The sequence below is a fragment of the Saccharothrix sp. NRRL B-16348 genome, from assembly GCF_001280085.1.
In the GTDB taxonomy this organism is placed as follows: domain Bacteria; phylum Actinomycetota; class Actinomycetes; order Mycobacteriales; family Pseudonocardiaceae; genus Actinosynnema.
Map to the genome: position 1 here is coordinate 1 of NZ_LGED01000248.1, position 81,026 is coordinate 81,026.

Below are 81,026 nucleotides of genomic sequence, written 5' to 3' on the forward strand. Positions count from 1 at the left end.
CCCAGGCGGGGTTGTGCCTGGACGTCAACCAGGCCGCCACCGCCAACGGCTCCACCCTCATCCTCTGGACCTGCAACGGCCAGAACAACCAGAAGTGGAGCCGCGTCTGACGGTGGCCCGAGCGGCGAGCCCGCCCTCCGGCGCTGCCGCGTCACGCCACCCGCAGGCGCTGCTCCAGGACCCGGTCCCCTCGCGGTCGGCCCCGTGAGCGGGCCGGGTCCACCCCCTCGTGCCGATCGGCCCGACGTCCACCCGCGATCCAGGGAAGGAGCACCGTGCGCACCGCCCGCTACCCCGTGATCGGCGGATCCCACCCCGACCCGAGCGTGTGCCGAGTCGGCGAGGACTACTACCTCGTGTGCTCCAGCTTCGAGTACTTCCCCGGCGTGCCGATCTTCCACAGCCGCGACCTGGTGCACTGGCGGCAGGTCGGCAACGTCCTCAAGCGGCCGGAGCAGCTGCGGCTGCCCGCCGACACGCCCGCGTCGCGCGGGATCCACCAGCCCACCATCCGCTACCACGGCGGGCGGTTCTGGGTGACCGCGACGGACGTGTCGGCGGGCGCCACGTTCGTCGTCACGACGGACCGCCTCGCCGGGCGGTGGTCGGACCCGGTGTGGATCGACCTCCCCGGTGTCGTCCCGGACCTGGCCTGGGACAAGAAGGGCAACTGCTGGTGCGCCACGACCGACGGCCGCACGGCCCGCATCGACCCCTACCGGGGGACCGTGCTGGAAGGTCCGTGGCAGGCGTGGAGCGGCGACGGCAGCCCGTACCCGAAGGCGCCGCACCTGTACCACGTCGGCGACTGGTGGTACCTGCTGTTCGAGTGCGGCCAGTCGCTGGCGGTCGCCCGCGCGCGCACGCCACGCGGGCCGTTCGAACCCGCGCCGGACACCCTCGTGGACACCGCCGGGCCGACCAGGGGCAGCGGTCGCGCGGACCTCGTCACGACACCGGACGGCGCCTGGTGGCTGGTGCGGCCCGGGACCCGCGACCACCCGTCGGGCTTCCACGTGCTGGGGCAGGAGGTGTTCCTGACGCCGGTGCGCTGGCAGCACGAGTGGCCGGTCGTGGTCGGGGTGGCCGAGACCGCGCCGACGCCGGGTGACTCGCCCGCCTCGCCGACGCAGCCCGCGCGCGACGACTTCGACGAGTTCGTGCTGGCGCCGTCCTGGATCTCCCCGCGCGGGCTGCCGGACGGGTCGTGGTCGTTGACCGAACGCCCCGGCTGGCTGACGCTGCACGCGACCGGCGACACCCTCGACCGCCCCGGCTGCACGTTCGTCGGCAGCAGGCTGCGGCACCTCGACTCGCGGGTGTCGGTCCGGCTGGACCCCGGCACGGCCCGGGCGGGGCTGAGCATCCGGCGCGACGAGGCGCACCGCTACGACTTCGAGGTGGTGCCCGGCCGGGTGGACGTGATCGCGCGGATCGGGCCGGTGCGCCAGGTCGTGGCCAGCCGCACCAGACCTCCCGGGCCGATCACGCTCACCGTCGTCACCCGCACGACCGACCTGGTGCCGCCGTCGTTCGTGCGGCCGACCGACGAACCCGCGGGCGTCGAGCCCTCCGGGCCGGACACGATCGCCTTCCACGTCGACGCCGACCCGGGCCCCTTGGCGGAGTTGGACGGCCGCTACCTGTCGCCCGAAGTCAGCACCGGCCTCGCCGGGCGGGTCGTCGGCATGTACGTCACGCGCGGCGTCGCGGCGTTCGACTGGTTCGACTACCGCGGCTTCGGCTGACCCCGCCCACGGCGGGCAGGGCGGACCGCGGTGCCGGTCACTACCCGTTGTGCGCGCTAACAAAACCACCCAAAAGTAATCATAAGGTTGGTTCAGCTGGGTGAATTTCGCGGCGAAATTCTCCGAAACCGCACTTGACAGCGTTGTCCAACCGTGGCGCGAAAGGTTTTCGTGACGGAGCGCAGCTAAAGTTAGCGCTAACATTTTTAGCATTCCCGCAATTGACGGCACTGCTTCGCGTGGTTACATTCGACCCGAAGTGAAACCTTCTCCGCGGGGTATCCAGCCCGCTGCTCCTGTCGTCGACGACCGGTTCGCGACCTGCCCGGCGCGACGGTAGTCGCCGTACCGGAGACCGCAACGGTGGACGAGCAGTCGGGCAACCCCACGACTGGGAGCGCTCCCGGAAAAGCTTCACCCCCACTCACACCACAGCACCGACGCTGCGAGGACCTGAATGAGTGCAACGAAACTGGCACGCGGCGGCGCCGCTGCCGCGGCCCTGACCCTGTGCGCGGGGTTGTTGACGCTGGCGAGCACCTCGGCCAGCGCCGCCCCCGGATGTTCGGTCGACTACCGGGTCAACCAGTGGGACACCGGCTTCACGGCCAACGTCACGGTCAAGAACCTCGGTGACCCGATCACGGGCGGGTGGACCCTGGAATGGGACTTCCCGGGCAACCAGAAGATCACCAACGGCTGGAGCGCGACCTACGCCCAGTCCGGTCAGCACGTGAGCGCGAAGAGCCCCGACTGGGCGTCGTCGCTGCCCACGGGCAGCAGCTCGACCATCGGCTTCAACGCCTCGTACTCGGGCTCCAACGTCCTGCCGACGTCGTTCAAGCTCAACGGCACCACGTGCGGCGACCCGATCACCACCTCGACGTCCACGTCGACCTCCACCTCGACGTCGACCACCACGTCGACGACCACCACGACCACCACGACGACCACGACGACCACGACCACGCCGGGCAACCCCGGTGAGCACGTGGCCAACCCGTACGTGGGCGCCAAGGGCTACCTGAACCCGGACTACGTCGCGAACGTGAACAACCTCGCCGACGCGACCGGCGGCGCCCTGGGCACGTCCATGCGCAAGGTCGCCGAGAACTCCACCGCCGTGTGGATGGACCGCATCGGCGCCATCACCGCCGGGCGCGGCTTGAGGGGCCACCTCGACGAGGCGCTGCGGCAGTCCGCAGGCGGCACGCCCGTGGTGATCCAGGTCGTCATCTACGACCTGCCCAACCGCGACTGCGCGGCGCTGGCGTCCAACGGCGAGCTGAAGGTCGGCGAGAACGGTCTGGCCCGGTACAAGGCCGAGTACATCGACCCCATCGCCGCGATCATGGCCGACCCGAAGTACCGCGACCTGCGGATCGTCGGGATCATCGAGCCCGACTCGCTGCCGAACCTGGTGACGAACCTGAGCACGGCCAAGTGCGCCGAGGCCAACTCCAGCGGCGCCTACGTCCAGGGCATCCAGTACGCCCTGAGCAAGCTCGGCGCGATCTCGAACGTCTACAACTACGTGGACATCGGGCACTCGGGGTGGCTGGGCTGGGACTCGAACATGGGCCCCTCGGTGACGTTGATCGCCAACACCATCAAGGGCGCCGCCAAGGGCGTCAACAGCGTTGACGGCTTCGTGTCCAACATGGCCAACACCTCGCCGACCGAGGAGCCCTACCTGCCCGACTCGGGTCTGAACGTCGGCAGCCAGCAGCTGCGGTCCGCGACGTTCTACCAGTGGAACCCGTACTTCGACGAGGCCGACTTCGGCACGGAGATGCGGAACCGCTTCATCGCGGCCGGCTTCCCCAGCGGCATCGGCATGCTGATCGACACCTCCCGCAACGGTTGGGGCGGCCCGAACCGGCCCAGCGGCGCGAGCGGCTCGACGGTGGACGCGTACGTGAACTCCGGCCGCATCGACCGCAAGCTCCACCGCGGCAACTGGTGCAACCAGGCCGGCGCGGGCATCGGCGCACGGCCCACGGCGGCGCCGCGTGCGGGCTTCGACGCCTACGTGTGGATCAAGCCTCCGGGTGAGTCCGACGGCATCGCGACCAAGACCGACGGCCCGAACGAAGAGGGCAAGCAGCACGACCCGATGTGCGACCCGGCCTTCCGCGGCGGCGAGCAGGCCAACGGCGGCAACCTGACCGGCGCCATGCCGGGCGCCCCGCACGCGGGCTCGTGGTTCCCGGCGGGGTTCACCTCGCTGGTCCAAAACGCGTACCCCGCACTCTGAGCAGGCGCACCATGATGCGGAGGAATCGGACCGCGGGCGCGTGCCTCCTCTCGAGCGCACTGGTGGCCGGCGCGGTGGCCCTGGCGGTGGGCGGCGGTGCGACCGCGCAAGCGGCCGACTCGGCGTTCTACGTCGACCCGTCGAGCTCCAGCGCGAAGTGGGTCGCCGCCAACCCCGGCGACTCCCGGGCCGCGGTGATCCGCGACCGGATCGCCTCGGTGCCGCAGGCGCGGTGGTACACCACCACCAACACGTCGACGGTGCGTTCGGAGATCAGCTCGTTCGTCGGGGCGGCCGCCTCGGCCGGGAAGATCCCGATCCTGGTGGTCTACAACATCCCCAACCGCGACTGCGGTGGGGCCAGCGGTGGCGGCGCGCCCTCGCACCAGGCCTACCGGGCTTGGGTGGACGAGGTCGCGGCGGGACTGGCCGGTCGGCCGGCGTCGATCGTGCTCGAACCCGACGTGCTGCCGATCATGAGCAACTGCCAGAACGCCGACCAGCAGGCGCAGACCAGGGCGTCCATGGCGTACGCGGGCAAGAAGCTCAAGTCTGGCTCCGGGCAGGCCAAGGTGTACTACGACATCGGCAACTCGGCGTGGCTGAGCCCGGCGGAGGCGGCCAACAGGCTGCGTGCCGCCGACATCTCCAACAGCGCCGACGGCATCGCGTCGAACGTGTCGAACTACCGCAGCACGTCCGACGAGGTGGCCTACACGAAGAACATCCTCAACGCCCTCGGTGACGGCAGGCTCACGGCCGTGATCGACACGAGCCGCAACGGCAACGGACCGTTGGGCACGGAGTGGTGCGACCCGGCCGGGCGTGCGATCGGCACGCCCAGCACGACGAACACGGGCGATTCCAGGATCGCCGCGTTCCTCTGGGTCAAGCTGCCGGGCGAGGCGGACGGCTGCATCGCGCCGGCCGGTCAGTTCGTGCCGCAGCGCGCGTACGACCTGGCGATCGCGGCGAGCCCGACGTCGACGACCACAACAACCACAACCACAACCACAACCACCACGACAACAACCACGACGGGCAACAACCCCGGCGGCGGCTGCACGGTGACCCACCGCGTGGTCAGCCAGTGGACGGGCGGCTACACCGGCGAGATCGTGATCGGGAACCGGGGCCAGCTGGTCAACGGCTGGACCCTGACGTTCTCGGCGCCCGGTGTGTCCGTCACGCACGGCTGGAACGGGACGTGGACCGACACGGGCGATGTGGTCCGGGTCTCCAACGCGTCCTGGAACGGGTCGCTCCCGACCGGTGGAACGACGACCATCGGTTACAACGCGAGCTACAACGGAACGACACCGCCGTTCGGTTCACCCGCCCTGAACGGCACCGCTTGTTCCTGACACCGTAACCAGCCCTGAAGCGGTTCCCCGTCCCCATCGCCTCCGCGGGACGGGGAACCGCTGTGCGCACGGCCGTTTCAGGCCTTGCGCCGTCCCAGCGCGGCGCCGGACATGGCGAGCACGGAGAGCAGCACGAGTGCCCCGGCCGAGCCGAGCACCGTCCAGGGCGCCAGTTCCAGGTACGGCTGGTTCTCCGCCAGGAGCCTGCCCCACTCCGGTGTGGGCGGTTGCTCGCCCAGGCCGAGGAAACCGAGCGAGGCCAGCACGAGGACCGCGGTGGGCAGGCGCAGGAGCGCGTTGCGCAGCACCGCGGGCAGCACGGCCGGCAGCAGGTGGCGGCGCAGCAGGTGCGTCGGGCCGGCGCCGCACGAGATCGACGCCAGGACGTGGCCGCTCGCCCGTTCCTGCTCGGACAACGCCGCGGTCTGCGCGGCGTAGGGGGTCCAGCCGACCAGGCACACCGCGGCCGCCGCGCCCCACACCGACGGTCCGGCCACCGCGGTGGTCAGGAGTCCGACCAGGACGGCGGGCAGCGTCGACATCACTTCGGTGAGGCCGGCCGCCACCCGTCCCGCCAGGCCGAGCAGCAGCCCGGCGACCACGCTGACCGCCGTCACCGCGAGCGCCAGGCTCGCGGTCCGCAGCGCGCCGTGCCCCAGCCGGGCCAGCAGGTCGCGGCCGAGCGCGTCCGTGCCCAGCGGGTGCGCGGCCGAGGGCGGCAGCAGGCGGGCCGCCGTGTCGACGTGCAGCGGATCGCGCAGCGACCCCGCGACGACGAGCGCGAGCAGGGTGAGCGCGCAGAGCCCCGCCACCCAGCGGGTGGACCGCGGTGGCCGGACGGCCGATCGCCGCGGTGCGGCCAGTCCGCCGTCGCGCAGGGCGGGGCCGAGCAGGGCGTGGCGCAGGGCTTGGACGAGCAGGCCGGCGGCGACGCCGAGCAGGGCCAGCGCCAAGGTCGCCGTCTGCAACGGCGGGAGGTCCTGGGCGATGGCGGCGTCCAGGGCGAGTCGGCCGAGCCCCGGGATGTTGAAGACCTTCTCCACCGCGACCGCGCCGCCGACGAGGGCGACGACGGTCGGCAGGAATTGGGGCAGGACCCCGGCGACCGTGCCGCGCAACGCCCGCAGCGCGATGCGGCCGGGACGGAAACCGCAGGCGTGCCAGGTCCGCACCCACGGCTCGGTGAAGGCGGCGGGCAGGGACTGGTCGACCAGCCCGCCGATCATCGCCCCGGACGGCACGCCGAGGGCGAGCGCGGGCAGCACCATCGACGCCGGTCCCGCCCAGCCGCTGGACGGGAACCAGCCCAGCCACACCCCGAACACGGTGGCGAGCAGCGCGGCGAGCAGGAACTTGGGCAGCGCGGCGAGGAAGGCGGCGCCCGTGCCCGGTCGCCCCGGCGGCGGCTCCTGCCGTGACCCGAGGCGCAGGGTGCGCGCGCTGACCAGCGCGGCCACCACGAGCGTGACCACGAGCGCGCCGAGCATCAGCGTGGTCGAGACCGCGAAGGCGCTCGCCACCTGCGGCAGGACCGGTTCACCCGACACCCAGGAAGTGCCCGCGTCGCCGCGCGGCAGCCCGCCGAGCCAGCGCGCGAGATGCGTGAACGGTCCCTCGTCCAGCCCCAGCTGCTCCCGCACCGCGGCCAGCTGCGCGGGGGTGGGGTCCTGGTCGGCGGAACGGGCCCGCAGGACCGTCAGCGCGGGGTCCGTCCCGGACAACCAGGGCAGCAGCGTGACGGCCGTCAGCAGGGTGGTCCCGGCGACGACGCGGCCCGCGCCCGCCGCCCACCGGTGCGGACGGGCCGCGGCGCCGGCGGACTTGGTGCTGGTCATCCGCCGCTACCTCAGGCGGGTGTCGAGGTCGATCAGCGAGCGCTCGCGGGGATCGAGGCGCACGCCTTCGACGTTCGTGCCGATGCCCTGCACGACCTTCTCGTGGACCAGCGGCACCACGGCGTCGGTGCGCAGGACCGCCGCTTCGGCGAGCATGATCTTCTGCTGCCTCCGCGTCGGGTCGTCCTCCGCCGCGGCGGACGCGATGGCCTGGTCGATCGAGGAGTCCTTGACCCGGGCGATGTTGTAGACGCCGTTGCCGGCGAAGTCGCTCGCGAGGTACGCCACCGCGTCGCCGGTGTCGAGGAGCGTCACCCGGGAGAAGACCAGCGCGTCATAGCTGCCGGCGAGCAGGTCGGCCTCCATCTGCGTGTACTCGCGCACGTCCTGCCGGACCGCGAACCCGGCCTCCTCCAACTGCTGCTGCACGACGGTCGCGATCTCGGGCAGCTCGGCGCGGTTGGTGTAGGTGGCCAGGCGCAGCGGCGTGCCGCCGGTCTTCGACCTGACCTGGTCGGCGGTCGCGGCCGTCGCGCGGCCGGTCACCTCGACCCGCTTGTCGGCCGCCCACGGCACGGCGGGCCCGAACAGGCCGCGCGCGGCGTCGGCGTACCCGCCGAAGACCGAGTCGACCAGCGCGGAGCCGTCCACGGCCGCGCGGGCCGCCGCGCGCAGCGACTCGTCGGCGAAGACACCGCCCGCGGTGTTGAGGACCAGGCTGTCGGTCCGCACGGAGGGCACTTCGTGCGGGGTGCCGGCGTCCAGCAGCTTCGCCTGGGAGGTGGGGATCCACTCGGCGACGTCGACCTCGCCCGCGCGCAGGCCGTTGGCGCGGGCGGTGCCGTCGGCGATCCAGGTCACGTCGATCCCGGGCGCCTTGGCCTTGCCTCCCCAGTAGTCGTCGAAGCGGTCCAAAGTGGCCTTGGTCTTCCCGGTGAGCCCGGTGATCCGGAAGGCGCCGGTGCCCGCGCCGACGGGGCTGACGGAGCCGTCCGGCGCGTAGGCCTTCGCGGCGAGGATGCCCAGCGCGGGGCTGGCGAGCCGGAGCGGGAGCACCGGGTCGGCGGTCTTCGTGCCGATCGTGACGGTGTCGGCGTCCTCGGCCCGCGCGGTCAGCGTCACGTCGCTGAGCACGCGGGGCTTGGCCTTCGCGGCGCCGGCGTGGTCGAGCGCGTTGACGACGGCCTCGGCGGTGACCTCGGTGCCGTCGTGGAACTTGGCCTGGCGTAGCTCGAACACCCAGGTCGTGGTGTCCTTCCGGGTCCAGGACTTCGCCAGCGCGGGCGCGGCGGCGCCGTCCGCGCCCAGCGCCGTGAGTCCTTCCGCGACGGAGAGCTTGCTCAGCACGGTCGCGTCGTTGCTGTAGGGGGACAGCGCCTGCGCGGGCGGCACCGCGAGGGCGACCCGCACCCGGCCGGTCGACCCGCCTTGCTCGTTCGGATCCCCCGAGCCCGACACGAAACAGCCTGCCAGCAAAGGGATGAGGGCAAGCGCGGCGGCGAAGCCGAACGGGGTTGAGCGCATGGTGAGTCCTGTCGTGCGGAGCGGTGGGTACGTCCTGACTCACCGGACGGCGGTGAGGGCCACGACACCGTATAAGGCAAGGCTTACCAAGCTCGGCAAGGGGTGATTGAAATCTCAACGATCAACCGGACCTTTGATGGAAACGATTGTCATGAGCTACGGTCCGGTCGTCCGCTCCTCGACGACCCCGGGACAGGCTCTGATGCATCACCGCACGCCCTTCGCCGCCGCCGGCCTCATGGCGGTCTCCGTTCTCCTCACCGGGTGCTTCGCGACCGGGGCGACCGGCACCGACGACCCGTCCGGGGAAGGCCGGATCAAGGTGGCGATGATGCTGCCGCCGCGCTCGGCGTTGTCGCCGTTCAGCGACGACGCCTTCAAGCTGTCCCGCTGGTCGACGGCCGAGACGCTGGTGAACCTGGACGAGAAGGGCGACGCGCGGCCCGCGCTGGCCACCCGGTGGACCCGCACGTCCGACACGACGTGGGAGTTCGTCGTCCGGCAGGGCGTGACGTTCCACGACGGCACCACGCTCACCGCGACCGTGGCCGCGAACACGCTGACCCGCGCGATGAAGGCCTCACCCAAGCCGCGCATCCTCGACGGCGTCCGCCTGGAGGTCCGGGCCGAGGCGGACAAGGTCGTGCTCACCACCGACGTGCCGGATCCGCTGGTGCCGCAACGGCTCTCCTCGCCGCAGCTGTCCGTGCTGGCCGAGAGCGCGTACGCGCCGGACGGCAAGGTGAACCCGGTCGGCGCGGGCAGCGGCCCGTTCAAGCTGGTGCACCTCAACGGCACGACGGGCGCCACGCTCGACCGCTTCGACGGGTACTGGGGCGACAAGGCGAAGGCCGCGGGCATCGACGTCTCGTTCGTGCCGGACGGCGCCGCGCGCGCCGCCGCGATCCGCGGCGGTGAGGCCCACGTCGTGGAAGCCGTCCCGGTGTCGCAGGCCGCGCTGCTCGACCAGCAGACCGTCACCGAGGTGCCCATGCCGCGCACCAACACCCTCTACCTCAACACCAAGACCGGGCCGTTCGCCGATCCCGCCCTGCGTGCCGCGGTTCGTGAGGCGATCGACGCCGAGGCGATCGTGAAGGGCGTCTACGAGGGACGTGCCGACGTGGCGGAGGGACTGCTCGGTCCCGCGCTGCCGTGGGCGGCCGAAGGCCGGAAAGCCTTGGGGGAGCGGACGAAGGCCGCGGACCCGAAGAGCACGACGATCACCCTGGCGACGTTCACCGACCGGGCCGAGCTGCCCGAGGTCGCGTCGGTGCTCCAGCAGCAGTTGCAGGACAAGGGGTTCACGGTGAACCAGGTCGTCCGCGAGTACGCGCACATCGAACAGGACATGCTGGCCGGCAAGTTCGACGCGTTCATCCTGTCCCGGGCGACGGTGCTGGACTCCGGCGATCCGGTCGCCTACCTGCGGTCCGACTTCGCCTGCGACGGGTCGTTCAACATCGCGAAGCTGTGCGACCCGGCGGTGGACGCGGCCGTGGTGAAGGCGGCCGGTGTGGAGGCCGGTGACCAGCGCCGTGCCGCGATCCTCGAGGCCGAGGCGGCGGTGCTGCGGACCGACGCGGCGATCCCGATGCTGCACGAACGCGTCATCCAAGGCGACGCGACGTCGCTGGTCGACTCCGCCAAGGACCCGCGCGAGCGGCTCCTGATCACCGCGACCACCCGGCTGAGGTGAGCGGCGTGTCGGCGCGCGGACGCGTCGGCGCGGTCCTGTCCCGCGTCGGCGCGCTCGCGGTGATCGTCGCGGTCGTCGGCTCGCTGCCGTGGCTGTCCGGGCGCGACGCGGCGCTGTCCGTGCTGAGGGCCCGGTCCGCCGAGCAGGAGCCGACGCCCGAGGCGTTGGCGTCCGTGCGCCGGGAGTTGGGCCTGGACGCGGGCCCGGCGGGGCTGTTCGGCGACTGGCTGGGCGGGGTGCTGCGCGGTGACCTCGGGCGGTCCTGGGTCAGCGGCGCCGACGTGCTGCCGTCGGTGCTGACCGGGCTGGGCGTCTCGTTGACCCTGATGGGCGCGGCGCTGGTCGTCGCCCTGCTGGTGGCCGGCGCGCTGTGCGCGCGGACGGTCGTGCGCGGGGCGCGGGGCACGCTGCGAGGTGGTCCGGGCGGGGGTGTCGCCGCGGCGCTGGCGGCGTTGCCGGAGTTCCTGCTCGCCACCGTCCTGCTGATCGTCGTGTCGGTGTGGCTGGGCTGGCTCCCGCCCTACGGCTGGCACGGTCCGCGGCACCTGGTGCTGCCCGCGCTCGCGTTGGGCGTCCCGGCGGGCGCGGTGCTGGGGCGCCTGGTCGACGACGCGCTGCCCGCCGCGTTGCGGGAGCGCTGGGTCGGGCTGTGGCGGTCGTCGGGGTGCGCGCCGCGCGTCATCGCGTCGGCGGCGCTGCGCCGCGTCCTGCCTCCCCTGCTGCCGCAGATCGGTCTCGTCGCCGTCGGCCTGACCGGTGGCGCGGTCGCCGTCGAGACCGTGTTCGCGGTGCCCGGCATCGGCCGGGCCGCGCTGGGCGCCGCGGAGTCCCAGGACTTGCCGGTGTTGCAGGCCTCCGTGCTCGCACTGGTGTTCCTGGGCGTGGTGTCGGGACTGCCGGCGGCGGTGGCCCGGCGCCGGCTGCTCGGACCCGGGTTGCGCGACGCGGCGCTGTCGCTGCCCGCGCCGGTCGCCGTGACGACGGGCCGCGCGGGGCGGGTGGTGCCGCTCGTGTGCGCGGTCGTGCCGGCCGTGGTCATCTGCTGGGGGCTGCTGTTGGAGCCGCTCCGGCTGGACGTGGCCTCCCGCCTCGCGGGCCCGTCGTGGGCGCACCCGCTGGGCGCCGACTCGCTCGGCCGGGACGTCCTCGCCAGGGTCGGCCACGGCGCGGGCGCGACGCTCGGGGTGGCGGCGGTCGTGTGCCTGTGCTCCTACGTGCTCGCGATGGTGCTGGGCTTCCTGCCCGGCCTGGCGGCGGGCGTGGCGGAGACGGCCAACGCCGTGCCACCGGTGATCGCGGGCATCCTGGTCGCCGCCGTGCTCGGCCCCGGAACCGTCGGCGCGTCGATCGCGGTCGCGCTCGTGTCCTGGCCGCCGCTGGCGGCCCACGCGGCGGCCCTGGTCCAGGAAACCCGCGCCGCCGCCTACGTGACGGCGTTGCGCGCCATCGGGTCGCCGCCGTCGTGGATCCTGCTGCGCCACGTGCTGCCTGCGGTGGCCGGCCCGGTCGCCCGCCACGCCGTCCTGCGCCTGCCCGGCATCGCGCTCGCCCTGGCGTCCCTGGGCTTCCTCGGGCTCGGCGCGCAGCCACCCGCGCCCGAGTGGGGCCTGATGCTGGCCGAGTCGTTGCCCTACGTCGAGCGCGCTCCGTTGGCGGCGCTCGCACCGGCGGCGATGCTCCTGATGCTCGCCGCGCTCGCGGTCTCGTTGTCCACGCTGAGCGGTTGGGGCGGAACGGGTTCCGGGCTGTTCGGCGCGCTTCGCCGCCGGAGGCCGATCGTCGAAGGAGTCGGCGCGTGATGAGCGGTCGAGCACTGTTGGAGGTCGAGGGCCTGCGGATCACTGCCACCCGGCCGCACGAGGTCGACCTGGTGCGCGACCTGTCCTTCGCCGTCGCGGCGGGCGAGATGCTCGCCGTGGTGGGTGAGTCCGGCGCCGGGAAGTCCGTCACCGCGCGGGCCGTGCTCGGGTTGCTGCCCGCCGGGCTGCGCGTGTCCGGCCACGTCCGGTTCGACGGCCGGGAACTGGTCGGCGGCACGGGCGCGGCGCACCGGGCGTTGTGGGGGCGCCGGATGGCTTTCGTGCCGCAGGACGCGCTGTCCGTGCTCAGCCCGGTGCACACCGTCGGGGACCAGCTCGCCCTCGCCGTCCGGTCCGTGCGCGGGGTGGGGCGCAAGGCGGCGCTGGAGCAGGCCGTCGCCGCGCTCGACCGCGTCGGCATCCCGGACGCCGCCCGCCGTGCCCGCGCCTACCCGCACGAGTTCTCCGGCGGCATGCGCCAGCGCGCGGTGATCGCCATGGCGACGGTCAACGACCCGGACCTGGTGGTGGCCGACGAGCCGACCACCGCGCTGGACCCGACCGTGCAGGCCCGGATCCTGGACATGCTGGCCGCGTTCCGCGAGCAGGCCGGGATGGCCGTCGTCCTGGTCACGCACGACCTCGCGGTAGCCGCGGCGCACGCCGACCGGGTGCTGGTGATGTACGCGGGCAGGCACGTGGAGTCCGGTCCGGTCCACCGGGTCCTGCGCGCGCCGCGCGCCCCCTACACGGCCGGCTTGATCGCGTCGTTGCCCGCGCGGCACGCGGTGAGCAGGTACCTGCCCGCGATGTCCGGAGCGCCCGCGACGGCCGGCGCCCTGCCGCCCGGCTGCGCGTTCGCCCCGCGTTGCCCAGCGGCGACGGACTCCTGCACGCGGCACGAGCCCGAGCCCGTCGAGTGGCATGACGGGCACTGGGCGTCCTGCCACCGGATCGCCGAGCTGCCGCGGCGCACCGCCGACCTGTTCGAGAGGACCGGGACATGACCGCGCCGCTGCTCGAAGTCCGCGATCTCGTCGTCCGCTACCCGGCCAGGGCCCGCCGGACGCCGCCCGTCCTGGCGGTGGACCGGATCTCCTTCACCGTGGCCGCGGGGGAGACGGTCGCCCTGGTCGGCGAGTCCGGCTCCGGCAAGTCCAGCACCGCCGCCGCCGTGCTCATGCTCCGCAAGCCCGAAGGCGGGTCCGTCCGCTTCGACGGCCGCGAGCTGACCACTGTGGACGAACGCGGGCTCCGCGCGCTCCGGCGCGGCGTCCAGCCGGTGTTCCAGGACCCGCACGGCTCGCTCAGCCCGCGCAAGGCGGTGTTCGACGCGGTCGCCGAGCCGCTGCGCGTCCAAGGCCGCTGGGACCCGACGACCGGTCCCGCGCGGGTGGCCGAGCTGCTCGACCTCGTGCGCCTCGACCGGTCCGTCGCCCGGAGGCTGCCGCACGAGCTGTCCGGCGGGCAGTGCCAACGGGTCGGCATCGCGCGTGCGCTGGCGAGCGAGCCGAAGCTGCTGGTGCTCGACGAACCGGTGTCCGCTCTCGACCCGTCCGTGCGCGCCGGCGTGATCAACCTGTTCACCGAGCTGCAGGACGAGCTGGGCCTGGCCCAGCTGTTCATCTGCCACGACCTCGCGCTGGTCCGGCACGTCGCGCACCGGGTGGCGGTCCTGCACCGCGGCCGCGTCGTCGAGTCGGGCCCCGCCCGCCAGGTGTGCGACGCGCCGACCCACGACCACACGCGCGAGCTGCTGTCCTCGGTGCCGGCTTTCGACCACCTGACCGAACGGTGACCCGCGCTCGACCCGCACCGGGCGTAGGAGAGGTGCGCGACGTTCGCTTGCCCCGGCGGGTCGGCGTTTGGCAGCATCACGGCCGCCGTGCTGGGCGTCGGCATTGCTTCGTCGCGTAGGAGGTGCGGTGCCGAAACGGTGGTTGGTGGCCTCGGTGGTGGCCGTGTTGTTGGCCGCCGCAGGTGTGGTCGTGGTCGTGCTCCAGGACCGGGGTGTCGCAGGCGTCGCCGTCGCCGGGGTGGACGGTCCGCCCGCCGTCGGCGCGTCCTCGACCGCGCCGAACGAGCCGGTGACCACGTCGCCGAGTGAGGCGATCGGCGAGGCCGACACCTCACCGTCGCCCTCGGTGGCGGCCACGACAACGGCGCCCGCCGCCGGTGGCGCGCCGCTGGCCGGGAGGATCAAGCCGGGGGTCGCGAACCCGGGCGTGGCGACGTTCTACGACTCAGACGGCGGCGGCGCGTGCCTGTACGACCCCGGCCCCGACCCGTTGACCGCCGCGATGAACTGGGCCGACTACGAGGACTCCAAGGCCTGCGGCGCCTACGTCCTGGTGCGGGCGTCCAACGGCGCGAGCCTGACCGTGCGGATCACCAACCTGTGCCCGCAGCCGTGCCGGGTCGGGCAGCTGGACCTGAGCGCGGAGGCGTTCGCCCGGCTGGCCGCGCCCAACCTGGGCGAGATCCCCATCACGTGGACGCTGGTGAGCCCGGAGCTGTCGAAGCGGATCTCCCTCCGCTACAAGACCGGGTCGAGCCCGCACTGGTGCGGCATCCAGGCCATCGACCACCGGAACCCGGTGGCGCGGCTGGAGGTCCAGGCCGGCGGCCAGTGGAAGCAGTTGGCGCGCACCGACTACAACTACTTCCTCGCCGAGAACGGCGCGGGGTGCGGCGGGGCGGTCGCGATCACCGACATCTACGGCGAGCGCCTGGTCGTGGACCCGTTGCCGATCAAGCCCGACGTCGTCCAGGCCACCGGCCTGCAGTTCGCCGCGCGCTGACCCGGACCGCCCCGCGCCGCGGGGATCACTCCAGCTTCTCGAAGAAGAACTCGTGCTTGAGGAACGAGGTGTCGTACTCGTGCCCGGGGTAGGGCGGGATGAGCTGGGACGCCTGGAAGAGCCGCCAGCCGTCGCGCAGGGCGTCGACCCCGGTCTCGTACGGCGGGTGGTCGCCGTCCCCCGTGGTGGGCTTGGTGCGGCCGGTGCCGTCGTAGGACGCCCAGCCGACGACCCGGTCGTCCAAGGCCGACGAGGACAGGTACAGCACCAGCACTTGCTGCTTCACGCGGTCCTCCCGGGACGGTTGTGCACCCTGGTCGCCCAGTGCTCGATGTCGAACGTGTCGTCGCCGGTCAGGGTCCGCCACAGCGCGATCCGGTTGTAGACCTCCAGCCGCCCGGTCGCGTACTCGTACCAGGGGAAGGTGGTCGACAGCTCGGCCGTCACGGCGGGGTCGCCCAGGTCGGCGGTGTCCCAGAGCCGGACCTGGGGCGCGGTCGGGTTGAACCGGATCTTGAACATGTACCGGCGCCGCGCGGAGTCGTTGCGCCTGCCGCCGTGCCAGATGCCGTGGTGCAGCAGCAGCACCGTGCCCGCCGGGCAGGTCAGCCGGACCTGCCCGCGCAGGTTCTGGTAGCGGCCGGTGTCGGACTCGTTGGTCAGGCGCAGGTGGCTGCCCGGCACCAGGAGCGTGCCGCCCATGTCCGCGGTGACCTCGTGCGGGTAGTACATGAGCTGGACGTCGAACGCGTCGCGCCGGGTGTCGATGATCGCGTCGCCGTGCAGGGGCTGGGCGCTGCCCTCGTTCGGCTCGCGCACGTGCACGGCGAGGTGGTCCACGGTGGGGTCGGGGCCGACCAGGCTGCGCAACGCCCCGGCCACGGCGGGCAGGTCGACGAGCCGGCGGGCGAACGAGCCCTCCGGGAACGCCACGTCCAGCGGTATGCCGTAGGGCACGCCCGGGATGCCGCGCTCCATGGCCTCCATCGCCACGGTGTTGAGGTCGTCCGGCACGACCGCGTCGAGGCGGAGGAACCCCTGTGCCGCGAAGCGCGCCATCAGCACCGAGGACAGCAGGTGTCTGGTGGTTTCCATGCATCAGACAGTAGGTCCGCGACGTTGACGTGTAATGGGTCATGTTCACCATTAGTGGTAAATTTTCACCATGGAGCACGTGACGGTCCGGCTGGACGAGCCGCCGGTCGTGGCCAACCTGGGCGTGGCCGTGCACGGCGTGGCGAGCCGTCGCGACGAGTTCCTGCTGCCCGAGCTGTGGCAGCTGCACCTGTACGGCTACACCGCCGAGCTGACCGTCGACGGCACGACGCACCCGATCCGGCCGGGGCACGTGAGCCTGGTACCGCCGGGGGCGCGGGTGTCGTACCGCTACCGGGGCCGGTCCGAGCACTTCTACGCGCACCTGCGCCTGCCCGGGCAGGGCGCGGCGCTGACGGTGCCGGTCATGCAGCACGCGGGCGTGGACACACCGCTGCTCACCGGTCTGCTGCGGCACGCCGTCGCGGTGGCGCCGACGGCGCCGGCCATGGCGGCGGCGGAGGTCTGGACCGTGCTGTGGCGGGTGGCCGACCTGGCGGCGTCCGGCAAGCCGCACGGCGCGGTGGCCGCGGCGGTGTCGCACGTCGAGGCGAACCTGGCGGGACCGCTCACCGTGCCGGACGTCGCCGCCGCGGCCGGGGTGTCGCACAACCACCTGACCAGGCTGTTCCACGCCGAGACGGGGCACACGGTGGTGGCCTACATCCGACGGCGCCGGTTGGAGCGGGCCCGGCACCTCCTGCGCGAGTCGACGTTGCCGATCCCGGCGGTCGCGGCGGCGGTGGGGTTCGACGACCTCCAGGCGTTCAACAAGGCGTGCCGCCGTGAGCTCGGCGCCTCGCCGCGTGCCGTGCGCGCCGGAGCGGCGGGGCACGGCACGCGCGCGTCGGTCACCGAGCGGTGAGCCCGGCCGTCACCCCGCGGCGACGATCCGCCACTCCTGGTTGGCGCCACCGTTGGCGGGCCACTGGACGACACGGGCGCCGTCGGCCGTCGAACCGCCCTCCACGTCCACGCACAGGCCGGTGCGCACGTTGACGACGCGGTGGTGGCCGTTGCCCGCGTCGACGAGCCGCCACCACTGGTTGTCGCTGCTCGTGTCCTGCCACTGGTCGAGCTGGACGCCCTGACCCGACCCGCCCGGGCTGGTGAGCAGGCGCCCGCTGTGCCGGGCCACGAGCCGGAACGAGCCGGCGGCGTTCGGGGCGAACTGCCACTGCTGGTTGAGGCTGCCGGACGAGGTCCACTGGATGATCTTGGCGCCGTCGGCGGTGCTCGCGCCGTTGACGTCCAGTGCCTTGCCGCTGACCCGGTTGACCAGCCGGCACCAGCCGGTGGGCAGCGACGCGGCAGGCAGGGACACGGTGACGTCCGTGCGCCGCCCGGCGGCCAGCGTGACCTTCCGGGCGTGGCCGCCCAGGGGCGACGGGGCCACGGTCGCCGAGGTGGTCAGCGCCGCCATCCCCGGCCGGCTGATCAGCGTCACGTCCTGGTCGACGGCCGAGGTGATCGACAACGTGGCCGTGCGGGAGGCTAGGTCCCAGCTGAACGTGTGGACGTGGATCCGGCCGCGCGCCCGCACGCCGGTGATCGTGCCCTTGGCCAGTTGCGCGGGCAGCGCCGGGAGGATCTCCAGCACCCCCGGCCGTGAGTAGACCAGCGCTTCGGCCAGCACGCCGGGGATCGCGTTGGCGGCGTCGGCGTTGTAGATGTCCAGGTCGGGGTTGTGCGAGGTCATCAGCGACTGGAAGACCATGTTGTTGCCGATGATCTTGCGCAGGTTGTCGTAGACCTTGCCGCCGTCCTTCAGCCGTGCGCCCGCCAGCGCGCGGTGCAGGCTGCCGTGCGCGGAGATGTTCTGGTCGCCGCGCAGTTCCAGCGCGCGCAGCGCCGGGCGGACGAGCGCGGGCTTCTCCTCGGGGTTGATCTCGTGCAGCGGCCAGGCGCCGTAGAGGTGGTGGACGTGCCGGTGGTCGTACCGGTCGGTCAGGCTCGGCCAGGACCACTCGGCGAGCGCGTTGTCGCCGTTGATCCGGTACTCGGGGAGCTTGGCCAGCAGCGCGGTCCAGCGGGCGACGCCCTGGCCGGCGCCCTGCTCGACACCGAGGGTGTTGGCCGCGGAGATCGCCGCCTGGAGGGCGTGCCTGCCCGCCATGACGTCGCCGGTCGCGTTGATCGAAAGGAGGACGCCGGTGTTGCCGGGGCTGTTCTCCATCGAGAACGACGGCACGAACACGACCTTGCCGTTCGAGTCCGTCCGGGTCAGGAAGTCCTCGTAGAACAGCGCCAGCTCCATCAGCGCGGGTGCGAGCTTGTCCCGCAGGAACGCGTGGTCGCCGGTGACCTCGTAGTACTCGATCAACGGGTAGAGCAGCCAGTCCGCGCCGCCGGTCCACGTCTGGCCGGGGAACCCCGGGTCGAAGTGCAGCATGTGGCCGTACTCGCCGTCGGTGCGGGACGGCGCGAGGAAACCGCGGACCCCGTAGAGGTTGCGCGCGTTGGTGCGCCAGTGGCCCAGCTGGCCCAGGACGAGGTTGAAGTACCCCTGCATGGCCTCGGTCGTGTCGAGGATGTTGCCGCCGGCGACCTGGAGGTTGACGTTGGCGTCGGTGGTGAAGTCGTCGGCCCACGCGCCCGACCACGTGCCGGTCCAGATGCCGGTCAGCCGCGGCGGCAGGATGCCGCTGGAGCTGATGAACAAGTACCGGCCCGAGTCGTAGAGGCGTTCCAGCAGGGCGAGGTCGATGACGTTCCGGTCGGCGTTCTGGCGGGCGATCAGCTCCCTGGTGGACAGCCGCCGGTCGGCCGCCGACACGTTCAGGTCCAGGCGCGACCGGTCGTACAGCTCGGTGTGGACGGCGGCGTGCCGGGAGCGCAGCGCGGCGTAGTCGGCGCCGAGCGCCGCCAGTTGGGCGTGCAACGGCCGGGAGTCCCACGCGGTCGGCGACTCGTACCGGTCCAGCCTGGTGAGCAGCAGCAGTCGGGTCGCCCCGGCCACGACGACGGTCGACCCGTTCGCGCTGACCGTGCCGCCGGTCGCGACCACCCGCGTGACGCCCTCGTACCCGAAGGCCCCCTGGCCCGCCGGGTACGTGCCGCGCAGGTTCAGGTAGCCCGAGCCGCCGCTGACCGTGGCCAGGGTGGTGTAGCCCAGGCCGGCGGGCAGCCCGTCCAACGCGGTGTGGACGCCGAGCGTGGCGTCCACGGTCCGGCCGGTCGCCGGCAGCAGCTCATGGACGATCACCCGGTCCGGCCGGGAGACGAACGCGCGACGCGTCCAGGCGCCGTAGGTGTCGGTCCAGGTGGAGGTGACCTCGCCGGTGCGGAAGTCGGTGATGCGGGCGTAGTCGTCGACCGTGGTCATGCCGGGGGTGGAGATCCGCAGCTCGTAGGCCGGGTGGTAGGTCTGCGTCCACCGCAGCGACCACCCGGCCGCGAAGTCCCGGTTCGCCCCGGCGTAGTCGCCGGCGAGGGCCTTGTCCCGCGCCGCCGCCAGCCGTCCGGCGGTCACCGGCGGGGTGAGGGAGCGGGTGCCGTTCGGCAGCACCAGCCGGTGGTAGTTGAAGATCACCTTCTCCAGCGCGGGCGCGCCGTGCAGCAGCGCGCCGTACTCGCCGTTCCCGGTGAGGAAGCCGTGGGTCCAGGACGTCGCGTGACCGGTGTCGTAGATGCCGCGCTCGGGCAGGGTGACCTGCGGGGGCACGGCGGCCTTGGCCTGGCCGCCGGGGAGCATGGCGGCTCCCGTCGTCAACGCGGTGAGGGCGAGGAAGCGCCGTCGGTCCACTGGGACGTCCATCACGCAAACTCCTTCGTCCGGTGAGGGGAAGTGGCCGCTACTCCGGTGTCGGCGTGATGACCGCGCTGTGACGACCGGCGGGTGACATGGGATGAATTTATAGGTTGCCGCCCGGCGCCTGTCCATACCGTGCGGCCGAATGGCCCTACAAGTCCCGCTGTTCAGCCTTTTCCCGGTCACCGATCACGAAGTCTTCGGCCAGCGCCATCCGAAGTGATGGGATGTCTTGGCCCGGCGGCGCTCCCCGCCGTGGTTCACCCGATGGCCTCCAGGCGGGTCATGTCCTCGTCGGTCAGCCGCAACCCGGCCGCCGCCACGTTCTCCCGCAGGTGCGCCGGATCGCCGGTGCCGGGGATGGCGAGGACGTTCGGCGCCTTGTGCAGGGTCCAGGCCAGGCGGACCTGGGCGGCGGTGGCGCCGTGGGCCTTCGCGACCTCGGCGACCACGTCCTCGCCGGTCCGGTCGGCCGGCCCGAACGGCGACGCGCCGGGGATCGCGCCGCCGATGGCGAAGAACGGGACGAACGCCACGCCGTGCTTCGCGCACAGCTCGATGAGCGCGTCGTCCTCGCGGCGCGTGACGAGCCCGTACTGGTTCTGGACGCACACCACGGGCGCGATCGCCAGGGCCTCCTCCAGGTGCTCGACGCCCACGTTCGAGATGCCGAGGTGCCGGATGAACCCTTCCCGTTGGAGTTCGGCCAGCGCCTCGAACCGCTCCTTCAGGGAGCCTTCGCCCCGGTCGAGCCCGCTGCCGATGCGGAGGTTCACGACGTCGAGGTGGTCGAGGCCGAGCTGGCGGATGTTCTCCTCGACCTGGCCGCGGAGTTCCTTCTCGTCGTCCGCGTGGACCCAGTCGCCGGACGGGTCGCGGCCGGGGCCGACCTTGGTCGTGATGACCAGGTCGTCCGGGTACGGCGCGAGGGCGGTGTTGATCAGCTCGTTGGCGGAGCGCAGCGCCGAGAAGTAGAAGGCCGCGGTGTCGATGTGGTTGACCCCCAGTTCGACCGCCGTCCGCAGGACCTCGACGGCACGCCCGCGGTCGCTGGGGCCGCCGTCGGCGTTGTTCAGCAGCCGCATGGCACCGAAGCCGAGGCGGTTGACCGTCCGGTCGCCCAGTTCCCAGGTGCCGGCGGCGTTCGCGTTGATCGTTGTGCTCATGGCTCCAGCTTGGGTTCCTCGCGTGCCCGCCGCCGGGAATGGCAACTTGTTGCCGATGCCGGCGGCGGAGTCGCGTCCTGGGAGACTGGTGGCATGAGCGTCGATCACGTGACCGTGCTCCGCGGCGAGGAGGAGCTCTTCGGCCGGACGGCCCACCTGTTCGCGACGGCGAGCGAGATCACGTGCGCCGCGCGCGACCTGAACACGTGGGCGGCGACGCACCGGCACCCCCGTGACGCCCGGCAGGTGTCGACGCCGAGGCTGCGCAAGCTGTTCCGGCCCGGGGTGCTGCTGAACCCGTCGACGGCGCAGCACGTGCGGTGGGTCTCGGCGCAGGGCGCGGCCGTGCGGATCACCCCGGACGACATCAACGAGACGATCATCATCGACCGCCGCTTCGCGATCCTGGCGGGTGACCTGGTGGACGGCCGCCGCGACTACGGCGTGGTGACGGAGCCGACCGTGGTGCAGAACGTGGCGTCGCTGTTCGACGCCGCCTGGCGCTCGGCGACCGACCTGGCGGTGTACGACGCCCAGCACGCGGAGCTGCGCGCGCTCGCGCCGCGGGTGCTGGAGCTGCTGGCGTCGGGCTGCAAGGACGAGACGGCGGCCCGCACGCTCGGCCTGGGCGTGCGGACCTACCGACGCCGGGTGGCGGAGCTGATGACCGCCCTGGGCGCCGAATCCCGCTTCCAGGCCGGGGCGAGAGCCCGCGACCTGGGCCTGATCTGACCCGGTGCGCGCCGAGCACCTCGTTCGCGCGGCCTGATCCTGTGCCGGCCGGACCCGCCGTTCGGCCGGGTCCGGTGGCGTGGTGGCACTCGTCGAGGCTGCCGCCGCGGGCAGGCGACCCGCGCTGGTCCGGCGGTCGTCACCGATTCGAGTGCTACTTCTTGTAGTCAATTTATTACGTCGAGTAGCGTTTCTGGCGCGCAAGCGCCGTGGTCCTTCCACGAGAAGACGTCGTGCTCGGCCTGTTCGAACTCGTCGGTCCCCACCTGCCGGCTCCGCCCCCCGAGGGCGACGAGCCGACCACAGGGACCCCGGACCACCCGGCCCGGACAGCGAAGACGACACCGAAGACGACACCGAAGGCGACAACACGATGACGACAACGCAGCCCACCGCGGCGAGCCCCGCACCGAAGTCCTCCCCGGGGGTCTTCCCGATCGAGGAGACCTTCCGGGTCACCGATGCCAAGAGCCTCCAACACGACTGGACGCTGCACGGCGACGCCACCCTGACCGGCGACCACGGCCTGCAGCTGACACCGAACGCGAACTACAAGGCGGGAACGGCGTTGCTCAACACGCCGTTCCCGTCCCATTCCGGCGTCTCCATCGAGTTCGACTACTACGCCGCCGGCGGCAACGCCGACGGCTTCGCCGTCTACCTCATCGACGGCGCCCACGACACCGGCGTCGGCGGTCGCGGCGCGGCCCTGGGCTACTCCTTCGTCACCGACGGCTCCAAGATCGTCGCCGAGGGCGTGACCAAGGGGTACCTCGGCGTCGGCTTCGACGCCTGGGGCAACTTCTCCACCGCGCTGGCCGGACCCACCACCGGCGGCAAGACCCGGCAGCCGAACAAGGTCGCGCTGCGCGGATCCGGGGACAAGCGCGCCGGCTTCCAGTACGTCGTGGGCGTCGACGCACCCGGCGGCCTGAAGGCGACCTGGGACGACCAGGCGCACGTGCAGGTCGTCATCGTCAACGCCGTGGTCACCGTGCACCTGACCCGCGGCGGCCGGACCACCACCGTGCTCGACGGCGTCGACCTGAAACTCGCCCAGGGGCAGGACGCCATGCCCGGGACGTTCAAGCTCGGCCTGTCCGCCAGCACCGGGGCCGAGACCATGTTGCAGCGCCTGCGCAACCTGGTCATCGCGCTGCCCGCCGAGATGCCGCTGCAGGTGGAGGGCCCTGACGAGGCGCCCGCGGGCAGCGAGATCACCTACACGGTCACCGTGCGCAACGACGGCCCCAACGACGTGCCCGGCGCCGAGATCACCGGCGCCCTCGTACCCGGGCTGTCCAACGTCACCGTCGCCGTCACCGGCACGGACGGCGGGGCGCAGGCGGGCGACGGGAACGCCCACGGGGAGAACTTCACCCAGCGGCTGGACCTGCCGGTCGGCGGCAGCGCCACGATCACCGTCACCGGCACCACCGAGCGCGACGCCACCGGTCAGGTCACCTGCACCGCGACCATCGGCTCGCACGAGCACCGCAACACCGCCAAGGACAGGACCGACTCGCACACCACCCGACTGACCGCCCACATCCCGTTGGACAACCTGAAGGTGTGCCAGCAGGGCGCGGTGTCGGTCAAGCCGGGCGAGCAGGGGCACATCGCCATCAGCGTGGCCAACCCCGACAACAACGCCATCGACCTGGCCGCCGCCGAGCTGGTGTTCGACGCGCCCACCGGCTTCGAGTGGACCGGCACGATCACCTTCACCTACTACAACGCCAACGGGCAGACCGTGGGCACCGGGGACACTTCGCTGGACCCCACCCTGGAGAACGACGACAAGCGGCTGCGGCTGACCGGGCTCCAGGACCTCAGGTCCGCGGAGGGCTACGTGCTCGCCTACGCCCTCGGGATCAAGGCGAGGCCCGAAGCCGCACCCGGCCGCCGCACCGACGGCAAGGCCGTGGTGGCCGACTCCGCACCGCTGCGCCTGACCGCCACCGTGCAGGGCGCCGACGAGGCGCAGTCGTTCACCAACGGGGACCGCAAGCTGCCGGTGCTCCAGCCCGCGATGCTGGAGACCAAGCAGGGCGAGAGCGGCTTCATGGCAGTCACCGTCGGCTTCGAGCAGGACGGGCAGCAGGACCTGAGCACCCTCGACCAGCAGTTCCGCACGCCCACCGGGTTCAAGTGGAACGGGTACATCTCCTACTCCTACTACAGCGGCGGCAAGCAGAGCCAAGGCAGCCAGGGCGACATCAAGCACCGGATCACCGACGGCGGCAAGACCCTGGCGATCACCGGGATGCCCAAGCTCATGGCGTCCAAGGGTCTTTACCTGACCTACGTCCTCGGACTCACCGCCGACGCCGACGCCGACGTGGGCCGCCACGACGACGGCGAGGCCAGGATCGGCGACGCCGGCCCGCTCAAGCTGCACGCCACCGTCTTCGCCAAGGACGAACCCGCCAAGTGCAACAGGTAGTCGGCGCGACGCCGCCCGGGCAGGCCCTGCGACCACGGGTCTGCCCGGCTGCTGACGTGCGCTAAGCGGTGGGCCTTCGGCTCAGTACGGGTTACCGGGCACGTTGAGGCGTGCCTGGTAGAGGCCGAACCCGCCGGAGACACCGGAGGTGATGTACAGCGTCTGCCCGTCCGGTCCGCCGAACGCCACGTTGGTGCTGTTGCGGCCGGCCGAGATGGTGCCGAGCCACGCGCCCGACGGGGAGAAGACGTGGACGAGTCCTTCGTTGAACGAGGCCCAGTACAGGTTCCCCGCGCAGTCGATGGTCCCGCCGTCGGGCGTCCGGATGCTCGCGAACGTCGTGCGGTTGCCCGTGCTGCCGTCCGGGAAGACGGTGTACTTCACGATCGCGTTGCTGCCGGTCGCACCCACGTAGAGGGTGGTGCCGTCGGGTGACAGGACGATGCCGTTGGGCTGCGCCAGCGTGTTGTCGACGAGGCTGACCACGCCGTCGCGGACGCGGAAGACGCCGGTTCGGCCGCCTTGCTCGTCGGCGCGGTTGCCGCGCTGGTAGTTCGGGTCGGTGAAGTAGGTGGTGCCGTCCGAGCGGGTGGTCAGGTCGTTGGGGGAGTTGAACGCGCGGCCGAGGTAGTTCGGCGCGACGGTGGTGCGGCTGCGGTCGGTCAGGCTGTAGGACGAGAGCGTGCGGTTGTCGTGCGTGGCGGCGAGCAACCGCGAGCCGTCGGACGTGATCGCGAGGCCGTTGCTGCCGGAGTCGGCGATGAACGTCTCGAAGGTGGACGGTGGCGTGAACCGCAGCACCGACGACGGTTGCACGCCCTGCGGACCGGTGGGGTTCTGCATGTTCGACAGCAGCAAGGTGCCCGTCCGCTGGTCCCACGTCGGACCTTCGAGGAAGTTGAACCCTCCCCGGATGAGCTGGGACGTCACCTGCGGGGTCGGCAGCGGTGGGCCGTACGTCGCTCCCGGTGTGCACGGTGATGCCATTGCGGCGTCGGCGAAAGCACCGGGCGCCGAAGGTGCCACGGCGCCCGCGATGGCGATCGCCACCGCCGTGAGCGTCCGCGTGCGACGGTGGCGCGGTGTCCTGCGGTGAGTCATGGAGACTCCTTTTCGTGAGCGGGGAAGCCGTGCCGCCGGGGTCGGGACGATCGCCCCGACCCCGGCGGCCGGTTCACCGTCCGAGTTGGACTTTGAGGATGCTTTCGTTGCTGTTGTTGACGATGCTGTCCTTGTCGCCACGCGTGCTGGTGGTCAGCCACAGGCCGCCGTCGGCCGACGGCTCCACCGTGCGCAGGCGCCCGTACGTGCCGGTGAGGTACTGCTGGACGTTGGTCAGGCTGTCACCGGAGATCTCGGCCCGGTACAGCCGAGCCCCGCGCAGGCAGGCGATGTAGAGGGCGTCGCCGACCACCGCGATGCCGCTGCACGAGGCCTCGGCGACGGGGTAGGTGCGCTTGGGCGCGACGAAGCCGGGTTCGGCGCAGCTGCCGGTCGTGCCCTCGCAGCTGGGCCAGCCGTAGTTGCCGCCGCGCACGATCAGGTTCGTCTCGTCCATGACGGAGTTGCCGAACTCCTGCTCCCACAGCCGGCCCTGGGAGTCGAAGGCCAGGCCCTGCGGGTTGCGGTGGCCGTAGCTCCAGACCGGACTGCCGAACGGGTTGTCCGTCGGGACGGTGCCGTCGCGGTTGATGCGCAGCACCTTGCCGGCGAGGTTCTCCCGGTCCTGGGCCCAGGCGCTGTTCTGGCCGTCGCCGGTGGCGATGTAGAGCTTGCCGTCCGGACCGAACCGCAGTCGGCCGCCGTTGTGGTACTTGTTGCGCGGGATGCCGGTGAGCAGCACCTGAGGGCTGCCGGTGAGCGCGCCGCCGGTGTAGCGGATGCGCACCACGCGGTTGTCGGTCGTGGTGGTGTGCATGACGTACAACCACGGGTCGGCGGTGAAGTCCGTGGCCACGGCGATGCCGAGGACCCCGCCCTCGCCGTCGGTCCCCGCCGCGTCCGGCACGCGCCCGACGACGGTCTTCGCGCCGGTCGCGGGGTCGAGGCGGACGATCTCGAAGGCGTCGCGGCGGCCGAAGAGCACCTGCCCGTCGGGCAGCGTCGTCAGGCCCCAGGGCAGGTCCGTCTCGGTGGTGACCTTGGTGACCGAGCACAGCGCCGTGGCGCACGAACTGCCCGTGGTGACCGCGACCGCCGTGCTGGGTGCCGAGCGGTTGGCCTGCGCGTCGCGCGCCCGCACCTGGTACTGGTAGCGGGTTTCGAGGGCCAGGCCGCTGTCGGTGAACGAGGTCGTGGCCGCGCCGCTGGTCGAGCCGACCACGGCGCCGTCGCGCAGGACCTCGTAGCCGGTGACGCCGACGTTGTCGGTGGCCGGCGACCAGCGCACCGTGACCGTGTTGCCCGACGCGGTCGCCGTCACGTCGGTGGGGGTGGTGGGCGCCTCGGTGTCGGCCTGGCACTGCGGCACCGTGATGGTGACCGTGGAGCTGGCCTGGGAGACGTTGCCCGCGGCGTCGCGGGCGTTGACGTACAGGCCCCAGGTGGCGCCCGGCGCGACGGTCAGGTTCGCCGACAGCGCCGTGCCCGGCACCGAGGTCATGAGCTGCCCGTCGTGGTAGATGTCGTAGAACGCCACCGCGACGTCGTCCGTGGACGCCGACCACGAGAACGTCACCCCGGTGCACGTGAGGTTCGAGGTGCGCGGGTTGGCCGGCACCGTCGGTGGCGTGGTGTCCGTGGTGAGCCTGAGCAGCTGCCACTGCTGGTGGGTGCCGCCCCGGTCGGTCAGCTGCCCGACCCGGGCGCCGTCCGCGGTGGAGGAGTCCAGCACGCTCACGGCCTTGGTGCTGGCCCGGTTGAGCAGGCGCACGTAGCCGCCCGCGGAGTCGGCCAGCCGGAACTGCTGGCCGGTGCGATCGGTGTCGGTGCTCTGCACGAGCCCGGCGCGGTCGGCGGTGGACAGGAAGGTCAGGACTTTGTTGCTGTGCTTCGACTTGACGCGGTAGTAGCCGCCGCCGGAGTCGACGAACTGCCACTGCTGCCAGGCGCCGTTGTCGCGGGTGCGCTGGGAGATCCGGGCGCCGTCGGCGGTGGAGTGCCCGTACACCTCCAGCGCCTTGCCGCTGTTGCGGTTGACCAGCACGTACGACGCGGTGGTGTCCACCGTGGCGGCCGAGGCGACGGGCACCGGCAGCACCACACCGAGCACCGACAGCGCCACCACCCACACCGCTCTACGGCGCGAGCGGGGGACCGCACCCTGCCTGGTCGCAAGGGAATCTCGCATGGTGTTCCTCTCACGGAATGCAAGGCGAATCGCCTTGTTATCGCTAACAAGCTTGAGGCGGAACAATGCTGCGTCGATGGCGGTCGACCTGCACCGAAGTGGTCGGGCGGGGAGTTCCTAAATGCGCCGATCGGCGGTCGCGGAGGAGACCGAGCCGGGTCTGCGGTGGGACGCGAGCGACCTGGAAGTCTTGTGCACACGTAGAGCCATGCTTCGCCTCCTTGCGAGCAGGGTGCGTGGTGGCTGTCGCCAGGTGCCGGGCCAGCGCTATTGGGAGCGCTCCCAAAAGCACCGTAGCGCAACGCGTTTGCCGCCGACAAGACCATCGGCACGCGTACTCCACGGTAGTTAGCGCTAACAGCGGTCCGCTTTCTGATTGGGCTGCCGCGCGGCAGCCCAATCGAGACGTCAGCCGCTCAGGAAGTCGACCACGGCCGCCCGGAAATCGGGGCTGCCGACCGCGGTGCCGTGGTCGCCCGCCACCACGCGGAGCCGGGCGCCGGTGATGGCCTCGGCGAGGACGTGGGGGCGTTGGGCGAGCGGGTCGTCGTCGCCGGCGATCACCAGCGTCCGGGCGGTGATGGCGGCGAGGTCGACGCCGTCCTGGTGCGCGGCGCGGGCCTGCGCGGCCAGGGAGGGCAGGTCGGCGCCCACCACCTCGGCGGACGCGCGCAGGCCGGCGACCGCGGGCGGCAGGGCGCCCGGGTCGTCGGCGAGGAGCGCTTCGGCCAGGACGTCGTTGGGCAGCACGCGCGTGTCGACGCCACCCACCTCGACCACCCCCGCGCCGACCCCGCCGACGACCAGGTTCCGCACGCCGGGCTCCTCGACCGCCGTGAGCAGGGCGATGACGGCGCCCATCGAGTACCCGACGAGGTCGACGGCGGGGACGTCGAGCGCGGCGATGACCGCCCGCAGGTCGCGGGCCATGCGCGGCTCGCCGTAGCGCGCGGGGTCGGGCGACTTCCCGGACCGGCCGTGACCGCGTGCGTCGACGCCGACGACGCTGCGCCCCGTCGCGGTGAGCGCCGCCACCGTGCCGTGAACGGCCCACTCGACCATGGTGTCGGCCGTGAAACCGTGCTGCAGCACCACCGGGACGGGGTGCGGGTCGACGCCGGCGTCCGGTCCCCAGCAGTGGTAGGCGATCTCGGCGCCGTCGTCGACCACGAGAGCGGAGGTCCGCGGCGTACCGGCGGTGGTGGAGTCGACCATGAGCTGCCTCCGCGGGAAGTCCTCGGCGTGGTGAGCGGACGGGTCCGGTGGCGTCGAACGATACGTCGCCTACGCGCTCACGATCGTTCGTCCCCGATGAAGTCGCCGCGGTAGTCCGCGGCCCACTGCGCGTAGGTCCGCCCCGGCCGACCGGTGATCTTCTCGATGGTGTCGGTGACCGGCGCCGGGCGGTCGAGGTGGCGTGCCCAGTCGTCGAGCAGGACGTCCGCCGGCGCGTGCGGGCCCATCGCCTGCCGGGCCTCCTCCACCGACAGCTCCTCGTACCGCAGCGGTCGCCCGAGCGCTTCACCCAGCAGCGCGACCTGCTCCGCGTGGGTGAGGGACTGCGGCCCGGTGACGGGGTAGGTCCGGCCGGCGTGCGCGTCGTCGGTGAGCGCCTCGACCGCGATGGCCGCGAAGTCGGCCGGGTGGATCGGCGCGCCGGCGGCCCGCGCGTGCGGTCCCCGGACCACGTCACCGGCCTTCACCTGCCCCGGCACGTCGAACGCCCACTGGAGGGCGTTGGCCGCGGACAGCTCCAGGCGCAGGATCGTCCACTCCAGCCCGGAGTCGCGGAGCTGCTGCTCGATGTCGTGGTGGAAGGCGGCGACGGCGTGGGGCTGCTCGGCCGCGGTGTCGTCCACCGAGCCCGAGGACTGGAAGACGACGCGCCGCACACCGGCCTCCCGGGCGGCGGCCAGGAACGCCGGCGCGAACCCCGGCACGACGGCCAGCAGGAACACCGCGGACACCCCGCGCAGCGCGGTCGCCAGGGTCTCGGGGTCGGCCAGGTCGCCGGCGACGATGTCGGTGCCTGCCGGGAGGCCGGTGTTCTCCGGGTCGCGGGTCAGTGCCCGCACCGGGCGGCCGGCGGCGGTCAGCTGCGTGACGATCTCGCGGCCGACGGGGGCGGTGGCGGCGGTGACCAGGATCATGGTGGTTCTCCTCGGGTGCGAAACGGACTGCTGGGTTCTGTCTTGGACCGGTCGGGCTGGGACCGGTCGGGGTGGGACGCCGGGCGCGACGGCTGTCGCCTGGACGCGTCGCGCCCGGCGTCGACTCGTGGTCGGTCAGAGGGTGGAGAGGTCGATCGCGTCGGCCATCGCCCGCAACCCGGCGTCGTTCGGGTGCAGCCTGTCGCCGGCGTCGAACTCCGCGCGGAGGGCGGCCGGGTCGGCCGGGTCGGCCAGCACCGCGTCGAAGTCGACCACCGCGTCGTACTCGCCGCTGGTGCGGATCCAGTGGTTGACCTCGCCGCGGACCTGTTCGCCGCGCGGGCTGTCCAGCATCGAGCCCTTCATCGGCGTGACGGTGCCGCCGATGATCCGGATGCCGCGGTCGTGGGCCGCGCGGATCAGCTTCCGGTGCGCGTCGATCAACCGGGCGCCGGTGACCTCGGGGTTGAAGCCGATGTCGTTGAGCGCCTGGGTCACGATGACGCTGCGCACACCCGGCTGGTCGAGGACGTCGCGGTGGAACCGGGCGAGCGCGCTGTCACCGCAGCAGTCGGAGTCGCCGAGCACCTGGTTGCCCGCGATCCCCGCGTTGAGCACGGCCAGCGGCCTGCGGGACGCGACCAGCCGTTCGGCCAGCTGGTCGGGGTAGCGGTGGTCGGCGTCCTTCGTGGCGCTGACGCCGTCGGTGATCGAGTCGCCGAACGCGACCACCGCGGAGCGGACCGGGCCGGCCGCGACGTCCACGCCGGACAGGTAGTACCAGGAGTGGCTCTCGGCGGTGAACGCCCCGCCGTCGGCGTCGAACCGGTGGTCGCCCTTCGTGCGGTACGTCGTCGCCGTCGCCGCCTCGTGGAAGGTGGCCGGTCCGGTGGGCGCGGCGAAGTACAGCGTGACGGTCAACCGGTCCAGCGCGGACGTGGGCAGCAGCGTGGCGTCGCTGACCGCGTCCGCCCCGGCCGGGATCACCGTGGACTGCGAGCGGTCGAACCGCAGCGGACGGGCGGTGTGCGGCCGGATCGACGCGCCGTCACCCGCCTTGGCGACGGTCGCGCCCGCCAGGCGCAGCGGCGACGTTCCGTAGCGGTTCGACAACCGGATGCGCAGCTGCGTGCCGCCGCCGCTGATCCGCACGACCTGGCGGACCGACTCGCCGGCGAACCCGTCGAGCGACCAGTTGTCGCCCTGCCAGGTCGCGCCCATCGGGCGCTGCACCGAGGTGGTCCAGGCGCCGGTCCACCGGTGGCCGGTGTGGGCGGGCGCCGCGGAGGTGGCTGGTGCGATCAGGGCGCCGACGACGCCGGTGGCTGCGAGGAGGAGGCTCAAACCCTTGGTTCCCATGCCGACAAATCTCGTCCGCGCACCCCCTCGGTCACATCGGGAGAACTGTCCTCATCGGCCGGTCCGACTCTTTACGACCCCGCCTCCGACTCTTTACGCCGGCGCCGGTGATGGCACCATGGCGTCAGTGAACGTGCGTGGAGTCAGTCCGGTCCTCGTCGGTCGCGAGGCCGAGCTGGCCGCGTTGGCCGAGGTCTACGAGGTGGCCGTCGCCGAGGGTGCGGCCGTCGCCGTCGTGGAGGGCGAGGCGGGCATCGGCAAGTCCCGGCTCGTCGGCGAGTTCACCGCCCGGCTCGGCACGGCCGCCCGGAACGTGCGCGGCGAGTGCCTGGAGCTGGGCGCGGACAGCCTGCCGTTCGCGCCGTTCACCGCGGTCGTGCGACGCCTGCGCCGCGAACTCGGCGGCGACCTGATCCGGGACCTGCTGCCCGCGGGCGGGCTGAGCCTCGCCCGGTGGCTGCCCGAACTCGGCGCGCCCGCGGTCGACCAGGACCCGTTCCAGGGCCGGTCGCGGCTGTTCGACGAGGTGCTGACGCTGCTGGAGGGCGCCGCGGCGCGGCAGCCGCTGGTCGTCGTGCTGGAAGACCTGCACTGGGCGGATCCGGGCAGCCGCGACCTGCTGGCCTACCTCGTGCGCAACGTGGAGCAGCCCGGGCTGCTGCTGGTGGGCACCTACCGGTCGAGCGACGTCGGCGAGGCACACCCCCTGCGCCCGCTGGTGGTCGACATCGCCCGTCGACCCAGGGGCCTCCAGTTCGAGCTGACCCCGCTGGACCGGGCGCAGGTCGGCGCGCAGCTCGCCGCGCTGCTCGGCCACGAGCCCGACGACGCGCTCGTGACCCGCGTGCACGAGCGCGGCGACGGTAACCCGCTGTTCGTCGAGGCACTGGCCGCCGACCCGGCGAACGCCACCCCGGCCCGGCTGCGCGACCTGCTCGCCGCGGCGACCGCGCGGCTGCCGGAGACCGGGCGGACCGTGCTGCGCGCGGCGGCGGTCGTGGGCCACGAAGTCCGGCACGAACTGCTCGCGCCGGTCTGCGGGCTGCCGGACGAGGAGCTGGAACCGGCGCTGCGCGAGCTGGTCGACCGGCGGCTGCTGGTCGTCCACGAGGACGGGTACGCCTTCCGGCACGGGCTGCTCCGCGACGTGGTGCTCGGCGGCCTGCTGCCCGGCGAGCGGCGCAGGCTGCACGCCCGCTGCGCCGAGGCGATCGTCGGCGACCCGGCGCTGGTCCCGGAAGGGCGGGCCGCCACCGAGCTGGCGGCGCACTGGAACGCCGCCGGCGACCACGCGCGGACCCTGGACGCGTCCTGGCGCGCCGCGGCGGACGCGTGCCGCGCCTACGCCTACGAACAGCAGCTCCGGCTGCTCGACCGGGTGCTCGACCGCTGGGACGCCGTTCCCGAGCCCGCCGCCCGGCTGGGTGTGCGCCGCGCCGTCGTGCTGCACCACGCCGCCGGCGCCTGCGTCCACACCGGCGACTTCGAGCGGGGCATCACCCTCGCGACCAGGGCGTTGGACGAGCTCGATCCCGCGACCGACCCGGAGTGGTCCGCCCGAGTGCTGGCCACCCGCGGTCTGCTGAACCGCCGTGCCGGCCGCGACGGTGACGCCGACCTCCGTGCCGCCTTGGGCGTCATGCCGGCCGACGCGCCGCCCGAGCTGCGTGGTCAGGCGCTCGCCATGCTCGCGGTCACGGTCGGACGGCACGACCCCGACCAGGGCGAACGGTACGCGGAGGAGGCGCTGGGACTCGGCCGCGAGCACGGGCTGCCCGTCGTCCACGCCACCGCGCTGATCGCGTCCGCGAGAATCGCGGCGCCGGCCGGTGACCGGGAGCGGGCGCTCGCCCTCTTCCGGGAGGCCGCCACCATCGCGGAGGCCGCCTCCGACCACTACGACGCGCTCACCGCCCTGCTCGGCCAGGCGTACCTCCTCATGGGCGCCGGCGACTACGACTCGGCCGCCGTCGTCGCGGCGCAGGCACGTGCGACGGCCCACCGCGTGGGACAGGCCCGGTCGCGCGGCGCGGACCTCGCCGGCGTCCTCGCCAGGGCGCTCTGGTTCGTCGGCCGGTGGGCGGAGGCGCGCGTGGTCGTCGAGGACGCGCTGGCCGACGATCCCCCGGCCATGACGACCGCCGTGCTGATGACCCTGCTGGGCGAGATCCTCCTGGCCCAGGGCGAGGTGGACGCGGCGGCGGACGTCGCGGCGAGGTCCGCCGCCGACCCGACCGGGCGGGGGATGCCGGTGTTCGTCGCCGCGTTCCGGTGCCGGCTCGCCGTCGCCCGGCGCGACCTCGACGCGGCCGACCGGCTCCTCGCCGACGCCTTGGCCGACCCCGGTCTGCTCGGCCCGTTCGGCGACCCGTGGACGCTCCTGCGCGCGGGCGCCGGCGTGCGGCGCGCCCTGCTCGACGCCGCGGGCCGTGACGAGTCGCGGCGGGAGCTGGTCGAGCGGCGCACGGGACAGCTGCGGGACGTGGCGGCGCAGGTGGCCGCCGACGACCCGGTGGGCGCCGCGCACCGGGCCTCGTTCGACGCCGAGATCGCGGAGGGCGACCCGCGGCTGTGGGCCGCCGCGGTGGCGGCGTGGCGCGGGCGGTCCCAGCCCTACGAGCTGGCCCAGGCGTTGTTCGGCGCGGCCGAGTCCGCGTTGTCGACGGGCGACCGCACCGCCGCGGAGGCGTCCGTGCGGGAGGCCGCGGCGCTCGCCGACGACCTCGGCGCCGGCCACCTCCGCCACGAGATCGACCTGCTCGCCGCCCGCGGCCGGATCGACCTGACCCCCGAGCCACCGCCACCGCCGTCCGCGGCGCCCTTCGACCTGACCGCCCGCGAACTCGACGTGCTGCGGCTGCTGGCCGACGGGCTGACCAACAGCCAGATCGCCACCACGCTCTTCATCTCCGCCAGCACGGCGGGTGTCCACGTCTCCCGGATCCTGACGAAGCTGGGCGCCGGCCGCCGCACGGAAGCCGCCGCCATCGCCCACCGAGCGGGCCTGTTCCGCCACGACCAGGCCGACGGCGCCGACCGGAACCCGACCGCCCGCGCGTGACGGGAACCGTTCGGCAGCGGCCCGCTCAGGTCAGGCCTGTTCGGGGTCGGGCTGTTCGCGCGGCGCGAGCATGGTGGCGGCTCCGATGTGGTTGAGGCAGAACTCCACGGAGTGGGCCATCAGCCACCCGGTCTGCGCGTCGCGGAAGATCCGCTGGATCGGCGAGGTGGCGACGAACCCGGACCCGCCGCCGACCTGGAGGCACAGTTGCGCGATGTCGCGGGCGACGCGGTTGGCCGTGGGCTTCGCGCGCATCGCGGAGAGCAGGAAGTGGGGTGAGTCCCGGTCGGCGAGCCAGGCGCTGTTGTGGGCGACCAGCGCGGCGGCTTCGAGCTGGAGCACGGCGTCGGCGACGTCGAACTGGAGGTGCTGCTCGGCCGCCAGGGGTTGGCCGGTGGAGGGCAGGGTTCGGCTGCGCGCGTACCGGATGAGCGTGTCCAGCGCGGTGTCGGCGATGCCGAGCGAGAGCCAGGCCAGGCCCGCGGCGATGTGGTTGGGCTTGGGCAGCGGGGACGGCGGGCAGCGCCGGTCGGAGCGCAGCACGGTGCCGTTGAGCCCGACCAGGTGGCTGCGGGTGGCGCGCAGTCCCAGGGTGTCCTGCGGTTCGAACGTCACGGTGTGGTCGGGTTCGAGCCCGAACAGGGTGGGTTGGCCGTCCACGAGGGCGTTGACGAGGAAGTGGTCCGCGATCTCGCAGCCGGACACGAACCGCTTCGCGCCGGTGAGCCGGTACCCGCCGTCGACGGGTTCGGCGACCTGTTGGGGCGACAGGAACTGGTTCCCGCCCGACGGTTCGGACAGGGCGTTGGCGAAGCGGCGGCCCGCGATGAGCTCGTCGGCGTAGTACCGGGCCAGGTCGGGCGTGGAGTGGCGCACCAGGCCCTCGGCGGCGCCGATGTGCATGAGCCACAGGCAGGCGGTGGACGGGTCCGCGGCGCTGAGGACCCGCAGGACCACGCCGACGGTGCGGTAGCTCAGCGACTGCCCGCCCCACTCGCGCGGCAGGGTGGCCTGGTCGAGACCGCCGGCGTGCAGCGCCCGCAGGTTCGCGACCGGCAGTTGCGCGGTCCGGTCGAACTCGTCGGTGGTGGCGGCGAAACCGGTGGCCAGTTCGGTGGCGACCCGGACCCACGACTGCTCGTCCGGGGGTGGGCCGAGTGGGTGGTCGTCGGGCATCGGCATGGTCATGGGTCCTCCCGCGTGGTCTCGCACCTCGTCGGCCACTGTGCGCGACGACCGCGCGGTGATCAAGGGACCGTGCGGCGGTCAGCCGATGATCAAGGTGGACGGGCCGGTGATCAGCTCCACGCCGGTGCTGCCGAGGCACTGCAGCGGGTCGAGCGTGACCTGCGCGCCGGGAGAGGCGATGGGACTGCCCGCGAACTTGCCGGCTTCGACGGTGCCGATGACGACGACGATCGCCTCGCCGCCGGGTTGCACGATGACGGCGAGGGTGTAGGCGACCCTGCTCCACTCGCCCGTGTTCCACGTGATGACCTCCGTGGTGCTCCCGTCGGAAGTCAGGCACCCCAACGTCCCGGACCCGGTGACGACCGAGGTCCCCGACGTGATGGCGGGGTCGGTGGAGACGCAGCTGTAGGCGCCGCTGCCGGAGATGGCGACGTGCCGCGGCAGCAGCCGCAGACCGGGGTCGAAGCGCACGGTGTTGGTCCCGACGCAGGTCGTCAGCGCTTCGACCGCCGGGCCCGGTTCCGCCCGGGAACCGGGTGCCGCGATCACCGAGAGCAGTGCGACGAGCAGCGTCGTGATCAGTGTCCGGCCTGTGGACATCGTCTTCCCTCCGAAGGGTCTGGCGTGGCGGTCGACGGTGGTCCGTCGTGCCGTTCCGGTTCGGTGACGGCGAGCTGTTCGATCTGGTCGAGCAGGGTGTCGAGGTCTTGCCCGGTGGTGCGGGGGTTGATGGTGCAGGCGCGGAAGCAGGGTCGGCCGGCGACCCGGGTGGGCAGCAGCAGGGACCCGGGGGTCAGGTCGAGGAGCCGGTCGCTGATCCGCTGGTGAGCCCGCGCGTCGTGCCCGGCGGCGCGGTGGGTGAAGCACACCACGGCCAGGCGAGGGCCGGTGAGCAGCTCGAAGCCCGGCCGCCCGCGCACCTCGGCGGCCAAGTGGGAGGCGAGGGCGAGACCCCGGTCGACGGCGTCGCGCACCGCGTCCAGGCCGTGCACCTTGATCGTGAACCACAACCTGAACGCCCGGAAGGGCCGGGTGTACTCGATGCCGCTGGTGCCCAGGTCCCGGGACTGCCCCGGGTCGTGCATCGCCGTGAGGTAGTCGGAGCCCAGGTGGAAGGTTCCCGCCAGGGCGCCGGGTTCGCGCAGCAGCAGGCAACCCAGCCCGAACGGCTGGAACAGCCACTTGTGCGGGTCGACGGTGATCGAGTCCGCTTCGGACAGTCCGTCGAGCCGCGGGCTTCCCCGTGTTCCCAAGGCCGCGGCGGCGCCGAACGCGCCGTCGACGTGGAACCAGAGCCCTTCGTCCCGGCACACACGGGACAGCTCGGCCAACGGGTCGACGGTGCCGGTGTTGGTGGTGCCCGCGGTGGCGATCACCATCAGCGGTCGACGTCCGGCGGCGCGGTCGGCGGTCACGGCGGCGCGCACGGCGTCGGGCACGAGGCGGTCGTCGTCGCAGGGCAGCACCCTGATCTGGTCGGGGGCGAAACCCAGCACGCGCAAGGCGCGGCCGACGCTGGGATGGGCCTGGTCGCCGTGGTAGACGATCGGGACGCGGTCGTGCGGTGGCGGGCCGAGCCGGTCGCGGGCCACCGCGATGGCGGTCAGGTTCGCGACGGAGCCGCCCGAGGTGAACACGCCACCGCTGCCCGCGGGCATCCCCAACGCCGCGGCCAGCCACCCGGCGGTGACCAGCTCGACCTGGGACGGGCCCGCGGCCAGCGACCAGTTGACCGTGGTGAGGTTCAGCCCGGTCGCCAACGCGTCGGCGAGGGCGGCCACCGGGTCCGCCGGACCGGGCACGCCGGCGAAGCTGCGCGGGTGGTCGGCCTTGAGCAGGTGGGGCAGGATCCCGCCGGTGACCTGGGACAGCACCGCGTCGGCGGGTGTGGGGTCGCGCGGCGCCGGTTCGTCGAGCCACGCCAGGTCTGCCGGCCGGGCCCGGCGGCCGGGTGACGCGGTGGTCAGCCCGAGGTGGTGGTCCACGACCAGGTCGGCCACCGCGTGGGCGAGCCGGCGCAGTTCACCGGCGTCGTGCCGGCCGATCACCGGTCACGTCCCGGGGACGGTTGCGCGAGGGGTCGCGGGTGTTGTGCGGTGGGACGCAGCACATCGAGCCACGCCCGCGCGTCGGCGGTGAGCCGTGGCGGGTGTTCGAGGGTGGCCACGCGGCGCCCGAACTGCACGAGCACCGCCTCGTCACCCGGTTCGACCACGTCCCCTTCGCCGGCGTGGGCCCACACCAGCGCCTCGTCGGGGCCCAACCGCGACAACGCGCGGTCCGCCACGCGGCGGACGACTCCCGGGGCGACCATCCGGTAGCACCCGGTTTCCGGCAATCGTGGGGCCAGGCCGGTGTCGCTGAAGTGCGCCACGAACTGGCTGAACGGGGGAGAGGACGGATCGCGGTCGCCGGCGGCGAGCACGGGCGTGAGCGGGGTGAGGTTGGCCAGGACGTGCGTGCCCAGCAACGGCAGCAACCCCCGCTCGACCTCGACCGCGTGCACCAGCGACACGACGGTCTGGAACCGGGGGTTGATCTCGATGACCCACACGCGACCGTCCCGGTCGAGCACCGCGTCGATGCCGAACACACCCAGGAACCCGCGTGCGCGCAGCCGTTCACCCACCGCGTGGCACGCCGCCCGTGCTCGCGACAGCACCTCCGCCGGCACGTCGGCGTCGCCGAGCAGCTGGTTGCCGCAGTGCGCGCCCCAGCCGACCCCGAGCTCGGCGATCCCGACCAACTGCTGCGAGACCCCCGACACCACCGTCACGTCACGACCGACGCACCCGGACACCGTGATCGGCAAGCCCGGCACGTGACGTGAGACCTTCAGCGGCTCGCCCGACCAGTCGGCCAACGCCTCGACCAACTCCCCGTCCGAGCACACCAACCGGGTGCCGCGGCCGATGAGGTTGTTGGCGGGCCGTTGCAGGACCACGGGACCGTCGCGCAGCCACCCCGACACCTCGTCGGGAACAGCCGTCGCACCGGCCTGGAGCACCACCGACGCCGGAGCGCGCACCCCTGCCGCGCGGAAGATCGCCACCGCGTTGATCTTGTCCGCGGCCCACTCGGCCACCGACCGGGCCGGCGCGAGCAACCGCGCGTCAGGGTCGTCCTCCCACGGACGTCCCGCACCGTCGTGCTCGGGTGCGAACGTTACCGACACCCACCGCCCCACCCCACGACCACCGCCACCACGCCGCCGCGGCCGGTACGTCAACCCCGGCACCACCGATCCACACGCCGCACTGATGAACGCCGACCTGTCGTACCACCAAATCCCCTCAACCACCGCCCCCACCGCCACCGCGCCCGGCCCCACCGCCACGCCGTGCGGCAGCACCCGGCCGGCACCGTCCACTCGTCGGTGTCCATCCATCCGGGCAACGTAATTCTCACCTGCCCCAACGTCCGGCCAATCACCGCAACGCCACTGCGGTTCATCCTTCCAGGTCACTGTCGATCGATTCGGTAACACAACGACGCGACGAGATGAACCGAAGCGGCTGGGGCCTGTGGTTCAAGGGATAGCCCTCGATCGCAACTCTGCAGGCTGGTGCGTGATCATTCTGGCGTTCAGAGGCAGATCACGTTCTCGTGGCATGCGGCCCCTCGGTCGGGATCACCGCCTGAGCCTCCCGCGTCGCAAGCGGCGGGCGACCCGTTTGTCAACATGCGTGACAAACGGGTCGAGGTGGGTTACGGTCCGTCTGGGAGCGCTCCCAGTCACCTCTCTGGTCGTACGTCGGATCGGTCTGGGCGGCATACCTGGGAGCGCTCCCAGAAGATGGCGGGTTGCTCGCAAGGAGGCGATGCATGAGTCTGCGCACGTTCGTACGTTCCCGGAAACTGACCGGGGCATTGGCGGTGACCTCGGTGGCGGCCGGTGGCGGCCCTGTCCGTGGCCGGGGTGGTGGCTTCGACCGCCACCGCCAATGCTGCCGCCGGTTGTCGGGTGGCGTACCAGATCTCGAATCAGTGGCAAGGCGGATTCGGCGCCAACGTCACGGTCACCAACCTCGGTGACGCCATCTCCGGTGGTTGGACGCTGGAGTGGGACTTCGCCGCCGGCCAGACGGTCCAGCAGGGGTGGAACGGGACGTTCTCCCAGTCCGGGACGCGCGTGACTGTCCACAACCCCTCCTGGAGCGCGAACCTGGGCACCGGCGCTTCGGTGTCGCCCGGGTTCAACGGCTCGTGGAACGGGACGAACCCGGTGCCCACGCAGTTCAAGCTGAACGGCACGGTGTGCACGGGGACGGTCGACACCACGACCACCACCACGACGACCACGACCGACACCAACCCGGGTGGCCCGAAGGCCGACAACCCGTACGTCGGCGCCGGCGTGTACGTGAACCCGCAGTGGTCGCGTCAGGCCGCAGCGGAGCCGGGTGGCTCGCGGATCGCGAACCAGCCGACCGGCGTGTGGATGGACCGGATCAGCGCCATCACCGGCAACGGTTCGCCGACCACCGGTTCCATGGGGCTGGTCGATCACCTCAACGAGGCCGAGAAGCAGCGCGCGGCCCGTGCGGACGGCCAGTTGGTGTTCCAGTTCGTCGTCTACAACCTGCCCGGCCGCGACTGCGCCGCGCTGGCCTGTCGCTACAAGACCGAGTACGTCGACAAGATCGCCGAGATCGTGGCCCGGCCGGAGTACTCGAAGCTGCGCATCGTCTCGGTCATCGAGATCGACTCCCTGCCGAACCTGGTCACCAACGTCTCGCCGCGTCCCACCGCGACGCCCGAGTGCGACACGATGAAGGCCAACGGCAACTACATCGAGGGCGTCTCGTACGCGCTCGGCAAGCTGGGTGCGATCCCGAACGTCTACAACTACATCGACGCCGCCCACCACGGCTGGATCGGCTGGGGCGACACGAACCCGCAGTACGACAACTTCTTCGCCTCGGCGAAGCTGTTCGCCACGCTGCTCGGCCGCAACGGCGCCACCAAGGACAAAGGTCCACGGCTTCATCACCAACACGGCGAACTACTCGCCGCTGGAGGAGCCGTACTGGACGGTGGACGACAACGTCGGCGGCCGGCCGGTCAAGGAGGCCTCGAAGTGGGTCGACTGGAACGACTTCAACGGTGAACTCGGCTTCGCCACCGCGTTCCGCACGGAGTTGGTCAAGCAGGGCTTCGACAGCGCATCGGCATGCTGATCGACACCTCGCGCAACGGCTGGGGCGGCCCGAACCGTCCCACCGCCAAGTCCACCTCCACCGACCCGACCACCTACGTCAACGAGTCGCGCATCGACCGCCGCTTCCAGAAGGGCAACTGGTGCAACCAGTCCGGCGCGGGTCTGGGCGAGCGTCCGCAGGCCGCTCCCAAGCCGAACATCGACGCCTACGTCTGGATCAAGCCGCCGGGCGAGTCCGACGGTTCCAGCACCCTCATCCCCAACGACGAGGGCAAGGGCTTCGACCGGATGTGCGACCCGACCTACACCGGCAACATCCGCAACGGCAACAACATGTCCGGCGCGCTGCCCAACGCCCCGCTCTCGGGCCACTGGTTCCCGGCCCAGTTCCAGGAGCTCATGCGCAACGCCCACCCGGCGCTGTGACCACCAACTGATCCACAACTGAACCTGCACAGCCTCGTAGGCGGCGTCCGAAGAGACGCCGCCTACGGGCCTGCGGCCTGAACGGTCAGGCGGCGGAGAACAGCCGGGTCGGCACGGCGTCCGTCAACCGGTGGCTAACCACGTGCGGAGGCCCGGTGGCTTTCCGGCGGGGCCAGGTAGCTGTACTTCAGGCCGCCGGTGTCGATGACGAGGTTCTGCAGCACCACGGTGGGGTCGACCACCCAGAACTTCACGGTGTGCACGCCGGGGGAGGTGACCGTGAAGGTGGTGGAGGTGCGGTTGACCGCCTCCATGGCGTTGACCTCCCAGCCCTTGTTCATGGTCGTGTCGTCGGCCCTGGTGGCGGTCGTGACGTTGACCGTCTGGGGTGGCTGGTCGTCGATCGACATCGCGTACTTGAGGCCGTCGCCGGGCCGCACGTTGTTGCGGGGTGACAGGTGGGCCCACACGGTGACCGGTCCGGTGGTGGTGAGGTTGACCTGGTACTCCAGGCGTGCGCCGTCGCCTCCCGGCGTCTGGACGGGGGCGGTCACCGGGCTGGGCTGCATGCCCGATCCGGTGCGGCCGATGTCGGGGACGCGCGACCAGGTGATGCCGTTGGCGTCGACGGCCTTGGTGTGGTGGTCGGCTTCGATGGAGACGTAACCACCGGCCTCCACGAACCCGTGCTTGGGGGCCTCGGTCGGCTTGTTCACCACGGCCTGCACGGTGACCGTGCGCCCGGCGCCGGTGACGGTGATGGGCACCGTGGTCTTCCCGGCAGGCGCCTTGGCCCAGTCGACCCGCAGGGTGGCGCGGGCCTGCTGGGTGACGGTGCCGGCCGCGTCGGTGGCGGTCAGCCACGGCACGGACGGCGTGACCCGGTAGTCGAACGGGGTCGTGCCCCGGTTGAACACCTCGATGTGCTGGGCGGGTGCGGTCTGGTACGGGCTGAACTCCGGCAGCACCGGCTGGGTGGTGGCGTTGGGCCACCAGTCGAGCGAGCCGTCGACGGCCACGCCCAGCTCCGCCGCGGCCGGGACGGTGATACGTTGCAGGGCGGGGTAGATCTGGTCGGGCGCCGGTGGTTCCTGCCAGCTCGCGTTGTTGCCGTAGCGGGCCTTGTCGCCGTAGCCGAACTTGGTCTGCGTCTGCCAGCCCGTCCACTTCCCGCCGGCGAGGGTGGTGTTGTAGTGGTTCGACATGGCCACGTCGTCGGCCAGCCGTGCCTCGGCGGTCGCGGCGAGGCGTACCAGCGGTTGAGGAACTGGGCCCGGCGCAGCTCGTAGAGGTTGGCGGTGGCCTTGGTCGCGTACAGCACCAGTTGGTAGTAGGCGTCCCGGTCGGCGGCGGGCAGGCTCCGGTTCACCGCCTCGGCCTTCGCCGCGAGCTCCTGCCACTCGGCGGTGACGCGGTCCAGTTCGCCGTAGTTCTCGATGCTGTACGGCGTCATCGTGTCGTCGGTGCCGTAGGAACCGTTGGCGTTGCGGTTGTAGCGCCGGTTGGTCGCCTCGGGCTTGCGCCGCGCCTGCAACTGCCCGTAGGCGTGCAGCACCTCGGCGACGGCGGGTGCGGCCCGGTCGCCGAAGTTCTGGGCGGCGTACTCCCGGGTCCAGTCCTTGATCCCGTCGGCGGGGATGGAGGACGGGTTCCACGCGTAGTCCAGGAAGAACTGGGTCGGCGCTTCCTCGTTCTTCAGGTCGCCGACGTTGACCACCCACAGCCGGTCGATGCCCGACTGGTACGACAGGTTCAGCTGTTCGCGGGTGTTGGCCAGGTTGTTGGTGTCGACCCACTTGTAGTTGCGGCCGCCGCCGACGTAGTCGAAGTGATAGTACAGGCCGTAGCCACCCGCCCGCGGCGGCAGCGAGGCGTCGGGCACCTTGCGCATGTTGCCCCAGTTGTCGTCGGCGAAGACCACCGTGACGTCGTCGGGCGGGCGCATGCCGGCGTCCCAGTACTGCTGGACCTCCTTGTAGAGCGTGAAGACCTGCGGGATCTCGGTGATCGGCTTGGCCGACTCCTCGTCCAGGATGCGGCGCTGGTCGGCGATGATCTGCTCCATGACGTCCCGGCCTGCGTCGGGGTTGGGCCGGTCGCCGTCACCGCGCATGCCGAGCGTGACCACGCCTTCGAAGTCCTCCTGCTCCATCCGCTTGACGCCGTCGCGCCAGTACGCCTGCAGGGCGGCCTTGTTGGTGGTGTAGCTCCAGTCGCCGTTGCCGCCGTAGGGATCGCTCTCGGGCTTCGCGTGCCGGACCCACTCCTCGATGCCGCGCATCATCGGCGCTTCGTGCGAGGTGCCCATCACGACGCCGTACCGGGTGGCGGTCGCGTGGTTGAGCGGGTCGTCCTCGGCGAACGCCCGGCCCCACCGCGGGCCAGAGGTAGTTGGCCTTGAGGCGCAGCATGGCCTCGAAGACCTTCTCGTAGTACTGGTGGTTCAGCCCGTTCGGGTGACCGGGCGCGTGACCGGGGCCGAAGGTCTTGGGGGCCCAGTTGCCGGTGGAGGGGTTCTCGTCGTTGATGAACACGCCCCGGTACTTCACCGCCGGCGTGCCCTGCGTGTGGCGGCCCGGCCGGATGTGGATGGCGCTGTGCTTGCGCGCCGGCACGTCGTCGAAGTAGTGCCACGGGGACACGCCGATGCGGCGGGAGAGGTCGTAGACGCCGAAGATCGTGCCGCGCTGGTCGCTGCCGGCGATCACCAGGGCCCGGCGCACACCCGGCAGCGGGTTGTTCACCACCTGCTGCAACGAGGTCTCCCACTTGCCGCGGATGCCCTCGACGTCCAGCTTGCCGCTCGACACCAGCCGGTCGATGAGCGCGCTGTGCCCGATCGTGCCGACCAGGACGGGCTCACCGGAGGTGGGAACCGTGGTGGACACGGTCGGCTGGACGCCGGTTACGCGCCGGACATCCTTACGCAGGTCGTCCACCACCCGAACCACACCTGGGAAGTCGTCGCCGCTGACGAACAACGGTGCCGCCTTGCCGTTCGCGGCGAGCGTGAACCCGCCGCCGACCGGGGTGAACGAGACGTACTCGCCGTCGGGGGCCGCGGCCGCATCCGGCGCCTGAGCGGCGATCAGCACCGGCGGCGCCGCCGCGGCCAGCAGCGCGGCGGCGAGTAGAACAGACCTGGATCGCGTCGCCCTGGGCCGTCGTCGTCGTGACACGGCGGTGTCGGGGTCGGGCAGGGGTTCCATGGGACCTCCGTAGCGGCGTTGCTTCGGTTGCGGTGTCGGCGAAATCCGGGCCCGTCGGTGACGGGCGGTCGCCTCAGCAGCTCGACTCTGGAACGTGCTGGAATCGTTTCCAGCGTGTGTTCCCCCTCCTGACCTGTCAAGACGCGCGAAAGTGTTTCGAAGATTGACATATCCGGGAACGGATTCCAGACTCTGCGGCGTGGCGGTGACCATCAAGGACGTGGCGCGGTTGGCCGGGGTGTCGGCGTCGTCGGTGTGCCGCACCCTCGCCGCGCCGGACAAGGTCCGCCCGGACACCCGGGAACGGGTGCAGCGTGCCGTCGCCGAGCTGGGCTACTACCCGAACCGGGCCGCCCGAGGGCTCATCACCGGGCGCACCGGCAACCTCGGGTTGATCGTGCCCGATATCGCCAACCCTTTCTTCCCGGACATCATCAAAGCCGTCGAGGCGAGGGCCAGGGAACTCGATTACGCGGTGTTCCTGGCCGACACCGACGAAGACCCGGCGGCCGAGGTGGCGTTGATCCGGGCCATGTCCAAGCAGGTGGACGGATTCCTGCTGGTGTCGGCCCGGTGCAGCGACGACGAATTGCGTTCGGTGTACCGCGACCTGCCCGTGGTCGTGGTGCAGCGCCGGGTGCGCCACGTGCCCGCCGTGACGTTCGACGACCACGACGGCATCCTCCAGGCGGTGGGCCACCTCGCGACGCTGGGGCACCGCCGCGTCGCCTACGTCGCCGGTCCCCGCACCTCGTGGAGCAACAAGGAACGACAGCGCATCCTGCGCTTGACGACGTCGGCCGTGGGTGTCGAACTGGTCGACACCGGCCACGCCGCACCCACGCTCGACGGCGGCACGGCGGTCGCGGACCTGGTCCTGGCCACGGGGGCGACCGCGGTCATGACCTTCAACGACCTGATGGCGTTGGGCCTGCTCCGGCGGTTCCGGGCGTTGGGCGTCGAGGTGCCCGGGGACATCAGCGTCGTCGGGTTCGACGACATCCCGCTCGCCGAACTGGTCGACCCGCCGCTGACGACCATCGCACTGGCCAAGCAGAAGGCCGGCCGTGCGGGCATCGACATGCTGATCGGCCTGCTGAACAACCCCGAGACCGCCGCGCCACGCACCGTCCTGCCGACCCAGCTCACCGTGCGCGCCTCCACCGGCCCCGCGCGCCGCGGCTGACCGACGCGCCACGCCGGACCACAGCGGGATCGATCGACGATCCCGCTGTTCCGCCTTTCCCGGAATAGGTCGGATAATCGCCTGGTCACATTTGTGAACAATCATGGGCGACCGCATATGTGAACAACCGCAGCCGGTTTCGATTCAGTCCGAAATTAGTTGCGCAACTCGTTGACCGGGTCGACGGAAGGCCGGTACGAATTCACCCCGTGCCTGGACGTCGCGCATTGCCGTCCGTCGAAGGGAAAACAATGTCAAGAACCACGATCGGGATCGGCGTCGCGTCGCTGTTCCTGCTCGCCGCGTGCGGAGCACCCACCGCCGGTCCGACGCCGACGTACACCTCGGTGCCGGAGAAGCCCGCCGCCCCGGTCGAGCTGAACGTGCTGGACGTCGCCGGCAACCTCCAGCTGACCCAGGGCATGATCGACGAGTTCGTGGCGGCGAACCCGGACGTGGTCGGCAAGGTCAACTACACCAAGGCCACCGCGCCCGACATGCCGGGCAAGCTCAAGGCCGAGCAGAGCGCGGGCCGGTCGCAGACCCACCTGGTGCTCACCGGCACCGACGGCCTGGCGGCGGTGGTCGGTCAGGGCTTGGCGGCCAGGCTGCTGCCGGACCAGGAGGCCAGGTTCCCCGGCCTGCGGGACAACTACCTGCCGCCCGCTGCCGCGATGCAGGACTTGGCGCAGGGCCAGGGGATCGCGGTCACCTACTACCCGGCCGGGCCGCTGCTGGAGTACGACCCGGCGAAGGTGCCGAGCCCGCCGAAGACCGCGGACGGGTTGCTGGCGTGGGCGAAGGCCAACCCGGGCAAGTTCCAGTACGCCGTGCCCGCGAACTCCGGCCCCGGCCGCACGTTCCTGATGGGCCTGCCCTACATCCTGGGCGACAAGGACCCCAAGGACCCGGAGAACGGCTGGGAGAAGACCTGGGCCTACCTCGCCGAGCTGGGCCGGTACGTGGACCACTACCCGTCCGGCACGACCGAGACGATGAAGAACCTCGCCAACGGCACCGCGAACGTCGTGGCCACCACCACCGGGTGGGACATCAACCCGCGCGTGCTCGGCACCGTGCCGGAGACCATGAAGGTCACCACGCTGGAGGGCTTCACCTGGGTGACCGACGCGCACTACGCGGTCGTGCCCAAGGGCGTGTCGCAGGACGTCATGGCGGCGAACCTGGCGCTGATCAAGTGGATGCTGGACCCGCAGCAGCAGGCGAAGGCCTACGACAAGGGCTACTTCTACCCGGGTCCGGCGGTCAAGGGCGTCACGTTGGACATGGCGCCGGAGGAGTCGCGTGACGCGCTGGCGAAGTTCGGTCGTCCCGAGTACGACGCCTTGATCGAGAACCACCCGAAGGAGACGTCGTTGCCGGCCGAGGCGCAGGTGAAGGCGTTCCAGAAGTGGGAGCGCGAGATCGGCAGCGGGAAGACGGGCAAATGAGCGACCGGTTCACGGAGTTGACCATCGACGGGGTCCGTCGCGTGTTCGGCGAGCAGGTGGCGCTGCGCGGGATGGACCTGACGATCAAGGGCGGCGAGTTCGTGGCGCTGCTCGGCCCGTCGGGCTGCGGCAAGTCGACCGCGTTGAACTGCCTGGCCGGGCTGCTGCCGCTGTCCGGCGGACGGATCCTGGTCGACGGCGAGCGGATCGACCAGCTGCCGCCGGAGAAGCGCGGTTTCGGCATGGTGTTCCAGAACTACGCGTTGTTCCCCCACATGTCCGTGCGGCGCAACATCGCGTTCGGCCTGGCCATGCGCAAGGTCGCCAAGGCCGAGCAGGCCCGGCGGGTGGAGGAGGCGTTGCGCCTGGTGCAACTGGGCGCGCACGCGGACAAGTTCCCCGGCCAGCTCTCCGGCGGCCAGCAGCAGCGCGTCGCCATCGCACGCGCGGTCGTGATGGAGCCGCCGTTGGTGCTGATGGACGAACCACTGTCCAACCTGGACGCTTCGCTACGGCTGGAGATGCGTTCGGAGATCCGGCGGTTGCACCAGTCGCTCGGGCTGACCACGGTGTACGTCACGCACGACCAGGAGGAGGCGCTGGCGCTGGCGGACCGGCTGGTGGTGATGCGCGACGGCGAGGTGCAGCAGGTCGGCACACCGCAGGAGGTGTACGCGCAACCCGTCAACCGGCACGTGGCCGGGTTCATGGGTTACCGCAACCTCCTGCCCGCCGTGGTGACCGCGACCGACGGCGAGCACGTCACCGTCACCGCCGAGGGCGTGGCACTGACCGGCGTCAACCGGAACGGTCCGTCCTCCGGCGAGGCGGTGGTGGCCGTCCGGCCCGAGGACTTCGCCGTCCTCGCGCCCTCGGCGCCGCCCCAGGCCGACGAGCTGCGCGCCGAGGTGGAGATCGTGGAGTACCACGGCCGCGAGCAGGCCGTGGAGGCGCGGTTGCCGGGTGGGCGGGCGGTGCACCTGCGCACCACCGAACGGCTCGCGCCGGGTGACGCGGTGCGGTTGCGGGTGCCGGTCGAGCGGGTCCTGGTGTTCGCACCGTGACCGCCACCGCGACCACCACCTCCGCGACCCCGGCCCTGCGCCACCGCCTGGCCGAACGCGGCGTCGACCGGCTCCTGCTGCTGCTCGTGCCCGGCACGGTGTTCATCGCCCTGCTGTTCCTCTACCCCTTCCTCTACGGGCTGCAGTTGTCCTTCCAGCCCAACACCGGCGGACCACTCGCCAACTACGAGCGGTTCTTCACCGACGCCTACCTGCGCGACACGATCTGGATCACGCTGCGGCTCGGGCTGCCGGCGGCGTTGTTCAACGTGCTGGCCTCGATCCCCATCGCCTACCGCATGCGCGGGAAGTTCCGGGGCAAGCGGCTGATCACGACCATCCTCGTGGTGCCGATCACCCTCGGCACCGTGCTCACCGCCGAAGGCCTGATCGAGTACCTGAGCCCGGTGGGCTGGTTCAACAAGATCCTCCTCGGCCTCGGTCTGGTCGACGAGCCGGTCCGCCTGGTGCACAACTACTGGGGCGTGCTGTTCTCCCTGATCATCACCGGGTTCCCGTTCGCGTTCCTGCTCACGCTGTCGTACCTGTCCGGCATCGACCCGTCGTTGGAACGCGCCGCCGCCACGCTGGGCGCCTCGCCGAGGCAGCGGTTCCGGCACATCGTCATGCCGTTGCTGGCGCCGGGGCTCGCGGTGACGTTCTGCCTGTCGTTCGTGCTCGCGTTCTCGGTGTTCCCGTCCGCGATCATGGTCGGCGAACCGCAGGGTTCCACCCACGTCATCTCCATCGCCGCCTACAACACGGCGTTCCGCGACTTCGACTACCCGATGGGCTCCGCCGTGGCCATGATCATGGCGGTGGTGATGCTGCTGGTCATCGGCCTGGTCCTGCTCTGGCGGACCACCCTGTACCGCGGCGCGACAGGAGGCAAGGGATGAGGCCCGCAGCCTGGCTCACCTGGGGCGCACTGGCGTTCTTCCTGCTCAACCTCGTCGGCGTGGTCGGCGCGGTGCTCGTGAACTCGTTCAGCACCCAGTGGTTCGGCACGTGGTGGCCCAACGGCCTCACCACCGCCTGGTACGCCGAGGCGTGGCGCGAGTACAACCTGTTCGACGTGCTGCTCGTGACCCTCCAGGTCTCGGTGGCCGTGGTCGTCATCTCGGTGCTGATCGGCGTGCCGACCGCCTATGCCCTGGCCCGGCGGGACTTCCCCGGCAAGAAGTTGCTCAACCTGCTGTTCCTGCTGCCCATCCTGATGCCGCCGATGACCTACGGCATCCCGCTGGCCACCGTGCTCTACAAGTTCCACCTGGCCGGCAGCATGACCGGCGTCATCGTGGCCAACCTCGTTCCCTCGGTGCCGTTCGTCGTGCTGACCATGACACCGTTCATCGAGCAGATCGACACCAAGATCGAGTCCGCGGCCCGCATGTGCGGCGCCCGCACGTCGGCGGTCCTCACCAGGATCCTGGCCCCACTGCTGATCCCGGGCATCCTGGCCGCCTCGATCCTCGTGCTCGTCCGCACCGTGGGCATGTTCGAGCTGACCTTCCTCACCGCCGGACCCGACAGCGAAACCCTGGTCGTCTCGCTGTTCTACTCCGTCTCGGCGGCCGGCATCCGCGCACAGCAGACCGTCGACGCCATGGCCGTCATCTACACCGCGTCCATGCTCGTCCTGCTGGTCATCGCACTCAGATTCGTCAACCCCACCCAGTTGGTGACCAGGCTCAAGGAGCACGACTGATCGAAAGCACCTCGCCGTTGATCCGGCTGAATCACCCTGAAACCGCTCGAGAGGATCCCGATGACCGGCCCGGTCCCCACCGTCGCGCGCGTCGAAGCAGTTCCCGTCGCCGGGCACGACAGCATGCTGCTCAACCTCAGCGGCGCGCACGCCCCGTACTTCACCCGCAACATCGCGATCGTCACCGACGACCGAGGACGCGTCGGCGTCGGCGAGGTGCCCGGCGGCGAGGCGATCCGGCAGACGATCGAGGACGCCAACGAGCTGCTCGTCGGACAGCCCGTCGCCCGGTTCGGCCCGCTCTTGCGCTCGGTCGCGGACGCGTTCGCCGACCGCGACGCCGGCGGGCGCGGCTCGCAGACGTTCGACCTGCGCACCACCGTGCACGCCGTGACGGCCCTCGAATCGGCACTGCTGGACCTGCTCGGCCAACACCTGGACGTGCCCGTCGCCGACCTGCTCGGCGACGGCAGGCGACGCGACGTGGTCCCGATGCTCGGCTACCTGTTCTACGTCGGCGACCGCGACGCCACCGACCTGCCCTACGTCACCGAGCAGCCGCCCGCCGACGACTGGGAACGGCTGCGCCGCGAACCCGCGCTCACCCCGGAAGCCGTCGTGGCGCTGGCCGAAGCCGCCCAGGCCAGGTACGGCTTCACCGACTTCAAGCTCAAAGGCGGTGTCCTGCAAGCGGAACAGGAGGTGGAGGCCGTGCGCGCCCTCGCCCGACGGTTCCCCGAGGCCCGCGTCACGGTGGACCCCAACGGCGCGTGGCGGCTGCGGGAAGCCGTCGACCTGTGCCGCGACCTGCACGGCGTGCTCGCCTACGCGGAGGACCCGGTCGGCGCCGAGGACGGCTACTCCGGCCGCGAGGTCATGGCCGAGTTCCGCCGCGCCACCGGCCTGCCCACCGCGACGAACATGATCGCCACCGACTGGCGCCAGCTGGCACACGCCGTCCGCGCCGCCGCGGTCGACATCCCCTTGGCCGACCCGCACTTCTGGACCATGCGCGGCTCGGTCCGCGTCGCCCAGCTGTGCGCCGACTTCGGCCTCACGTGGGGCTCGCACTCCAACAACCACTTCGACATCTCACTGGCGATGTTCACCCACGTCGGCGCCGCCGCACCGGGACCGATCACCGCCCTGGACACCCACTGGATCTGGCAGGACGGCCAGGCGCTGACCCGGACGCCGCTGCGCATCCGCGACGGCGGCATCACCGTCCCGACCACACCGGGCCTCGGCGTCGAACTCGACCGGGACGCCCTCGCCGCCGCGCACGAGCTGTACCTGGAGCACGGGCTCGGCTCCCGCGACGACGCCACCGCCATGCGCCAACTGGTCCCCGGCTGGCGGTTCGACCCCAAACGCCCCAGCCTGGTCCGCTGATGGACGTGGACTGCGCAGACCGACGTCGAACCGACGAATAGTTGAGGATTCAGTTAGTGTCGGACCGTGACAAACCCCTTGTTCGGGTCGCGAGGGGTGCGCTAGGTTGCATGAGCACCAGGTCGAACGGCCCCGCACGACCGATCATCGCCGTGCGCCGAGTCGGACGCGGTTCCTCCTCACCGGTCTCTGGTCTCACGCCGCCTTGTCGGCGATGAAAGGCGCACCCCACCATGGAGGCTCACGTGGAAAACCACCGCGACTTCCCGGAGCCGGCCACCGAGACCCTGTTGCTGACGGGTTCCGACGCGGACCACACGGTCCCCTGGGAATTCCAGGTGACCGAGGGCCGGAACAGCGGCGTGTGGGGGACGATCCCGACGCCGTCGAACTGGGAGTGCCACGGTTTCGGCACCTACCGGTGGGGCTGGGACCTGCGGCCCGACGAGAAGGGCCGCTACCGGCACCGCTTCACCGTGCCCGCCACGTGGTCGGGCCGAACGGTCTTCGTGGTCTTCGAGGGTTCGATGACGGACACCGAGGTGCGGGTCAACGGCACGTCGGCCGGTCCGGTGCACCAGGGCGGCTTCTACCGGTTCCGGTACGACGTGACGTCGTCGCTGCGGTGGGGGCAGGAGAACCTGATCGAGGTGACGGTCAGCCGGGAGTCGGCGGACGAGTCGGTGAACGACGCCGAGCGGCGCGGCGACTACTGGAACTTCAGCGGCGTCTACCGGCCGGTGTCGTTGCAGGCGTTCCCGGCGTCGCGGATCGACCGGGTCGCGATCGACGCCGGGCACACCGGAGCCTTCCGGCTGGACGCGCACCTGGCGGGGGCGGGCGTGGCCGGGCGGGTGGTCGGCCAGGTCCGGCGGCTCGACGGCACCCCGATCGGCGACCCGTTCTTCGCGCCGGTCGAACCGGGCGCCACGACGGCGACGCTGACCACCTCGGTGGCCTCGCCGGAGACGTGGACGGCGGAGTCGCCGAACCTGTACCGGGTCGACGTGCGCCTCGTCGACGCCGGCGGTGAGCCGCTGCACGGGATCACCGAGCGGTTCGGGTTCCGCACGATCGAGGTCCGTGAGGGCGACGGCGTCTACGTCAACGGGTCGAAGGTGATCCTGAAGGGCACCAACCGGCACACGTTCTGGCCGACGCTGGGCCGCGCGTCGAGCCCGCGCCTCGCCCGGACGGACATCCTGCTGATGAAGGAGATGAACAACAACGCCGTGCGGATGTCGCACTACCCGCCGGACACGTTCTTCCTCGACCTGTGCGACGAACTCGGCCTCTACGTGATCGACGAGCTGGCCGGCTGGCAGAAGCGCTACGACGAGGCCGTGGCCGCGCCGCTGGTCGCCTCGATGGTGACCCGCGACGTCAACCACCCGTCGATCATCATGTGGGCCAACGGCAACGAAGGCGGCTGGAACACCGCCCTGGACGACCACTACGCCCGCTACGACCCCCAGCGCCGCCCGGTGATCCACCCCTGGGAGAAGTTCGGCGGCATTGACACCGACCACTACGAGACCTACGACAGCACCCGCGCCATCCTGTCCGGCTCCATGATCCACCTGCCGACCGAGTTCCTGCACGGCCTCTACGACGGCGGCGCGGGCGCGGGCCTGAACGACTACTGGGCGTTGTTGAGCGCCGGACCGCGCCGCGCCGGCGGGTTCATCTGGGCGTTCGTGGACGAGGGCCTGGTCCGCGACGACCGGGGAGGCGCGATCGACACCACCGGCAACTGCGCGCCTGACGGCGTCCTGGGGCCGTTCCGCGAGAAGGAGGCCAGCTTCCACACCATCCGGGACATCTGGTCGCCGGTCCAGCTCGCGAACCCGGCCTACTACGCCACCTCGTTCCCGGCGGACTTCGCCGGCCGGGTCGACGTCGTCAACCGCTACGACCACACGGACCTGCGGGGCTGCCGGTTCTCCTGGCGGCTGCTCCGGCAGGCCGCGCCGGACGCGTCGGGCACCGGGCCGACCGTGCTCGCGCAGGGCTCCGCGGCCGGCCCGGACGTCGCGCCTGGAGGCGCCGGCACGGTCACGCTGGGGCTGCCCTCGACGTGGGCCGACGCCGACACGTTGTGGGTCGACGTCCTGGACCGCGCCGGCGCGACGATCTGCACGTGGACGTGGCGGATCAAGAAGGCGGCCGACATCGCCCGCCGCGTCGTGGTCGCCCCGGCCTCCGGCACGACGGCCGTCACGGAGGACAGCACGGGCGTGACCATGACCGCGAACGGCACCGCGGTCACGATCTCCAAGTGGTCGGGCAGGCTGGCCCGGGTCACCCGCGACGGGACCACCGTGTCGCTCGGCAACGGCCCGGCCATGGCGGTGGGTTCGGCGTCGCTGATCGGCCTCACGCACTTCCGCGACGGCACGGGCCACGTCGTGCAGGCCACTTACCGCGGGGACCTGAACGAGGTGCGGTGGCGGATGGACGCCAACGGGTGGTTGCGCCTGGAGTACCGCTACACCCGGACCGGCCCGCACGACTTCCTCGGCGTGAACCTCGACTACCCCGAGAACCGCGTGCTCGGCCTGACCTGGCTGGGCGACGGCCCGTACCGGGTCTGGCAGAACCGGAGGCGCGGCGTGCACCACGGCGTGTGGACCAAGGACTACAACCGCACCGCCACCGGGGCGAACGCCTGGCAGTACCCGGAGTTCAAGGGCTACCACGCCAACACCTGCTGGGCCGCGCTGCGCACCACCGAAGGCGTCATCACGGTCGTGTCCGAACAGGACGACCTGTTCCTCCGCCTGTTCACGCCCGACGTCGGCCCCGAGCCGATGACGGCGACCGCGCCGTTCCCGGCCGGCGGGATCTCCCTGCTGGACGCCATCCCGGCGATGGGCACCAAGAACCACACCCCCGACCTCCTCGGCCCGGAGAGCCGACGCGCCGTGGCCACCGGCCGGTACGACCGCACCGTCCACTTCCGGTTCACGGCCTGACCCGGGGTGGTGAACGCGATCGGCCGCACCGGGTCGTAGTGAAAGGATGACAGGCCGGTGATCGTCGGAGACGAGCCCACCCCGCAGACGCGGCAGCTCCTGCTCCTCATCGCGAGCGGGGCGACCGACCGGGTGATAGCGCGGGAACTCGGGCTGAGCGAACGCACGATCTGTCGCAGGATCGCGAGCCTGCAGCTGAGGCTCGGCGTGCGGACGCGGTTCCAACTGGGCGTCCTCGCCGCGACCAACGGCTGGTTGTGAGCGGTTCGCCCGGCGGAACGCGGAGGGGTTGCGCCACCGCCGGTGTCGCAACCCCTTTCCGCGCTGAACGCCGTCGAAGGGCGTCAGCGCCGTTGGATGCCTTCGGGCTCGCCGTCGAGCGGGATCGTGCCGGAATCGCCACCGGACGGCAGTTGCACGTGGACGTGCCCGTTGCCGGCGTCGACGTTGATCACGTCGAGTTGCAGCGCCGCCACCGACCACGTCTGCAGCGCCAGGTCCCGCTGGTGCCCCGCCAGGGTGACCAGGTCGCCGCCGAGCGGCCCGGTCGCGGCGACCGCGGCCGCGAAGCCGTCGGCCGCGGTGGCGAGCTGGCGGACGGAGGTCCGCATGGCGGTCCGGGCGACGTTCACGCCGTTGCCCGACGACGGTGTCTCCTCGTACCGCTTGACCTCGGCGGACAGCACCGTGCGCCACCCGTCGACCTCGTGCGCGGTGAGTGGGCCTCTCGGCGTGTCACGGCTGAGCGGCGCTGCTTTCGCCATTGCCTGCAACACCGGGGTCAGGCGGTCCCGGCTGCCCCGGGCCAGCTCGGTCAGCTGCCCGATCTGCTCGACGTCGCGCCGCGCTTCCGCCTGTTCCAGCTCGGCGATCCGGCGCTCGGTCGCGTCGGGACCGGAGGTCCACGTGCCGATCACGAAGGCGAGCGCGAAACCGAGCACGAAAACGGTGAGCAGTCCGGCGAGGCGTTGCGCCCGTGACGCCGACCGCGGGGTCCGGGACTTGGCGGGACGGTTCTTGGCCATGCGTTTCCTCCTCGGGGAAGGTGAGCGGTGCGGGGGTGGTGGCGCCGGCGCCACCACCCCGTGTCGGCGCTAGGACAAGGCCCACCGCTGGTTGGACCCGCCGTGGCAGGTCCAGGTGATCAGCGCGGTGCCGTCCGCGGAGCCGGCGCCGTAGGCGTCGAGGCACTTGCCGCCGTTGCGGATCGTGCCGTCCGACTGCACGGACCAGTTCTGCGTGGCCGCCCCGTTGCAGGTGCGCAACTGGACGGCGGTGCCGTCACCGGCGGAGGTGCCGTTGAGGTCCATGCACTTGCCGAGCGTGCGCAGCGTGCTGCCCTCGACGGTCCACTTCTGGTACGGGTGGCCGGCGCACGGCCACAGCTGCACGGCGGTGCCGTCGGCGGAGCTGCCCGAGTTGGGCGTGACGCACTTGTCGCCGACACCGGTGATCTGCTTGCCGGTGCCGCCGCCGGTGTCGCCGCCCGACGCCACACCCTTGCCGATGAAGGTCATGGAGTCGACGTCGAACGAGTTGTTCGTGCTCGCCTTGAACACCATGAACAGCTCGACCGTGCCGCTCGGTTTGGTCACGTTGACGGCGGGCCGGCTCACGTAGTTGTTCCAGCCGCCCGTGCTGCCGACGGGCGCCGAGGCGATCAGGGCGCCCGTCGGTGAGCCGGCGCGCAGCTCGATCGTGCCACCGCCCGACGGCGAGGACACCCGGAACGACACCTGGTCGATGCCGGTGAAGTTGACCGTGCGGTAGGAGACCCAGTCGTTGTCGCTGATGTCGCCGATCCGGGCGTCGGCCTCGGCCTCGGTCTGCGACACGACCCGAACACCGGACGAGCCCGTGAAGAACTCGGCCTGCTTGTGCTTGGGCTGCAACAGGACCTGCGCGCGACCGGTCAGCCCGGTGCCGCCCGAGACGCCGTTGTCGGTGTAGGTGGCGTCCGCGACGTAGAAGGAGTTGCCCTCCGCGTGCGCGCTGTCGGTCTGCGGGTTGAGCTCACCCGTGCAGCCGGTGATCGCCGTGATCGGGTGCGCGTGCTCGTCGTGGCCCAGGGCGGGCGTCGTGGTCACCCGGTCGCAGTCGATCGTGCCGTCCTCGGGGTCGGTCACCGACACCGAGTAGGGGATCTTGTCGCCCCAGCCGAACATCCCGCCGTGCGCCGGGGCGGTGAACGTCACCGTGGGCGCGGTGTTGCCGACCGTCACGGTCACGTTGGCCACGCCGGACTTGCCCGTCGGGTCGGTCACGGTGAGCTGGGCGTTGTAGTTCCCCCGAGCGGTGTAGGTGTGCTCGGGGTTGGCCGCGGTGGACGTGCCGCCGTCGCCGAACGTCCACTGGTAGCTCAGCCGGCCGCCCTCCGGGTCGTAGGTGCCGGCGCTGGAGAACTTCACGGTCAGCGGCACGCCGCCGGTGGACGGTGTGGCGGACGCCTTCACGACCGGGCTGCGGTCACCGGAGCGGTAGTCGATGCGGTACAGCCCGGAGTCGGTGTTGTCGCGGCCGAAACCGCCGCCCCACTCCAGCAGGTACAGCGAGCCGTCCGGGCCGAACTTGGCGTCCATCGGGGACTTGAAGCCCACGTTCGACAGGAACCGGTTGATCTTCAGCAGCTTCCCGGACGAGTCGAGCCGGAACTCGAACATCGTGCTGCGCGCCCACTCGCCGAAGAACGGCGTCTGGTCGAAGTACGCGGGGAACTTGGTCTCCGACGGGTTGTTCGCGTCGTACCGGTAGATCGGGAACGCCATCGGCGCCTCGCCGCCGTCACCCATCTCGGGGAACTTGTTGCCCTCCGAGACGCTGTTGCCGTACCAGACGTCCGCGGCGCGCGCAGCGGGCAGGCTGGTCAGGCCGGTGTTGTTGGGTGAGTTGTTGGTGGGCTTGGCGCAGTCGAACTTCGCGCCCGACGTGCTGTTCGCGAAGTCGTGGTCGTTGAACGGGGTGTTGTTGCCGATGCAGTACGGCCAGCCGTAGTTGCCCGGCGACGTGATCAGGTTCCACTCCACGATCCCGCCGGGACCGCGGCTCGCGTTGTCGGAACCCGCGTCGGGGCCGTAGTCGGCGGCGTAGATCGCGCCGGTGGTGGGGTGCACGCCGAACCGGAACGGGTTGCGGAAGCCCATGACGTAGATCTCGGGCCGCGTCCGGGCCGTGCCGGGCGCGAACAGGTTGCCGGGCGGGACGGTGTAGGTGCCGTCCGGCTCGGGGTGGATGCGCAGGATCTTGCCGCGCAGGTCGTTGGTGTTGGCCGAGGTGCCCTGCGCGTCGTACCGGGCCCGGTCGGCCCGCTCGTCGATCGGCGCGTAGCCGTCGGACGCGAACGGGTTCACGTCGTCGCCGGTGCCGATGTAGAGGTTGCCGTTCGGGCCGAACGCGAGGTAGCCGCCGGTGTGCTCCGGTTCGGCCTGCCGCGAGGACGGCACGGTCAGCACGACCTTCTCGCTGGCCGGGTCGAGCGCGTCGCCGTTGACGGTGAACCGGGAGACCCTGGCGACCTGCTCGGTGCCGGTGGGCGAGTACATCAGGTAGACCCACTTGGTGGTGGCGAAGCCCGGGTCGAGCGCGATGCCGGTCAGGCCGTCCTCACCGCCGGTGTAGACGCTCAGCGTCGCGGCGGTGACGGTGGCGCGGGTGTCCGGCTTGTAGACCTTGACCTTGCCGCCGTACTCGGCGTAGAACACCCGCCCGTCCGGGGCCACGTCCAGCGCGGCCGGTCCGACCGTGTTGCCGTCCAGCTCGGTCTTCTCGAAGCTGGACCACACCGTCGGGCCGCAGTCGGCGGCCACCTTGGCGCCGGCCGACTCCACGCCGCCCGCGACGTGCGAGCGGAACAGCGGCTCCGCGTAGCTCGACGCCTGGTGCCCCATCGCCGTGGACCAGAGGCGACCGCCCTCGAAGTCGCGGCACCACGAGATCGGGTGGTCGGCGCCCATCCGCGACCCGCCGGCGTCGTACGTCGTCTCGTCGGCCGTCACCAGCACGTGGACGTCACCGCGGGCGTTGCGGTCGAAGTTGTACCACTCCTCGGTGCGGTTCCAGCGGTCCGGAAGCCCTTGCCCCGACGGGTGGACCCGGTCGGCGACCTTGGCGGTGCCCGCCACGATGGAGGAGTGCGCGGTCATGCTCATCCCGAGCATCTGGTCCCACCACGGGAAGCTCTGCTCGATGTTCATGTCCGTCGCGTTGTGGATCGCCACCACGCCGCCGCCACCGCGGACGTACTTCTGCATCGCGGCGCGCTGGGCGTCGGTGTCCCACACCATGCCGGAGGTCTGCAACATGACCACGACGTCGAACGTCGCCAGCGCGGCGTCGTTGAAGACCGTCGAGTCCTCGCTCTTGGTCAGCTCCCACTGCCGGTCGGCGGCGAGCTCCTCGAACATCACGATGCCCGCGGGGATCGAGTCGTGGCGGTACGCCCCGGACGCCGTCTTGCTGAACACCAGGACGTGGAACCCCTCCGGGTGCGCCGACGCGACCGGAACCACCAAGCCCATCACGACAAGTGAAGCGAGTATTACTTTCTGTAGCCGTCTGAGCGCATGTCGCATTGCCGTCTCTCCTTTGAGGCGAACGTCGACCGGGCATCCGACGGCGTGGCAGTCGGCCGGGACGGCGACTCGGCGACGGCGAGCGCGTCGGGTCGACCGTCTACGACTCGGCGCGAGGTGCCCGACGTCGATGTCCCGCGCAGTGAAGGTAAGCGGGACATATGGCGACGTCAATGCAAAAGTCCGTGCCTGGTTGTCGGATATTCGCCAGGTCGTCGCCGGAATGCGGCTGTCCGGCCCAACCTGTTGCTGCGTCTGCGTTCTCGGGCTGGTGTCCGCGGCGTCGGAGCTGGGCGTTCTCCGTGCTCGAACGGCTCGCCTTCGCGGTCCCGTACGGTAACGGGCATGTCACGTTCTACCGTCGTCGTCGGGTCCGGAAGCGGCGCTCAGGCCTGGCCCCGGCTGTCCGCGTCCTCGGGTGCGGCGTTGAGGCTGTTGTTGACGCGCGGCGGGCTTCCCCGTGCCGAGATGGCCCGCATGCTGGACCTGTCGCGGACCAGCCTGACGCGGGTGACGCGGGAGCTGCTCGAGGTTGGCCTGGTGCGGGAGGGCGTGGTCGAGCTGCGGGCGACGACCGGCCGCCCCTCCGAGGTCTTGGAGGTGGTGGCGTCGGCGCACCACTTCCTGGGGATCAAGCTCACGGGTGACGCGTTGCACGCGGTCGTGACGGACCTGGCGGCGGCGGTGCAGGAGCAGTCGAGCGCTGCGCTCGTGGCTCCGGACGTGGACCACGTGGTCGGGCAGATCGCGGCCCTCGTCGACGACGTCCGGGGCCGGTTCCCGCGGTTGACGTCGGTCGGGATCAGCCTCGCCGGTGTGGTGACCGGCGAGCGGGGCGGAGAAGTGGTCCACCAGTCGCCGTTCCTCGGGTGGGCGGGCGACGTGCCGCTCTCGCAGCTGGTCGCGCAGGCGACGGGGTACCCGGTGGTGGTCGAGAACGACGTGAGCGCGCTGACCGCGCTGGAGGCCTGGAGCCGGGTCGGCGCGGGTGTGTCGTCCATGGCCCTGGTCACGATCGGCGCGGGGCTGGGTTTCGGGTTCGTCATCGGCGGACGGGTGGTGCGTGGCGCCCACGGTGTCGCCGGGCGGCTGGACCACGTGGTCGTCGTCCCGGACGGGCCGGTCTGCGAGCGCGGCCACCAGGGTTGCGCGAGCGCCCTGCTCCCTGAAGGCGCGGTCGTGCGCAACGCCGGTTCGGCGGCCGGCGACTACCGGGCGGTCATCGAAGCGGCACGTGCCGGGGACGGTCCGGAGCGCCGGGCGGTCGAGGCCGCCGGTGTGGCGCTGGGGCGGCTGATCGGCCTCATCCAGAACACGGTCGACCCGGAGAAGGTGGTGCTCACCGGCGAGGGGTTGGACACCTACCGCGTCGCGGCCGACGTCGTGCACGCCGAGATCGACCGGCTGGTCGAGGGCGGGGTCGACAGCGCCGTGCTGGACGTGCAGGGCTTCGACTTCTCGGAGTGGGCACGCGCGGCGGCGGGCGGCGCGATCTTCTCCCTGCTGACCTGAAAGCCGCTTTGTTACGTAGGTTGACAATCCCCTGGGGCGGCTCTTAGCGTGTGCGGGCACGGGCGATCGGCTCGACCCGCGCACCGTGCCGCCGTCAAGCCGCCTACGGCTGCGGACCGGACCTCGGCTGGCGCCGTACCTGTCATCGGCACGTGCTCGATGACGCGGGCTTCGAACCGTCCGAGGCGGAGCGGGACTGGACGTCGAAGGGGAGACCGTGGAGCAAGAGCTGGTCGTGCCGGGTCGTGGGGGAGAGCCGACGAGCGGCGAGGCGTCGTGGCCCGGTCATCCGGTCGTGCTGGCGGCGGGCGGTGTCGCCCTCGTGCTGGCGCCGCAGGTCGAGGGTCTGCCGGAGGTGCTGCACTGGGGCGCGGACCTCGGCCCGCTCGACGTGGCGGAACTCGACCAGTTCCGGCTCGTACGGGAACGCGGGGTGTCGTCCAGCGCGCTGGACGAGCCGTGGCCGTTCACCCTGGCGCCCGGTGAGGGTGACGGGTGGGCGGGAGCCCCGGGTCTGCTGCTGGAGCGGGACGGCGGCCCGTTCCGTCCTCGCTGGCACGTCGACGGGTTCTCCGTCACGTCCACCGACGTCACGGTGACCGCCTGGTCCGCGGGTGTCGCGTTGGAGATCGATCTGGGCTTGGACGCGCACGGCGTTCTCCGCGTGCGCCAACGGGTGCGCAACGAGGGCTCGACGCCGGTGCGCGTCGCCATCGCCGACACGGTGCTGCCCTTGGACGACCGGGCGACCGAGCTGCTCGACTTCACCGGCCGCTGGACGCGCGAACGGGTGCCGCAGCGGCGTCCCCGCACCCAGGGGACGCTGGTGCGCGAGTCCCGGCGCGGGCGCACCGGTCACGACTCACCGACGTTGCTGGTCGCGGGCACCCCGGGCTTCGGCGACCGCCACGGCGAGCTGTGGGCTGCCCACCTGGCCTGGAGCGGCGACGCGCGCTACCGCGTCGACGACCTGCCCGAGGGGCGGGTCGCGATCGGCGTCGGGGAGCTGCTCCGCCCCGGCGAGGTCGAACTGGCCGCGGGGGAGACCTTCGAGACCCCGGACGGCGTCTTCGCCTGGTCGGACCGCGGGCTCGACGGGCTGTCGGCCCGCCTGCACGCGTCGCTGCGCGACCGGCCGCACCACCCGGTGTCACCGCGACCGGTCGTGCTGAACACGTGGGAGGCCGTCTACTACGACCACGACCTCGCGACCCTGCGCCGGCTGGCCGACATCGCCGCCGACATCGGCGTGGAGAGGTTCGTGCTGGACGACGGCTGGTTCCACGGCAGGCGCGACGACCGCGCGGGGCTCGGCGACTGGGTGGTGGACGAGGCGGTGTGGCCCGACGGCCTGCACCCCCTGGTCGACCACGTGCGCGGGCTGGGCCTGCAGTTCGGGCTGTGGGTCGAGCCGGAGATGGTCAACCTCGACTCCGACCTGGCCCGCGCGCACCCCGACTGGCTGCTCACCCCGGACGCCGACCGGGCGCGGACCATGCGCCACCAGCACGTGCTCGACCTCGCGCTGCCCGAGGTCCGCGAGCACCTGCTCAAGCACCTGTCCGCGCTGCTGGACGAGTACGACATCGCCTACCTCAAGTGGGACCAGAACCGCGACCTGCTCGAAGCCACCCACCTCGGCCGCGCCGGCGTCGACGCGCAGGTCCGCGCCCTCTACGACCTCCTGGACACCCTGCGCGCCCGGTACCCGGCACTGGAGATCGAGTCGTGCGCCTCCGGCGGCGCGCGCGTCGACCTCGGCATCCTGGAGCGCACCGACCGGGTCTGGGCGTCGGACTCCAACGACCCCCTCGAACGCAGCCGGCTGCAACGCTGGACCGAACTGCTGCTGCCGCCGGAGCTGATCGGCAGCCACGTCGGCCCGGCCCACTCCCACACCTCCGGCCGCCACGCCGACCTCGGCTTCCGCATCGCCACCACCCTGTTCGCCTCACCCGGCCTCGAATGGGACCTCACCACCTGCGGCCCGGACGAGCTGGACGCCCTGACCGCGTGGATCGACTTCTACCGACGCGTGCGTCCCACCCTGCACACCGGCGAACTCGTCCACGCCACCCCGACCGACGGGGGAGCGCTGCTCACCGGAGCGGTCGCCCCCGACCGCGCCCACGCGCTGTACCGCCTGTCCCGCACCGACTCCGGCGACCGCGCCGTGCCGCCCCCGCTCCGCCTGCCCGGCCTCGACCCGACGCGCCGGTACCGGGTGCGCGTGGTCGACGAACTGCCCGCGCCCCGGCTGCTCGACGTCCGGCCACCGGCGTGGATCTCCGCCGGCACGGTCGTCGCCACGGGGCGCGTGCTGGCCGAAGCCGGACTGGCCGCGCCACTGCTCGCCCCGGCCAACGCTCTCGTGCTCGAACTCACCGCCGTGGACGGAGGTGCTTGACCGGTGTCGTCCAGGGCCCTCGTCTTCGCGCCGACGAGCACCGCGCCCCCGTCCTGGTCCACTTTCGAGCCGCGCGCCACCGGAGGCGACCGTGCCTGACTTCACCATCGGCGAGCACGACTTCCTGCTCGACGGCGAACCGTTCCGCGTGCTGTCCGGCGCGCTGCACTACTTCCGCGCGCACCCCGACCACTGGGCCGACCGCATCGACAAAGCCCGCCGGATGGGCCTGAACACCATCGAGACCTACGTCGCCTGGAACGCCCACGCCCCCGAGCCGGGCACCTTCGACCTGTCCGGCGGCCTCGACCTGGGCCGGTTCCTGTGCCTGGTCGCCGACGCCGGCATGAAGGCCATCGTCCGACCCGGCCCGTACATCTGCGCGGAGTGGGACAACGGCGGCCTGCCCGCCTGGCTGTTCCGCGACCCGGACGTGGGCGTCCGCCGGGCCGAACCGCGCTACCTCGCCGCCGTCCGCGACTACCTCGACCACGTCTACGACGTCGTCGCACCACTCCAGATCCACCACGGCGGACCGGTGATCCTCGTGCAGGTCGAGAACGAGTACGGCGCCTACGGCCACGACAAGACGTACCTCAAGAGCCTGGTGGAGCACACCCGCGACGCCGGGATCACCGTGCCGCTCACCACCGTCGACCAACCCACCGACGAGATGCTCGCCGCGGGCAGCCTGGACGGGCTGCACGCCACTGCCTCGTTCGGCTCCCGCGGCGCCGAACGGCTGGCGGTGCTGCGCCGCCACCAGCCCACCGGGCCGTTGATGTGCGCCGAGTTCTGGAACGGGTGGTTCGACAACTGGGGTTCGCGCCACCACGTCACGTCCCCGGCCGACGCGGCGGCCGAACTCGACGCCGTGCTGGCGGCGGGCGCCTCGGTGAACCTCTACATGTTCCACGGCGGCACCAACTTCGGCTTCACCAACGGCGCCAACGACAAGGGCGTCTACCAGCCCACCGTCACCTCCTACGACTACGACGCCCCGCTGGACGAAGCGGGCAACCCCACCGCCAAGTACCACGCCTTCCGCGAGGTCATCGCCCGCTACCACGACGTGCCCGACGAACCACCGCCCGCCGCGAGACCGACGCCGCGGTCCACCTGCTCGACGCTCCGGAACGGTGGGGCGACTGGCAGCGCCACACGTCGCCACCAGCCTTCGACGCCCTCACCCCCCTCCCGCGCTTCGCGCTGCTGCGCACGTGGATCAACCTGACCGGGCCGGCGGTCCTGTGCTTCGGCGAGGTCCGCGACCGCGCGTCGGTGTTCCTGAACGGTCAGCCGGTCGGCACCCTGCTGCGCGAGCACCACCAGCGGGCGATCGGGCTGCGCCGGGCCGTGGGCGAACTCGTGGTGCTGGTGGAGGACGAGGGACGGGTCAACTACGGTCCGCGCATCGGTGAACCCAAGGGCGTCATCGGCGGCGTGACCCTCGACGGCGACCCCCTCGTCGGCTGGGACGTCCTGCCGCTCGACCTGAACGCGCCTCCTTCGCCGTGGCACGACGGCGTCACGCCGCTCGACGGCGCGGTCGGCGGCCCGGTGCTCGTCCGCGCGGAGTTCACCCTCGACGAACCGGCCGACCTCCACCTCGACACCGACGGCTGGGGTCGGGGCGTGGTGTGGGTCAACGGCTTGTGCCTCGGCCGCTACTCCTCGCGCGGTCCCCAGCGAACCCTGTACGCGCCGGGGCCGATCACGCGCGCGGGCGTCAACGAGCTGGTGATCTTCGAAACCGACGTGCTGACCTCCGTGACGGCCCGGTTCGCGCCGGGCCCGCTGCTCGGGCCCACCGAGTAGCGCCCTGGCCGGGACGTCCGGGCGGCCGACCGCGGCGAGTTTTCCCGGTCTGACCAACGCGTTTGTCACGCAGGTTGACAAACCTCTGGCACGGCTCTTAGCGTGGGTGAGCACGAGCGATCGGCTCGACCCCCGCACGCCGTGCAGCCGTCAAGGGAGATGCCTCGCATGCGTCTGGGAGCGCTCCCAGACGTTCGAGATCTCCCCATCAACCGTCAGTGCAGACGGAGGAGAACAGTTCGATGACCTCAGGTCCCCTTTCCCGGTGGCGCCGCGTCGCCGCCGTCGCCCTCGCGGCGGCGATGGCGACGAGCGGAGCCCTCGCCGCGGGCACCGCCCACGCGGCGGAGTACAACAGGATCCTCAACGGCACGTTCGACGACGGGAGCACCGATCCGTGGTGGTCCAACGACCAGGTGTCGCGCGCGGTGGTCAACGGTGAGATGTGCGCGACGGTCGTCGGCGGCACGTCGAACCCCTGGGACGCCCTGCTCGGCCAGAACGGCGTGCCGTTCGAATCCGGCCAGTCCTACACGATGACCTTCGACGCCCACACCACCGCGTCACGCCCGATCGCGGTCGTCATCGGCCAAGGCGTGCCGCCGTACCAGGAAATGCTCAAGCGCGAGTTCCAGCTCGGCACCACCAAGCAGCGGCACACCTTCACGTTCACCGCCACCATGGACTTCCCCGACGCGGGCAGCGGGCAGCTGAACTTCCACCTCGGCGGCCAGTCGGCCGAGAGCCGGATCTGCTTCGACAACGTGTCGCTGACCGGTGGCCTGAAGGCGCCGGGCGAGGGCTACACGCCGCCGCCCAAGAAGGTCCAGGTCAACCAGGTCGCCTACGTCCCGGGCCTGTCCAAGCAGGCCACCCTGGTGTCGTCGGCGACCACGCCGCAGACGTGGGTGCTGAAGGACTCGGCCGGGACGACGGTGGCCACCGGCCAGTCGACGCCCAAGGGCCTGGACGCCGCTTCCGGCGACTCCACGCACCTGATCGACTTCTCGTCGTTCGACACCCCGGGCGCCGGCTACACGCTCAGCGTGGGCGCGGACACCAGCTTCCCGTTCGACATCGCGACGGACCAGATCAAGAAGCTGCGGTACGACTCGCTGGCGTACTTCTACCACAACCGCAGCGGCATCCAGATCGAGGCGCAGCACGTCGGCAACGACTACGCGCGTCCCGCCGGCCACGTCGACGTCGCACCGAACAAGGGCGACAGCGCGGTGCCGTGCCGCGCATACCTCAACTGCGGCTACACGCTGGACGTGCGCGGCGGCTGGTACGACGCGGGCGACCACGGCAAGTACGTCGTCAACGGCGGCATCTCGGCGTGGCAGGTGCTCAACCAGGTTGAACATCCCGGAGAAGGCCAACGGCGTCCCGGACATCCTGGACGAGGCGCGCTGGGAGGTCGAGTTCCTGCTCAAGATGCAGGCGCCCGACGGCATGGTCCACCACAAGATGCACAGCGAGTGGTGGACCAGCCTGCCCACGCGACCCGACCAAGACCCGAACCAGCGCTTCCTCTCGGCGACCAGCACCGCGGCGACGTTGAACACGGCCGCCGTGGCGGCGCAGGCGGCGCGCATCTGGAAGACGATCGACCCGGCGTTCTCGGCGAAGGCGCTCGCGGCGGCCACCAGGGCCTACGCGGCGGCGAAGGCCAATCCGGCCAAGTTCGACAACGGCAACGACAGCGGTGGCGGCGGGTACGGCGACGACGTGCTGACCGACGAGTTCTACTGGGCCGCGGCGGAGATGTTCACCACCACCGGCGAAGCGTCCTACCGCACCGACCTGACCTCCTCGCCGCACTTCAAGGGCAAGAGCCTGAACACGCGCGGCTACGACTGGGGCGCCACCGGCCCGCTGGGCGACATCACGCTCGCCCTCGTGCCCAACGGCCTGCCCGCCGCGGACATCACGGCGATCAAGTCCGCGTTCACCGCCATCGCCGACCAGCACCTGGCGCAGCTGGCCCGCGACGGCTACCCGGCCCCGTACAACGTGGGAGACAGCGGTTACGACTGGGGCTCCAACGGCCTGGTGGCCAACAACATCTCGGTGCTGGCGCTGGCGCACGACTTCACCGGCCAGGCCAAGTACCGCGACGGCGTCTACAACGCGCTGGGCTATTTGCTGGGCCGCAACCCCATGAGCACCTCGTACGTCGCGGGCTACGGCGACCGGGCGTTCCAGAACGGCCATCACCGGTTCTGGGCCAACCAGCTCGACCCCGCCCTGCCGGTCACGGCGCCGGGCACCCTCTCCGGCGGCCCGAAGAGCGGCAGCCTGGACTCGCACGCCCAGCGCCTCGTGCCGCCCGACTGCAAGCCCCAGAAGTGCTACGTCGACCACATCCAGGCCTACACGGTCAACGAGGTCACGATCAACTGGAACTCCGCGCTCGCCTGGGTCGCCGGCTGGGCCGCGGAGAAGGCGGGCGGCACGACGCCGGTCGACACCACGGCGCCGTCGACCCCCGGCGCACCGGCCGCGTCCGACATCACCGCCACCGGCGTGAAGCTCACCTGGAGCGCGGCCGCGGACGCGGAGAGCGGCGTCAAGAACTACGACGTCGTCGCCCTCGACGGTGGCGCGCAGCGCGTCGTCACCACCGCGTCGGGCACCACCGCCACCCTGACCGGCCTGAAGCCCGACACCACCTACACGTTCGCCATCGTCGCCCGCAACGGCGCCGACCTGACGTCGGCGGCGTCGCAGACCACGGCCGTGCGGACCAAACCGGACACCACCCCGCCCGGCGGCTGCAAGATCACCTACCAGACGAACTCCTGGTCCAACGGCCTCACGGCGAGCGTCACGATCACCAACACCGGCACCACCGCGTGGAACTCGTGGACGCTGAAGTTCGCCTTCCCCGGCGACCAGAAGATCACCCACGGCTGGTCGGCCGACTGGACGCAGACCGGCGCGGACGTGACCGCCACGAACGCCTCGTGGAACGGCAACCTCGCCCCGGGCGGTTCGACCTCGATCGGGTTCAACGCCTCGCACAACGGCCAGAACCCCGATCCCACCGCGTTCGCGGTGAACGGCCAGTCCTGCGCCAAGGGCTGAACCGGTAGCAACGCCTCGAACCGGGGCCGTCGGCGCCCTCCCTCGCCGCCGGCCCCGGTTCCTCCCCGACCCCGCTCCCGGTCGTGCCCCGTGGAACCCACGGCATCCGGAGCTTCACCAACGGTGAGCGCATAGACCAGTCCTGACAAAGGCGTGAAGGGATCACCGACGTGAAAGCTGTGTTCGTGGCCGCGCTACTGCTGGCGGCTCTCGCACCACCACTCCCGGCCGCGGCGGCCGACACGTGGCTCGAAGCCGAGACCGGTGTGCTGAACGGCACCGTGGTCGAGTCGAGCCGGGAGGGTTACTCCGGCACGGGGTACGTGGCCGGGTTCGACCAGTCGACGGACAACGTCACCATCACCATCCCGGCCAGCCCAGGCGGCTTGCACGACCTGACCATCCGCTACGCCACCCCCTACGGCGCGAAGACGGCGTCGTTGTCGCTCAACGGCAGCGGTCTGGGTGACGTGTCGTTCCCCGCGATCCCGACGTTCACCACGATCCCGGCGGGCAAGGTGTTGCTGCGGCCGGGCGACAACACGCTCACCGTCACCAACAACTGGGGCTGGTACCTGATCGACGCGATCAAGGTGACGCCCAGTTCATCGCGACCGCCGCACCAGGTGACCGGTGAGCTGACCGACCCGGCCGCGACCGCCGAGGCCAAGGGCCTGATGCGGTACCTGACGGACAACTACGGCAAGAACATCCTGTCGGGGCAACAGGATCAGGCCGGCATCGACTGGGTCGAGCAGAACATCGGCAAGGCGCCCGCGGTGGGTGGCTACGACCTGATGGACTACTCGCCCAGCCGGGTGGAGCGCGGCACCGTCGGCCGGGACGTCGACCACGCCCTCGCCTACGACGCCCGTGGCGGCATCGTCACGATGGCGTGGCACTGGAACGCGCCGTCCGGTCTGATCGACCAGCCGGGCAAGGAGTGGTGGCGCGGTTTCTACACCGACGCGACGACGTTCGACGTCGCCGCCGCGCTGGCCGACCCGAACTCGACCGACCACCAGCTGCTGATCCGGGACATGGACGCGATCGCCGTGCAGCTCAAGCGCCTCGCCGACGCCAAGGTCCCCGTCCTGTGGCGACCGCTGCACGAGGCCGAGGGCGGCTGGTTCTGGTGGGGCGCCAAGGGTGCGGGTCCGGCGAAGCAGTTGTGGCGGATCCTGCACGACCGGCTGGTGAACCACCACGGCCTGCACAACCTGATCTGGGTGTGGAACTCGATCTCGCCGGACTGGTACCCCGGTGACGACGTGGTCGACGTGGTGAGCGCGGACGTCTACCTGCCGCAGGGCGACCACAGCGCGCTCGTGGGCCAGTACGACCGGCTGGTGCAGTTGGGCGGCGACAAGAAGCTGGTCGCGCTGGGCGAGGTCGGCTCCATCCCCGACCCTGACCTGATCCGCGCCTACGAGGCCCGCTGGTCCTGGTTCGTCACCTGGTCGGGCGGCTTCATCCAGGACGGCGTGACCAACCCGCGCGACTTCGTGCAGCGCGTCTACACCCACGCCAACGTCATCACCCTCGACGAGCTGCCCGACTTCAAGGACCCCGGCACCGAGCCTGAGCCCACCGGCGGCTGCGCCGCGACCATCCGCGTGACCAACCAGTGGCCCGGCGGCTACCAGGCCGAGGTCACCGTGAAGAACCAGCAGACCACGGCGGTCACCGGCTGGCAGGTCACCTGGGCCCTCACCGCCGGCCAGGGCATCCAGAACGCGTGGAACACCACCCTGACCACCTCCGGCTCGACCGTGACGGCGAAGAACGCGTCGTGGAACGGCACGATCAAACCGGGGGAGACCACCTCGTTCGGCTTCATCGGCAGCGGCACACCATCGGCGGCCGCACTGTCCTGCACCACCACCTGACCGCCCTGGCGGGTAGCCGTGGTGGGGTGCCGTCCCCACCACGGCTCTGCCGCGCGCCGGAGCTGACGCGGCCCGCCGAGACAGACCACGAGGAAACCATGACATCGCTGATCGGCGCCTACCCGGAAGGGTCCTGGCGGGACCGTCGGCTGCCGGTCCACGACCGCGTGGAAGCGCTGCTGGCGGTCATGACGCTGGAGGAGAAGGTCGACCAGCTCGGCTCGGCCTGGCGCGACCGGGCCGACGGTTCCGCGCCGGTGCACGAGGTGTTCACCGCTTCCGCGACCGACGGCGTCGACGGCGTGGTGCGGGGCGGGATCGGGCACCTCACCCGCGTGTTCGGCACCGCGCCGGTCACCGTGGTCCAGAGCATGGAGCGGTTGCGCGCGCTCCAGGAGCGGGTGGTGGCGGGCAGTCGGTTCCGCATCCCGGCGATCGTGCACGAGGAGTGCCTGACCGGGTTCGCGACCTACGGCGCGACCGTCTACCCGACGCCGTTGGCCTGGGCGGCGACCTTCGACGTGGACCTGGTGCGGGAGATGGCCGCCGCCATCGGGCGCGACCTGCGGTCGGTGGGCGTCCACCAAGGTCTGGCGCCGGTGCTGGACGTGGTGCGCGATTACCGCTCGGGTCGCGTGGAGGAGACGTTGGGCGAAGACCCGTACCTCGTCGGGCAGCTCGGCGCGGCCTACGTGCGCGGGCTGGAGGGGGCCGGGGTCATCGCCACCCTCAAGCACTTCGCCGGCTGCTCGGCCTCCCGCCACCGCGTTCCGGTCGGGATCGAGCCGTGCGAGTTGGCCGACGTCGTCGTGCCACCGTTCGAGACCGCGTTGCGCGAGGGCGGCGCCCGGTCGGTGGTGAACTCCCACACCGACGTCCACGGCGCGTCCGTCGCCGCGAACGGCCGGCTGCTGCGCGACGTGCTGCGCGGGCAGTGGGGGTTCACCGGCACGGTGGTCGCCGATCACCGCGGCATCCCGTTCCTGGCCTTCATGCACCGGGTCATCGCCGACGAGGACCACGCCGGGGCGGTCGCGCTGCGGGCGGGCATCGACGTGGAACTGCCCGACGCCTGCTGCTACGGCGGGCTCCTGGTCGAGCACGTGCGGGCCGGCACCGTGGACGAATCCCTCGTGGACGAGGCCGCACGCCGGGTGCTGCGGCAGAAGGTCGAGCTGGGGCTGCTCGACGGCGCGCCGCCCGTGCCGGCCGCCGTGGACGAGGTGGACCTCGACAGCGCCGACAACCGGTGGCTGGCCCGCACGGTCGCCGAGCGCTCGGTCGTGCTGCTGGCCAACGACCGCGCCGCGCTGCCGCTGAACCTGCCCCGCCTGAGCCGGATCGCCGTGCTGGGCCCCTGCGCGGACGACCCGCTCACGCTGCTGGGTTGCCACTCCTTTCCCCACCACCTGCCGCGCCGCCACCCCGGACGCGGCGCGGGTCTGCCCATCGCCACGATCAGGCAGCAGGTCCGGGCCGAGTTCCCGCAGTCGACGATCCACTACGCGCGGGGTGTCGAGGTCTCCGGTGGCGACAGCTCCGGCATCGCCGACGCCGTCCGCATCGCCACGCTGGCCGACGTCGCCCTGCTGTTCGTCGGCGACCGCGCCGGCCTGTTCGGCAGCGGCACGTCCGGCGAGGGCTGCGACGCCCCCGACCTGCGCCTGCCGGGGTCGCAGGGCCGCCTGGTCGACGCCGTGCTGGCCACCGGCACGCCGACCGTGCTGGTCGTGGTCTCCGGTCGGCCCTACGCCCTGGGCGACCACGTGGACCGCGCCGCCGCGGTGGTGCAGGCGTTCTTCCCCGGTGTCGAGGGCGCCTCCGCTGTCGTGGGCGTGCTGAGCGGCCGGCTCAACCCCTCCGGTCGGCTGCCCGTGCAGGTGCCCCGGCTGCCCTCGGCCTCCTCGACCTACCTCCGGCCAGACGCCCTCCCGGCGCCGCTGTACCCCTTCGGGCACGGCCTGTCCTACACGACCGTGCGGTACGAGACCCTGGCCACCGCCGACGACGAGACGCCCACGACAGGGTCGATCGACGTCGAGGTCGTCGTGCGCAACACCGGTCACCGGCCCGTGGACGAGGTCGTGCAGCTCTACGCGTCCGACCCGGTGGCCACGGTGGCGCGACCGCCGGTCCGGCTCGTCGGGTTCGCCCGGGTCGCGCTCGAACCCGGCCGGACCCGGCTGGTGGCCTTCACCGTGCCCGCCGCCGCCTTCTCCTTCACCGGCGTCGACGGCCGCCGCGTCGTCGAACCCGGCCGGATCACCCTGTCCACCGGCCCGTCCGCGGGGGAGCTGTCGCTGAGCACCGAGATCTGGTTGACCGGCGAACCGGCCCATCCCGGCCACGATCGCCGGTTGACCACCCACTACGTCGTCAACGACCTCGATCACTGAGAGATGGAGCTGAGCCATGACAACCTGGCCAACCGGTGTGCGCGGCCTGGCGTGGGGCGCCGACTACAACCCCGAGCAGTGGCCGGAGGACGTCTGGGCGGAGGACGTCGAGCTGATGCGCCGGGCCGGGGTGAACCTGGTCAGCGTCGGCATCTTCTCGTGGGCGCTGCTGGAAGTCGAGGACGGCCGCTACGAGTTCGGCCGGCTGGACCGCGTGCTCGACCTGCTGCACGACGGCGGCATCCGGGTCGACCTGGCCACCCCGACCGCCGCGCTGCCGCCGTGGCTGACCGCGGCGCACCCCGAAGTGCTGCCGGAGACCGTCGACGGCATCCGCCTCTCGCCGGGGTCGCGCCAGTCGTACTGCCCGAGCTCGCCGGTCTACCGGGCCAAGGCCGTCGCGCTGGTGCGCGCGTTGGCCGAGCGGTACCGCGACCACCCGGCGCTGGCCGCCTGGCACGTCCACAACGAGTACGGCTGCCACGTCCAGCGCTGCTACTGCGACCGGAGCGCGGTGGCGTTCCGGGACTGGCTGAAGGTCCGCCACGGCACCCTGGACGTGCTGAACGAGGCGTGGGCCACGACGTTCTGGAGCCAGCGCTACACCTCGTGGGAGCAGGTCCTGCCACCGCGCATGTCCCCCTCGCAGGTCAACCCCGGCCTCGAGCTCGACTTCGACCGGTTCTCCTCCGACGCGCTGCTGGAGCTGTTCAAGGCGGAGCGGGACGTGCTGCGGGAGGTCACCCCCGGCGTGCCGGTGACCACGAACTTCATGGCCACGTCGGGTTTCCAGGCGCTGGACTACTGGAAGTGGGCGGCCGAGGTCGACTTCGTCTCCAACGACCACTACACCCACGGCGAGGACCCGGAGCGGCACGTCGGCCTGGCGTTCTCCGCCGACCTGGTGCGGGGTCTGGCCGGCGGGCGGCCGTGGCTGCTGATGGAGCACTCCACGTCGGCGGTGGCCTGGCAGCACCGCAACATCGCGAAGCTGCCCGGCGAGCTGCGGCGCAACTCCTACGCCCACGTGGCGCACGGCGCGGACGGCACGTTGTTCTTCCAGTGGCGGCAGTCGCGGGCGGGCGCGGAGCGCTACCACTCGGCGATGGTGCCGCACGCCGGTCCGGACACGAAGGTGTACCGCGAGGTCGAGCAGGTCGGGGCCGAGTACCAGCGGATCGCCGAGCTGGTCGGCTCGACCGTGCGGGCGTCCGTCGCGATCGTCCACGACTGGCAGTCGGTGTGGGCGGTGAGCCAGCCCTCGCACCCCACCAAGGACTTCGACCACCCCCGGCACGTCCTCGCGCACTACCGCGCGTTGTGGCGGGCCGGGGTGACGGTGGATTTCGTGCCGCCGGGCGCGGACCTGTCCGGCTACCGGCTCGTGGTGCTGCCGGCGCTCTACCTGGTGGACGACGCGTCGCCGTACGAGCGGTACGTCGAGGCGGGCGGCCGGCTGCTGGTCACGTTCCTGTCCGGGATCTCCGACAGCCGCGGCCACGTGCACCTCGGCGGCTACCCCGGCGCGTTCCGGGACCTGCTCGGCGTGCGCACCGAGGAGTTCCACCCGCTGCGGGAGGCCGAGCAGGTCTCCCTGGACGACGGCTCGACGGCCGCCGTGTGGACCGAGCACCTGCACGCCACGACCGCGCAGGTGCTCGCCTCCTACGTCGACGGCCCGCTGCCCGGCGTCCCGGCCGTCACCCGCAACGACGGCGGCACCGGCGTCGCCTGGTACGTGGCGTGCGGCCTGACCGGCGACGGGCTGGACCGGCTGACCGCGACCGTCCTCGCCGACGCGGGCGTGACCGGCACGGGGTCCGCGACCGTCGAGGTCGTGCGCCGACGCGGTGAGGTGGCCGGGTCCGCCGCGTCGTGGCTGGTCGCGATCAACCACGGGGAGAGCGACGCCGAGCTGCCCGCGGTCGGTGTCGAGCTGCTGTCCGGTGAGCGGGTGGCCGGGCGGCTGGTCGTGCCTCCCGGCCACGTGGTCGTTGTCAGGGAAGAGCCGTGAACCGACCGGGGCCGATCGCGGTCAGCCTTTGATGGCGCCGGCCATGATGCCCGCGACCAGTTGCCTGCCCACGAAGACGAAGAGGATGAACAGGGGGACGGTGGAGAGCAGGGCTCCGGTGAGGATGAGCGGGTAGTCGGTGTAGTACTGCGACTGGAGTCCTTGGAGCGCCACCGGCAGGGTGGCGCTCTTGCTGTCGAGGATGATGTAGGGCCAGAAGAAGTTGGTCCAGCTGCCCACGAACGTGAACAGGAACAGCATCGCCGCGGCCGGGCGGGCGGCCGGCAGCGCGACGTGCCAGAACGTCTTGATCAGCGAGGCGCCGTCGATGCGCGCGGCGTCGATGAGCTCGTCGGGCAGCGCCCCGCGCAGGAACTGGGTCATCCAGAACACGCCGAACGCGGTGACGAGGCCGGGCAGGACGACCGCCAGCAGGCTGCCGCGCAGGTTGAGGTGGTTCATGAGCAGGAAGAGCGGGACGACGCCGATCTGGGCGGGCACGGCCATGGTGGCGACGACCGCGACCAGCAGGGCGTTGGAACCGCGGAACCGGAGCTTCGCGAAGGAGAACCCCGCCAGCGTGGAGAACAGCACGACCGCGAGCGCGGTCGTGGTCGACACGAACAGCGAGTTCAGGGCCGCGGCGACGAGGTTGATGTCGGCGGTGAGGACCCGTCGGACCGAGTCGATCAGGTTGGGGCCCACGGTGAGCGTGACGTCGTCGGAGTAGATCACGTCGTTGGTCCAGCTGCCGACCACGATGGTCCAGTAGAACGGGAACGCGCCGACCGCCGCGACGATCATGAGCGTCACATAGGTGGCCCAGCCGGGCCGCCGGGCCTCACCGAAGGTCTCGCGGCGCTTTCCCGGGCGCGACGTGACCCGTCGGGCTCCGGTTCCGAGGGTCGTGGTCATCGCTTGACTCCGTTCTCCGATGCGATCTTCCGGGCGATCAGGAAGTTGACCAGTCCGATGAGGACGATCAGGAGGAGGAGCAGCCAGGCGATCGCGGCGGAGCGGCCGAGGTTGGCCTGGCGCCAGCCGACTTCCCACAGGTACAGCGTGATCGTCTTCCACTGGCCGTCGGCGCCGCCAACGGGTCCGTTGCCGCCGGCGCCGCCGAACATGCGGGCTTCGTCGAAGATCTGCAGGTTCCCGATGGTGGTGGTGATGATCACGAAGATGAGCGTCGGGCGCAGCATCGGGATGGTCACCGAGAAGAAGCGGCGCACCCGGGTCGCGCCGTCGATGCTCGCCGCCTCGTACAGGTCACGGGGGATCGCCTGCATGCCGGCGAGCAGGATGAGCGCGTTGTAGCCGGTCCAGCGGAACGAGACCATGGTGGAGATCGCGATGTGGCTGGCCGTCGAGGAGCCGGTCCACTGGACCTCCGGCAGGCCGACGGTGGCGAGGAGGTTGTTGACGAGCCCGAACTGGTTGCCGAACAGGTTGGAGAAGATGATCGCCACCGCGACCGGGGCGGCCACGTAGGGCAGCAGGACGGCCATCCGCCAGAACGTCCCGGCCCGCAGGTTCGCGTCCAGCACCGCCGCGATGAACATCGCCGCGATCAGCTGCGGCACCGCGGTGAACACGAAGATCGACAGGGTGTTGAACACCGATTTCCAGAACATGCCCTGGCCGAGGACCGCGGTGAAGTTGGCCAGGCCGACGAAGTCGCCCTGCCCGCCGATGGTGTGCCACTCGTGCAGGGCGACCCAGCCGGTGTAGAGCATCGGCGCGAGCCCGAACAGCAAGAACAGGATGAAGAACGGCGCGATGTAGAGGTACGGCGATACCCGCAGGTCGAGTCCGGCGGTCGTGACCCGCCGCCTGGGGCCGCCGCGCGGGTGCCGGCGTTCCGGTGCGGGCGCGGCGGCTCCGGTCCCTGTCGCCGGGTCGTGCGTGGTTGTCATCAGAGGTTCCGTTTCCGTGTCGTCTCCGGCGGGGCCGGGCCGTGCCGACCCGGCCCGCCTGTCCCGTCAGTTGAGCGACTTGAGCTCGGAGAGGACCTGCGCCCAGGACTGGTCGATGCTCTGCGACTTGTCCACGTCGACCCGGTTGAGACCGGCGACGACGACGTCGTGGACCTTCTTGTAGTTCGGGCCCTTGAACGGGACGACCTTCACCGCCGCGGCACGATCGGCCCAGATTTGGCCGGTCGGCGCGTTGTCGAAGAACGGGTTGGTGAGCGGCAGGAGCTTCGGGGAGTTCATCGCCTCGACCTGGCTCGGAGTGCCGCCGCCGCTCTTCACGGCCTGGTCCAGCGTCACCTCGGCGGAGGTGAGGTAGGCGGCCAGGTCCTTGGCCTCCTCGGGGTGCTCGCACTGGACCGGGACGGAGAGGTAGGAACCGCCCCAGTTGCCGCCGCCGCCGGGGAAGACGTTCGCGATGTCCCAGCCGACGAAGCCCTCACCCGAGTTGCTCTTGATCGTGCCCGCCATCCACGACGGCGCCAGCACGACGGCGAAGGTGTCGTTGCGCTTGAAGGAGGCGTTCCAGTCCGAGGACCACTGCGTCAGACCCGCGGACTGCTGCTGCTCGGCGCCGTGCTGGAGCACGGTCCGGAAGATCCGCTCGACCTCGGAGCCGGCGAGGTCCTTGCGCGTGCCGTCCGCGTTCTCGTAGGCGTGCTCGACCTGGTTGACCATGGCGGTGTAGGCGCCCTGCACCGACTCGAACCAGGCCGCGTCGGACTTCGCCGTGAACTCCGCGCCGACTTCGTAGAACCGTTGCCAGGTCGCGTTGTCGCCGCCGAGGTACTGGGCGACCGTCTCGCGGTCGGACGGCAGACCGGCCGCCTTGAACAGGTCGGCGCGGTACGCGACGGCCTGCGGGCCGATGTCGGTGCCGTAGCCGATGAGCTTGCCGTCCTTTGTGGTCGCCATGTCGGACTTCCAGTCGAACCACCGGTCCTTCAGCCCGGGGTCGGACAGGTCGACGAAGCGGTCGGAGAACTGCTTGAACTCCCCGAGCCAGTCGACTTCCAGCGCTTCGACGCAGGCCAGACCGGAGTCCTGGCCGACGAAGTTGAGCAGCTTCTCCCGCTGGTCGTCGCCGCCTCCGGAGGTCTCGTACTCGACGGTGACGTTGGGGTGCTCAGCCTCCCACTGCTCGATGTAGGGCGCGTACCCCCAGTCGCCGAACGTGGCGACCTCCAGGACGATCTTGCCGTCCGCCGGCGACTTGGACCCGTCGGTCGAGCAGCTCGCGAGGACGAGAGCGGCGGCGACGGCGGCCGCCGTGCGGTTGAGCATCATTGTTCTCATCGGGTTCTTTCGTGGTGAGAGGATCGACGCCGGACGGGATCGCTCGCGCCGGGCATGGTGGATTCGGCTCCCTCCGTCGTGAAGGAGCCGTGCTCAGGTGTCAGGCAGCCGTGCGGGAAACCGGGTCGGCTCGGCGAACCCGGCGTTCCAGTGGTGCGCGACCGACTCCGGAAGTCCGCCTCTCAGGCCGTCTCCGGGGCGCGATCGGTCAGCTCGTCGGTCGTGACGTCGGCGCACCCGTCGACGCGGCACATCCGCGGAGCGCGGCCTTCGAGTTCTGCGGCGAGGCAGGCAGGTAGTCCTCATAGGACGGCTTCCCCGTGGCGGGGAACAGCTCGGCTGCCATGGTGCTTCCTTTCACGTCCGCCGCCACGACGGGCCGCCACGACGTGGGGCGCCCGCGATCGTGGTCGTCGGCGAGACCAAGCGGTGTCGACGGTGACCCGAACTTGACGTCGTGTAGGTTACGTACCCGCGGCCAGTTTGCCAACCTGCGTGACTAACTAATATCGCCGGTCGGCACACACGCCCTGGCGACCTGGCACTTCACCGACCGCACCACGCGCTACCGGTACCGACCTGTGACATATGGAGGAAGCACGGCATGGCGAGCCTCCCGACGGCGCCGGCCTCGAACCCGACCTCGTGGCCCGCCTTGAACAGCGGGGAGCGGGGCGCCCTGCGCGAGCTGCTGGTCCACGGTCCGATGCCCCGGGCCGAGATCGCCCGCCGGCTCGGCATCTCGCGCACGAGCCTCACCCGCGTGACCCGCGAACTCGTGGAGCACGGCCTGGTGTCCGGAGGGGCCGCGGAGCTCAGCGGTACGGCCGGCCGGCCCGGGGAACTGCTCCACATCCGCCCGCCGGGACGCAGTTTCCTCGGCGTCAACCTCACGTCGGACCGCCTCTTCGCCGCCGTCACCGACCTGGAGGCCCGCGTGCTCGTCTCCCACGACGAGGCCTTGGACTCGGAAGACGTCGAGGGCGCCATCGCCCAGATCGGCCGCGTTCGCGAACGCCTCGTGGAGGGCCGTCCCGACATCGCGGCGGCGGGGATCGCCCTCGCCGGCGACGTGGTCACCTCGACCGGTCGCCAGGTCGTCACGGAGTCGCCGTTCCTCGGCTGGCGCCAGATCCCCTTGGCCGAGCTGGCCGAACAGCGGCTCGGCGTGCCGGTCGCGACCGAGAACGACGTGCGCTGCCTGACCGCGGCCGAGCACTGGTTCGGTGTGGGCGCCGGGTTCGACTCGATGGCGCTGATCACCGTCGGCGTCGGCATCGGCTTCGGCCTGGTGGTGGACGACAAGGTCGTCACCGGGGGCCACGGCAAGGCCGGCCGCCTCGACCACCTGCCGATCGACCGCAACGGCCCCCTCTGCGAGTACGGCCACCGCGGCTGCGTCACCGCGTTCCTGCCCAACGCCGCCATCGTCGGAGCCATGCGCACCCCGAACCTCGACTACGAGACCGTCGTCGCCTTGGCGCGAAGCGGCGACCCAGCGGCCGTGCGCGCCTTCCGCGACGCCGCCTACGCCCTCGGCGTCCTCGTCGCGACCCTCGCCAACACCTTCGACCCGGAAAAGATCGTGATCACCGGCGAAGGCATCCCGGTAGCCGACCTGGCCCGCTCCGAACTGGACTCCGCGATCGCCGCGACCCTGCACCCCACCGCCACCCCGGTGGCCCTCGACATCCAACCGTTCGAGTTCACCGAGTGGGCCCGGGCCGCAGCCGTCCTCGCCATCAGGGACTGCCTCCAGTTCTGACCGACCGCGGACTTTCCACCGGCCGAACCCCGCAACCCAACCCGCCAATCAGCGCCGCACGGTTACAAACGATCCGGCTCGCCATCGTGGACCGTCGCCGCCCGCATCGCGTGCTGAACGACCTCCCAACCGTTCCACGGAACCGAAACTCCTCGGTCGGCGTAGTACCTCTCACTGTCCTCCAGCCACGCCGACAACGACCCGAGGTAGTCCGGCAGCGAGTGGTTGTCCCAGTTCGCAGGCGGCCCGTCGGACCAGTCCGCCACCAACGCCCGCACCACCGCCACCAACCGATCCTTGTGCCGCACCGCCGGCGCCGACGGACAACCGGCCACCCCGCAGTCCTCGTCAGGATCCGCGTTCTCACCACCCATCCCGTGCTCGAACTCGTAGTGGAAGCACACGTAGTGCATCCCCTCGAGCACCTCGTAGTACTCCCGCCCCACCCGCACCGACCGACCACACCGCCGACACGTCGGGAAGCTGCTGCTCTCGTCAGACACCAACGGATCATCGCAGCCCACGACCTGCCAGTCAGCCCGAATACCGCCGACTGCCAGCCCACACGCATGCGACGCCGCGCGTCGGTCGACGCGACCGACTCGATGCGCGGCGTGCGTCAGCTTGTCATCAGTGGCGCGGTGGCTTGCCCGGCCTTGGCCAGGATGCGTGCGGCGTCGGCGTCTTTGGGGCCGTAGAACGTCATCCTGGCGAGGATGTCGGCCTTGCTCATGACGAGCTGGCAGATCCGCATGAGCTCGTAGGTGTAGCAGACCCCGAACTGGGCGTCGACGCCGAGCGGCGGTAGGTCGAGTTCGCGTTCAGGGGTGTACGGGCCTTCGTCGCCGAACATGAACGGTTGGCATTCCAACGCTTTGCGGGCGTGCTGCACCGTCTCCGCGGCGGCGGCGACCCGGCGGTAGGACACGCGGAACTGTTCGACGTAGGAGAACGCGGGCTTGTTGAACCACGAGGTGGACAGCCGCGTCATGGACATGGCGCCGTCGGTGGGCAACTCGGTCGGGCACAGCACGACCGAGTAGTTCTTCTGCTCGGACGAGTCCTCCCGCGTGAAGCCGAGCGGGACGAGCACGTCGTCGGGCAACTGGACCTTCACGAGCCGCGCCTCGATGAGGGCGGGGTCGGGCGCCGCCGGCGTGCTGCTGGTGGTCGTGGTGGTGGCCGGTGTGGTGCTCGACGGTGGTGCGGCTACCGGTGCGGTCGAGCACCCGGCCAGCAGGACGGTCGCGAGGATGATCCCCCCAATTCGCATGGGCGGGGACGATAACAGGCACGGGCAGTCACGATCGTCGCTGGTAGACGGCACCATTCGGGTGAGGCACTGATCACGTGGCTGCCCGGTGATCATTGGGCCGTTCGGCCGCTGTGCCGGGGTGGTTGAACGGTCATGATTCCTCCTCGGGTCGGGGGACTCAGCACAACGCCGCGTGGCATGCGGTTCGGGGGGCTCTTCGTGTCGTCGCGCGTTCGTGCGCGTGGGTTCGGCCTGCGCGTTTTCGGTGCTGGGGTTGCTGTGGCGGTCTTCGGGGGTGTGTTGACCGCACCGCCGGCGGTGGCGGAGGTTCCTGGTTCGGCTCCGGATGAGGCGACGGCGTCGCGGTACGCCGAGGCGCGTGGTGAGCCGGTGCTGGTGGAGTCGGCGACCACGGAGACCGACGAGTTGACGGCGAACCCGGACGGCTCGTTCACGTTCAGGCAGCACGCTCAGCCGGTGCGGGTGCGGCGTGGTGACGACTGGGTGCCGGTGGACCTGTCGTTGGAGCGTCGCCCGGATGGTTCGTTCGGGCCGAAGGCGGCCCCTCTCGACGTGGTGTTCTCGCCCGGTGGCCCGGGGTCGGCCGATGACGCGGTCGCCCGGGTGGTGCGCGGGGAGAACGAGGTCGGGCTCGGCTGGGGGCGTGACCTGCCGCCTGCTGTGGTGGACGGGACTTCGTTGACGTACCCGGAGGTGCTGCCGGGGGTGGACCTGAAGGTCGACGTGACGATCAACGGGTTCACCGAGGTCCTGGTGGTGAAGACGGCGCAGGCCGGGGCGAGCGCGGAGTTGGAGCGGATCGCGTTCCGCACGCACGCCGAGAACGTGCGGGTGTACGACGGTCCGGGGCCGGGCGGTGACCTGATGGTCAGGAACGAGTCCGGGACACCGGTGTTCTCCGGTGATGCCTCGTCGATGTGGGACTCCTCCGGTGGTGACGGGGAGAACCACACCGAAGGGCCGGCGGACGGGGACCGCAGGGCGCAGATGGGGGTGGAGGTCGGTGCGGACACGGTGACGGTGTTGCCGGACCAGGAGTTCCTGGCCGATCCCGACACGACGTATCCGGTGGTGATCGACCCGGGGGACTTGACCCTGGATGTTGGACACGGGGTTATGCGGCTGAGGTCAGCGTAACCGGTGTTGGTAGCAGGCTGTTCTCGTAGTCGATCGGGGACATCTG

At 71.5% G+C, this 81,026-nt stretch carries 57 protein-coding genes and 2 pseudogenes; 33 read left to right on the plus strand and 26 right to left on the minus strand.

Features of this window, described 5'->3' with window-relative positions:
* Positions 1 to 11 precede the first annotated feature (11 nt).
* The 4 genes from ADK67_RS49990 (at position 12) to ADK67_RS40495 (ending at position 5,369) form a co-directional block, all read left to right on the plus strand.
* Complete coding sequence (locus tag ADK67_RS49990) at positions 12 to 110, plus strand: ricin-type beta-trefoil lectin domain protein (protein WP_082404563.1); 99 nt, start codon at positions 12 to 14, stop codon at positions 108 to 110.
* Between the two features lie 165 nt (positions 111 to 275).
* Positions 276 to 1,748 carry a glycoside hydrolase family 43 protein gene (locus ADK67_RS40485; protein WP_053721895.1) on the plus strand — a complete coding sequence of 491 codons (1,473 nt, stop codon included), beginning with the start codon at positions 276 to 278 and terminating at the stop codon, positions 1,746 to 1,748.
* A gap of 457 nt (positions 1,749 to 2,205) precedes the next feature.
* Complete coding sequence (locus ADK67_RS40490; protein WP_053721896.1) at positions 2,206 to 4,005, plus strand: glycoside hydrolase family 6 protein; 1,800 nt, start codon at positions 2,206 to 2,208, stop codon at positions 4,003 to 4,005.
* Positions 4,006 to 4,016: 11 nt separating this feature from the next.
* On the plus strand, positions 4,017 to 5,369 hold the full coding sequence (locus ADK67_RS40495; RefSeq protein ID WP_231648597.1) for a glycoside hydrolase family 6 protein: 1,353 nt from the start codon (positions 4,017 to 4,019) through the stop codon (positions 5,367 to 5,369).
* Positions 5,370 to 5,446: 77 nt separating this feature from the next.
* Here the strand turns inward: ADK67_RS40495 and ADK67_RS40500 are convergent, their stop codons facing one another.
* Together ADK67_RS40500 and ADK67_RS40505 are read right to left on the minus strand one after the other, a co-directional pair.
* Positions 5,447 to 7,204, minus strand: coding sequence for an ABC transporter permease subunit (locus ADK67_RS40500; protein WP_053721897.1), 1,758 nt, complete (start codon positions 7,202 to 7,204; stop codon positions 5,447 to 5,449).
* 6 nt (positions 7,205 to 7,210) lie between these two features.
* Positions 7,211 to 8,728 carry an ABC transporter substrate-binding protein gene (locus ADK67_RS40505; RefSeq protein WP_053721898.1) on the minus strand — a complete coding sequence of 506 codons (1,518 nt, stop codon included), beginning with the start codon at positions 8,726 to 8,728 and terminating at the stop codon, positions 7,211 to 7,213.
* 151 nt (positions 8,729 to 8,879) lie between these two features.
* Here ADK67_RS40505 and ADK67_RS40510 point away from each other — a divergent pair, with 151 nt between their 5' ends.
* From ADK67_RS40510 to ADK67_RS40530, 5 genes are all read left to right on the plus strand, one after another.
* On the plus strand, positions 8,880 to 10,427 hold the full coding sequence (locus ADK67_RS40510; RefSeq protein WP_231648598.1) for an ABC transporter substrate-binding protein: 1,548 nt from the start codon (positions 8,880 to 8,882) through the stop codon (positions 10,425 to 10,427).
* A gap of 5 nt (positions 10,428 to 10,432) precedes the next feature.
* On the plus strand, positions 10,433 to 12,226 hold the full coding sequence (locus ADK67_RS40515) for an ABC transporter permease subunit (protein ID WP_082404558.1): 1,794 nt from the start codon (positions 10,433 to 10,435) through the stop codon (positions 12,224 to 12,226).
* On the plus strand, positions 12,226 to 13,233 hold the full coding sequence (locus ADK67_RS40520; protein WP_053721900.1) for an ABC transporter ATP-binding protein: 1,008 nt from the start codon (positions 12,226 to 12,228) through the stop codon (positions 13,231 to 13,233). The genes ADK67_RS40515 and ADK67_RS40520 overlap by 1 nt, the downstream gene beginning before the upstream one ends.
* A complete protein-coding gene (locus tag ADK67_RS40525; protein WP_053721901.1) occupies positions 13,230 to 14,024 on the plus strand; it encodes an ATP-binding cassette domain-containing protein in 795 nt (264 codons plus the stop codon). Before ADK67_RS40520 ends, ADK67_RS40525 begins: the two co-directional genes overlap by 4 nt.
* 127 nt (positions 14,025 to 14,151) lie before the next feature.
* A complete protein-coding gene (locus tag ADK67_RS40530; RefSeq protein ID WP_053721902.1) occupies positions 14,152 to 15,027 on the plus strand; it encodes an expansin EXLX1 family cellulose-binding protein in 876 nt (291 codons plus the stop codon).
* Positions 15,028 to 15,052: 25 nt separating this feature from the next.
* Here the strand turns inward: ADK67_RS40530 and ADK67_RS40535 are convergent, their stop codons facing one another.
* Both ADK67_RS40535 and ADK67_RS40540 read right to left on the minus strand, forming a co-directional pair.
* A complete protein-coding gene (locus ADK67_RS40535) occupies positions 15,053 to 15,313 on the minus strand; it encodes a hypothetical protein (protein ID WP_053721903.1) in 261 nt (86 codons plus the stop codon).
* A complete protein-coding gene (locus ADK67_RS40540; RefSeq protein ID WP_197289856.1) occupies positions 15,310 to 16,122 on the minus strand; it encodes a phytanoyl-CoA dioxygenase family protein in 813 nt (270 codons plus the stop codon). Before ADK67_RS40540 ends, ADK67_RS40535 begins: the two co-directional genes overlap by 4 nt.
* A 70-nt stretch (positions 16,123 to 16,192) precedes the next feature.
* On the opposite strand from ADK67_RS40540, the gene ADK67_RS40545 reads away from it, so the two are divergent.
* Positions 16,193 to 16,987 carry a helix-turn-helix domain-containing protein gene (locus tag ADK67_RS40545; RefSeq protein WP_053721904.1) on the plus strand — a complete coding sequence of 265 codons (795 nt, stop codon included), beginning with the start codon at positions 16,193 to 16,195 and terminating at the stop codon, positions 16,985 to 16,987.
* Between the two features lie 9 nt (positions 16,988 to 16,996).
* Here ADK67_RS40545 and ADK67_RS40550 read toward each other — a convergent pair whose 3' ends face one another.
* Both ADK67_RS40550 and ADK67_RS40555 read right to left on the minus strand, forming a co-directional pair.
* Positions 16,997 to 19,879, minus strand: a complete 2,883-nt coding sequence (locus tag ADK67_RS40550) for a glycosyl hydrolase family 95 catalytic domain-containing protein (protein ID WP_053721905.1) — start codon at positions 19,877 to 19,879, stop codon at positions 16,997 to 16,999.
* Between the two features lie 254 nt (positions 19,880 to 20,133).
* The gene (locus ADK67_RS40555; protein WP_053721906.1) at positions 20,134 to 21,039 is read right to left on the minus strand and encodes an oxidoreductase; all 906 of its coding nucleotides are present in this window, start codon (positions 21,037 to 21,039) and stop codon (positions 20,134 to 20,136) included.
* 93 nt (positions 21,040 to 21,132) lie between these two features.
* Here ADK67_RS40555 and ADK67_RS40560 point away from each other — a divergent pair, with 93 nt between their 5' ends.
* Positions 21,133 to 21,771 carry a helix-turn-helix transcriptional regulator gene (locus ADK67_RS40560; RefSeq protein ID WP_053721907.1) on the plus strand — a complete coding sequence of 213 codons (639 nt, stop codon included), beginning with the start codon at positions 21,133 to 21,135 and terminating at the stop codon, positions 21,769 to 21,771.
* Positions 21,772 to 22,144: 373 nt separating this feature from the next.
* A complete protein-coding gene (locus ADK67_RS40565; RefSeq protein ID WP_053721908.1) occupies positions 22,145 to 24,217 on the plus strand; it encodes a lectin-like domain-containing protein in 2,073 nt (690 codons plus the stop codon).
* 81 nt (positions 24,218 to 24,298) lie between these two features.
* On the opposite strand, the gene ADK67_RS40570 is transcribed toward ADK67_RS40565, so the two are convergent.
* The 5 genes from ADK67_RS40570 to ADK67_RS40590 all read right to left on the minus strand — a co-directional run bounded on the left by ADK67_RS40570 (position 24,299) and on the right by ADK67_RS40590 (position 31,015).
* On the minus strand, positions 24,299 to 25,318 hold the full coding sequence (locus ADK67_RS40570; RefSeq protein ID WP_053721909.1) for an SMP-30/gluconolactonase/LRE family protein: 1,020 nt from the start codon (positions 25,316 to 25,318) through the stop codon (positions 24,299 to 24,301).
* Positions 25,319 to 25,391: 73 nt separating this feature from the next.
* Complete coding sequence (locus tag ADK67_RS40575; protein ID WP_082404559.1) at positions 25,392 to 27,506, minus strand: PQQ-dependent sugar dehydrogenase; 2,115 nt, start codon at positions 27,504 to 27,506, stop codon at positions 25,392 to 25,394.
* Between the two features lie 408 nt (positions 27,507 to 27,914).
* Entirely contained in the window at positions 27,915 to 28,721 is an 807-nt protein-coding gene (locus tag ADK67_RS40580; RefSeq protein ID WP_053721911.1) for an alpha/beta fold hydrolase, read from the minus strand.
* Positions 28,722 to 28,798: 77 nt separating this feature from the next.
* Positions 28,799 to 29,656, minus strand: coding sequence for an NAD(P)H-binding protein (locus ADK67_RS40585; RefSeq protein ID WP_053721912.1), 858 nt, complete (start codon positions 29,654 to 29,656; stop codon positions 28,799 to 28,801).
* Positions 29,657 to 29,791: 135 nt separating this feature from the next.
* Positions 29,792 to 31,015 carry an SGNH/GDSL hydrolase family protein gene (locus tag ADK67_RS40590; protein WP_053721913.1) on the minus strand — a complete coding sequence of 408 codons (1,224 nt, stop codon included), beginning with the start codon at positions 31,013 to 31,015 and terminating at the stop codon, positions 29,792 to 29,794.
* Positions 31,016 to 31,133: 118 nt separating this feature from the next.
* Here ADK67_RS40590 and ADK67_RS40595 point away from each other — a divergent pair, with 118 nt between their 5' ends.
* Positions 31,134 to 34,076 carry an ATP-binding protein gene (locus ADK67_RS40595; RefSeq protein WP_053721914.1) on the plus strand — a complete coding sequence of 981 codons (2,943 nt, stop codon included), beginning with the start codon at positions 31,134 to 31,136 and terminating at the stop codon, positions 34,074 to 34,076.
* 30 nt (positions 34,077 to 34,106) lie between these two features.
* On the opposite strand, the gene ADK67_RS40600 is transcribed toward ADK67_RS40595, so the two are convergent.
* The 4 genes from ADK67_RS40600 to ADK67_RS40615 all read right to left on the minus strand — a co-directional run bounded on the left by ADK67_RS40600 (position 34,107) and on the right by ADK67_RS40615 (position 38,442).
* On the minus strand, positions 34,107 to 35,264 hold the full coding sequence (locus ADK67_RS40600; protein WP_053721915.1) for an acyl-CoA dehydrogenase family protein: 1,158 nt from the start codon (positions 35,262 to 35,264) through the stop codon (positions 34,107 to 34,109).
* Positions 35,265 to 35,342: 78 nt separating this feature from the next.
* A complete protein-coding gene (locus ADK67_RS40605; protein WP_053721916.1) occupies positions 35,343 to 35,867 on the minus strand; it encodes a hypothetical protein in 525 nt (174 codons plus the stop codon).
* Positions 35,846 to 37,315: a pyridoxal phosphate-dependent decarboxylase family protein gene (locus ADK67_RS40610; RefSeq protein ID WP_053721917.1), complete on the minus strand. Its 1,470-nt coding sequence runs from the start codon at positions 37,313 to 37,315 to the stop codon at positions 35,846 to 35,848. Before ADK67_RS40610 ends, ADK67_RS40605 begins: the two co-directional genes overlap by 22 nt.
* Entirely contained in the window at positions 37,312 to 38,442 is a 1,131-nt protein-coding gene (locus tag ADK67_RS40615) for an ATP-grasp domain-containing protein (RefSeq protein ID WP_197289857.1), read from the minus strand. Before ADK67_RS40615 ends, ADK67_RS40610 begins: the two co-directional genes overlap by 4 nt.
* A gap of 789 nt (positions 38,443 to 39,231) precedes the next feature.
* Here ADK67_RS40615 and ADK67_RS40620 point away from each other — a divergent pair.
* Both ADK67_RS40620 and ADK67_RS54910 read left to right on the plus strand, forming a co-directional pair.
* Positions 39,232 to 40,377, plus strand: coding sequence for a glycoside hydrolase family 6 protein (locus ADK67_RS40620; protein WP_269436142.1), 1,146 nt, complete (start codon positions 39,232 to 39,234; stop codon positions 40,375 to 40,377).
* A 63-nt stretch (positions 40,378 to 40,440) separates the two neighbouring features.
* The gene (locus tag ADK67_RS54910; protein WP_331459384.1) at positions 40,441 to 40,854 is read left to right on the plus strand and encodes a glycoside hydrolase family 6 protein; all 414 of its coding nucleotides are present in this window, start codon (positions 40,441 to 40,443) and stop codon (positions 40,852 to 40,854) included.
* Between the two features lie 134 nt (positions 40,855 to 40,988).
* On the opposite strand, the gene ADK67_RS54270 is transcribed toward ADK67_RS54910, so the two are convergent.
* Both ADK67_RS54270 and ADK67_RS40625 read right to left on the minus strand, forming a co-directional pair.
* Positions 40,989 to 41,822, minus strand: a complete 834-nt coding sequence (locus tag ADK67_RS54270; RefSeq protein ID WP_231648603.1) for a hypothetical protein — start codon at positions 41,820 to 41,822, stop codon at positions 40,989 to 40,991.
* Positions 41,711 to 44,276: pseudogene (locus ADK67_RS40625) on the minus strand (glycosyl hydrolase 115 family protein). The gene ADK67_RS54270 and the pseudogene ADK67_RS40625 overlap by 112 nt, the downstream one beginning before the upstream one ends.
* Here ADK67_RS40625 and ADK67_RS40630 point away from each other — a divergent pair.
* The 8 genes from ADK67_RS40630 to ADK67_RS40665 all read left to right on the plus strand — a co-directional run bounded on the left by ADK67_RS40630 (position 44,263) and on the right by ADK67_RS40665 (position 54,100).
* Entirely contained in the window at positions 44,263 to 45,249 is a 987-nt protein-coding gene (locus tag ADK67_RS40630; protein WP_053721919.1) for a LacI family DNA-binding transcriptional regulator, read from the plus strand. The pseudogene ADK67_RS40625 and the gene ADK67_RS40630 overlap by 14 nt on opposite strands.
* A 251-nt stretch (positions 45,250 to 45,500) precedes the next feature.
* Positions 45,501 to 46,700 (plus strand): extracellular solute-binding protein, encoded by a 1,200-nt coding sequence (locus tag ADK67_RS40635; protein ID WP_053721920.1) that lies wholly within the window; start codon positions 45,501 to 45,503, stop codon positions 46,698 to 46,700.
* Positions 46,697 to 47,764, plus strand: coding sequence for an ABC transporter ATP-binding protein (locus ADK67_RS40640; RefSeq protein ID WP_053721921.1), 1,068 nt, complete (start codon positions 46,697 to 46,699; stop codon positions 47,762 to 47,764). Before ADK67_RS40635 ends, ADK67_RS40640 begins: the two co-directional genes overlap by 4 nt.
* The gene (locus ADK67_RS40645) at positions 47,761 to 48,663 is read left to right on the plus strand and encodes an ABC transporter permease (protein ID WP_053721922.1); all 903 of its coding nucleotides are present in this window, start codon (positions 47,761 to 47,763) and stop codon (positions 48,661 to 48,663) included. The genes ADK67_RS40640 and ADK67_RS40645 overlap by 4 nt, the downstream gene beginning before the upstream one ends.
* A complete protein-coding gene (locus ADK67_RS40650) occupies positions 48,660 to 49,472 on the plus strand; it encodes an ABC transporter permease (RefSeq protein ID WP_053721923.1) in 813 nt (270 codons plus the stop codon). The genes ADK67_RS40645 and ADK67_RS40650 overlap by 4 nt, the downstream gene beginning before the upstream one ends.
* Positions 49,473 to 49,532: 60 nt before the next feature.
* Complete coding sequence (locus tag ADK67_RS40655; protein WP_053721924.1) at positions 49,533 to 50,864, plus strand: enolase C-terminal domain-like protein; 1,332 nt, start codon at positions 49,533 to 49,535, stop codon at positions 50,862 to 50,864.
* 245 nt (positions 50,865 to 51,109) lie between these two features.
* On the plus strand, positions 51,110 to 53,839 hold the full coding sequence (locus ADK67_RS40660; protein WP_231648599.1) for a glycoside hydrolase family 2 protein: 2,730 nt from the start codon (positions 51,110 to 51,112) through the stop codon (positions 53,837 to 53,839).
* 57 nt (positions 53,840 to 53,896) lie between these two features.
* Positions 53,897 to 54,100: a response regulator transcription factor gene (locus ADK67_RS40665; RefSeq protein WP_053721925.1), complete on the plus strand. Its 204-nt coding sequence runs from the start codon at positions 53,897 to 53,899 to the stop codon at positions 54,098 to 54,100.
* Positions 54,101 to 54,183: 83 nt separating this feature from the next.
* Here the strand turns inward: ADK67_RS40665 and ADK67_RS40670 are convergent, their stop codons facing one another.
* A complete protein-coding gene (locus ADK67_RS40670; protein WP_053721926.1) occupies positions 54,184 to 54,864 on the minus strand; it encodes a hypothetical protein in 681 nt (226 codons plus the stop codon).
* Positions 54,865 to 54,933: 69 nt separating this feature from the next.
* Positions 54,934 to 58,353, minus strand: coding sequence for a ThuA domain-containing protein (locus tag ADK67_RS40675; RefSeq protein ID WP_231648600.1), 3,420 nt, complete (start codon positions 58,351 to 58,353; stop codon positions 54,934 to 54,936).
* Between the two features lie 399 nt (positions 58,354 to 58,752).
* Here ADK67_RS40675 and ADK67_RS40680 point away from each other — a divergent pair, with 399 nt between their 5' ends.
* The 4 genes from ADK67_RS40680 (at position 58,753) to ADK67_RS54275 (ending at position 64,144) form a co-directional block, all read left to right on the plus strand.
* The gene (locus ADK67_RS40680) at positions 58,753 to 59,919 is read left to right on the plus strand and encodes an ROK family protein (RefSeq protein ID WP_082404561.1); all 1,167 of its coding nucleotides are present in this window, start codon (positions 58,753 to 58,755) and stop codon (positions 59,917 to 59,919) included.
* A gap of 217 nt (positions 59,920 to 60,136) precedes the next feature.
* Complete coding sequence (locus ADK67_RS40685; protein ID WP_197289858.1) at positions 60,137 to 62,326, plus strand: alpha-galactosidase; 2,190 nt, start codon at positions 60,137 to 60,139, stop codon at positions 62,324 to 62,326.
* A gap of 91 nt (positions 62,327 to 62,417) precedes the next feature.
* Positions 62,418 to 63,560 carry a glycoside hydrolase family 35 protein gene (locus ADK67_RS40690; protein ID WP_231648601.1) on the plus strand — a complete coding sequence of 381 codons (1,143 nt, stop codon included), beginning with the start codon at positions 62,418 to 62,420 and terminating at the stop codon, positions 63,558 to 63,560.
* Positions 63,561 to 63,574: 14 nt separating this feature from the next.
* Positions 63,575 to 64,144: a hypothetical protein gene (locus ADK67_RS54275; protein ID WP_331459387.1), complete on the plus strand. Its 570-nt coding sequence runs from the start codon at positions 63,575 to 63,577 to the stop codon at positions 64,142 to 64,144.
* 208 nt (positions 64,145 to 64,352) lie between these two features.
* Here the strand turns inward: ADK67_RS54275 and ADK67_RS54280 are convergent, their stop codons facing one another.
* Positions 64,353 to 64,613 (minus strand): hypothetical protein, encoded by a 261-nt coding sequence (locus ADK67_RS54280; RefSeq protein WP_231648605.1) that lies wholly within the window; start codon positions 64,611 to 64,613, stop codon positions 64,353 to 64,355.
* Between ADK67_RS54280 and ADK67_RS40695 the strand changes: the two are divergent.
* The 4 genes and pseudogenes from ADK67_RS40695 to ADK67_RS40710 all read left to right on the plus strand — a co-directional run bounded on the left by ADK67_RS40695 (position 64,504) and on the right by ADK67_RS40710 (position 73,533).
* Positions 64,504 to 67,234, plus strand: a pseudogene (locus ADK67_RS40695) (glycoside hydrolase family 9 protein). The gene ADK67_RS54280 and the pseudogene ADK67_RS40695 sit on opposite strands and share 110 nt — an antisense overlap.
* Positions 67,235 to 67,404: 170 nt before the next feature.
* The gene (locus ADK67_RS40700; RefSeq protein WP_197289859.1) at positions 67,405 to 69,123 is read left to right on the plus strand and encodes a glycosyl hydrolase; all 1,719 of its coding nucleotides are present in this window, start codon (positions 67,405 to 67,407) and stop codon (positions 69,121 to 69,123) included.
* 98 nt (positions 69,124 to 69,221) lie between these two features.
* Complete coding sequence (locus ADK67_RS40705; protein WP_053721929.1) at positions 69,222 to 71,519, plus strand: glycoside hydrolase family 3 N-terminal domain-containing protein; 2,298 nt, start codon at positions 69,222 to 69,224, stop codon at positions 71,517 to 71,519.
* Positions 71,520 to 71,535: 16 nt separating this feature from the next.
* On the plus strand, positions 71,536 to 73,533 hold the full coding sequence (locus tag ADK67_RS40710; RefSeq protein WP_053721930.1) for a beta-galactosidase: 1,998 nt from the start codon (positions 71,536 to 71,538) through the stop codon (positions 73,531 to 73,533).
* A 21-nt stretch (positions 73,534 to 73,554) separates the two neighbouring features.
* On the opposite strand, the gene ADK67_RS40715 is transcribed toward ADK67_RS40710, so the two are convergent.
* The 4 genes from ADK67_RS40715 to ADK67_RS51725 all read right to left on the minus strand — a co-directional run bounded on the left by ADK67_RS40715 (position 73,555) and on the right by ADK67_RS51725 (position 77,148).
* A complete protein-coding gene (locus tag ADK67_RS40715; RefSeq protein WP_053721931.1) occupies positions 73,555 to 74,448 on the minus strand; it encodes a carbohydrate ABC transporter permease in 894 nt (297 codons plus the stop codon).
* Positions 74,445 to 75,449, minus strand: a complete 1,005-nt coding sequence (locus tag ADK67_RS40720; protein ID WP_053721932.1) for a carbohydrate ABC transporter permease — start codon at positions 75,447 to 75,449, stop codon at positions 74,445 to 74,447. Before ADK67_RS40720 ends, ADK67_RS40715 begins: the two co-directional genes overlap by 4 nt.
* A gap of 66 nt (positions 75,450 to 75,515) precedes the next feature.
* Entirely contained in the window at positions 75,516 to 76,790 is a 1,275-nt protein-coding gene (locus ADK67_RS40725) for an ABC transporter substrate-binding protein (protein ID WP_082404566.1), read from the minus strand.
* Positions 76,791 to 77,010: 220 nt separating this feature from the next.
* Positions 77,011 to 77,148, minus strand: coding sequence for a hypothetical protein (locus ADK67_RS51725; protein ID WP_157621445.1), 138 nt, complete (start codon positions 77,146 to 77,148; stop codon positions 77,011 to 77,013).
* A 258-nt stretch (positions 77,149 to 77,406) separates the two neighbouring features.
* On the opposite strand from ADK67_RS51725, the gene ADK67_RS40730 reads away from it, so the two are divergent.
* Positions 77,407 to 78,567 carry an ROK family transcriptional regulator gene (locus ADK67_RS40730; protein ID WP_053721934.1) on the plus strand — a complete coding sequence of 387 codons (1,161 nt, stop codon included), beginning with the start codon at positions 77,407 to 77,409 and terminating at the stop codon, positions 78,565 to 78,567.
* A gap of 62 nt (positions 78,568 to 78,629) precedes the next feature.
* On the opposite strand, the gene ADK67_RS40735 is transcribed toward ADK67_RS40730, so the two are convergent.
* Positions 78,630 to 79,070, minus strand: coding sequence for a DUF7660 family protein (locus ADK67_RS40735; protein ID WP_157621447.1), 441 nt, complete (start codon positions 79,068 to 79,070; stop codon positions 78,630 to 78,632).
* A gap of 116 nt (positions 79,071 to 79,186) precedes the next feature.
* Complete coding sequence (locus ADK67_RS40740) at positions 79,187 to 79,840, minus strand: hypothetical protein (protein ID WP_053721936.1); 654 nt, start codon at positions 79,838 to 79,840, stop codon at positions 79,187 to 79,189.
* Between the two features lie 282 nt (positions 79,841 to 80,122).
* On the opposite strand from ADK67_RS40740, the gene ADK67_RS40745 reads away from it, so the two are divergent.
* Positions 80,123 to 80,980, plus strand: a complete 858-nt coding sequence (locus ADK67_RS40745; RefSeq protein ID WP_157621449.1) for a hypothetical protein — start codon at positions 80,123 to 80,125, stop codon at positions 80,978 to 80,980.
* Positions 80,981 to 81,026: the final 46 nt, after the last annotated feature.

What these genes read in the sequence shown, in the direction of transcription:
- ADK67_RS40545 (WP_053721904.1), top strand. Translation starts at nt 16,193, where the DNA reads ATGGAGCACGTGACGGTCCGGCTGGACGAGCCGCCGGTCGTGGCCAAC.
- ADK67_RS40605 (WP_053721916.1), bottom strand. Translation starts at nt 35,867, where the DNA reads ATGTCCACAGGCCGGACACTGATCACGACGCTGCTCGTCGCACTGCTC.
- ADK67_RS40635 (WP_053721920.1), top strand. Translation starts at nt 45,501, where the DNA reads ATGTCAAGAACCACGATCGGGATCGGCGTCGCGTCGCTGTTCCTGCTC.
- ADK67_RS40705 (WP_053721929.1), top strand. Translation starts at nt 69,222, where the DNA reads ATGACATCGCTGATCGGCGCCTACCCGGAAGGGTCCTGGCGGGACCGT.
- ADK67_RS54910 (WP_331459384.1), top strand. Translation starts at nt 40,441, where the DNA reads ATGCTGATCGACACCTCGCGCAACGGCTGGGGCGGCCCGAACCGTCCC.
- ADK67_RS40725 (WP_082404566.1), bottom strand. Translation starts at nt 76,790, where the DNA reads ATGCTCAACCGCACGGCGGCCGCCGTCGCCGCCGCTCTCGTCCTCGCG.
- ADK67_RS40575 (WP_082404559.1), bottom strand. Translation starts at nt 27,506, where the DNA reads ATGCGAGATTCCCTTGCGACCAGGCAGGGTGCGGTCCCCCGCTCGCGC.
- ADK67_RS40540 (WP_197289856.1), bottom strand. Translation starts at nt 16,122, where the DNA reads ATGGAAACCACCAGACACCTGCTGTCCTCGGTGCTGATGGCGCGCTTC.
- ADK67_RS40505 (WP_053721898.1), bottom strand. Translation starts at nt 8,728, where the DNA reads ATGCGCTCAACCCCGTTCGGCTTCGCCGCCGCGCTTGCCCTCATCCCT.
- ADK67_RS40560 (WP_053721907.1), top strand. Translation starts at nt 21,133, where the DNA reads ATGAGCGTCGATCACGTGACCGTGCTCCGCGGCGAGGAGGAGCTCTTC.
- ADK67_RS40720 (WP_053721932.1), bottom strand. Translation starts at nt 75,449, where the DNA reads ATGACAACCACGCACGACCCGGCGACAGGGACCGGAGCCGCCGCGCCC.
- ADK67_RS40710 (WP_053721930.1), top strand. Translation starts at nt 71,536, where the DNA reads ATGACAACCTGGCCAACCGGTGTGCGCGGCCTGGCGTGGGGCGCCGAC.
- ADK67_RS40670 (WP_053721926.1), bottom strand. Translation starts at nt 54,864, where the DNA reads ATGGCCAAGAACCGTCCCGCCAAGTCCCGGACCCCGCGGTCGGCGTCA.
- ADK67_RS40680 (WP_082404561.1), top strand. Translation starts at nt 58,753, where the DNA reads ATGTCACGTTCTACCGTCGTCGTCGGGTCCGGAAGCGGCGCTCAGGCC.
- ADK67_RS40490 (WP_053721896.1), top strand. Translation starts at nt 2,206, where the DNA reads ATGAGTGCAACGAAACTGGCACGCGGCGGCGCCGCTGCCGCGGCCCTG.
- ADK67_RS51725 (WP_157621445.1), bottom strand. Translation starts at nt 77,148, where the DNA reads ATGGCAGCCGAGCTGTTCCCCGCCACGGGGAAGCCGTCCTATGAGGAC.
- ADK67_RS40715 (WP_053721931.1), bottom strand. Translation starts at nt 74,448, where the DNA reads ATGACCACGACCCTCGGAACCGGAGCCCGACGGGTCACGTCGCGCCCG.
- ADK67_RS40650 (WP_053721923.1), top strand. Translation starts at nt 48,660, where the DNA reads ATGAGGCCCGCAGCCTGGCTCACCTGGGGCGCACTGGCGTTCTTCCTG.
- ADK67_RS40585 (WP_053721912.1), bottom strand. Translation starts at nt 29,656, where the DNA reads ATGATCCTGGTCACCGCCGCCACCGCCCCCGTCGGCCGCGAGATCGTC.
- ADK67_RS40675 (WP_231648600.1), bottom strand. Translation starts at nt 58,353, where the DNA reads ATGGGCTTGGTGGTTCCGGTCGCGTCGGCGCACCCGGAGGGGTTCCAC.
- ADK67_RS40740 (WP_053721936.1), bottom strand. Translation starts at nt 79,840, where the DNA reads ATGCGAATTGGGGGGATCATCCTCGCGACCGTCCTGCTGGCCGGGTGC.
- ADK67_RS40640 (WP_053721921.1), top strand. Translation starts at nt 46,697, where the DNA reads ATGAGCGACCGGTTCACGGAGTTGACCATCGACGGGGTCCGTCGCGTG.
- ADK67_RS40595 (WP_053721914.1), top strand. Translation starts at nt 31,134, where the DNA reads ATGGCGTCAGTGAACGTGCGTGGAGTCAGTCCGGTCCTCGTCGGTCGC.
- ADK67_RS40520 (WP_053721900.1), top strand. Translation starts at nt 12,226, where the DNA reads ATGAGCGGTCGAGCACTGTTGGAGGTCGAGGGCCTGCGGATCACTGCC.
- ADK67_RS40510 (WP_231648598.1), top strand. Translation starts at nt 8,880, where the DNA reads ATGAGCTACGGTCCGGTCGTCCGCTCCTCGACGACCCCGGGACAGGCT.
- ADK67_RS40500 (WP_053721897.1), bottom strand. Translation starts at nt 7,204, where the DNA reads ATGACCAGCACCAAGTCCGCCGGCGCCGCGGCCCGTCCGCACCGGTGG.
- ADK67_RS40600 (WP_053721915.1), bottom strand. Translation starts at nt 35,264, where the DNA reads ATGACCATGCCGATGCCCGACGACCACCCACTCGGCCCACCCCCGGAC.
- ADK67_RS40730 (WP_053721934.1), top strand. Translation starts at nt 77,407, where the DNA reads ATGGCGAGCCTCCCGACGGCGCCGGCCTCGAACCCGACCTCGTGGCCC.
- ADK67_RS40655 (WP_053721924.1), top strand. Translation starts at nt 49,533, where the DNA reads ATGACCGGCCCGGTCCCCACCGTCGCGCGCGTCGAAGCAGTTCCCGTC.
- ADK67_RS40570 (WP_053721909.1), bottom strand. Translation starts at nt 25,318, where the DNA reads ATGACTCACCGCAGGACACCGCGCCACCGTCGCACGCGGACGCTCACG.
- ADK67_RS40580 (WP_053721911.1), bottom strand. Translation starts at nt 28,721, where the DNA reads ATGGTCGACTCCACCACCGCCGGTACGCCGCGGACCTCCGCTCTCGTG.
- ADK67_RS40525 (WP_053721901.1), top strand. Translation starts at nt 13,230, where the DNA reads ATGACCGCGCCGCTGCTCGAAGTCCGCGATCTCGTCGTCCGCTACCCG.
- ADK67_RS40590 (WP_053721913.1), bottom strand. Translation starts at nt 31,015, where the DNA reads ATGGGAACCAAGGGTTTGAGCCTCCTCCTCGCAGCCACCGGCGTCGTC.
- ADK67_RS40555 (WP_053721906.1), bottom strand. Translation starts at nt 21,039, where the DNA reads ATGAGCACAACGATCAACGCGAACGCCGCCGGCACCTGGGAACTGGGC.
- ADK67_RS40550 (WP_053721905.1), bottom strand. Translation starts at nt 19,879, where the DNA reads ATGGACGTCCCAGTGGACCGACGGCGCTTCCTCGCCCTCACCGCGTTG.
- ADK67_RS40495 (WP_231648597.1), top strand. Translation starts at nt 4,017, where the DNA reads ATGATGCGGAGGAATCGGACCGCGGGCGCGTGCCTCCTCTCGAGCGCA.
- ADK67_RS40565 (WP_053721908.1), top strand. Translation starts at nt 22,145, where the DNA reads ATGACGACAACGCAGCCCACCGCGGCGAGCCCCGCACCGAAGTCCTCC.